Source organism: Mycobacteroides sp. H001 (assembly GCF_001440005.1).
GTDB classification, from domain to species: Bacteria; Actinomycetota; Actinomycetes; order Mycobacteriales; family Mycobacteriaceae; genus Mycobacterium; species Mycobacterium gwanakae.
The window spans coordinates 57,672-158,108 of the sequence record NZ_LJYH01000034.1; the positions used below are offsets into that span (position 1 = coordinate 57,672).

At 62.6% G+C, this 100,437-nt stretch carries 89 protein-coding genes, 1 tRNA gene and 5 pseudogenes (1 of these 95 cut by a window edge); 46 read left to right on the plus strand and 49 right to left on the minus strand.

Features of this window, described 5'->3' with window-relative positions:
- Window positions 1-320 carry the 5' portion of a response regulator transcription factor gene (locus AOT83_RS16760; protein ID WP_046255528.1) on the minus strand. 415 nt of this gene lie to the left of the window's left edge, so 320 of the gene's 735 nt are visible here — the first part of the coding sequence; its start codon is at window positions 318-320; the stop codon falls past the left edge of the window.
- A 120-nt stretch (window positions 321-440) separates the two neighbouring features.
- On the opposite strand from AOT83_RS16760, the gene AOT83_RS16765 reads away from it, so the two are divergent.
- A complete protein-coding gene (locus tag AOT83_RS16765; protein WP_057966575.1) occupies window positions 441-1,067 on the plus strand; it encodes a hypothetical protein in 627 nt (208 codons plus the stop codon).
- On the opposite strand, the gene AOT83_RS16770 is transcribed toward AOT83_RS16765, so the two are convergent.
- The gene (locus AOT83_RS16770) at window positions 1,047-2,108 is read right to left on the minus strand and encodes an NAD(P)-binding domain-containing protein (RefSeq protein WP_057966574.1); all 1,062 of its coding nucleotides are present in this window, start codon (window positions 2,106-2,108) and stop codon (window positions 1,047-1,049) included. The genes AOT83_RS16765 and AOT83_RS16770 overlap by 21 nt on opposite strands.
- A 15-nt stretch (window positions 2,109-2,123) precedes the next feature.
- On the opposite strand from AOT83_RS16770, the gene AOT83_RS16775 reads away from it, so the two are divergent.
- On the plus strand, window positions 2,124-2,855 hold the full coding sequence (locus AOT83_RS16775) for an enoyl-CoA hydratase (RefSeq protein WP_057966573.1): 732 nt from the start codon (window positions 2,124-2,126) through the stop codon (window positions 2,853-2,855).
- A gap of 2 nt (window positions 2,856-2,857) precedes the next feature.
- Window positions 2,858-3,958 carry an MBL fold metallo-hydrolase gene (locus AOT83_RS16780; RefSeq protein ID WP_057966572.1) on the plus strand — a complete coding sequence of 367 codons (1,101 nt, stop codon included), beginning with the start codon at window positions 2,858-2,860 and terminating at the stop codon, window positions 3,956-3,958.
- Here AOT83_RS16780 and AOT83_RS16785 read toward each other — a convergent pair.
- Complete coding sequence (locus AOT83_RS16785; protein ID WP_057966571.1) at window positions 3,955-4,632, minus strand: class I SAM-dependent methyltransferase; 678 nt, start codon at window positions 4,630-4,632, stop codon at window positions 3,955-3,957. The genes AOT83_RS16780 and AOT83_RS16785 overlap by 4 nt on opposite strands.
- 117 nt (window positions 4,633-4,749) lie before the next feature.
- Here AOT83_RS16785 and AOT83_RS16790 point away from each other — a divergent pair, with 117 nt between their 5' ends.
- Both AOT83_RS16790 and AOT83_RS16795 read left to right on the plus strand, forming a co-directional pair.
- Window positions 4,750-7,155: a cation-translocating P-type ATPase gene (locus tag AOT83_RS16790; protein WP_057966570.1), complete on the plus strand. Its 2,406-nt coding sequence runs from the start codon at window positions 4,750-4,752 to the stop codon at window positions 7,153-7,155.
- Window positions 7,156-7,349: 194 nt separating this feature from the next.
- Complete coding sequence (locus AOT83_RS16795; protein ID WP_078343184.1) at window positions 7,350-8,024, plus strand: slipin family protein; 675 nt, start codon at window positions 7,350-7,352, stop codon at window positions 8,022-8,024.
- 5 nt (window positions 8,025-8,029) lie between these two features.
- Here AOT83_RS16795 and AOT83_RS16800 read toward each other — a convergent pair whose 3' ends face one another.
- The gene (locus AOT83_RS16800; protein ID WP_057966568.1) at window positions 8,030-8,863 is read right to left on the minus strand and encodes a class I SAM-dependent methyltransferase; all 834 of its coding nucleotides are present in this window, start codon (window positions 8,861-8,863) and stop codon (window positions 8,030-8,032) included.
- A 54-nt stretch (window positions 8,864-8,917) separates the two neighbouring features.
- On the opposite strand from AOT83_RS16800, the gene AOT83_RS16805 reads away from it, so the two are divergent.
- From AOT83_RS16805 to AOT83_RS16820, 4 genes are all read left to right on the plus strand, one after another.
- Window positions 8,918-9,133 carry an antitoxin gene (locus AOT83_RS16805; RefSeq protein WP_057966567.1) on the plus strand — a complete coding sequence of 72 codons (216 nt, stop codon included), beginning with the start codon at window positions 8,918-8,920 and terminating at the stop codon, window positions 9,131-9,133.
- A 118-nt stretch (window positions 9,134-9,251) separates the two neighbouring features.
- On the plus strand, window positions 9,252-10,292 hold the full coding sequence (locus AOT83_RS16810) for a lipase family protein (RefSeq protein WP_234797651.1): 1,041 nt from the start codon (window positions 9,252-9,254) through the stop codon (window positions 10,290-10,292).
- A 36-nt stretch (window positions 10,293-10,328) separates the two neighbouring features.
- Window positions 10,329-10,772, plus strand: a complete 444-nt coding sequence (locus AOT83_RS16815; RefSeq protein ID WP_057966566.1) for an SRPBCC family protein — start codon at window positions 10,329-10,331, stop codon at window positions 10,770-10,772.
- Window positions 10,773-10,885: 113 nt separating this feature from the next.
- Complete coding sequence (locus AOT83_RS16820) at window positions 10,886-11,173, plus strand: hypothetical protein (protein ID WP_030094381.1); 288 nt, start codon at window positions 10,886-10,888, stop codon at window positions 11,171-11,173.
- A 17-nt stretch (window positions 11,174-11,190) separates the two neighbouring features.
- Here AOT83_RS16820 and AOT83_RS16825 read toward each other — a convergent pair whose 3' ends face one another.
- Window positions 11,191-12,102 (minus strand): LLM class flavin-dependent oxidoreductase, encoded by a 912-nt coding sequence (locus tag AOT83_RS16825; RefSeq protein ID WP_057966565.1) that lies wholly within the window; start codon window positions 12,100-12,102, stop codon window positions 11,191-11,193.
- Window positions 12,103-12,193: 91 nt separating this feature from the next.
- On the opposite strand from AOT83_RS16825, the gene AOT83_RS16830 reads away from it, so the two are divergent.
- A complete protein-coding gene (locus AOT83_RS16830) occupies window positions 12,194-12,745 on the plus strand; it encodes a TetR/AcrR family transcriptional regulator (protein WP_057966564.1) in 552 nt (183 codons plus the stop codon).
- Here AOT83_RS16830 and AOT83_RS16835 read toward each other — a convergent pair.
- Window positions 12,708-14,708 carry an MDR family MFS transporter gene (locus tag AOT83_RS16835; protein ID WP_057966616.1) on the minus strand — a complete coding sequence of 667 codons (2,001 nt, stop codon included), beginning with the start codon at window positions 14,706-14,708 and terminating at the stop codon, window positions 12,708-12,710. The two genes, AOT83_RS16830 and AOT83_RS16835, sit on opposite strands and share 38 nt — an antisense overlap.
- 144 nt (window positions 14,709-14,852) lie before the next feature.
- Between AOT83_RS16835 and AOT83_RS16840 the strand changes: the two genes are divergently transcribed.
- The 4 genes from AOT83_RS16840 to AOT83_RS16855 all read left to right on the plus strand — a co-directional run bounded on the left by AOT83_RS16840 (window position 14,853) and on the right by AOT83_RS16855 (window position 19,211).
- Complete coding sequence (locus AOT83_RS16840) at window positions 14,853-15,251, plus strand: PaaI family thioesterase (protein ID WP_030094385.1); 399 nt, start codon at window positions 14,853-14,855, stop codon at window positions 15,249-15,251.
- 75 nt (window positions 15,252-15,326) lie between these two features.
- On the plus strand, window positions 15,327-16,844 hold the full coding sequence (adh, locus tag AOT83_RS16845; protein ID WP_057966563.1) for an aldehyde dehydrogenase: 1,518 nt from the start codon (window positions 15,327-15,329) through the stop codon (window positions 16,842-16,844).
- A 28-nt stretch (window positions 16,845-16,872) separates the two neighbouring features.
- Window positions 16,873-17,259, plus strand: a complete 387-nt coding sequence (locus tag AOT83_RS16850; RefSeq protein ID WP_198530429.1) for a DUF779 domain-containing protein — start codon at window positions 16,873-16,875, stop codon at window positions 17,257-17,259.
- Window positions 17,260-17,360: 101 nt separating this feature from the next.
- Entirely contained in the window at window positions 17,361-19,211 is a 1,851-nt protein-coding gene (locus AOT83_RS16855) for a hypothetical protein (protein WP_057966561.1), read from the plus strand.
- On the opposite strand, the gene yaaA is transcribed toward AOT83_RS16855, so the two are convergent.
- On the minus strand, window positions 19,201-19,947 hold the full coding sequence (gene yaaA / locus AOT83_RS16860) for a peroxide stress protein YaaA (RefSeq protein WP_057966560.1): 747 nt from the start codon (window positions 19,945-19,947) through the stop codon (window positions 19,201-19,203). The two genes, AOT83_RS16855 and yaaA, sit on opposite strands and share 11 nt — an antisense overlap.
- A 119-nt stretch (window positions 19,948-20,066) precedes the next feature.
- Between yaaA and AOT83_RS16865 the strand changes: the two genes are divergently transcribed.
- Window positions 20,067-20,849 (plus strand): VOC family protein, encoded by a 783-nt coding sequence (locus AOT83_RS16865; protein WP_057966559.1) that lies wholly within the window; start codon window positions 20,067-20,069, stop codon window positions 20,847-20,849.
- On the plus strand, window positions 20,831-21,544 hold the full coding sequence (locus AOT83_RS16870) for a polysaccharide deacetylase family protein (RefSeq protein ID WP_234797641.1): 714 nt from the start codon (window positions 20,831-20,833) through the stop codon (window positions 21,542-21,544). Before AOT83_RS16865 ends, AOT83_RS16870 begins: the two co-directional genes overlap by 19 nt.
- Here the strand turns inward: AOT83_RS16870 and dinB are convergent.
- Entirely contained in the window at window positions 21,541-22,746 is a 1,206-nt protein-coding gene (gene dinB / locus AOT83_RS16875; RefSeq protein WP_057966558.1) for a DNA polymerase IV, read from the minus strand. The two genes, AOT83_RS16870 and dinB, sit on opposite strands and share 4 nt — an antisense overlap.
- Window positions 22,747-22,973: 227 nt before the next feature.
- Between dinB and AOT83_RS16880 the strand changes: the two genes are divergently transcribed.
- The 3 genes from AOT83_RS16880 to AOT83_RS16890 all read left to right on the plus strand — a co-directional run bounded on the left by AOT83_RS16880 (window position 22,974) and on the right by AOT83_RS16890 (window position 25,497).
- Window positions 22,974-24,551, plus strand: a complete 1,578-nt coding sequence (locus AOT83_RS16880) for a hypothetical protein (RefSeq protein WP_082628292.1) — start codon at window positions 22,974-22,976, stop codon at window positions 24,549-24,551.
- 89 nt (window positions 24,552-24,640) lie between these two features.
- The gene (locus AOT83_RS16885) at window positions 24,641-25,069 is read left to right on the plus strand and encodes a MarR family transcriptional regulator (protein WP_030094393.1); all 429 of its coding nucleotides are present in this window, start codon (window positions 24,641-24,643) and stop codon (window positions 25,067-25,069) included.
- On the plus strand, window positions 25,066-25,497 hold the full coding sequence (locus AOT83_RS16890) for a hypothetical protein (protein ID WP_057966556.1): 432 nt from the start codon (window positions 25,066-25,068) through the stop codon (window positions 25,495-25,497). Before AOT83_RS16885 ends, AOT83_RS16890 begins: the two co-directional genes overlap by 4 nt.
- Here AOT83_RS16890 and AOT83_RS16895 read toward each other — a convergent pair.
- The 4 genes from AOT83_RS16895 to AOT83_RS16910 are packed head-to-tail and all read right to left on the minus strand — an operon-like array spanning window position 25,459 to window position 28,293.
- Complete coding sequence (locus AOT83_RS16895) at window positions 25,459-26,124, minus strand: enoyl-CoA hydratase/isomerase family protein (protein ID WP_046252654.1); 666 nt, start codon at window positions 26,122-26,124, stop codon at window positions 25,459-25,461. The two genes, AOT83_RS16890 and AOT83_RS16895, sit on opposite strands and share 39 nt — an antisense overlap.
- A 6-nt stretch (window positions 26,125-26,130) precedes the next feature.
- Entirely contained in the window at window positions 26,131-26,574 is a 444-nt protein-coding gene (locus AOT83_RS16900) for a thioesterase family protein (RefSeq protein ID WP_057966555.1), read from the minus strand.
- On the minus strand, window positions 26,571-27,668 hold the full coding sequence (locus tag AOT83_RS16905) for an alcohol dehydrogenase catalytic domain-containing protein (RefSeq protein ID WP_057966554.1): 1,098 nt from the start codon (window positions 27,666-27,668) through the stop codon (window positions 26,571-26,573). Before AOT83_RS16905 ends, AOT83_RS16900 begins: the two co-directional genes overlap by 4 nt.
- Window positions 27,655-28,293 carry a TetR/AcrR family transcriptional regulator gene (locus tag AOT83_RS16910; RefSeq protein WP_030094398.1) on the minus strand — a complete coding sequence of 213 codons (639 nt, stop codon included), beginning with the start codon at window positions 28,291-28,293 and terminating at the stop codon, window positions 27,655-27,657. The genes AOT83_RS16905 and AOT83_RS16910 overlap by 14 nt, the downstream gene beginning before the upstream one ends.
- Window positions 28,294-28,367: 74 nt before the next feature.
- Between AOT83_RS16910 and AOT83_RS16915 the strand changes: the two genes are divergently transcribed.
- From AOT83_RS16915 to AOT83_RS16935, 5 genes are all read left to right on the plus strand, one after another.
- Window positions 28,368-29,849 carry an NAD(P)/FAD-dependent oxidoreductase gene (locus tag AOT83_RS16915; protein WP_052525112.1) on the plus strand — a complete coding sequence of 494 codons (1,482 nt, stop codon included), beginning with the start codon at window positions 28,368-28,370 and terminating at the stop codon, window positions 29,847-29,849.
- A 52-nt stretch (window positions 29,850-29,901) separates the two neighbouring features.
- Window positions 29,902-30,657 (plus strand): SRPBCC domain-containing protein, encoded by a 756-nt coding sequence (locus AOT83_RS16920; RefSeq protein WP_057966553.1) that lies wholly within the window; start codon window positions 29,902-29,904, stop codon window positions 30,655-30,657.
- Between the two features lie 51 nt (window positions 30,658-30,708).
- Window positions 30,709-31,929 carry a cytochrome P450 gene (locus tag AOT83_RS16925; protein WP_057966552.1) on the plus strand — a complete coding sequence of 407 codons (1,221 nt, stop codon included), beginning with the start codon at window positions 30,709-30,711 and terminating at the stop codon, window positions 31,927-31,929.
- A gap of 157 nt (window positions 31,930-32,086) precedes the next feature.
- On the plus strand, window positions 32,087-32,653 hold the full coding sequence (locus tag AOT83_RS16930) for a helix-turn-helix domain-containing protein (protein WP_057966614.1): 567 nt from the start codon (window positions 32,087-32,089) through the stop codon (window positions 32,651-32,653).
- Window positions 32,654-32,730: 77 nt separating this feature from the next.
- Entirely contained in the window at window positions 32,731-33,381 is a 651-nt protein-coding gene (locus AOT83_RS16935; protein WP_131726974.1) for a DUF3159 domain-containing protein, read from the plus strand.
- 24 nt (window positions 33,382-33,405) lie between these two features.
- Here the strand turns inward: AOT83_RS16935 and AOT83_RS16940 are convergent, their stop codons facing one another.
- Together AOT83_RS16940 and AOT83_RS16945 are read right to left on the minus strand one after the other, a co-directional pair.
- Complete coding sequence (locus AOT83_RS16940; protein WP_057966550.1) at window positions 33,406-36,276, minus strand: MMPL family transporter; 2,871 nt, start codon at window positions 36,274-36,276, stop codon at window positions 33,406-33,408.
- Window positions 36,273-36,716, minus strand: coding sequence for an MmpS family transport accessory protein (locus AOT83_RS16945; RefSeq protein WP_057966549.1), 444 nt, complete (start codon window positions 36,714-36,716; stop codon window positions 36,273-36,275). Before AOT83_RS16945 ends, AOT83_RS16940 begins: the two co-directional genes overlap by 4 nt.
- 65 nt (window positions 36,717-36,781) lie before the next feature.
- Between AOT83_RS16945 and AOT83_RS26930 the strand changes: the two genes are divergently transcribed.
- Entirely contained in the window at window positions 36,782-37,396 is a 615-nt protein-coding gene (locus AOT83_RS26930; RefSeq protein ID WP_078284255.1) for a TetR/AcrR family transcriptional regulator, read from the plus strand.
- Here AOT83_RS26930 and AOT83_RS16950 read toward each other — a convergent pair.
- Window positions 37,283-38,671: an HNH endonuclease signature motif containing protein gene (locus AOT83_RS16950; RefSeq protein ID WP_057966548.1), complete on the minus strand. Its 1,389-nt coding sequence runs from the start codon at window positions 38,669-38,671 to the stop codon at window positions 37,283-37,285. The two genes, AOT83_RS26930 and AOT83_RS16950, sit on opposite strands and share 114 nt — an antisense overlap.
- A 105-nt stretch (window positions 38,672-38,776) precedes the next feature.
- On the opposite strand from AOT83_RS16950, the gene arsC reads away from it, so the two are divergent.
- Window positions 38,777-39,118, plus strand: coding sequence for an arsenate reductase (glutaredoxin) (arsC, locus tag AOT83_RS16955; protein WP_030094406.1), 342 nt, complete (start codon window positions 38,777-38,779; stop codon window positions 39,116-39,118).
- Between the two features lie 278 nt (window positions 39,119-39,396).
- Here arsC and AOT83_RS16965 read toward each other — a convergent pair.
- A pseudogene (locus tag AOT83_RS16965) lies at window positions 39,397-40,526 on the minus strand (FUSC family protein); the annotation flags it as partial.
- Between the two features lie 171 nt (window positions 40,527-40,697).
- On the opposite strand from AOT83_RS16965, the gene AOT83_RS16970 reads away from it, so the two are divergent.
- The 4 genes and pseudogenes from AOT83_RS16970 (at window position 40,698) to AOT83_RS16985 (ending at window position 44,819) form a co-directional block, all read left to right on the plus strand.
- Entirely contained in the window at window positions 40,698-41,588 is an 891-nt protein-coding gene (locus AOT83_RS16970) for a LysR family transcriptional regulator (RefSeq protein ID WP_030094409.1), read from the plus strand.
- A 156-nt stretch (window positions 41,589-41,744) separates the two neighbouring features.
- Entirely contained in the window at window positions 41,745-42,929 is a 1,185-nt protein-coding gene (locus tag AOT83_RS16975; RefSeq protein ID WP_057966546.1) for an NAD-dependent formate dehydrogenase, read from the plus strand.
- 144 nt (window positions 42,930-43,073) lie between these two features.
- Window positions 43,074-43,528 (plus strand): annotated as a pseudogene (locus AOT83_RS16980) (DUF4345 family protein).
- A gap of 10 nt (window positions 43,529-43,538) precedes the next feature.
- Entirely contained in the window at window positions 43,539-44,819 is a 1,281-nt protein-coding gene (locus tag AOT83_RS16985) for an acetyl-CoA C-acyltransferase (protein WP_057966545.1), read from the plus strand.
- A 68-nt stretch (window positions 44,820-44,887) separates the two neighbouring features.
- On the opposite strand, the gene AOT83_RS16990 is transcribed toward AOT83_RS16985, so the two are convergent.
- The 10 genes and pseudogenes from AOT83_RS16990 to AOT83_RS17035 all read right to left on the minus strand — a co-directional run bounded on the left by AOT83_RS16990 (window position 44,888) and on the right by AOT83_RS17035 (window position 55,452).
- Window positions 44,888-45,661, minus strand: coding sequence for a mannan-binding family protein (locus tag AOT83_RS16990; protein ID WP_057966544.1), 774 nt, complete (start codon window positions 45,659-45,661; stop codon window positions 44,888-44,890).
- A gap of 20 nt (window positions 45,662-45,681) precedes the next feature.
- Window positions 45,682-46,350: a hypothetical protein gene (locus tag AOT83_RS16995; protein WP_057966543.1), complete on the minus strand. Its 669-nt coding sequence runs from the start codon at window positions 46,348-46,350 to the stop codon at window positions 45,682-45,684.
- 37 nt (window positions 46,351-46,387) lie between these two features.
- Window positions 46,388-47,638 carry an MlaD family protein gene (locus tag AOT83_RS17000; protein ID WP_057966542.1) on the minus strand — a complete coding sequence of 417 codons (1,251 nt, stop codon included), beginning with the start codon at window positions 47,636-47,638 and terminating at the stop codon, window positions 46,388-46,390.
- Window positions 47,635-48,960, minus strand: coding sequence for an MlaD family protein (locus AOT83_RS17005; protein ID WP_057966541.1), 1,326 nt, complete (start codon window positions 48,958-48,960; stop codon window positions 47,635-47,637). Before AOT83_RS17005 ends, AOT83_RS17000 begins: the two co-directional genes overlap by 4 nt.
- Window positions 48,960-50,078, minus strand: a complete 1,119-nt coding sequence (locus AOT83_RS17010; protein WP_046252674.1) for an MCE family protein — start codon at window positions 50,076-50,078, stop codon at window positions 48,960-48,962. The genes AOT83_RS17005 and AOT83_RS17010 overlap by 1 nt, the downstream gene beginning before the upstream one ends.
- Entirely contained in the window at window positions 50,075-51,121 is a 1,047-nt protein-coding gene (locus AOT83_RS17015) for an MlaD family protein (RefSeq protein WP_057966540.1), read from the minus strand. Before AOT83_RS17015 ends, AOT83_RS17010 begins: the two co-directional genes overlap by 4 nt.
- Window positions 51,114-52,172 (minus strand): MlaD family protein, encoded by a 1,059-nt coding sequence (locus tag AOT83_RS17020; protein WP_057966539.1) that lies wholly within the window; start codon window positions 52,170-52,172, stop codon window positions 51,114-51,116. Before AOT83_RS17020 ends, AOT83_RS17015 begins: the two co-directional genes overlap by 8 nt.
- Window positions 52,169-53,737: an MCE family protein gene (locus tag AOT83_RS17025; protein ID WP_046252677.1), complete on the minus strand. Its 1,569-nt coding sequence runs from the start codon at window positions 53,735-53,737 to the stop codon at window positions 52,169-52,171. The genes AOT83_RS17020 and AOT83_RS17025 overlap by 4 nt, the downstream gene beginning before the upstream one ends.
- Window positions 53,738-54,593, minus strand: a pseudogene (locus AOT83_RS17030) (ABC transporter permease).
- A gap of 1 nt (window position 54,594) precedes the next feature.
- Window positions 54,595-55,452 carry an ABC transporter permease gene (locus AOT83_RS17035; protein WP_046252679.1) on the minus strand — a complete coding sequence of 286 codons (858 nt, stop codon included), beginning with the start codon at window positions 55,450-55,452 and terminating at the stop codon, window positions 54,595-54,597.
- A 431-nt stretch (window positions 55,453-55,883) separates the two neighbouring features.
- On the opposite strand from AOT83_RS17035, the gene AOT83_RS17040 reads away from it, so the two are divergent.
- Window positions 55,884-58,274 (plus strand): hypothetical protein, encoded by a 2,391-nt coding sequence (locus AOT83_RS17040; protein WP_057966538.1) that lies wholly within the window; start codon window positions 55,884-55,886, stop codon window positions 58,272-58,274.
- On the opposite strand, the gene AOT83_RS17045 is transcribed toward AOT83_RS17040, so the two are convergent.
- Genes AOT83_RS17045 through AOT83_RS17070 form a run of 6 tightly spaced genes read right to left on the minus strand, consistent with a single transcriptional unit; the run spans window position 58,271 to window position 64,568 of the window.
- Window positions 58,271-59,416 (minus strand): glycosyltransferase, encoded by a 1,146-nt coding sequence (locus AOT83_RS17045; RefSeq protein WP_057966537.1) that lies wholly within the window; start codon window positions 59,414-59,416, stop codon window positions 58,271-58,273. The two genes, AOT83_RS17040 and AOT83_RS17045, sit on opposite strands and share 4 nt — an antisense overlap.
- A 10-nt stretch (window positions 59,417-59,426) precedes the next feature.
- The gene (locus AOT83_RS17050) at window positions 59,427-60,038 is read right to left on the minus strand and encodes a YdcF family protein (protein ID WP_057966536.1); all 612 of its coding nucleotides are present in this window, start codon (window positions 60,036-60,038) and stop codon (window positions 59,427-59,429) included.
- On the minus strand, window positions 60,025-61,029 hold the full coding sequence (locus AOT83_RS17055) for a glycosyltransferase (protein WP_057966535.1): 1,005 nt from the start codon (window positions 61,027-61,029) through the stop codon (window positions 60,025-60,027). The genes AOT83_RS17050 and AOT83_RS17055 overlap by 14 nt, the downstream gene beginning before the upstream one ends.
- The gene (locus AOT83_RS17060) at window positions 61,026-62,324 is read right to left on the minus strand and encodes an oligosaccharide flippase family protein (RefSeq protein ID WP_057966534.1); all 1,299 of its coding nucleotides are present in this window, start codon (window positions 62,322-62,324) and stop codon (window positions 61,026-61,028) included. Before AOT83_RS17060 ends, AOT83_RS17055 begins: the two co-directional genes overlap by 4 nt.
- Entirely contained in the window at window positions 62,317-63,501 is a 1,185-nt protein-coding gene (locus AOT83_RS17065; protein WP_057966533.1) for a glycosyltransferase family 4 protein, read from the minus strand. The genes AOT83_RS17060 and AOT83_RS17065 overlap by 8 nt, the downstream gene beginning before the upstream one ends.
- On the minus strand, window positions 63,498-64,568 hold the full coding sequence (locus tag AOT83_RS17070) for a glycosyltransferase family 4 protein (RefSeq protein WP_057966611.1): 1,071 nt from the start codon (window positions 64,566-64,568) through the stop codon (window positions 63,498-63,500). The genes AOT83_RS17065 and AOT83_RS17070 overlap by 4 nt, the downstream gene beginning before the upstream one ends.
- Window positions 64,569-65,372: 804 nt before the next feature.
- On the opposite strand from AOT83_RS17070, the gene AOT83_RS17075 reads away from it, so the two are divergent.
- The 4 genes from AOT83_RS17075 (at window position 65,373) to AOT83_RS17090 (ending at window position 71,778) form a co-directional block, all read left to right on the plus strand.
- Complete coding sequence (locus AOT83_RS17075) at window positions 65,373-66,839, plus strand: sugar transferase (protein ID WP_057966532.1); 1,467 nt, start codon at window positions 65,373-65,375, stop codon at window positions 66,837-66,839.
- 353 nt (window positions 66,840-67,192) lie between these two features.
- A complete protein-coding gene (locus AOT83_RS17080; RefSeq protein WP_131726973.1) occupies window positions 67,193-70,126 on the plus strand; it encodes a hypothetical protein in 2,934 nt (977 codons plus the stop codon).
- Between the two features lie 296 nt (window positions 70,127-70,422).
- On the plus strand, window positions 70,423-71,388 hold the full coding sequence (locus AOT83_RS17085; RefSeq protein ID WP_234797640.1) for a glycerophosphodiester phosphodiesterase family protein: 966 nt from the start codon (window positions 70,423-70,425) through the stop codon (window positions 71,386-71,388).
- Window positions 71,389-71,403: 15 nt separating this feature from the next.
- Complete coding sequence (locus tag AOT83_RS17090; RefSeq protein ID WP_057966530.1) at window positions 71,404-71,778, plus strand: hypothetical protein; 375 nt, start codon at window positions 71,404-71,406, stop codon at window positions 71,776-71,778.
- Between the two features lie 941 nt (window positions 71,779-72,719).
- On the opposite strand, the gene AOT83_RS17095 is transcribed toward AOT83_RS17090, so the two are convergent.
- The 3 genes from AOT83_RS17095 to AOT83_RS17110 form a co-directional block, all read right to left on the minus strand.
- Window positions 72,720-72,792 (minus strand) — tRNA-Arg (locus AOT83_RS17095).
- 161 nt (window positions 72,793-72,953) lie between these two features.
- The gene (locus AOT83_RS28200) at window positions 72,954-74,369 is read right to left on the minus strand and encodes a hypothetical protein (protein WP_234797639.1); all 1,416 of its coding nucleotides are present in this window, start codon (window positions 74,367-74,369) and stop codon (window positions 72,954-72,956) included.
- A 6-nt stretch (window positions 74,370-74,375) separates the two neighbouring features.
- The gene (locus AOT83_RS17110; protein WP_057966528.1) at window positions 74,376-75,308 is read right to left on the minus strand and encodes a site-specific integrase; all 933 of its coding nucleotides are present in this window, start codon (window positions 75,306-75,308) and stop codon (window positions 74,376-74,378) included.
- A gap of 131 nt (window positions 75,309-75,439) precedes the next feature.
- Here AOT83_RS17110 and AOT83_RS28205 point away from each other — a divergent pair, with 131 nt between their 5' ends.
- The 4 genes from AOT83_RS28205 to AOT83_RS17130 all read left to right on the plus strand — a co-directional run bounded on the left by AOT83_RS28205 (window position 75,440) and on the right by AOT83_RS17130 (window position 78,148).
- Window positions 75,440-75,802 (plus strand): XRE family transcriptional regulator, encoded by a 363-nt coding sequence (locus AOT83_RS28205; protein WP_234797638.1) that lies wholly within the window; start codon window positions 75,440-75,442, stop codon window positions 75,800-75,802.
- Window positions 75,803-75,949: 147 nt separating this feature from the next.
- The gene (locus AOT83_RS17120; RefSeq protein WP_057966527.1) at window positions 75,950-76,561 is read left to right on the plus strand and encodes a hypothetical protein; all 612 of its coding nucleotides are present in this window, start codon (window positions 75,950-75,952) and stop codon (window positions 76,559-76,561) included.
- A gap of 44 nt (window positions 76,562-76,605) precedes the next feature.
- Window positions 76,606-77,154 (plus strand): hypothetical protein, encoded by a 549-nt coding sequence (locus AOT83_RS17125; RefSeq protein ID WP_057966526.1) that lies wholly within the window; start codon window positions 76,606-76,608, stop codon window positions 77,152-77,154.
- Window positions 77,141-78,148 carry a hypothetical protein gene (locus AOT83_RS17130; RefSeq protein WP_234797637.1) on the plus strand — a complete coding sequence of 336 codons (1,008 nt, stop codon included), beginning with the start codon at window positions 77,141-77,143 and terminating at the stop codon, window positions 78,146-78,148. The genes AOT83_RS17125 and AOT83_RS17130 overlap by 14 nt, the downstream gene beginning before the upstream one ends.
- Window positions 78,149-78,249: 101 nt before the next feature.
- Here AOT83_RS17130 and AOT83_RS17135 read toward each other — a convergent pair whose 3' ends face one another.
- On the minus strand, window positions 78,250-79,197 hold the full coding sequence (locus AOT83_RS17135; protein ID WP_057979841.1) for an O-methyltransferase: 948 nt from the start codon (window positions 79,195-79,197) through the stop codon (window positions 78,250-78,252).
- Complete coding sequence (locus tag AOT83_RS26935) at window positions 79,184-80,563, minus strand: ATP-binding protein (RefSeq protein WP_070943067.1); 1,380 nt, start codon at window positions 80,561-80,563, stop codon at window positions 79,184-79,186. Before AOT83_RS26935 ends, AOT83_RS17135 begins: the two co-directional genes overlap by 14 nt.
- Before the next feature lie 281 nt (window positions 80,564-80,844).
- Here AOT83_RS26935 and AOT83_RS17145 point away from each other — a divergent pair, with 281 nt between their 5' ends.
- Complete coding sequence (locus tag AOT83_RS17145) at window positions 80,845-82,209, plus strand: DNA cytosine methyltransferase (RefSeq protein ID WP_070943066.1); 1,365 nt, start codon at window positions 80,845-80,847, stop codon at window positions 82,207-82,209.
- On the opposite strand, the gene AOT83_RS17150 is transcribed toward AOT83_RS17145, so the two are convergent.
- Window positions 82,178-82,600, minus strand: coding sequence for a very short patch repair endonuclease (locus AOT83_RS17150; protein ID WP_057966521.1), 423 nt, complete (start codon window positions 82,598-82,600; stop codon window positions 82,178-82,180). The genes AOT83_RS17145 and AOT83_RS17150 overlap by 32 nt on opposite strands.
- Window positions 82,601-82,917: 317 nt before the next feature.
- On the opposite strand from AOT83_RS17150, the gene AOT83_RS17155 reads away from it, so the two are divergent.
- On the plus strand, window positions 82,918-83,496 hold the full coding sequence (locus tag AOT83_RS17155) for a hypothetical protein (protein WP_131726972.1): 579 nt from the start codon (window positions 82,918-82,920) through the stop codon (window positions 83,494-83,496).
- 257 nt (window positions 83,497-83,753) lie between these two features.
- A complete protein-coding gene (locus AOT83_RS17160; RefSeq protein ID WP_057966519.1) occupies window positions 83,754-84,629 on the plus strand; it encodes a type II toxin-antitoxin system VapC family toxin in 876 nt (291 codons plus the stop codon).
- 271 nt (window positions 84,630-84,900) lie between these two features.
- Here the strand turns inward: AOT83_RS17160 and AOT83_RS17165 are convergent, their stop codons facing one another.
- Together AOT83_RS17165 and AOT83_RS17170 are read right to left on the minus strand one after the other, a co-directional pair.
- Window positions 84,901-85,161, minus strand: coding sequence for a hypothetical protein (locus AOT83_RS17165; protein WP_234797636.1), 261 nt, complete (start codon window positions 85,159-85,161; stop codon window positions 84,901-84,903).
- Entirely contained in the window at window positions 85,158-85,379 is a 222-nt protein-coding gene (locus AOT83_RS17170) for a WXG100 family type VII secretion target (protein ID WP_109394949.1), read from the minus strand. Before AOT83_RS17170 ends, AOT83_RS17165 begins: the two co-directional genes overlap by 4 nt.
- 299 nt (window positions 85,380-85,678) lie before the next feature.
- Between AOT83_RS17170 and AOT83_RS28210 the strand changes: the two genes are divergently transcribed.
- Complete coding sequence (locus tag AOT83_RS28210) at window positions 85,679-89,080, plus strand: hypothetical protein (protein ID WP_234797649.1); 3,402 nt, start codon at window positions 85,679-85,681, stop codon at window positions 89,078-89,080.
- 22 nt (window positions 89,081-89,102) lie between these two features.
- Complete coding sequence (locus AOT83_RS17180; protein WP_057979838.1) at window positions 89,103-89,630, plus strand: hypothetical protein; 528 nt, start codon at window positions 89,103-89,105, stop codon at window positions 89,628-89,630.
- Window positions 89,631-90,020: 390 nt separating this feature from the next.
- Here AOT83_RS17180 and AOT83_RS28440 read toward each other — a convergent pair.
- The 5 genes and pseudogenes from AOT83_RS28440 to AOT83_RS17200 form a co-directional block, all read right to left on the minus strand.
- A pseudogene (locus AOT83_RS28440) lies at window positions 90,021-90,131 on the minus strand (NUDIX hydrolase); the annotation flags it as partial.
- A gap of 103 nt (window positions 90,132-90,234) precedes the next feature.
- The gene (locus tag AOT83_RS17185; RefSeq protein ID WP_057979837.1) at window positions 90,235-90,714 is read right to left on the minus strand and encodes a hypothetical protein; all 480 of its coding nucleotides are present in this window, start codon (window positions 90,712-90,714) and stop codon (window positions 90,235-90,237) included.
- Window positions 90,715-90,802: 88 nt separating this feature from the next.
- Window positions 90,803-92,275 (minus strand): hypothetical protein, encoded by a 1,473-nt coding sequence (locus AOT83_RS17190; protein ID WP_057966515.1) that lies wholly within the window; start codon window positions 92,273-92,275, stop codon window positions 90,803-90,805.
- On the minus strand, window positions 92,272-92,808 hold the full coding sequence (locus tag AOT83_RS17195; RefSeq protein WP_057966514.1) for a hypothetical protein: 537 nt from the start codon (window positions 92,806-92,808) through the stop codon (window positions 92,272-92,274). The genes AOT83_RS17190 and AOT83_RS17195 overlap by 4 nt, the downstream gene beginning before the upstream one ends.
- A complete protein-coding gene (locus AOT83_RS17200; protein ID WP_131726971.1) occupies window positions 92,805-93,311 on the minus strand; it encodes a hypothetical protein in 507 nt (168 codons plus the stop codon). The genes AOT83_RS17195 and AOT83_RS17200 overlap by 4 nt, the downstream gene beginning before the upstream one ends.
- Window positions 93,312-93,452: 141 nt before the next feature.
- On the opposite strand from AOT83_RS17200, the gene AOT83_RS17205 reads away from it, so the two are divergent.
- Both AOT83_RS17205 and AOT83_RS17210 read left to right on the plus strand, forming a co-directional pair.
- Entirely contained in the window at window positions 93,453-94,544 is a 1,092-nt protein-coding gene (locus AOT83_RS17205) for a hypothetical protein (protein WP_131726970.1), read from the plus strand.
- Complete coding sequence (locus AOT83_RS17210; RefSeq protein ID WP_057966511.1) at window positions 94,544-94,777, plus strand: hypothetical protein; 234 nt, start codon at window positions 94,544-94,546, stop codon at window positions 94,775-94,777. The genes AOT83_RS17205 and AOT83_RS17210 overlap by 1 nt, the downstream gene beginning before the upstream one ends.
- A gap of 118 nt (window positions 94,778-94,895) precedes the next feature.
- Here the strand turns inward: AOT83_RS17210 and AOT83_RS17215 are convergent.
- From AOT83_RS17215 to AOT83_RS17230, 4 genes and pseudogenes are all read right to left on the minus strand, one after another.
- Window positions 94,896-95,540, minus strand: a pseudogene (locus tag AOT83_RS17215) (NUDIX domain-containing protein); the annotation flags it as partial.
- A complete protein-coding gene (locus tag AOT83_RS17220) occupies window positions 95,537-97,060 on the minus strand; it encodes a nicotinate phosphoribosyltransferase (protein ID WP_057966510.1) in 1,524 nt (507 codons plus the stop codon). The gene AOT83_RS17220 and the pseudogene AOT83_RS17215, both read right to left, overlap by 4 nt.
- Before the next feature lie 14 nt (window positions 97,061-97,074).
- Entirely contained in the window at window positions 97,075-97,959 is an 885-nt protein-coding gene (locus AOT83_RS17225) for a phosphoribosyltransferase family protein (RefSeq protein WP_057966509.1), read from the minus strand.
- Window positions 97,960-98,111: 152 nt separating this feature from the next.
- Window positions 98,112-100,205, minus strand: coding sequence for an NHL repeat-containing protein (locus AOT83_RS17230; protein ID WP_057966508.1), 2,094 nt, complete (start codon window positions 100,203-100,205; stop codon window positions 98,112-98,114).
- Window positions 100,206-100,437 lie beyond the last annotated feature (232 nt).

The following is a 100,437-nucleotide window of genomic DNA, read 5'->3' on the forward strand; positions in this document are numbered from 1 at the left end:
GCGACGCGATCATCCACCGAGGTGCGCGCGGACAGCACGCAGACGGGTACGTCGTTGTCCATCGCGCGCAGCGCGGTCACCACGCTGACGCCGTCGAGGACGGGCATGTTGATATCGAGCACGATCGCATCCGGGCGATGCTCGGTGGCGCAGCGCAGCGCTTCGGCGCCGTCGCTCGCGGTATTCACCTCAAAGCCGGACAGGCGCAGGCCACGCTCCAGCGAGGCGAGCACGTCGGCGTCGTCGTCCACCACCAGTACCCGCGGGGAGGGGTGCCCGGCATCTGGTGATGAGCCGCTTGCGCGAAGTCCATCAGGCATGTCTGCCATCTTGCCCGATGCAGTGCTCAAAACGTTCCATCTGCGGACGTCGGTGCCGTCCCGTGCGTCGCCAGTATCATGAAAGCTGATAATCCGGCGACCCATACCGAAAGCTTGCGCATGCCAACAAACGCACCTGTAAAGCTAGTCTCCTCTGTTGCTGGCGTTTGCGCCGTCCTTGGTTTGGGGCTGCTTTCCGGGGGTGTGGGTGTCGCTCACGCCGACCCCGCCTTCCCGGATCTGAACGGGTTCGCCGCGGTGGCACCCGACGGATTCTTCGTGACCAACGAAAACTCTTCGGTCCGCTCGATCCACTTCTCCACCCCCGACGGAATCGGTTGTATGTTCCGTGCCTCGGCGAACATCACGCCCACCTCGCGTCAGCGGCTCAGCTGCGATGGTGCCGTGCCCGGGATTCCGGGCGATGCCCAGAACGCCCCGAACGTGCCCGGTGTCGGTGGCGCGAGCGCCAATGTGCCCGGACTGGGCGGAGTGAACATCCCAGGTGTCGGCACCTGCCCGATGGGCACCGTCGCGCAGAAGGGCGATGGCGCCTTCGAAATCAGCAAGGGCGCCTGGTCCTGTGGCACCAAACCGGAGGCGCCGGTGCTCAACGTCGGGCAGAAGCTCACCTATGGCAACGTCACGTGTGCTGTCGGTGCGGGCAGTCTGACCGCCTGTCAGGTGACCATGGGCGATCAGAAGCACGGTTTCGTACTGCAGCCCTCAGGCAGCACGTCCTTCTAGATAGTTCATCAGCTCGACGACGGCGGCACGCGATGCCCGGTTGGCGCCGATGGTGCTGGCCGAGGACCCGTACCCCAGCAGGTGGACGGCGGGTTGTCCCGCGACCTGAGTGAGCAGGCGGCCGGTCATGGTGATGCCGCCGCGGCTGTTGCGCAGGTGTAGCGGTGCCAGGTGATCCAGCGCGTGCCGGAATCCGGTACACCACAGGATCACGTCGACATCCAGTGTGCTGCCGTCGGGCCAGGTCACACCGGTCGGGGTGATGCGGCTGAACATGGGCCGTCGGGCCAGCACGCCGCGCTGCGCGGCTTCGGCGATCTCGGGTGTCCAGGGCAGTCCGGTCGCGGACACCACCGAGCGTTGTGGTTCGCCTTGCCGGGACCGTTCATCGACGCCGGCGACCGCGGCCCGCAGTCGATCGACGGTGAAATCGGTGACGAACACCGGCTCGCGCCGGGTCACCCACGATGTGCGGGTGACCGTCGATATCTCGCCCAGTAATTGGGCCGCCGACACTCCGCCCCCGACCACCAGCACGTGCTTGCCGGCGAACTCCTCCGGTGTCCGGTAGTCGTGGGTGTGCAGCTGACGTCCCCCGAAGGTGGCCGAGCCCGCGGCGAAGGGGATGAACGGTTTGTCCCAGGTCCCGGTCGCGTTGATCAGCCCACGGACCGTGAAATCGCCCGCGGAGGTTGCGAGCGAGAAGCCGTCCGCAATTGCCTGCACCTCGCGCACGTGCACGGGCCGACGGACATCAAGGGCGTAGCGATGTTCGTACTCGTCGAAGTAACGGGGCATGGCGGTCGACGCCTTGATGGTGCCCGTCTCCTCGAACGGCAGCCCGGGCAGTTGATAGATGCGGTTGGTGTTGTCGAGCGTCAACGTGGGCCAGCGGAACTGCCACGCTCCGCCCGGGCCGGGGGAGTGATCAAGGATGACAAATCCGCCGCCGGGCTCAAGGCCGCGACGCCGGAGGAAGTACCCCGCGGCGATCCCGGCCTGCCCGCCACCAATCACGGCGACGGTAGTCATGGGCGCCATATTAGGGTGGTTGCCATGATCGGTGTAACTAGCGACGGTCCCGTCACCACCATTGAGCTGCAGCGCCCAGAACGGCGTAATGCGGTGACCTACGAGTTGGCGCTCGCCTTCGCCGAGGAGGTCCGCAAGGCCGCCGAAACGGCGCGCGTCATCGTCATCACCGGGCAGGGCACCTCGTTCTGCGCGGGTGCCGACCTGTCCAGCGGCGCTCCTGATCCCGATAAGTTCGCAGACGCCTGGCAGCACTCGATCAAGAGCATCGACGCCGCCGACATTCCGGTCATCGCCGCCGTCAACGGCCCCGCCATCGGTGCCGGTGTCATGCTGGCGATGGTGGCCGACCTGCGTGTGGTCTCCGAGACCGCGCGCTTCCAGTTCCCGGTCGCCAAATACGGTATCGCCCTGGATAACTGGAGCATCCGCAGACTGTCCTCGTTGGTCGGTTACGGACGCGCACGCGGCATGCTGCTGGCCGCTGAGCCGCTCGACGCGCAGGCTGCCTTGCAGACCGGCATGGCCAACCGCATCGGAGAGCTTGCCGACGCGCAGGCATGGGCGGCCGAGCTGGCCGGGTTTGCGCCGCTGGCCCTCAAGCATGCCAAGCGGGTGCTCAACGACGACGGTGCGTTCGAGGACCAGCTGCCCGAGCACAAGGTGCTGTTCGACAAGGCGTGGAGTAGCCAAGACATCATCGAGGCTCAGGTCGCGCGAATTCAGAAGCGTCCCCCGAACTTCCAGGGAGCCTGAGCGTGCGGGCGCTCTGGGTTGGCGCCGGCGCAGCTCTTGCGTCGACGTGGTTCGGGCGCGCCCTGCGTGACGTCCCGCGAACGCTGGGCGCCAGCAAGGAGCGCATCGCCGAGGTTGCGCAGGGATCACCGCAGTACCGTGGTGGTTCCTTCCATAACGCCGAACCGGCACGGCAGTTTTCGCCTGATGCCGAGGCCACCACGGTGGTGTGGGATGTGATCACCCGGCGTAGCGCGGGTGCGCCTAAAGGCCAAGTGCCGCTCGTGGTCCCTGAACTTGGCGGTCCGCCTGCCGATTTGGCCGCCACCTGGTTCGGGCATTCCAGTGTGCTCGTAGAGGTCGACGGGTATCGGGTGCTCACCGATCCGGTATGGAGCGACAGATGCTCGCCCTCTCGAGCCGTTGGGCCGCATCGTCAGCATCCTGTCCCGGTGGAGCTGTCGGCATTGCCCGCGCTGGACGCCGTGGTGATTAGTCACGACCACTACGACCATCTCGATATGGACTCCATCATCGCGCTGACCCGGAGCCAGAACGCGGTTTTCGTGGTGCCGCTCGGGGTAGGCGCGCACCTGCGCAGCTGGGGTGTCTCACCGGCGCGGGTCATCGAGCTCGACTGGGACCAGAGTCATCAGCTCGGAAAGCTCACGCTCACCTGCACGCAGGCCCGGCATTTCTCCGGCAGGTCGCTGTCCCGCAACACCACGCTGTGGGCATCTTGGTCCATCGCCGGACCGAAAAATAAGGTGTTTTTCGGTGGCGACACCGGATACACCAAGGCTTTCAAGGTCATTGGTGACACCTACGGGCCCTTTGATCTGACGCTGTTGCCGGTCGGTGCCTACAACACCTCGTGGGCCGATATCCACATGAACCCCGAAGAGGCCGTCCAGACCCACCTGGATCTCGCGACGTCTCAGGCCCCACTCCTGCCGATCCACTGGGCGACGTTCAACCTGGCCCTGCATCCGTGGGCCGAGCCGATCGAGCGGTTACTCACCGCCGCCGACGAGCAGGGCGTCACTGTCGTGGCGCCCAAGCCCGGGCAACGGGCCGATATGCGGCAGCCCGTTGCCCCCGACGGCTGGTGGCGTCTTTCCTAACGCTTGTGCGCTTGAAGCAGGAACGCGGGCTGCTTATTGCGTCCCTTCTCGTCCTTGTGGAACAGCGGCATGTCGAAGTTGGCGCCGGGTATCACCTCGGGGATGTTCGAGTGGATGAATGCCGGACTCAGCTCGTCGATTACCCAGTACGGTTCGACCGCCGCGCGTAGCTCGTCCTCGGTGACGGCGTTGGGGCCGATTCCCGGTGGGAAGGCGCCTACCGCGAAGACCAACACGTAGTACGACGCCTCCGGCGCCGCTGCACGGGAAATCGACCGTTGGTAGGCCTCGCGGGCCTCGACCGGGATCGAGTGGAACAACGTGCTGTCGACGATGGTGTTGAAGCGCCCGTCGTATCCGGAGAACTTGGTGATGTCGGCGACCTCGAAGCTGGCGTTGGACAGTCCGCGTTCGGCCGCAGCGCTGCGAGCGGCCTCGATGGCCGTGGGCGATAGGTCGAGCCCGACAGTGACATGTCCCAATGCCGCCAGCCGCAGCGCGGTTTCGGCGTGGCCGCATCCGACATCCAGGACAGAACCATGGAACTTGCCCGCATCGATCAGCGCCGCGAGTTCGGGCTGAGGCTCGCCGATGTTCCACGGCGGATCGCCTTGGAAGAGCTCACCCTTGCCTTGATATGTGGCGTCCCAGTCCGGAAGTTCATTCGATGTCATACCACCTGACATTACCCGCGTCGACCGGGAATGTGGCGGGACAATCCGGCCAAATAATTGCGCAAGGTTCCCACTCGGCAGCCGTGCCAGGCGCGCGCCGGTCGCTACTCTGCAGGGGTGGCAACGATCGAGGGATTGACCGTCGGCGGATTGACCGCCGCTGACGTCGCTGAGCGCGTGGCGCAGGGGAAGACCAATGATGTCCCCTCGCGTGCGGCACGCAGTGTGTCGGACATCGTGCGAGCCAACGTGTTCACCCGGATCAACGCCATTCTCGGGGTGCTGTTGGTCATCGTGCTGTCCACCGGCTCGGTCATCAACGGTGCGTTCGGTCTGCTGATCATCGCCAACAGTGCGGTCGGCATCATTCAGGAGCTGCGCGCCAAGCAGACGCTCGACAAGCTGGCGATCGTCGGTCAGACCCGTCCCATGGTGCGCCGCGACGGTGCCGCGACAGCACTCGCGCCCAACGAAGTGGTTCTCGATGACGTCATCGAGCTGGGGCCCGGAGATCAGATCGTGGTGGACGGCGAGGTCATCGAGGAGGCCGCTCTTGAGGTCGACGAGTCGCTGCTGACCGGAGAAGCCGATCCCATCGACAAGACCGTTGGCTCTCCGGTGCTTTCGGGCAGCTTCGTGGTGGCGGGCAGCGGCGCGTACCGGGCGACCAAGGTGGGCCGTGAGGCATACGCGGCCAAGCTGGCCGAGGAGGCGTCCAAGTTCACCCTGGTGCATTCCGAATTGCGCAACGGCATCAACAAGATCCTGCAGTTCATCACTTACTTGCTGTTGCCCGCGGGTGCGCTGATCATTTACACCCAGCTGTTCACCACCGATGACAGTTGGCAGGAATCGGTACTCCGGATGGTGGGTGCCCTGGTCCCTATGGTTCCCGAGGGGCTCGTGCTGATGACGTCAATCGCCTTCGCGGTGGGTGTGATTCGCCTGGGTCGGCGCCAGTGCCTGGTGCAGGAGCTGCCCGCCATCGAGGGGCTGGCCCGGGTGGACACGGTCTGCGCCGACAAGACCGGCACCCTCACCGAGAATGGGATGCGGCTCTCGGATGTGAAAACGCTGGACGGCGGCGGCGATCAGGCGGATGCGCTGACGGCGCTGTCGCAACTGGCGGCCGATGACCCGCGGCCCAACGCAAGCATCGCCGCCATCGCCGAGGCATACGACACCCCGCCGGGCTGGAAATCGACGGCGATAGCGCCCTTCTCGTCGGCTAAGAAGTGGAGCGGCGCATCCTACGGTGAGCATGGCAACTGGGTGATCGGTGCCCCCGATGTACTTCTCGACCCGACCGACCCGATCGCCACGGCGGCCGAAGAGATCGGTTCCCGGGGCCTGCGGGTGCTGTTGCTTGCCTCGGCGGAGCTGCCGGTCGACGACGCCCACGCACCCGGTGCCATCACCGCACGTGCGCTGGTGGTGTTGGAACAGAAGATTCGCCCCGATGCGCGTGACACCCTTGAATACTTTGCCTCTCAGCATGTCTCGATCAAGGTGATCTCCGGTGATAACGCGGTGTCGGTGAGCGCAGTGGCTCAGACGCTGGGGCTCTCCGGCGCCGCCATCGACGCGCGCACCCTGCCTTCTGATACCGACAAACTGGCCGACACCCTTGCCGATGCCACCACCTTCGGGCGGGTGCGGCCCGATCAGAAGCGGGCGATGGTCAAGGCGCTGCAGTCGCACGGCCATACCGTGGCGATGACCGGTGACGGTGTCAACGACGTGCTCGCACTCAAGGATGCCGACATCGGTGTGGCGATGGGTGCTGGCAGCTCGGCCTCACGTGCGGTGGCTCAGATTGTCTTGTTGGACAACAAGTTCGCCACCTTGCCCTATGTGGTTGCCGAGGGACGGCGCGTCATCGGCAATATCGAACGGGTTTCCAACCTGTTCCTCACCAAGACGGTGTACTCGGTGCTGCTCGCGCTGACGGTTGGGCTTGCGGGACTGGGCTCGAAGATCTTCCACTACGGCGCGGTGCCGTTTCCGTTCCAGCCGATCCACGTCACTATCGCCGCCTGGTTCACCATCGGTATTCCGGCGTTCATTCTGTCGCTGGCGCCCAACAATGAACGCGCACAGACGGGATTCGTGCGCCGGGTGATGATGTCGGCTATTCCGTCGGGCCTGACGGTGGGCATCGCGACGTTCCTGTCCTATCTGTTGGCTCGTCAGATTCTCCACGTCACGGGGAACAGCACGCAGGCGTCGACCGCCGCGCTGATCACCGAACTTGTTGCGGCGGTGTGGGTGCTCGCCGTGGTGGCACGTCCCTATCGCTGGTGGCGGGTGGCGCTGGTGGCGTTCTCGGGCCTGGGCTACGCGGTGATCTTTGCTATCCCCTTGGCGCGAGAGACATTCATGCTCGATCCGGGCAATCTGGCGGTCACCGGGCCCGCGTTGGGCATCGGTGTCGCGGCGGCCGCCGTGATCGAGGTGTTGTGGTGGCTGCAGGGCAAGTGGTCTGGTCAGCCCCGCCATTTCTGGGCCACCAACGACGACTGAGTCGCCGCAGATAATTCGGGTGCGCGGCATCGCAGCTGTTCGCTATCTTTGCTGACGCGGAGATCAAGCGGCGTCCCGGCATCGCCGGTCGGCGTAACGCTACGGCGAATTCCCCCCGCCGGCCCGCGATGCGGCCCGGAAGTCGTTCCTCCGCAACGGAATTACAACGTCAGAGGTAAGAGAGGTGAATAAGGATGAGTATGTGGGAAGAGATCTTCGGGCAGAAGATCACGATCATGCAATGGCAGCGCGGTGTGCTGTACCGCGACGGCGTGTTCAAGGCGGTGCTGACACCAGGCGTGCATTACACGCGCCCGCGTACCGACACCTTGGTCACCGTGGACATGCGTGCGCAGTCGATTCAGGTGGTCGGTCAAGATGTGCTGACCGTCGATGGTTTCACCGTGAAGGTATCGGCGGCGGTCGAGTACAAGGTGTCCGTGCCGGACGTTTTCGCCACCGCCGAGAGTGGCTCGGTGCACTGGGGCATCTACCTGCGTGCTCAGCTGCGGGTGCGTGACGCCGTCGCTGCATTGACGCTCGATGAGCTGTTGGCTCAGCGGGGGCAGTTTCTGGGCGCCGATGCCGTTGCGAGGCTTGCGGCCGAGGCCGAGGAGTTCGGCGTCACGGTGACCCGGTTCGTCGTCAAGGACATCATGCTGTCCGGCGAGGTACGTAAGGCACTGGCCGGGCCGCTGTTGGCCCGTGAGGCGGGTAAGGCCCAGTTGGAGCGGGCCCGCGCCGAGGCCGCCGTGCTGCGCTCGATGGCCAACACCGCCAAGCTGCTGCGGGAGAATCCGGAGCTGCTGCAGCTGCGGACCCTGGAGTCGGTGGCGGACGGCAAGGCAATGGTCGTCCTCAACCGCTGAGTGCCCTAGAAGGAAAACCGCATGATCCTGCCGATATCGCGCAGTGCAGGGATATGCGCGATCACCTTCATCTGGATGCGGCCCGACAGTGGCAGGTGCTCCTCACCTGCCACGTCGGTGCTGCGCAGGTCGTCGAGACAGTGCAGCCCGGGATGTAATGCCTCGATTTGGCCGGGGTCGTCGATACCCCAGTGCAGGGTGGCACCTGCGTTGCGCACCGCGGGGACAAGCTTCTGCAGCGTGATTCCGATGCTGCCGTAACAGTCGAAAGCTAGCTGGCCGCTGGGGAATCGGCCGGTGATCCGCCGGATCAGGGACTGTCCTTCGGCCTGTGTCAGGTACATCGTCAAACCCTCGAACACCGCGAGCGTGGGGCGATCTGCGGGGATATCGTCCAGCCATGCCTCCTCGGTGACCGAGCTGCCCACCATCCGATAGTCCCCACCGTGTTCGGGGAGCAATGCGCGCCGCAGCGCGATGATGTCGGGGTAGTCGACATCGATCCAGCGCACCGTCTCGGGCGGATTGATCCGGAAGATACGGGTGTCCAGCCCGCAGGCCAGATGCAGCACCGTCGCTTCCCGGTGCGCGGCGAGGAACTCCGAGGTCCAGACGTCGAGTTGGCGGGCGCGTAATGCCACCCCAATCGCCTGGGTTCCTTTGATCTTGGTTTTGGAGAAGTCGTAGTCGATACGACCGACGGCCTGGGCGGCGTAGTGGTCATGAAGAACCGAATTCGGGGACACGGCGTCCTGTGCCCGGCCGTACAGGGTGGCCAGCATGGTCTCTGGGGCGCCGCTCAGCGTGATTTTCACGCGGTCCGTCACTCGACCCAACATACGCCGCGAACTCGTACTACAGTTGCGCCGTCCCAGACCGAAGGAGAACCTCACATGGCTGATTTCAAGGGCCTCATCGACAAGCTCAAGAGCCTGTTGGCGGGCAACAAGGACAAGGTGAACCAGGCCGTCGACAAGGTCGGCGACGCCATCGACTCCAAGACCGGTGGCAAGTACTCGGCGGTGGTGGACAAGGTGCAGGACGCCGCCAAGGGCGCGGTCGAGAAGGTCGAGGGGTCCACAGCTCCTAAGGACGGCGACGCTCAGTAACCGACTGGCGCCGCTGCTGGCGGCGCTGGTGTTGGTCACGGCGGCCTGCGCGCGGGTCGAGGCGGAAGGTGTTGCACCTCCGCCTCCCTCGCCGCCGCCGGGTGAGGTGCTTTCCGATGTGCCGTTGTCGCTGGCTCCTGATCTGGACGCGATCGCCGACGGCCACCTCATCCGCTACATGTCGACCTCCGGTACCACCGGCACCCCCACTGAGGTGACGGGTGTCGTGTTTTCACCGAAAGGTCAACCTCCACAACAAGGTTGGCCCATTGTGTCGGTGGGTCACGGCACCACCGGTCTGGATGACGAGTGCGCGGTCTCGCGTGCTCCCGATCTGCGCGGCTACATCTGGTTGGTGCGCAACCTCACCAAGCGCGGCTGGGTGGTGGCCATCACGGATTACGAGGGGCTGGGCGTGCCGGGCCCGCATCCGTATCTGGAGCCGCGATCCGAGGGATTCAACGTCGTCGACGCGGCGCGTGCCGCGATGTCGCTGATTCCCGGGTCGTCGACGACATGGGCGGCGATCGGTGCGTCTCAGGGTGGTCAGGCGACCTGGGCGGCCGCCGAACTCGCGGGGGACTACGCCCCGGAACTGGACTTTGTGGGTGCGGCCAATCTGTCCCCGGCGGCAGATCTGACTGAGATGGCGACGCATGTCGGTGACGGACGGTACGACTGGAGCCAGCTCTCGATGATGCCCACGCTGCTCACGGGGCTGTCGGTCACGGTCCCCGAGCTGAGGCCAGAAAACTTCCTGCACGGCTCTTTTCAGGACAACCCGCACGATAAGGCGCTGCTGCTGGGATGTCATAACGGGCTGGATCCGGCGCGGGCGGCGGCCATAGGTAGATTGCGCGCCAACGATTTTCACGGCACCACGCCGCAGGATGCGGAGATCTTCGCGCGCGCGTTGAAGCGGATCTCGTTGCCGCTGGGGCCTGCTTCCGGCCCTATGCTCGTCTACGCGGGTGGGGCCGATCGGCTGATCGACGCGCGCTGGATCCACGCTGCGGTGCGGCGGGCCTGTGCGTTGGGCGACACCGTCCAGGAGATCGTGGCGCCCGGTAAGGGCCATGTAGACCCTGAAGGGGAGCGGCTGGGGGTGCAGTGGATCGCGGATCGGTTTGCCGGGATCCCGCCCCCTAGTAACTGCTAGCCGTCCGCTGTTGTCGCTCCGGTATCGTCTGCCGACGTGGCAGCCAAACTGAATTCCTCCATCGATGTGCCCCTCCCTCCGCAGGAGGCCTGGGAGCACGCCTCGGATCTGCGGCGTTTCGATGAATGGCTGAGTGTTCACACCGCCTGGCGCAGCGCGTTGCCCGAGACGCTGGAAACGGGCACGGTGATCGACTCCATCGTGTGTGTGAAGGGCATGTACAACCGGGTCAGGTGGACTCTTAAGAAGTACGACCCTCCGACGGGGCTGTCCCTGGAGGGACAGGGCAGAGGTGGCGTGAAGGTCAAGCTCCGGGTGACGATCACCCCGAAGGGGCCGGGTTCGGTCGTCGACTTCACCCTGCATTTGGGCGGCCCTGCGATGTTCGGCCCGATCGGCGCGGTGGTGGCGGCAGCGTTGCGCAGCGACATCGACGCCTCGCTGTCGAAGTTTGTTCAAGTTTTTGCGCCCGCCTCATAATCGCCGCTTTTAGCGTTCTACCTGCGAAAACATAAGCGACCGTTTGTGATTGGCTCCGTATCGAGTTGGTGTCGGTTGTTGGCATGCTCCCGAACAAGGAGCAATATGGATATATGTCAATCACACGGAAGTTCATCGGAACGGTGTTCGCCGCAGGTGCTGGCGCGGTACTGATCGCTGCTGCGCCCGCCGCCGTGATGACCACCGGGGTGCCGACAACCACGTCTAACCAGGTGGTTCTTGCCGATCCCGGCGGCTCAGGCAGCGGTGACGCAGGTGGCGGCGGTGGCTGCTACAACGGCGTATGCGGCGGATGGAACCCAGGACAGGGTGGCTGGGGCCACGGCTGCTACAACGGCGTTTGTGGTGGCTGGGACGGCCAGCGCGGCTGGGGCAACTAAGCGCTTTCGGCCGGACGTCAGTCCGCGAGCGGCCTAAGGGCCTGCGCCAGGGCGTCGTAGGCGTCCCGGCGAGCTGACCCGGTGCCCAACAGGTGATCCGGCAGGATCACCTCGTCAACACCCTCCTGTGACCACGGTGCCATCTGCTCCGCGATGCGGTCTGCGGTGCCGTACAGCACCGGAATCGGTGATGTCGCAGCGGTTTCCGCGGCGCGTGCCTCGGACTGCGGGCTGTCGGTGACGATGATGCGGGCCTGGGTGGAACGCCAAATCGTCGCAGGATCGCGGCCGATCTTCTCGGCTGCGGCGTCCAGACGGCCCGAGACGTCACGGAACGCTCCGGGCGTGGACCACTGATTCCACTCGTGGGCGTAACGGGCAGTCAGGCCGAGCATGCGCGGCTGTGTGGCACCGATGAGGATGGGCAGCGGGCGCTGCAACGGCTTGGGTTCGCAGATGGCCTCCGCCAGCTGGTAGTACTCGCCGTTCACCGTGGTGGCTTGCTCATTGAGCAAGCCGGTAATCACTTGCAGCCCTTCGGAAAACCGGTTGACGCGCGGTCCGGGCTTGCCGAGTTCGAGCCCGTAGCGCTGGTGTTCGTTCTCTTGCCAGCCGGCGCCCAGTCCGAGCGTGAAGCGCCCCTGGCTCACGTGATCGACGGTGGCCGCCCAGTTGGCAAGCACCGCCGGATGCCGGAAGGTCATCGACAGCACCAGGGGAGCGAGCCGGATCCGTGAGGTGGCGGCGGCGAGCGCGGCAAAGATCGCGGTGGCTTCGTGGAAGTCGGTGCGCTGTTCGGCGGTGTCCGAGTGCGCCATGAAGTGGTCTGCGGCGTAGAAGGCACGCCACGATCCACCGTCGGCGTACTGGGCGATATCCAGCAGATCTGTCCAGGATTGGTTGGTTTGTCCCCATATCGAGAAGCGCATGTTTTCCAGCCTAGAGCCGGTGCACATATCGCCGTTATTGCGTACTACCCTCGAAACGGTGGAGGAGCAACCAAGGGGTCGGCGGGCAGAGGTGATCGCGGCCGCCATTGAGGTGGCGGGCACCATGGGTGTCGGGGGTCTTACGTATCGCTCGGTGGATGCGGCGGCGAACGTCCCGAGCGGTACTACGTCGAATCATTTCCGTACACGCGATGCGCTGCTGCTGGGTGTCATTGTGGAGATCGAGAAGCTTCGCCGGGCCTTCTGGCGGGCGCTTGTCACCGAGATCAATCCGACGACAGTGGCTGATCTGGTCGGTATCGGCACCGCGTACGCCAACGGGGCTGTCGGAATGATGAGTACCCGGGTGCGCGCGTACATGGCGCTTCTCATGGAGGGGTGGAGCCATCCCGAGCTGCGAGAGCCGCTGCAGCGGGGCCGGGATGCGCAGATTCCCCGCACACTGCAGCTCATGCGCAAAGTCGACCCGATAACCCCTGAGCTGCATGCGGAAATCTTTCAGGACTATCTGACGGGCATCATCTACCAGCAGCTGGCCAACCCGTCGCCGAACTTCAATCCGCGTCCCGGGATTGAAGCGTTGCTCACCGGCCTGGTGACGCCCCAGGTAACGCAGGAATAGGGTTCTCGCGCCAATCGGTGTCGGTGACGATTCGCCGCGAAATGCGTTCAAGTGCTGCCTGGATCTGCTCGCGGTCCGCCCGATCTTCGAAATCGGGTGTGCGGGAGAGTCGTTCGACCAAGTACTGGTTTATTGCCTCGCTGATCTTGTCGACTTCCTGGCGTCCGGGATCGGTGAGCCAGACGTGGTCGTTGGTGCGCAGGGCGTACCCGTTTTCGACGAGTTCGTTGAAGGCGGGGTCGATGACCTCCGGCGGTATCCGGTACCACTGCGCGATTCGGGACACCTCGGCAGACCCGGTGGCGCGCAGGAATCGGTTGGCCTGCACCAGGGCCCACAGTGGCGCGATGGGCATCGACACACCCGCGTGTTCGCGTAGCTTGTGCAGGCCGATATGCGGGAATCCGCGCATGGCATTGCTGATCGCGATCTCCAGCAGTTTGTCTGGTGAGAACGAGTTGGGCATGCCGAAGCCCTCGCCCATATCGGCGGCAAGGGCCGAGTCGGTCCCGCGCAGCGGGACCTCTTTGAGGAACAGTGCGACGACGAAGCCGATGACGGCAACAGGTGTGGCGCAGAGGAACACAAGGTCCAGTGAGTCGGCGTAGGCGTTGATGACCGGTATCGCGGCATCGTGCGGCAGTGCGTGCAGTGCCTGCGGTGACGCGGTGGCCTCGGGTGGCACTTTCGCCGAGCTGATCTCGCGTGCAAGGAAATTGGAGAACAGTGACCCGAATATCGCGGCGCCAAATGAGCTGCCGATGGTGCGGAAGAACGTCACACCGGAGGTCGCGACCCCCAGATCGTCGAATCGGGCCGTGTTCTGCACGATGAGGGTGAGTACCTGCATCGAGGCGCCGATGCCCACTCCCAGAATGAGTAGATACAGCGACTGCAACAGGAAGGGCGTCGAATTGTCCATCCTGGACAGCAGCACCAGTGCGACAGCCATGGTGGCGGTGCCGAGGACGGGATAAATCTTGTACTTGCCGGTGCGGCCCACCAGGATGCCGGTTCCGGTGGAGGTGATGAGCATGCCCGCAACCATGGGCAGGGTGCGCATGCCCGAAACGGTGGCCGAGACACCGTTGACGAACTGCATGAACGTCGGGAGGTATGTCATCACCCCGAGCATGGCGAAACCAACGACAAAGCTCAGCACGCAGCAGATCGTGAAGACCGGGTCGCGGAATAGCCGCGGTGGCAGGATCGGTTCGGACACATGGGATTCCACCCAGACAAACACGCCTATCGCGGCGACCGCGCTGACGAACAGTCCGATGATCACCGGTGAGGACCAGGGGTAGGTGGTGCCGCCCCAGCTGGTCGCCAATGTCAGTGCCGAGGCGCCCAATCCGATGAGCACGATGCCCCAGTAGTCGATGACGGGGCGCGTCGCCTTGGCCAGAGCCGGGATGGCGGCAGCCGCGACCACGATCACCACCACCGAGATGGGCAGGTTGATGTAGAAGGCCCAGCGCCAGCCCAGATGATCGGTGAACAGTCCGCCCAACAGCGGGCCGATCACGGTCGTCACCCCGAAGACCGCCCCGAGCATGCCCTGATAGCGGCCGCGCTCGCGCATGGGAATGATCTCGCCGATGAGGGCGGTCGCCGTCACCATGAGTCCACCCGAGCCGAGGCCCTGGATCGCACGCGCACCGACCAGCATGGCCATCGATCCGGCCATGCCGCAGAGCAGTGATCCGGCCGCGAAGATGACGATGCAGGCGATGAAGACTGCGCGCCGTCCGAAGAGATCACCGAACTTGCCCATGACGGCTGTGGCCACGGTGGAGGCCAGCAGATAGCTGGTGACCACCCACGACTGGTGCCCGGCATCTCCGAGATCCGCGACGACAGTGGGCAGGGCGGTGGCGACAATGGTGCCGTCCAGCGCGGCCAGGAGCATCCCGAGCAGGACCGCGACGAAGATGAGGTTGCGGCGCTGCACGCTGATCATGGAGCTCGCGGCTTCCTGATCGACGGTTTCGGATTCAGGAGACTGCTGCTGAGATTCGGCTGACATAACTTACCCATGCTAAAGGTATGTGGGCCAGGGCATCGTGAACTCACGTTGCTCGCAGATAAGTGGACAGGAAGCCGGATGACACGCGAAGACCTTCCGACCGATCAGTTTCCCGGCTACTTGGGTATCGAGTCCGTATCGCTTCAAGACGACCGGGTTACCGCGGAGCTTCCGATCCGGGGTGAGCTTTTCGCCCCAAACGGGTTCGTTCATGCCGCCGCGATAGTCGGGCTCGCGGACACGTTGTGTGGGTACGGATGCCTGGCCTCTTTACCGGAGGGGGCGACCGGTTTCACCACCATCGAGCTGAAGACCAACTTCCTGGGCACCGCGCGCGGCGGAAAGCTCACCGGGACCGCTGTGCCTGTTCATCGTGGGCGATCGACTCAGCTCTGGGACGCCACCGTGACGTCCGATGACGGGCGCACGCTGGCCGTGTTCCGGTGCACCCAGCTGGTGTTGTGGCCGCGCGGATGACACCCGTACCCCCACTCCCGACCTGGGTGTAACGTACGTCACAGGGCTCGCATCGATGACCGACAGGAGCAGGCAATGAAGCATGCAGCACCCGGAACCGAAGGCAGCGCAGTCACTTTCGCGCCCCGGTACGAGAACTTCATCGGTGGCGAGTGGGTTGCCCCGTCGGATGGCCAGTACTTCGATGATTCCTCGCCGATCGACGGCAAGGTGTTCACTCAGGTCGCCCGCAGTACCGCGCCGGACATCGACAAGGCACTAGACGCCGCCCACGCCGCGGCCGAGGCATGGGGCAATACGTCAGCGGCCGAGCGGTCCAACACACTGCTCAGGATCGCCGACCGCATCGAACAGAACATCGAGCGACTCGCCGTCGCGGAAACCTGGGATAACGGCAAGCCGATCCGCGAGAGCCTCAATGCCGACATACCGCTGGCGATCGACCACTTCCGCTACTTCGCCGGAGTGCTGCGCGCTCAGGAGGGATCGATCTCAGAGATCGACCACGACACCGTGGCCTACCACTTCCATGAGCCGCTGGGGGTCGTCGGCCAGATCATCCCGTGGAACTTCCCGCTGTTGATGGCCGTCTGGAAACTGGCGCCGGCGCTGGCGGCGGGAAACTGTGTGGTCCTCAAGCCCGCCGAGCAGACGCCCGCCTCGATCCTGGTGCTCATGGAGCTGATTGCCGATCTACTCCCGCCGGGAATCATCAATGTGGTCAACGGGTTTGGTGTCGAGGCGGGTAAGCCGCTGGCCTCCAGCCCGCGTATCGCCAAGATCGCCTTCACGGGTGAGACCACCACCGGGCGCCTCATCATGCAGTACGCGACCGAGAACATCATCCCCGTCACATTGGAGCTTGGCGGCAAGAGCCCCAACATCTTCATGCCCGACGTGATGGCCGCCGATGACGCGTTCCTGGACAAGGCGCTCGAAGGCTTCACCATGTTCGCACTCAATCAGGGCGAGGTATGCACGTGTCCCTCACGGGCGCTGGTGCATTCGTCCATCTATGACGAGTTCATCGCGCGTGCGATCACGCGTGTCGAGGCCATCGTGAGTGGGGATCCGCTCGATGAGGACACCATGATCGGCGCGCAAGCCAGTAACGATCAGTACGAAAAAATCTTGTCCTACATCGACATTGGGCGAAAAGAGGGCGCACAGGTGCTCACCGGTGGGGACGCCCGAAAGGTTGCCGACTACCCGGATGGCGCCTACATTCAGCCGACCGTGTTCGCCGGCACCAACAACATGCGCATCTTCCAGGAAGAAATCTTCGGCCCGGTGCTCTCTGTGGCGAAGTTCGACTCACTGGACGAGGCGCTAAAGATTGCCAACGACACGTTGTACGGCCTCGGCGCGGGGGTCTGGTCGCGGGATATGACCAACGCCTACCGGCTGGGCCGCGGCATCAAGGCGGGCCGGGTATGGACAAACTGCTACCACCAGTATCCGGCGCACGCCGCGTTCGGCGGCTACAAGAAATCCGGTATCGGCCGCGAGAACCACAAGATGATGCTCGACCACTACCAGCAGACCAAGAACCTCTTGGTGAGCTACTCGCCCGACGCCGCGGGCTTCTTCTGATGCGCGCTCACGCGAAGGAAGTCTGGCCCTGATCAATCGAGTAGAGCTCACTGCGGCGGCGGCCGAGCTGTTGGCTTCGCTGGTGGCTCGACATGGGCCTGTGATGTTCCACCAGTCTGGCGGCTGCTGTGACGGCAGTGCGCCGATGTGTTACCTGCGCGGAGAATTTCGTGTGGGTGCCTCGGATGTGTTGCTCGGCGAGGTTAGCGGGGGTACACCGTTCTGGATGAGCGCCGACCAGTTCGAGTACTGGTCACATACACATTTGACGGTGGACGTGGTGCCTGGGCGAGGGTCTGGATTTTCGCTGGAGGCGCCGGAGGGGGTGCGTTTCCTTATCCGGTCGAGGTTGTTCACCGATGACGAGGTGCTCGCGTTGGCGAATCAGCCGGTCAGGACCGGCGTCGACGGTTAAGGCGCTGCCGATTCCTTCGTGTTGTCGGTTGCCCGCAGAGGTAGTAGTTTGCCCTTGTCGGAGGCTGTCTGGTCGGGTCGGTCGTAGGGGAGTGTCATCCAGTGTATGTAGCTATTCGAACTGCTGCGGTTGCTGCGGTGTGCAGTCTGTGTGTCGGGACAGGTCTGGATGCGCGCACCGTGCGGCCGGTCCCTTCCCTAACGGCCACGGCCACAACACATTCCGTGACGAATCGGGCAGTTTCTCTCACGTCGTTCTCTGACTTGCTGGCGGTGGCTGCCCCGCAGAATGATGCTGGGGCGCAATCGAATCCAGTGGCCACCGGGGTGCCGAGTAGCGGCGAACTCATCGGGACAGTCGCCAAACTCCTCAAGGCGTCACAAGCCGCGTCGACCGGTTCGGCTCCGGCGATCACCGCAGCCGCCGTCGATCCTGTCGATCCGCCGGTTGAGCAGCCGGTAGATCCGCCCGTTGAGCAGCCCACAGATCCGCCCGCGGCCGACGAGCCGGCGCCACCCACCAACTTCCCGGGGACACATTGGCCTGCGTTTGGCACCCCGTCCTACTTTGCGCAGTTGGCCTTTGCGGTGTTCCACGTTGTGGCCTTGCCGATCACGGTGCCTGTTCAGTTCTTCCTGGGCAGTGCCGAGGGTGTGCCGACGGTGATAGCCGCGGCACTCAATGACTTATCGGGCTTGCTGGGCCAGATACCAGGGTTCTCACCGCAGCAACCGGTGGCGGAAGCGCAGCAGAAGGTCGCTGAGGCCTCCTCGCTGTTGCCGAAGACCGCAGCGGCGGAGGCCGAAGCGCCCGCCACTGAGGAGCCGGCTCCCGCTCCGGCTCCGGCGCCAGATCCCTTGCCGACCAACTTCCCGGGCCCGCGCCCCGCGTTTGGCACGCCCTCCTACTTTGCGCAGTTGGCGTTCGCGGTGCTGCATGTGCTGGCGCTGCCGATCACGGTTCCGGTACAGGCGATCATCGGCAACACCGAGGGTGTGCCGACGGTGATTGCCGCCGCGCTCAACGACTTGTCCGGCCTGCTGGGACAGGTGCCGAAGATATCGCTACCCGGGACCGATCCCGGGACCACGCCGGAGACCTCCTCGAAGCAGGTCGATCAGGCTGTCACCAAGCCGGAAACCGCGTCCGAGAAGTCCGAGACCACCAAGCGCGACGTTGATGCGAAAACTGCCAGTACCGAGCACACGGAGCACGGAGCGAAGCCTGGCGAGACGTCCGCAGAGGCGCCCAAAACCGAGCATGAGGCCAAGCCCGCTGACGCCCCTGCCGATGCGACGAAGGCAGATCCGGCTAAGGCTGTTGAGCCCAAGGTCGACCCGGCTAAGGCCGTTGACCCGACCAAGGCCGTTGACCCGACCAAGGCTGTTGAGCCGACCAAGGTCGTTGAGCCGACGAAGGCTGTTGAGCCGACGAAGGCTGTTGAGCCGACGAAGGCTGTTGAGCCGACCAAGGTCGTTGACCCGACGAAGGCTGTCGAGCCGACGAAGGCTGTTGAGCCCAAGGCTGATCCGGCGGCGGCAGCGTCTACGAAGCCCGAGCCTGCTAAGCCGGTTACGGTCAAGCCGGAGACCAAGGCCGAACCGGTCAAGCCAGAGACTAAGCCGGAACCCGCCAGCAGCCCGGTGAAGGTCGTCCGCGACAGCCTGAAGTCGACACCCGGTGGAACCACCACCACCGGCGGCACCAAGACGACCGAGGGATCCAAGGGGGCAGAAACGGACAGCAAGACGCCCGCTGCGTCTACGGCGACCAAGGTTCGCGAAGGATCGACCCCGTCCGTGGGTGGTACGTCCGATAAGCCTGCGGAGAAGCCCTCGACGGAGAAGCCGTCGACCGGCAAGAGCTCACCGTCGTCGGAAGGGAGTTCGCATTCCTCCGAAGGAAAGACGCATTCCTCCGAGGGCAAGTCACACTCGGGGTCTACTGACTGACGATGATCGTGAGCGTGTTGCCGTCGCGTTCGATATGAAGCCCGGCGCGACGGGCAACCGCAGCCACTGAGGCGGCGTCATTGGGTTCGGCTCTGCTGCCGGCGAGGATACGTGCCAGTTTTCCCTTGTGTGCCTTGTTGAAATGGGTGATCACCGTGCGTCGCCCATCGGGATGCTCTGTGAGGCAGTCAACGGTTATCGCCTGCGGTAGCCGCCCCAATCCCGCGTACGAGCCTGAGCGCAGGTCCACCACCAGTTCGTCGGCGGCCAGCTCCGCCAAGACAGGTTCCAGTACCGGCTTCCACCGGGCGGACAACGACGGCTTTCCGGGCAGCTTGGACGAGGCCGACAGCCGATAGGCAGGCACCGGATCGTCGGCGCGTAGCAGTCCGAAGAGTGCCGAGCCGACAGCGAGGCGTTCGCGTGCACGTGTCGCGGAGGCGCCGCGCAGAGACGTCACGTCCAGGGCGTCGTACAGCACGCCGGTGTACCGCTGCAGGGCAGGCATCGTGGGGGAGACCCGCAGCTCGGCATTGCGCTGGATTTCGGCGTCCTGAGACGCCGAGATGCCCAGCGCCTTCCTGCATGCCGGAGGGTCGGCGGCGAGGGCGACGAGTTCGTCGACGAGTGCCGCGCGCACCGGATTCAGCGACGGCGTGGCCAGCTTGTCCAGGCGCAGAGGAACATGATCTCCACCTTCGCGTTTGGTTTCTGAGGGTGGTAGCAACACGATCACGCCACAGACCGTAGCGAACTGGCCGCCGCTTACGGCGCAGCGGGTCAACAGCTGCGATGAGTTTTGGCGGTCCGGATGGTCGATATGAGTGAGTGCCCCATCCAGTACAAGGAGACCCCATGCCCACTCGTGAAGAAACTCCACTCGGTGCTCCCGCGTGGATCGACCTTGCCTCGTCGGATGTCGAGAAGTCGAAGGCCTTTTACAGCGCGTTGTTCGGCTGGACCCTGCAGGATGCGGGTCCCGAGTACGGCGGCTACATCAACGCTCACAAGGACGGTAAGGCGGTCGCGGGAATGATCGCGAACAATCCGGAGTGGAATGCGCCCGACGGATGGACAACCTATTTCGCCACCGACGACATCGACGCCACGCTCCAGAAGGTGGCTGACAACGGTGGCGGAAACTGCATGCAGGCGATAGAAGTTCCACAGCTCGGATATATGGGCCTTTTTGGCGACCCCTCAGGAGCCGTGGTGGGACTGTGGCAGCCCTTGGCCCACAAGGGTTTCCAGCTGGTCGCCGAGGCGGGTGCCCCGGTGTGGCATGAGCTGAACACCCGTGAATACGACAAGGCGGTCGACTTTTACACCAAGGTGCTTGGTTGGGAAACCAAGGTGGAAGGCGATTCCGAGGAGTTCCGGTATGCGTGTGCCCAGCATGGCGGAGAACCGATTGCCGGGGTCAACGACGCGACAGTGGGTCAGTGGACGCTTCCGGAGGGCGTTCCGGCGCATTGGGCGGTCTATTTCGGTACGTCGGACACCGACGCCAGTGCGGCAAGGGCTACCGAGCTCGGGGGCGTGGTGCTCACACCTGCGCAGGACACCCCATATGGCCGGATGGCGCTGGTTCGGGACACCACCGGCGGTACCTTCTGGTTGTGCTCCGTCGATTCCTGATCGCGGCCGTGGTAGGCCTCGTCATCGTTCTTGCGGCGATGACGGGGCTCTACTTCTTGATGAATACGCGCACCGTTCAACTAGCAGGAAACCTTGTCGCGCACTGTGACACCGATGAGAAGGTGGTCGCACTCACGTTGGATGACGGTCCGAGTGGCCGCACTACCGAGGTGTTGGCAGCACTTCAGCGTGCGCACATTGCCGCGACCTTCTATTTGGTCGGACAGGATATTGCGGGGAATCCGTGGTCGGGACGGCAGATCGCCGATGCCGGTCATGAGATCGGGAACCACAGCTATACCCATCGTCGACTGGTTTTCGTTACGCCCACCACCGTGCGCGAGGAAGTGGAGAACACCGATAAACAAATCCGTGCAACGGGATACAGCGGTGTCATAACGTTTCGCCCGCCGTATGGAAAGAAGCTCTACGCGTTGCCACGGTATCTCGCGTCTCACGGCCGGATCACTGTGATGTGGGATGTCGAGCCCGACTCCGACGGGCCGCGAACACGTGAAGCGATCGTCGAGGAGGCTGTCTCCCGGGTGCGTCCCGGGTCGATCATTTTGCTGCACGTGATGTATTCGTCTGGTCGGGAATCACTTTCGGCGATCCCCGAGATTTCACGGCGGCTCCAAGCGCAGGGTTATCGCTTCGTCACCGTGTCACAACTGCTTGCCACACCGTGTCGTTAAATGTCTTCGAAGGTCGGGATGCCCCACTCCTCATGCCCGCCGCCGTGCAACAAGGTGGCACGGGTGACCGAGCGGGTACCGAACCTCTCACGTAGCTCGTCCAACGTGCTGTCCAGCGCTAGTGTGTTTGTCTGCGAACTGTCGAATGGCAACTCCAATTGCGTTACGCCGCAGGAGTCGAAGTTGGAGACAGAGAAACCGATCAGGGTGATGCCCCGTTCCGCGACCAGCACAGCGGCCTCGGCGACAAGCTGGCGTGCCACTGCGAGTAGGTGTTCCGTAGAAGTCGTGGGCCGTGACACAGTGTGTGAGCGCGTCGCGCGCGTGTAGTCGTCGAACCGTAGCCGGAGCACCACCGTTCGGCAGCTGCGGCCGGTGCCACGCATCCGGCGCGCGATCCGTTCGATGAGTTGTGTGGCGATCGCGTCGATCTCGTCGCCGGTGCGCCGCCGTCTGCCGAGCGCACACTGTGCGCCGATTGAGCGCCGCCGTCGACCGCCCTGTACCCGTCGCGGATCGACATTATGTGCCAGGCAATGCAATTGGTGCCCCATGGCGCGGCCAACCATCGACGCCAGGGTGGACTCGCCAAGATCGGCGATGTCGGCGACGGTGTGGATCCCGTACACCCGCAGCTTCTCGGCGGTGATGGTGCCGACGCCCCACAGCGCCTGTACCGGCAAGGGGCGCAGGAATGTCATTTCTTCGTGAGGTTCCACCACCAGCAGTCCGTCGGGCTTACCCTGGCGGCTGGCGACCTTGGCCAGGAACTTGGTGCGGGCGATGCCGACGGTGATCGGTAGACCGGCTCGACGGCGCACCTCCGCGCGTAACGTCTCCGCGATATCACGCGGAGTGCCCGAAATGCGCAGTAGGCCAGCGACATCGAGAAATGCCTCGTCGATGGACAGCGGTTCGACCAGCGGGGTGGTGTCTCGGAAGACCTCGAAGACCTTCTTGCTCGCGGCACTGTACGCATCGAAACGCGGCGGTACCACCACGGCCTTCGGACATAGCTGTCGTGCCTGTCGGCCCCCCATCGCGGTGCGCACGCCGCAGCGCTTGGCTTCGTAGCTGGCGGCCAACACGACACCGCCTCCAACGATCACCGGGCGGCCGCGCAACGCCGGATCATCACGTTGCTCGACAGAGGCGTAGAACGAGTCCAGATCCGCGTGCAGGATGCTGGCTGACCCGGTCATGAACAGATGCTCGCACCGGGGTCCGACACCTAGATCCGGTTGATTTGCCCAACAGCCAGTTGATTCGGAGAATCGCGGGTCAATCCTTGATGGCGTCTGGGAGATATTTGACTTACGGCTAGGAAAACTATCGAGTCCGTGGTCGGCGGCATGGTGCAGTGTGCCCTACGTTTATCCCGAGTTCTCCAGGTTACTTCCAGCCTATTCACATTCTTTGCCCAGAAGGGGTGGTTCACGTGCGCGTTCGCCTTCGTGCCACGGCTGCCGCGGCGGTTTGCAGTGTCTGCATCTCCGCGTCGGCTTCCGTGCCTACGATTCAATCTCTCAGCGCCAGTCCAGAACAGCACCGGACCGTCTCGACGCAGTCCTATGTGCTGACGTCGAACGAAGGCTCACTGGCGCCGTCGAGCATCGGCTCGCTGGCGACATTGCCCGGCGTGTCCGGTTCAGCCGCGACACCTTTGGCCGCGGCTGCTACTCCGGCTCCGAGTTTGTTCCAGGCGATTCAGCCGGTGTTCACGGTGTTGGGTGGGGCGTTGACGCTGCCGTTCAATATCCCGTTCTGGTTTGTGACGGGGCAGCTGAACGCGGCCGCGAACCAGACCCAGATCAACAACTTTGTGACGGCCATCGGTCAGTTGCCTGGTGTGCCTGCTGCGGTGTTGTCGTATCTGGCGGGTATTCCGTCGCAGACGCTGCCGACCATCCCGTCGATTCCGGGTTTGACGTCGACGGCGGCTGCTCCGACGGTGAAGACGGCTGCGGCTGTCACGCCTGCCGCTGCTACTCCGGCTCCGAGTTTGTTCCAGGCGGTTCAGCCGGTGTTCACGGTGTTGGGTGGGGCGTTGACGCTGCCGTTCAACGTTCCCTTCTGGTACGCAACGGGGCAGCTGAACACGGCGGCGAACCAGAAGCTGATCAATGATTTCGTGACCGCTATCGGTCAGTTGCCTGGTGTGCCTGCCGCGGTGTTGTCGTATCTGCAGGGGATCACGACTCAAACGGCTCCGACCATCCCGACCATCCCGGGTCTCACCTCCCTGGTCACGCCCTCGTCGAAGCTGGTCACGAACTCTGCGGTGGCGCAGTCCGATACCGCGAAGGTTGACGTCGCCAAGTCGGAAGTCACCAAGACCGGAACCGTGGAGGAAGCGGCGAAGCCCGCTACCGCGGCCACCCCGGCGGAGTCGGTGAAGGCGACGACTCCGGCCGAGCCTGCCAAGCCCGCGGAATCCGTCACCCCGGCGGATTCGGTGAAGGCGGCCACCCCCGCCGAGCCGGCCAAGCCCGCGACCCCGGCTACACCCGCGGATTCGGTGAAGGTGACGACCCCGGCTGAGCCTGCCAAGCCCGCGGAAGCCGCCACCCCCGCCGAACCGGTCAAGGTGGCCACCCCGGCTGAGCCTGCCAAGCCGGCTCCCGCTGAGCCTGCCAAGCCCGCTGCCCCCGTCGACGCCGCCAAGCCGGTGGAGTCGAAGATCAATGTGCCGAAGGTCAAGCTGCCCACCCCGGTCACCAAGGTCGGCGAGGTCAGCGGTGGAGTCGCGACGAAGGCCGATGAGTCGGCCAAGGCCGACAAGAGCGAGAAGGCCGATTCCAAGGACACCAAGTCCGACAAGGGGTCCGCGCCGAAGAAGTCTGAAAATGACTCTTCAGCTGCGAAGAAGCCTGAGAGCGCGGCCTCGTCTGCCGGGAAGTCGGAGTCCGCTTCGAGTTCCTCGTCGAGCTCGTCATCGAGTGACTCGCACTCGAGCGCCTCGAATGGTTCCTCGTCCGGTTCCTCGCACAAGGCGTCGTCGGACTAGTCCGCAATCGCAAGCTCAAAGGTCCCCGCGCCCGACATGGCGCGGGGACCTGCTTGTAAGCGGAACTGACATAAGTCAACATCATTGACATGGAAATCGATGGAACCGCGACCCTGGGGTACTTGCTGACCCGTACCGCGACATCGCTGCGCGGCAAGGTGGCGGCCCGTTTGGAGCCGATGGGCCTCAGCCTGCCGGAGTACATCTGCATGCAGATCCTGCGTACCTACCCCGGCATGTCCAACTCCGAGCTGGCGCGGCAGGCGATGGTCACCCGGCAGGCCATGAATGCGGTGCTGCACCGGTTGGAGCAGGAAGGCTTGATCAGCCGTCCGGAGAACGCGGACCACGGCAGGTCGCTGCCGGCCCGCCTCACCCGGCGTGGCAGCACTCAGCTGGACAAGGCGGTTGAGGCCGTGACCGCGGGCGAGAACGAGGTCATGGAGAAGTTGACCGCTGACGAGCGCCGCGCGTTGAAGGCGATGCTGGCCAAGTGCGTTCCGAGCCAACTGCCATGAGACGCGCCGGGTGGCTGATCGCCTTCACCGGCCTGGTGATCGGGTTCAGCGTCTGGCTTCCGTGGTTGCGAACATCGGCCAGCGGTGGAGGCAGGGCCAATGCCATCGGCGGCGCCACCGGATCGGTGGTGCTGCCACCGGGATTCGGTGCGGGACAGATGATCTTGCTGGTTTCGGCGCTACTTGTGGTGGCCGGATGCATGGTGGGGCAGCACATTCTTCACCGCATCGCCCCGATCGCCGCAGGTGTACTTGCGCTCGGGCTGCTGGGGCTCGAATTGCTGTATTACCGCATCAACGTCAAGGTGCCGATTGTGACCGGCTACGGATTCTGGATCGCGATCGCGGCATCGGCCATCGCGGTCGCATTGGCGATTGTTGCCCTGTTGTCACGACCCCAGGCCAGCGAGCAGCAGTGGCACGATTGACCCGTACATCCCGTATTTGACGGTGCCCAGCGTATCCCGGTTCTTGCCTACCAGGGGTGCCACGAAACTCGTTGCGGTGGAAAGCACCTGGTCCTCGGCAACGGCCGCGTCGACGATCTGGTAGTTCAGCGATTCGGATCCGCCGAGCCGACGGCCGCTGGGCATGGTGGCCGATGCCGCCTGCGGCGTCATCTTGCCCTGACACAGCGCGGACATACCGGGAGTGAACGGCATGCCGAGGTCAACCTCTGGCAGGCAGAAGAAGCCGCGATCGGTGCGCATCACCCGGTAGTCACATGCTAGCGCGACCATGGCTCCGGCACCGAAGGCGTGACCATTGACGGCGGCGACGGTGGGGGTGGGGAACACGAGGAAACGCGCCAGAATCTTCTGGACCTCGGTGATGTACCAGCTGAGTTTGTCGGGGTTGGCGCCCAGGAAGTCGACGTCGAGCCCATTGGAGAAGAACTTGCCGCTGCCGGTCACCACCAGCGCCGAGGGGGTTTCGTCGGCAAGCACTTCGTCGAGTAGTGCGTTGATCTGCTCGATATTCGCTGTCGTGAAACGGTTCTCGTCGGTGCCGAGCTCTAGGGTGTAGATGCCTTCGGTGCGCTGCAGGGCTGGCATGTGTATTTACCTCAACTGTTCGAGAGCTGTCGCGACTTGCTCGGGAATGGGGACAGGTGTGCGGGCCTCGGAGTCCACGTAGACATGGACGAATCGGCCCAGGGCGCGGGGAGCGTCTTCGACAACACCGTCGATGACCTTGAACACCGCGAGCTTATAGATCACGCTGGTGCGACCGCGATGCTCCAGAGCCAAGCCGATGGACAGCTCGTCTGGGAAGGACACCTCGGCCAGGTACTTGCACGAGGTTTCGGCCACGACGCCGATGGCGGGCAGGTCGCGAATATCGCACCCAGCGGCCTCCATCAGCCAGCCGTTGACGGCGGTATCGAACCAGGCGTAGTACACGACATTGTTGACGTGCCCGTAGACATCGTTATCGGCCCAACGGGTTTGGTGCCGACGGTGCACCGGGAAGTCGGCTTTGGTGGGCAGGTCCGGTTTGGTCATGGGCGCAGCACCTGACGCACCGCAAGTCCGTCGGCCAGTGCGTCCAGCGCGATGTTGATGTCATCGAGGGGCAGCTCGCCGGACTTCAGCTTTTCCACCGGCAACCGCCCGACGCGCCACAGCGCCAGCATCGCCGGGATGTCCTGCTGTGGTTGTGCCGATCCCATGTAGGAGCCCAGGATGCTGCGGCCCTCCGCGACGATGCTCAACGCGGGCAGGCTGATTCGTGCATCCGGATGTGGCAGACCCACCGATACGGTGCCCCCGCCGCGGCCGGTGAGTGCGTATGCCTGTTCCAGCACGGCGGCCGATCCGACCACCTCGAACACCCAGTCGTGCCCGCCGGGCGCTTCGTCGGGTGCACACGCGCTGGTGGCTCCGAGCTCAAGGGCCAGCTCGCGTTTGGCCGGTACCGGGTCGATGGCCAGCACCTCGCCGGCGCCGGCGGCTGCCGCGGACATCACCACGGCCTGCCCCACACCGCCCAATCCGAGGACCGCGACCGAATCGCCGGGGCGCACGGACGCAGTGTGGGTCACCGCTCCGAAGCCGGTCAGCATGGCGCACCCGAACAGCGCTGCCGTGTCCAGTGGTACGTCTTTGTCGACGACGACCACCGAATTACGGTCCACCACGGCATGATCGGCGAAGCCTGAGACGCCCAGGTGATGCCGGACCTCGGAGCCGTCGAGGCCGTGCAGTCTGGTACCCCCGCGGATGAGGTCACCGCGGCCGTTGGCCGCCGCGGCGTCCGGGCACAGCGCGGGGCGGCCCGACGAGCAGTACCTGCAGGCGCCACAGCTCGGTACGTACACCAGCACCACATGGTCGCCGGGGGAGACGTCGCGAACACCGGGGCCGACTTCGGCGATGACACCGGCGGCTTCGTGTCCGAGTGCCATGGGCACCGGACGTATCCGGTTGCCGTCGACGACTGACAGATCCGAGTGACACAGCCCCGCGGCTTCGATCCGGACCAGCACCTCACCGGGACCCGGTGGGTCGAGCTCGAGTTCAACGACTTTCAGTGGGTGTGTGTCGCGGTATGGCCTTTCGATCGGTGCCGCGTGCAGCACCGCACTACGAATTCGCACAGACCCCTCCATAAATCGCATTGAGCCAGACGTGGAGCAGCGTATCGACCACCTTGCCGTCGTCGACCGCGGGCTGCTGCCCGGTGAAGGTGGCTCGCATCATCGCCTGGTTGATGAGGTTGAGAGCAATGGCGATATCGCGGGCCGGGATGGTGTTCGGCGCGGCGCCGCGAGTGCGTTCGGCCTCAATGCCCAGCGTCGTGTTGGAGACCCAGTTCTCCGTCACTTCGGACCAGCGTTGATCCAGCTCGGGGCTTGTTCCTTGCATGCTGGACAACGCGACGGTGAGGGCCCGGTGAGAACCGAAGGCGTCGAAGTAGGCCTTGATCACGGCGCGCCAGTACTCGGCGGGGCTTGTCATGGCCGCGGGGTTGATCCCGGCGACGTTCGCGTCGGCCTCTTCGATGATTCGCTCGGCCAGCGTGAGGAGTACGGCCTCCTTGGAGGAGAAGTAGAAGTAGAACGTGGGCCGCGAGATGCCGGCTCCACGCGCTAGATCATCGACGGAGATATCCGTCAGTGGGCGTTGCCCCAGCAATTCCTCGGTGTTGGTCAGGATGGCCTGTATCCGCTCGTCCCCGGAGGGGCGCGTGGTTTTGCGGCCTCGCGTTGCCGGTTTTGTCACGTCTACCTGCGCATTCTATAAAGTTATCGACACACTGTTGACTTTCTCGACACTGCGTCGATAGCCTAGCTCTCATGACCGAACATGTCGAGATTGTCATCGTGGGCGCCGGAATCTCGGGGATCGGCATGGCCTGCCATGTCGCCCGTGACCTGCCGGGCAAGGACTTCGTGGTGCTCGAGGCGCGCGAGCGCATCGGTGGTACCTGGGACCTGTTCCGCTACCCGGGCATCCGCTCCGATTCCGATATGTTCACCCTGGGCTTCAACTTCCGCCCGTGGACGAGCACCAAGGGCATCGCTGACGGAACCTCCATCCGTGAGTACGTCACCGACACCGCCCGCGAGTTCGGCGTGGACAAGAAGATCCGCTTCGGTCACAAGGTCGTCGGCGCCGAGTGGTCCTCCGAGCAGGGACTCTGGACGGTGCGGGCCGAGCATGCCGGTGAGATCGTCGAGTTCACCACGCGGTTCTTCCTGGCGTGCACCGGCTACTACAACTACGACAAGGGCTTCACGCCGGAGTTCGAGGGTGTCGAAGATTTCACCGGCCAGGTGATCCATCCGCAGCACTGGCCGGAGGACCTGGACTACGCAGGCAAGAAGGTCGTTGTCATCGGCAGTGGTGCGACAGCCATGACATTGGTTCCCGCGATGGCCGGAACCGCGGGGCACGTCACCATGCTGCAGCGTTCGCCTACCTACGTGGTGTCGCTGCCGTCGACGGACGCGCTCGCGGTGGCGCTGCAGGGCAAGCTTCCGGCGTCGATCGCGTACCCGATCGTGAAGTGGAAGAACCAGATGGTCAGCTTCATCAGCTACCAGACGAGCCGCCGCGACCCGGAGCGCATGAAGGGCATCCTGCGTGCACTCCTGAAGCGACAGCTGCCCGACTTCGATCTGGACAAGCACTTCACCCCGAAGTACAACCCGTGGGATCAGCGGTTGTGCGTGGTGCCGGACTCGGATCTGTTCCGCGCGCTGCGCAAGGGCACTGCCTCCATAGCCACCGACCGCATCGCGCGGTTCACGCCCAAGGGCATCCTGCTGGAGTCGGGCGAAGAGCTCGAGGCCGATATCATCGTGACCGCAACGGGTTTGAATGTTCAGCTGGCTGGCGGGCTCAAGCCTGTGGTGGACGGTGTTCCGGTGAACCCCGCGGACTCGGTGAGCTACAAGGGTTTGATGCTGACCGGGCTGCCGAACTTCCTCTTCACCTTCGGTTACACCAACGCATCGTGGACTCTTCGTGCCGATCTGGTATCGCAGTACGCCTGCCGCTTGCTCAAGTACATGGACAAAGAGGGCCAGACGGTGGTGTGGCCCGTCGAGCCCCCGACTACTGAGCGGCTGCCGTTCCTGGAGGACTTGGTTTCCGGGTATGTGACCCGCGCGGAGAGCGCGGTCCCGCACCAGGTGCCGCTGGCACCGTGGCGCTCGTACCAGAACTACTTCCGTGAGCTGCCCGTCCTCAAGTACGGCAAGGTCGCCGACAAGGGTGTGCGATTCAGCAAGGTAAAGGTCTCGCGTGAGGCCCCCGTTGCAATAGGCAGGTAAATACCTGCATAATGGCCGGGTGCAGCCAGCGCCCGGCCATTCTCATTGGGACATGGTCTTCAAGGCGCTCGCCGACCGGACTCGGCGGGAGCTGCTGGACCGGCTGCATGAACGTAACGGCCAGACCCTCAGTCAGCTGTGCGACGGCGTTCGGATGACGCGGCAATCGGCGACTCAGCATCTGGGCGTACTGGAATCTGCCAACCTGATTACTACCGTGCGACAGGGCCGGGAGAAGCTGCACTATCTCAATCCCGTTCCACTGCATGAGATTCAGGAACGGTGGATTGACAAGTTCGAACGCCCGCGGCTGCGGGCGTTGAGCGCTTTCAAGCAGCGAGCCGAGGAGCCGGAGATGTCGCAACCAACTTTCGTCTACACCACCTACATCAACAGCACGCCCGAGAAGGTGTGGCAGGCCATTACCGACCCCGAACTCAGCGGCCGGTATTGGGGGCACTCGAATGTGTCTGACTGGCAGCAGGGTTCACGTTGGGAGCATCAGCGGGTGGACGGGTCCGGCGTCGCCGACGTCGTCGGCACGGTCGTGGAGGCCGATCCGCCCCGAAAGCTGGTCACTACGTGGGCCGACCCGGCCGGCGGTGCCGACGCTCCCGTATCCACCGTCACCTTCCTGATTCAGCCGTATCAGGACATCGTGCGGCTGACCGTTCAGCACGCCGACCTTGCGGACCCGTCGGAGTACGCCCAGGCCAGCGGCGGATGGGCTGCGGTGCTGTCAAACCTCAAGTCGTTCTTGGAGACTGGGGCCCCGCTGCCTACGGAGCCGTGGACCCAGCCCGGCTAGGCGGCGCGCTTTTCACAGGCCCATCTCAGCAGGGATGTGCATTATGTAGACATGCGTGTACAAACTGACGTAGATCCGCTGCTCCGCCGTCTCCTGGATGAGGGCGATAGGGCGAATCCCTATCCGCTCTATGGAGAAATCCGGGAGTTGGCCAGGACTGGCGCTGTGCGCCCGCAGGGCCTGCCGGTCAGCGTGCTGGCGACTTTCGATGATTGCAATGCCATGCTTCGACATCCGCTGGCCTCCTCGGACGCTCGCCACGCCCATATACGCCAGCGGACGGGTAGTCCGGCGCCTGCACGCGAGCCGTCACTTCTGGGTCTGGACGGGGCGGCCCACGCCAGGCTGCGCGGCCTCGTCCAGAAGGCGTTCAACGCCAAGGTCGTCAATGCGATGACCGAGAGTGTTCAGGTGCTCATCGACGAATTACTCGACAGTGCAGCAGAAATGGGCACATTCGATCTTATTGCCGATTACGCGTACCCGCTGCCGGTGACCGTGATCTCACGGATCCTGGGGGTCCCGCCCGGCGATGAGTCGATGGTGGTTGACACGACCAAGCTGCTCAACGGCTCACCCGGACTCGTGTTCGCTCTCACCGGTGAGGCCCCGGATAACACCGCTCAAGTACAGGCAGATGCGGACATGCGTGCCTATTTCTCGGAGCTGGTTGCCTCGCGGCGACGTCACCCCGGCTCGGACTTGCTGTCGGCGCTCATCGATGCCGAAGCCGGTGGCGATCGCCTCACCGACGAGGAGATCGTCACCATGTGTGTGATCTTGTACCTGGCCGGCCACATCACCACGGTCAACCTGATCGGGAACGCGGCGCTGGCCATGTTGCGTCAGCCGCGGCACTGGCGGGAACTGGGAGCCGACGCGGAGTATGCCTCGGCGGTGGTCGAAGAGACACTGCGTTTCGACCCTCCCGTACAGATGGTCATGCGTACCGCGGCGCAGGACATGACCGCCGGTGCGGCCACCTTGCCGGAGGGGGAATTGGTTTTGATACTTCTTGCTGCGGCACAACGTGATCCGGCTGTCTACGAGGACGCTGACACTTTCCGCCCACGGCGTTCCGATGCCAAACACCTGGCGTTCGGCCTTGGTCCGCACTTCTGCCTGGGTGCCCCGTTGGCGCGGCTGGAAGCAAGGCTCGCGCTATCTGCTCTGACTGCCCGGTTTCCCCACGCCCACATGGTCGCTGAGCCCACCTACACATCCAATGCGGCGCTGCGGGGAATCAGTGCGTTCCCGTTGAGCGTTCGTTGATCCGCCACGGCTAACGCGGACGAACCACGGAGGCTAAGCATCCTGAGCCCGATTCGGGCCCTCTAGACTGTTGTGTTGTGTTATCTGCCACCCCACAGCGTCTGTTTCAGCTGACCGATCCGGCGACAGCTGCCATATGCCGATGGGCGCGGTTGCCATGAGCAAACGCGAGCCGGATCACGATAGGCCGCTCGGCCGTGCCGAGATCGTGCAGGCCATCCTTGCTTCAGCTGCAGAACTCTTCGCCGCGAAGGGGCCTAGTTCGACCTCATTGCGTGATGTGGCGACGCATGCGGCCGTCAATCACAGTTTGATACACCGATATTTCGGTACTAAACAGCAGTTATTGGCCGCCACACTGCAGCATCTCGCCGATAGGGGCGTCGAGCTGGCTGCATCTGGCGAGTTGGACGCGGAGCGCCAGGAACTCGGCGACCTGCACATGCGCGTTCTGGTGCGGTCTGCCCTTGATGGCTATCCGATCGCCGAGCTGCAGGAACGCAGACCAGGAATGGAGTGGGTCCTGGATCAAGCGCGCCCCAACTTTCCCACCGAGCGTGGGGCGCAGCTTGCCGCGGCGCATGCGACGGCGCTGCAGTACGGCTGGCGTCTGCTCGGTCCAGTTTTGCGTGCGGGGTTTGGGCTGGCAGATATGGATGATGAAGCGTTGCGCGCCGAGGTGATCGCCGAGATAGGTCGTACGCTCTCGCTACCGCGAGACTGATTAGAGCCCAGCATATTTGGGCCAAGAGGCCAAGCATCTTGACCGTTTTGTGCACAGTTGTGTACATTCAGGTCGAGATGTTAGGCGAACCCGAAAAAAGCGAGACGGCCAGCAGTGACGCCGCATTGTGGCGTGTGCTGGTTCGTCGGCTGGGTGGCGCGGCAGCGATCTTGCACGCGGCGTTTCCCACGGCGGTGTTCGCGGTCCTTGCGCCGGGAGCTGGATTATTGGTGGCAAGCGTCGCAGCCCTGGGAACTTCCCTGGCGATCGTGTGCTTTCAGATCGCAATGGGCAGGACGGCCCGTGGCGCATTGATAGGGGCCGCTTCCGTGGGTGTTGCGCTACTCGTTGCGTGGGGAATGGGCGATGCGCGAGGCTATTTCGTCATAGGAATCTGGAGAAGTCTGCTCGCGGCGATTGCGGGAACGGTGTCAATCCTGATGCGATGGCCTTTGGCGGGCTGTGCGTGGGGTTGGCTGCTTGACCACGGGACGCGTTGGCGCAGTGTTCCGCCGGCATTCCTGGCGTACGTACTGATGACATTTTCGGGAGTGCTTGCCAATGCCGCGCGATTCGTTGTGCAGCAAGATCTCTACGACACGGACAGCTTGTCGGCGCTGGCTGCGGCGCGAGTCCTTATGGGCTGGCCGTTAGGTGTCCTGCTCATCGTGATCGCTTACCCGTTGTTACGTCGGGCGCACCACGCGATGCGTGTTGCGGGTGACTGAGTCGCAGAACCGGCCAGGTAGGCGCTATGTGCCCACCGAGATCGGTCCGGTCGCGTCATCGGGTGCAACTGGTTTTGGCCCAAAGGGTTTGGGAGTTGGACGCGTGCGCACGTTGAGGGGCCACCAGAACCAGCGGCCCAGCATGGTGGCGATCGCCGGGGTCAAGAACGAGCGCACCACCAGGGTGTCGAACAGCAGGCCGAGGCCGATGGTGGTACCGATCTGGCCGAGCACGCGCAGATCGCTGAAGATGAAGGACGACATCGTTACCGCGAAGACCAAGCCCGCGGCGGTGACGACGCCGCCGGTGCCGGCGATGGCGCGGATGATTCCTGTCTTCAGGCCCGCGCCCGTTTCCTCCTTGAATCGGGATATCAGCAGCAAGTTGTAGTCTGCTCCGACCGCCAGCAAGATTATGACGGCCAGCGGGAAGATGACCCAATACAACGGAATGCCGAAGATGTACTGCCACACCACTACTGACATCCCGAACGATGCGGCCAGCGACAGTGCGACGGTCCCCACGATCACGAGTGCCGCGACCAGGCTGCGGGTGAGGAACATCATGATGAGCAGGATGAGGCCGAGCGAGGCCAGCGCGGCCATCAGCAGATCGTATTTCTGGCCGTCGGCGATGTCCTTGTACGCCGAGGCGGTTCCCGCCACATAGATCTTGGCGTCAGCCAATGGTGTTGCCTTGACGGCATCGAAGGCCGCCTCTTTGATCGCGTCAATGTGTGCGATGCCCTCAGTAGTCTGGGGGTCGCCTTGGTGAGTGATGGTCATGCGGGCGGCCTTGCCGTCCGGGGACATGAACAGTTTCATGCCGCGTTTGAACGCGGGGTTATCGAACGCCTCCGGGGGCAGGTAAAAGGAGTCGTCGTTCTTGGCGTCGTCGAAGGCCTTGCCCAACTCTGTTGCAGTGCGGGTGGACTCCTCGTTTTGGGTATTGGTGCCGTTGTTGATGGCGTAGTTGGACAGGGTCAGGTCGCGGTTCTTTTCTTGAATCGCGACCTGGGGCGGCAGTAGGCCGACCAGCTCGGGCTGTAGCGCGTCGAGCTTGTCGAGGCTCCCGGTGACCGATTGGAGTGCGTCGACGAGTTCGTCGATGCCGTCGAGGGCGTCGAAGATGGATCGCAACGCCGCGCAGAAGGGGATGTCAAAGCAGTGCGGCTCCCAGTAGAAGTAGTTGCGTATGGGCCGGAACTGGTCATCGAAGTTCGCGATCTTGTCCCGCAGGTCCTGTGCGACCGCCACGGTCTGCTGGAATCCCTGGGTTTGTTCATGCGTGATGGCCGCACTTTGTTGTTGAAGTGCCAGCTGCTGTTTCAGCACGGCGATGGTCCGCGTCATCTGATCGGCCTGTTGGGACAGATACAGGGCCTGGTTCTCCTGCTGCGAGAGATTCATCAGCTGGCTGGCACTTGATGCACTGATCTGAAAGGGAATAGAGGAGTGGGTGATCGGTGTTCCGAGCGGGCGGGTGATCGATTGGACCAGGGCCACGCCGCGGGCATGTAGAACAGATTTGGCGACGCGTTCCAGCAAGACCATTCCCGCGGGGTTACGCATATCGAAATCGGTTTCGATCATCAGAAGCTCGGGGTTCAGGCGTGCGACGGAGAAATGTCGCTCGGCGGCGGCGTACCCCACGTTGGACGGAACCGAGCCCGGCATGTAGATGCGGCCGTCGTAAGTGGTTTTGTACCCTGGCAATGCGAGCAATCCAACAAGCGTGACGATGCATGAGACGACGAGAATAGGTCCGGGCCAGCGCACGATTGCGGTGCCGATACGGCGCCAGCCGCGGGTACGCATTGCGCGTTTGGGGTCCAGCAGCCCGAAACGGCTTCCGATTACCATCACGGCCGGTGCCATGGTGAGGGCCGCCGCCAATGTCACCAACACCCCGAGCGCTGCGGGCAGGCCCAGAGTCTGAAAGTAGGGCAACCGTGTGAACGACAGGCAGAGTAGTGCGCCCGCGACCGTGAGACCCGATCCGACGATCACGTGCGCGGTGGACTTGAACATCGTGTGGTAGGCGGCCAGGCGATCCTCACCGGCCGAGCGTGCCTCTTGATAACGGCCGACGAAAAATATGGCGTAGTCGGTACCGGCGGCAATGGCGAGCATGGTCAGCAGATTCGTGGCATATGTCGAGAGGCCAATGACACCCGTATGTCCCAGTGCTGCAACGATTCCGCGGGCCGCCGACAGTTCCACCAGGACTGTTACCAGAACCAGTGCCGTGGTGGTGAGTGATCGGTACACGACCAGCAGCATGATCGCGATAACGGCGAAGGTGATGATCGTGACTTGGGCGGAACCTGCGTTACCTACCTCGAACTGATCGGTGATGGTGGGAGCCTCACCGGACACGTAGGCCTTGACCCCGTCTGGAGCTGGTGTGTCAGCCACAATGCGACGCACGGCGTCGACGGACTCATTGGAAAGCGCCTCGCCCTGATTACCGGCGACATAGACCTGTACGTAGGCGGCCTTGCCGTCCTTGCTCTGGGAGCCGCCTGCCGTGATCGGATCGCCCCAGTAGTCGGCGACGTGCTGCACGTGCTCGCGGTCATCCTTCAGTCGCTGCACCAGTGTGTCGTAGTATTGATGTGCTTCCGCGCCAAGGGGTTTGTCGCCCTCGAGGACAACCATCGCCGAGCTGTCCGAGTCGAACTCGTTGAAAACCTTGCCGATATGCCTCATCGCCAGTGTCGACGGAGCATCGGCGGCGTTCAGCGGGGCGGACCGTTCTTCACCCACCACCTCCAATTGAGGCACGGTGGCGTTGGTCACCGCCGCGATGGCCACCCAGAACAACACAATTGGCACCGCGAGCCTGCGGATGATCCTCGCTGCCCGCGATTCTTGGGCGTGACCGGCGCTCATGCGGACTTGTCCAGGCAGGTGGTGTAGCCATTCACGATGGTGACAGTCCTTTCGTCTTTGACGATGCCGTCGACGGTGATGCGGCAGCCCGTCACGTCACCACTGCCCTGTGCGCGCAGGTCGGCGAACAAGGTGGGGTCGTTGGTCACGAGCTCGTGAGACCAGGGCAGGGCGGCGTTGTCGACGCGATGCGGCTGAGCCATCTCATCGAGGAAGTTGACGGTGGCGGTGCTTCCCGGCGTACCGAAGACCTCGAGAAGGACGCGTTTGGGGTTGTAGTTGGTGTTCTCCATGGCCTCGGTGCCAGGACGTGACAGTTCGATGTTTGAACCGAAAATGCCGTGCAGCCGTGTCACTCCGAAGGCCACTACTGCCACCACGGCCGCCGCGACGACGAATGTCCACCAGCGTTTGAGGAAACTCCAGAACCAGCCCTGCACCAGCGTCCACGCCCTCTCGATAGTCGCTGACCGACTTGTGTAGAACGGTACGGTACCGTACTCCCATGACGAATGGCGTGTCAACGGGGTTGACTAAGGCGGCGAAGAAGCGACAGGCCTCCCAGTGGACGCCGCGCGAGGTGGAGCTGCTCGCTGTCACCCTGCGACTGCTGCAGCAGCATGGGTACGACCGGCTGTCGGTCGACGAGGTCGCCGCGGAGTCGAAGGCGAGTAAGGCGACGATCTATCGGCGTTGGCCGTCGAAAGCGGAACTGGTGCTGGCAGCCTTCATCGAGGGAATGCGTGCGCAGCTGATCCGGCCAAATACCGGTTCGCTACGCGAGGATCTGCTGCAGATCGGGATGAACGCGCTCGCTGACGTTCGGCGCAATACACCCGTCATGCGTGGTCTGCTGATCGAGATTGAGCGAAACCCAGACTTGACCAAGGCATTTCGGACGAAGTTCATCGATCAGCGCAAGTTGTTGCTCGATGACGTACTTACCGCAGCTGTGGAACGCGGCGAGATCGAGGCGGCCGCCATCAATGAGGAGCTTTGGGATCTATTACCGGGGTACTTGGTGTTCCGTTCGTTGATGCCCGTGAGATCGCCGACGGCCAACACCGTTCGCACCCTGGTGAACGACGTCATCATGCCCAGCCTGACCCGGAAGCTCTGAAGCACCGATCTCTGGTTGTGGTGGGGGTATCCATTCGGTGGTGCCGTCGGTGTGTTTTCGGGTGGTCCAGCCGTGGTCGAGGAGGCGGTGATGCGGTGCGCAGGCGAAGGTGAGGTTGTCGATGTCGGTGCCACCGCCGGCGGCCCATTCGCTGATGTGGTGGGCTTGGCGCAGGTATCCGGGGGTGGTGCAATCGGGGTGGGTGCAGCCGCGGTCTTTGGCGTGCAACACGATCCGTTGATCTGCTGAGGCGATGCGTTTGGAGCTTCCTAGGTGTAGGGGGCGGCCGTTGTCGTCGAAGATGCTCAGGTAGTGGTGTGCGTGGGTGGCCATGCGGATGACATCGCCCATGGGTAGCCGGGTGCCGCCGCCGGTAATCGCGATCCCGGCGGCATCTTCGATCTCGGCGAGTGTGGTCGTGACGATGACGGTCACCGGTAGGCCGTGGTGTGAGCCTAGGTCGCCGCTGGCCAGGGTGGATCGCAGGCAGGCCCGCAGGGCGTCGTGGTGGCGTTGGGCCGACGATCGTCGATCGCTTTCGCCGGCTTCGGGTGTGGGTTCCCCATTGACCAGTGGTGTTTGGTCGTTCGGGTTGCATATGCCGGGTGCGGCCAGTTTGGTGAACACCGCATCCAGGTAGGCGCGGGTTTCCGGATCCAACAATCCGGAGATCGGTGACATGCCGTCAAAGCCTTGTTGTCCGATGCTGACCCCACGACGGCGTGCCCGATCGGTATCGCAGAACTGTCCGTCTGGGTTCAGCAAGGCCATCATGCGGTCGGCGCCCACCCGGAGGTGCTCGGGCCCAAACTGTGCGGCCATGGTGACCAGTTGTTGTTCGGCGGCCTCACGGGTCGGCGCATCGACCACCACCGGCAGCTTGTTGAAGAACTGCCGCACGATCCGCACGTGTTCGTCCCCGATCTCACCCCGGGCATAGGCCGCAGCGATATTCGGCAACACTGGCGCCAACGCCTCGCCGGTCACCGCCCGTCGGGGCGCCAACTGTTCGGCATCGGCGATCCGGCGCCGGGCCGCACCCTTGCTGATATGCAACCGCCGCGACAACACATCGGCATGTGAGGTGCCGCCGAGTCCGACCGGTGAGGCTTGGGTAATCACCCTCGGAACTAATCCCAGTCCGGCGGCTCCGAGCCGACGTTGCACCACCTCCAACCGGGCCAACACCACCAACGCCTCAGCAGCGCTCAACGCATCGACCGCATCAGCACAGAAGGCATCAACCGCCGCCTCCAACACTCCAATCGAATGCATGTTCGAACACTAACCTTGCCCACCGACAAGTGGCTCGGGTGATGTGGCGCCAGAAACCCTTGTGACAGAAGAGATCTATCGGGGCTACCTGTGTAGGTTGAATGCGTGGACGCGACGATTTACCACAATCCCAGGTGCACGAAGTCTCGACAGGCGCTGACACGTCTCGAGGAGGCGGGCGCCACCGTGACCATCGTGAAGTACCTCGATGATGTACTCACCAAGGCGCAGCTGAAAAAGCTGATCAAGGACGCGGATCTCACTGTGCGTGAGGCGGTGCGCACCGGTGAGGCCGAATACAAGGAACTCGGCCTTGCGGACGCCTCCGACGATGCACTTCTTGACGCCATGGTTGCGCATCCCCGGTTGATTCAGCGTCCGTTCGTGGTGACCGCCAAGGGCACTCGCATGGCACGCCCGACCGAGGCCGTCGACGAAATTCTCTAGACCGGATGTCCTGATTTCGAGCACATCTGGCACGCAACGACCGGTTTGATGAATTGGCTGTTGGCACGATGGCCCATATGACTCCAGAATCTGCCAACGGCAGTCTCGCGGGTGCGCTGCGGGGCCTGGCCATCGGAAGGATCGTGTTGGGCGTCGTCTCCCTGGCTGCGCCCAACGTGCTCGCCAAGGTCAGCCGCGTCTCCGTGACACCCGAACTGGTCTACATGACAAGGATATTCGGTGTTCGCGCGGTTGCTCTCGGTCTCGGCTACCTGACCTCGCCCACCTCTGAGCAATTCCGGTGGCAGCGGCTCGCGCTGATGGTCGACGTCACCGACACTGTGCACGGCACCGCGCATCTGATCCGAGGCGACATTCCTCGCGTCAGTGCTGCCGCGTTGGTAGTGCTGACCGGCGGTTACATGAGCGTTGGTGCCACTCGTCTAGCCAAGGATCTGGCGCGGGTCTAGCGGCGCTTGGCATCCCGTCTGCCTACCAACGCGGCGGCTGTCACCCCGGCGGCGACGCCGATCACGGTGTCCAGGCCGCGGTACAGGATCAGGGTGAACGGATCTGCGGGGTCGGCTAATTCGGTCATCAGCATTACCAGCGGAGTGAAGAAGCCAACTGCCAGCGCGTAGTGGCGAGCCATAAACAGCTCGGTGGGGAACAAGAGCGCAATCACCAGTGCGCCTACCCCGACAGCCGGAAGGCCCAGCGTCATAAGCACTCCGGTGAGTATCAGGCCCGCTACAGTTCCTGCGGTCCGATGGGCTGCCCGTGCCAGCACTCCCTGAAGTTCTCGATCTGACGGCCGTTCGACGTCGATCGCGGACAGTGGTACGGCAGCGGCGGCCATCGCCCAGTTGGCGTGATCGAAGCCCAGCAGCAGTCCGGTCCCGCCCGCTGCGGCGACGGCCAGCGCGTAGCGCAGCGCATGCATGCCGACATCGGGCGGGACGCGACCACGCTTCACACGCGGCGTCGGGGTCTCGCCGGATGATCCGATGAGACCGATCAGAATCGACAGCAATGCCGTCGACAGGCACAGTCCGATGGCGCCCAGCGGGGCGATCAGACCCGCTGGCACGGTGGCCGTGGCGCCTGTGGCGAAGAGGAAGAAGAAGGGCCCCGTCGGCCGCAGGCGTAACGCGTCGGCCGTTACCGATCCGGCCATCGCGAATGTCACCTCAACCGCGACCAGCATCCAGGTTCTGACATGCAGCGACGAAAGCAGCACGCCGAGAGCGACTCCCACGCAGAGGAGAGTCCCCGCCTGGATCTGGTGACATGCTCGGCGCCAGCCGGATTCGGTGCGGCCGTAGATTCCGGTAAAAGAACCGAAGACGATGTACACCAGTAACTCGGGCCGTCCGAAGACCAGCAGCACCGCCCCGGGGAGAGCCAAACCTGCGCCTACCCGGAATGCGTGCCGGTGATCGTGGCGATCCGGACGGGTGTGCTCCCAAGCCTTGGTGGTGATGATGGCAACCAGTGTGTGAGTTCAGCACTGAACCTGTCCAAGAGACATTGCCGCTGAGTCGATAGGCGGTACCGATCGCTGGTGGTAGAACGAGTTATGCAGTTCCGTCAGCTTGAATATTTCGTGGCGCTGGCGCGGGAACGACACTTCGCCCGCGCGGCGTCGGCGTGCTACGTATCCCAGCCGGCGCTGTCGGAGGCCATCCGCAAGCTCGAGCACGAGCTGGGTGTCCCGCTGGTCCTGCGGGGGTCGAACTTTGAGGGCTTGACTCCGGAGGGAGAGCGCCTGGTCCTTTGGGCACGAAGGATTCTCGCGGACCGTGACGCGCTGGAGCATGAGGTGACGGCCTTGCGCAGCGGACTCACCGGTGAGCTGCGGTTGGGTGTGGTGCCCGGGGCGGCCACCCGTGTGGCGCTGATGGCCGATGCTTTCTGTGCTGAACACCCGCTGGTGCGGGTACGGATCGAGTCCAGCCTGCGCTCCACGGAGATCCTGGACCGCATCCGCCGGTTCGAACTCGACGCGGGTGTGGTCTACGACGACGGGTTGCAGACCGAAGGGCTCGAGCTAACCCGGCTTTACGAGGAGCGCTACGTGCTGGTGGCGGGCGAGGGGTTGCTGCGTGACGCTCCTGATCCGATCGACTGGTCGGAAGCGCTAAGTCTGCCAATGTGCTTGTTGCACAAGGGTATGCGCGACCGCGATCGCATCGATGAGGCTGCTGCCGAGCATGGACTCGCTGTATCGCCTCGCCTGGAGGCTGATTCCGTCGCGACACTGCTGGCCCTCGTCGGGACCGGTCGTTGGGCGGCCATCGTCGCACGGACCTGGTTCGCCACCGTACCTGCGCCGGCAGGGGCTCGAGTCGTGGAGCTGCAAGCACCGCGGCTTGGCTCACCGGTCGCGCTGGTGCGTACTGCGGGTGAGCCCGCGTCTCTCTTGGCGCGCGCACTGGCGCAGACGGCGGCACCGCTCGACCAGCCCTGATCGGCTCCGCCTATTGGGTGGTCGGAACTTGGTCTTGGACACCTCGCCACAGCGCGCCGGACACTGAAGATGCGTCGAAATGAACGCGTCGGATGACTGGAAAGCCATCTGCATCAAGAGAACTGGCGGCCATACGACCGCCGTGGAGGAGTGGTCATGGCGAAGATCTTGTGTGTGCTCTACCCCGACCCGGTGACGGGTTATCCGCCTGTGTACGCCCGGGATTCGATCCCGGTCATCGGCGGCTATCCCGATGGGCAGACTCTGCCTACCCCGTCGGCCATCGATTTCACCCCGGGCGAGCTGCTGGGATGCGTGTCCGGGGAACTTGGTCTGCGGCGTTACCTGGAGGCGCAGGGGCACGAGCTAGTGGTTACCTCCGACAAGGATGGGCCCGACTCGGTGTTTGAGAAGGAGTTGCCCGACGCCGATGTGGTCATCTCGCAGCCCTTCTGGCCCGCATATCTCAGTGCGGAGCGAATTGCCAAGGCGCCCAAGTTGAAGCTGGCATTGACGGCGGGGATCGGCTCGGACCATGTTGACCTGGATGCGGCGATCAAGGCGGGTATCACTGTCGCCGAGGTGACGTACTGCAACAGCATCAGTGTGGCTGAGCATGCCGTCATGCAGATCCTGGCACTGGTGCGCAATTACCTTCCGTCGCACCAGTGGGTGGTCGACGGCGGCTGGAACATCGCCGACAGCGTTGAACGCGCCTACGACCTTGAGGGATTCGATGTCGGCATCATCGCGGCGGGGCGCATCGGGCAGGCAGTAATGCGTCGGCTCAAGCCATTTGACGTGCGGCTGCATTACTTTGACACTCGTCGATTGCCTGCCGAGGTGGAGCAGGAGCTGGGGCTCACCTATCACCCAGACGTGCACTCCCTGGTCAGCTCTGTGGACATCGTCGACATCCATGCCCCGCTGCACCCACAGACGTATCACCTGTTCGACGCAAACCTGATCAATTCCATGCGGCGCGGTTCGTACATCGTGAACACCGCGCGTGCCGAGATCACGGTTCGTGATGCGGTGGTCGATGCATTGCGTAGCGGACAGCTGGCCGGTTACGCCGGCGACGTCTGGTACCCGCAGCCGCCTGCCCCCGATCATCCATGGCGCACCATGCCCCACGAGGCGATGACGCCGCATGTCTCCGGCACCACGCTGTCGGCGCAGGCCAGGTATGCGGCCGGTACCCGGGAAATCCTCGAAGACTTTTTTGAGCGCCGGCCCATCCGTGACGAATACCTGATTGTCGAGGGCGGCCAGCTGGCCGGAACCGGAGCCAAGTCCTACACCGCGGATGGCTCGGCCAGCCCCGGCGCGGGTACCTAGCCCACACGGGGGCCGCTGTCGGGTGCGGATTTCCTGACAGCGGCCCGTGTTCGCATGCACTCCAACAATGGTTGGCATGGATCCGGCGGGATCTGGCACCGATTGGCAGTGTCAGGGCCGCGTCATCCTGGCAGCATCGCCTCCATGAGTCATAACGCGTCACTGCGCAAAGCGGCAGCCGGTTTTTATGCGGGAATCGGCATCTTCGCCCTCGTGAAACCCGCACTGGTGCCGCAGATGTTCGGCGGCGACGCGCCGACCAGTGAATCGCGTACCGAGGTTCGCGCCGTGTACGGAGGCATCCCCCTGGCCTTCGCGCTGGCCCTGGCGCAGGCCGGTGATGACGGCCCGCGATCAGCCGGTCTTCGTGCCGCTGTTCGTTACGCCAGCTATGGCATGGGGCTGACGCGGTTGTTGTCCGGCGGGTTCGAACGGCGAGTGCAGCCTTGGCCCACAGGGTTTTTCGCCGCGCTGGAAATCGCTGCGGGAGCGGCACTCACCGAGCGGCCCAATGCCTGATGCGACGTGGGGCCATGGCGCAACCCGGGCCGATTTACGAACCCAGTACCCGTGTAAACAAAGAACTGACTCGCGAGTAAGCTCGCGGCCATGACCGCACCTGCTCAGCGTCGCGCCGTCATCGTCGCGGGCGCGCGCACTCCCTTTGTCCGTGCTTTCGGTGACTTCACCCGCATCGACACCATCGCATTGGCCGACGAGGCCGTGCGTGGTCTGCTCGACAACACCAAGATCTCCTCGAACGAGATTGAGGCCATCGTCTGGGGCGGGGTGATCCTGCCGGCGGGTGCGCCGAACATCGCTCGTGAGATCGCGCTCGATCTCAAGCTTGGGCACGGCGTCGAGGGACACACCGTCACCCGTGCATGTGCCTCCGGCCTGCAGGCCATCACCACGGCGGCCGCCGCGATCGAGCGCGGTGAGTACGACGTGATGATTGCCGGCGGTTCCGACTCCACCTCCAATGCCGGAGTCAACTTGCCGCAGAAGCTCATTCACGCGGCAGCCCCGCTGGCGCTGGGTAAGCCCAAGCCAAAGGACTACCTCGACGCCGCTCTGAGCCTGGCGCCGTTCACCGGACTGCTGCCGCGGCGACCCAAGATCGAAGAGCGGACCACCGGTGAGGTGATGGGGGAGTCCGCCGACAAGATGGCCAAGATCCACGGCATTACCCGCGAGGCGCAGGACGAGTTCGCGGTCCGCTCGCACCATCGCGCAGCTGCCGCCATCAAGTCGGGACGTTTCGACCGTGAGGTAGTGCCCGTCAATGGTGTCACCCGCGACGGCCTGGTCCGCGAAAACACCAGCGTCGAGAAACTCGCAACGCTCAAACCGGTGTTCAATCGCGACGGCACGGTGACCGCGGGTAACGCCAGCCCGCTGACCGACGGCGCCGCCGCGGTGCTGCTGATGAGCGAGGAGAAGGCGCGGGCACTCGGCCTGCAGCCGCTGGCCGCCATCCGGTCCTGGAGCTATGTCAGCGTCGACCCCGCCGACGAGGTGCTCATCGGCCCCGCGATCTCGATGCCCCGCGCGCTGGAGAAGGCGGGGTTGACTCTCGCCGATGTCGACTATGTCGATATCCACGAAGCCTTTGCCGCCCAGACTCTTTCGGTGCTGGAGGCGCTCGGCTCCAAGAAGTGGGCCGCCGACCGGCTGGGGCGTTCTGAGGCCGTGGGCACGCCCGATATCCACAAGGTGAATGTGCACGGCGGCTCGGTATCGATCGGCCACCCGTTCGGCGCCACCGGCGCCCGCATGGTCACCACTATGGCGAACGAGCTCGCGCTCAGCGGGAAGAGCACCGCACTGTTGGGCATTTGCGCAGCCGGTGGCCACGGGGCCAGCGCCGTACTTGAACGCGTGGAGTAATCCTCCTAAGACGGAAAATGCCCGCCTACAAGCGTTGTCGCTCGTAGGCGGGCATCACCCATTGCGTTCTAGCCGCCGTACCCGGGCTTCAGGATCGGGGCGATGGCGCCAATCGGGATGTGCGCTTCGACAGTGCCGCCATCCATCGAGTACACCCGCTGGCCGGGGGAGTAATCGATCGGGTAGTCGTGGGCGACTGGGTAATCCGGCATGTAGATGATCAGCTCGTCCGGTGTCAGCGCCCAGGCCTTGTACGCGCCGGAATACACCTTGTCCGGAGTCCACCGGTCGGGCGTGAACGGATAGGTCTGTGGGGTGTGCCCCGGCGCGGCCCGATCCAGTGCCTCGATGATGAACGGCTCGGCGATCGGCGGGATGGCATTCAGATCGCCGCCCTTGAGAATGTCGGCGAGCACCAGGCGCTTACCGCCGTCGTAGTTGAACGTGCGGTAGGCGTTGTTCACCTGCGGGCCGTTGGCGTGGTAGTCCTCGTGAAACACGATCGATGTGGTGCTGCCGTGGTTGAAGATCTGGAAGTTCTCCTCGCCATAGCTGTCCTGAATCATGTCAGCGCCCTTGGCTTTCCAGTTGTTGTACAAGTTGCGCAGGTACTCGCGGATGGCGGGGTTGCTGTCCACCAATTCGGGGATGGCGACCTTGATATCGCGATCTGCCTTACGCGGCGAGGTCACCACGGTGTGGCAGTAGAGCCCGTCGAAATTACCGCCGAGCTCGCCGCAGAAGGACTGCGCCGACGCTGACGCCAACGGCGCGCTGCTGATTGCCAGCGCGACGGCACACGCCCCGGCAACTCCTCGGACCAAGAGTTGAGAAATCCGCATGATGACCTTTCCTGGCCGACCTAGAGGTACGTCAGGTCGCTTGCGAGCCAGCGACCGTCGATCTTCACCATCGTGATCTTCATTCGATTCTTGTCGACACGTTGATCACGCACATTAACGTTCTTGACGCTCTGATCGACCATCATCAGTATCACGACTTTGTCCGTGGACTTGGACTCGATTGCCGAGTTCACGACTTTGCCCTCTGCTCCCGACTTGTTGTCGATGAGCAGCTGCCGCAATTGGATGCTTGCCTGGGTGAAATCGTCCTTGAACTTACCGGTGGCTCCGTTGAGGATCTGCCGGAAGTTCTCGTCGATCTTGTCTGACTCGACGCTGGTCAAGACCTCTGTATAGGCGACCGCGACGGCCTGTGCCTGCTCTCCGGCCGCATCGATCTGGTGCTGTCTCCACACCTTCATGCCCACGACACCCGAGAACACGAGAGCCCCGACCAGGATTGCCGCGAAGGCTCCGATCGCGGCATAACGCACCCACGACGACGTTCCGGAAGAATCCGCATCGTCGTCGGCCTTGGGTGCGTCCGAATCAGACTCCTCTGCCGCGTCGACGTCGTCGGCCTCGGTTGGGTCGGTTTCCGCGGAAGTGTCCGCGGCGTCTTTCTCGTCGACCTTGTCCGCCTCGGCGTCGCTTGTGGAATCGACGTCATCTTTGGTCATGGTGACCACGGTAGTAGCTCCTTGAATCTGATTCGCAGGTCAGGTGTCAGTTCGGCGGTTCGATCGGCAGTGTCGGTCCACCATAGGTGGTGGGTACCTGGAAGCGGCCCTTCGGTGTCGGGTCGGCCTTCTTACCCATATCGGCGCCCATGGGAGGTCCGGCGGTGTCGTCCCCAGCAGGTCGCGGCGCATTCTTGGCACCGCGAATCAGGACGGCCGGATCCGTGTCCGCGCAGTAGTTGGCGTAGAGGAACGGCTCGGGGTAGTCGGCGGCCGACAGCGGCAGCCGCGGTGTCGGGTAGTCACAGACGTAGCGCGGGTACAGATCTGCTGTGGCCCAGATGCCGCCGTCGTGCATGATGCTCATCAGCGCGTCGAACACCGAGGCCCGATAGTTGGGGAACAGGGCGTTGAGGGCAGGAACGCGCAAGTAGAGCAGCCGTGAGGCGGTTGCGAGATTACCCAGCAGGGTCACCATGGTGTCGGAGTTGTCGGCGAACAGGTTGTCGACGGCGCCCAGGGTCTTGGGGGTTTGATCGACGAGGGTGCGGTAGCCGTTTTGCATTTTCTCGATGCCGCGCAGGGTGCGGCCCAGCTCGTTGGCGGTGGCGTGGATGCCCGAGTTCTTGTCGGCGGCCAAGGTGAGCACCACCCGGCTGGTCTTGAGCAGGCTGGTGGTCTCGGGCAGCACCGAATCCAGAGTGCTCAGCAAGAAGGTGCCGCCGTCGATGATCTCGGTGAGCTTGCGCGGGCCTTCCTTGCTCAGGCTCAGTTCCTTCTTGATGAGCTCCAGCTTCTTGGGATCCACCTGCGCCAGCAGACCATCGGCATCAGCTAACAGCTTGGCCAACGTCACCGGCACCTGCGCACCCTCAGAGATCACGGCGCCGTCCTTGAGGAACGGGCCCTGATCTGAGACGCCTTCGAAGTTGATGTACTGCTCACCGGCGGGTGACAGGCCGGTGACGCGCACCTTCGCGGAAACGGGGATCTTGTACTTCGACTGGATCTCGGCGACCGCGTCGACACCCTGCGGGGTGATGGCCAACGACTGCACCGTGCCCACCTTGACGCCGCGCAGCGCGACATCCTGGTTGGGCAGCAGACCGCCCGATTCCGGAAGCTGCACCTTGACGCGGTAGGTGCCCGAGAACGGGCTGATGCGCAGCGCACCCACCGTGAGGTAGGCGATCGCGACCAACAGCACGGTGGCCAGCGCGATGCCCGACAGCAGCATTCTCTTGCGATGCCCGGCACGGATGGTGCCGACCAGGCCATTGGCGAGGGCGTTGATCACTGGCCCATCACCTCCGGTCCGGGGGCGGGGCCGGTGGCGGGAACGGGCGCCGGTGCGATGCCGGGGACGGGGCCAGGAGCGGGCGCCGACGCGGGTTCGGCTTGACCGGGAGGCGGCGGCACCGGAGCGCCCGGCGGCGGTCCCGGTACGCGCTCGATCACGCCGGGTTCGGTCGGGCTTGGCCGCATCGGGACGTCCTCGCCGTACACACCCTTGCCCACCACGCGTTCCTGGAGGCGCCACAGCGTGTATTTGAAGGAGCCGACCAGCTGAGCCCAGTTATAGCGCTTGGGGCCGTGCGAACCGATATCGCCCTTGAACCCGGCATCGGGGATCGATCCCAGTACCAATTTGTCGATACTGACGCGTACCGAAATCGCGTTGCTGGGGGTGGATTTGATGAGCGTGGTGATCTGCCGGTTGAGGCCGTTGATATCAATCGTCGGGTCCTGCGCGATGTCATTCCACGACTTGGCAATCGTGTTCGCGTCCTTGATAACGCTGTGTCCGCTGGTATCGGTGCCCGCGATCGACGGGAATTTCTGCAGCTGCTTGGTGGTGGCGCCGATCTGAAGAACCAGCTGCGAGAGCTGAGCGGTGTTGGCGGCGAGCGCCTCGGTGGCTGGATCGGCCTCTTTCACGATGTCGGTGAGAGTCTGGTTCTTGGTGTCGAGCTGGTCGGCCAACTGCGAGGTCTGGGTGAGAGCATCAGAGATCTGTGCCGATCGCGTATTCAACGTTCCCAGTAGGCGATTGGAGTCCTTGATCAGATCGCCGAACGCCTGACCCTGATCGCCGGTTGCCTTACCGAAACCGTTGATGACATTGGTCAGGTTGCGTACCGCGCCGCCGTTGGAAACGAGCGCCGCCGAGCTGAGCACGGATTCCACCGTCGCCGCGGCCATCGTCGAATCGAGGCCGATGGTGTCGCCCTCCTTGAGGATGGGCGAGTCCGAGGTGGCACCGGCCGGGGGGCGAATCGAGACGAAGACGTCGCCGAGCGGTGTCGCGGAACGCAGCTCGGCAGTGCTGCCCTTAGGGAGCCGGACGCCGTGGATGATGCGCAATGTGGTGATCGCGGTGTAGTTACTCACCCGCATGTCGTCGACCTGGCCGACATCCGCGCCGGCCAGCTTCACCTTGGCGTTGTTCGGCAGGTTCAGGATGTTCGAGAACAGGGCGGTCAGATGGTAGCCGCCCGATCCGACGCCGGGGGCGGGCAGCGGGAGATCTCCCAGACCGTTGGTTCCACAGCCGGACAGGGCGGTGGCCGCCAGCATCGCTGCCGTGCCCATCGCTGCCAGGCGCTTGCGTGTAGCCATCACTTTTGCCCCATCGCCGCGAGCCCGTCGAGCACATAGGAGAGGCCGAAATCGGGCCCATAGTCCTGCAATGTTCCTGTGCTGCAGCCCAGTTGGCGCAGGCCCATCATGTTGCAGATCTCCTTGGCTGTCTGGCTCTCGAACAGCAGCTTGTCTGTGAGGAATCGTGCGCGCAGCGACCCGTTGTCCTGGTCGATGATGTTGTAGAGGTTCTCCACGGCCAGCGGCGCAAGGTCGAGGGTCTCGGCGAGCTCGCGTTGGTTGTCCGAGACTGTCTTTAGTGCCGTGTTGCCGTTGAGGACCGCCGCCTTGATGTGGTCGCGGTTGACTTCCAGGAGGTCGCCGGCTTGCTTCACCAGATCATTGAGCTTGCGCCCGGTGTTGCCGGTGCCGAGCGCTTCGTCGTCGATGATGTTGCTCAGTTGGTGGATGGTGGTGGAGAATTCGCGCAGCTTGCCATCGTTGGCCGCTGCGGCGTCGAACAGTGAGCTGACGTTCTTGATGATGGTCGTCATCTGCTCGCGGGTGGTTACGCCGCCCTCTGAGCTGAGCCGCAACGCTTTTGATAGTTCGTCAAGGCCTGACTTGATCTTGTCGCCGTTACCGTCTGCGACTCCGGCGGCCGCATTGATGATGTCGCCCACCGGTCCCTGACCGTTTCCGTCGCCCTTGAGCGATACCGACAATCTGTCGAGCATGCCCAGTACGCGGTCGAATTCCACCGGCGTCTTCGTCTTGTCTAGTCCGATGGTGTCGCCGTCCTTGAGTGTCGGCCCACCCCGGTATGGGGGAGACAGCTCGACCTGGCGATCGGTGAGGATCGATGTCGACAGGGTGACGGCCTGCACGTCGACGGGCACCTTGACGTCCTTGTCGACAGTGAACTCCACGTCGACATACCCGGATCGGGGGGTGATCTTCGTGATCTTGCCGACCGGCATGCCCAGTACTGCAACAACATTGGACTCGTACAGTCCGGAAGCGTTGTCGAACTGAGCGGTCAGCGTGATGTGATCCAACTGCGACTTCACGTAGTACGCCCCTGCGCCGACGATCGCGGCGACCACTAACGCGATCGTTGCGATGACGGCGATGGCCTTCCCTCTGCCGCTACTCATTTGCAGTCCTTGAAGTACTGGATCATGCCGAATTGCTTTGCGCGACCGCTGATTGCGCACATCCAGGAGTCGACGGCCAGGCCGTTGGGGGCATTGAACTCGATGGCGTTGCCAGTGCCGGTGGCGTTGGTGACGCCGCGCAGCGCGACGGGTGCAACCTGCAGAATGCTGCGCAGCAGGTCGTCATGCTGGCCGAGCATGTCGGTGAGCTGATGCAGCGTCTTGAGCATGTCGTCGAGCTGCGGCCGGTTCCTGATGACGATCTTGCTGAGCTGCTCGACCAGGTTGGTGAGCGACTGCATCATCGCGTGGAAAGTGCCACGGCGCACCACGAATTCGCCGATCAGGCTCTGCCCCTGATTGATCAGGGTTCCCACGCCCTGCTGCTGACGGTGCAGCGTGTTGGTGACCTTCTCGGTGCTCTTGAGCAGCGTGCCCAACTGGTCGCGTCGTTCGGCGATGATTCCCGACAGTGTCTGGATGTTCTGCATGGCTTGGGGGACCACCTCGGGCAGCCCGTCGAGCTGTTTACCCAGAATGCTCAACGACTGAGCCACCTTGTCGAAATCGACCTGGTCGAAGGTGTTCGTCACGTCCTGCAGGGTCGCCTGCAAGTCGTAGGGGACCTCCGTGTGGGCGAGGTCGATTGTCTTGTTGGGCAACGACCCCGGTCCTTCCGGGCGCAGGTCCAGGTATCGGGAACCGAGGATCGTGGTCACCCGTATCGCGGCCTTGGTGTCCTTACCCAGCTTCACGTCATCGCTGACCGAGAGCTTGGCCTCGACGTGATCTCCGACCAGCTTCATGCTGGTGACCGTTCCCAGCGGGATGCCCGCCACGGTGATGGGCTGACCGGACCGCAGCGATGCTGCCTGCGCGAACTCGGCGGTGTAGGTGGTGTACCCGAAACCGATTGCCTTGACGAGCAGCATCCCGCCCACGAGTGCACCGATCACGGCGATCGCGATGAACCCGAGCCAGGTCTTGTTGTAGGTCTCGACCGGACGGTTCTTGATCTTCTGCCATCTCGTTTGTTCAGCCATTGGCCAGGTTCCTGCATCGCGGGGTGTGCTGGGTGACGTTGCCGGGTGTCGCCGCGTTGACGATGATCGGCACCACGTCGTTGAGGCCCGGGAAGAAGCCGGTGATGTTCAGATCGCAGATGTAAGCGTTGCCGTAGGCGCCGTCGCCGGTGATACGGGCCAAGCCCTTGAGCAGCAGCGGTAGGTTGCCGCCTAGGAAGGCCAGCTTCGGCTCGATCTGCACCATGTGCTTGGCGAAACCTGGTTGGCGCGTGATGAGTTCATCGAGTGACGGGTAGACCTCGTCGGTGATCTTTGACACCCGCCGCAGGGTCTGTGCCAGTGAGCCCACCGAGTTGACCAGCTCCGGACGGCGGGAGTCGAAATCCGCTACGACCTTCCGGGTGTTGGTGATGGCCTTGTCGAGACTGTCGTTCTGCTGCGCCAAGTTTCCCGTCACTGTGCTCAGGCTGGTGATCACATTGCCCAGCACCTGGTCGCGTCCTGCGAAGGTCTTTGTCAGCGTGGAGGTTTGGTCGACCAGCGACGTGATCGAGGCCTGATCACCCTGCAGGGACTGGATGACGCCCTTGGTGAGATTGTCGGCCTGCTCCGGCGAGAGCGTGCTGAACAGTGGCTCGTATCCGTTGAGCAGTGTGGTGACATCAAAGGAAGGATCGGTGCGCTCCAGAGGAATTGTCGATCCCGCAGCCAGCACGTTGGTGTCACCGGTCTTGCCGAGCGACAGGCCCAGGTACCGCTGACCGACGATGTTCTGATACGTCACGGAGGCAAGGGTGTTGCCGTACAGCTTCTGGTCGTTCTGGACGACGAAGTCGACCCTGGCCTGATTGTTGTTGACCAGCTCGATCTTCTCCACGCGTCCCACGCGCACACCGGCCATGCGGACGTCATCACCGTCTCGCAACCCGTACACATCGGTGAAGACCGCCGAGTACGCCGTGGTCCCGCCCGCCACATCACGGCGCAACGTGGCATACACCAGCCACGTCAGCACCATCGCGACCGCCATGAAGACGACCAGCGCGATCAACGGACCACGGAACTTCATTGGGATCCTTCCTTCGCGAGCGAGACCGTGGTGCCCCGCACGACCGGGCCGAGTAGCAGCTGTGTGGAGGAGCTAGCAGGCTTATCGGTGATGACACTGAGCTGAGTGCGCTCTACTGCGCTGCCTACCGGGCCCACCGTCCCGCCGAACGATGCCGGTGCGATCGGTGCGCCGCCACCGTCCCGTGCGCCGGGAGCAACCGGTGCGGCCGGCAGCGGGGGAGGTGGTGGCGGCGGCGGCTCCAGGAGATCGGGATCCGCGGTCCCGGGGACGCGCGGCACCGGCACCGCCTGCCACGGCGGCAGTGGGGGGTTCGGGTCCGTCAGATTCGGGCCGCCGGGGGGCACCACGTACGGCGGGCCGACCGCGATCAGATTTCCGTTGGGGCCCACCACAGTTCCGCGTGGTGGCTGCAGGTCCGGGGGCACCTTGTAGTTCTGGGGAAGCAGTTCTTCCGGCAGGTCTGGACGCACCACGAGCTCGGGTGCGGTGAAGCAGCTGGGACCCTTGAGCTCGCCATAGCGTGGGCAGTCGGCTCGCGTGTAGCTGTATCCGGGGGTCAGCGAGAGGTTCACCCGCATGTTGCCGGTATCCACGTCGGACAGCCAGGGATTCTCGAACCATTTCTGATTCATCTGGTTGATCTTCTGGAAGATCATTTGGAACTTGCCCGCGTTGTTCGAGAACGTGCCGAGGACGGGCGTTAGTTCTGTGGTGATGCCGATCAGCTGATCGGTGTGATTGTCGAAGGCCTGCCGGGTGGTCCCCACCGTCGTGAGGCCGCCGTTGATCAGGCTGGTCAGCTGTTCGCGTTTTTCGACAAATGTCTGCATCGGTTTGACGGCCTGGTGCAGCGAGTCGAGCAGTTCGGGTGCGGTCTGCTTGAGCCCCTCGGTCGCATCGAGCAGAGCCTTGACCGTGGACGGGCCGGTGTCCGTCACCACGATGTCGTTGAGTTGGGCAATGAGGCGGTTCAGCTGCGCACCGCCGGTGAGGAGCTTGACGCGGCGATTGTCGGTCGCGGCTCCCAGCGCGGCCAGGATGCCGGTGGAGTGATCGTCGCGGCCGCGGCCGGTCGCGGTGAGGACGTCACGCAGCTTGCTCACCGTCGTCTGGAACAGAACGGTCGGCAGCTGGGTGTCCTCGGCGATGTGTGCGCCCGCGCGGATCGGAGCACCCTGCCCCCGGTCCACCAGCTGCACCGAGGACACCGCGAAGACGTTGCTGGGAACGACGCGAGCGGTGGCGGTGCTGGGGATGGACTTGGCGTATTGCGGCTTGAGGTTGATGTGCACGAAATTGGGCTGGCCGTTGGCGGCGGGAGTGACGCCATCGACCTCGCCGACCAGAACACCGTGGTACTTCACGTCGGATTTCTGGGGCAGCCCGTCACCGACGTTGTTGAGATCGGCAACCACGCGAACGAAGTCGTTGAGACGCCCCGTGGACTTCAGCATCATCACGCCAGTGACCAGTGCGGCCACCACGATCATCGCGACGCCGGTACCCAGCAGGAGCTTCTCGGATGGTCCACGGCCGTCCGTCTCAAAGGAATTCGCCGCCATCTAGCCACCCAACCTCGCACCTGCGTCGACGCTCCAGAGCGCCATGGTGAGCAGCATGTTGACGATGATCACGAGTGTGATGGCAGCGCGCATGGCATGCCCCGCAGCTACGCCCACGCCTTCGGGGCCGCCGCTGGCGTAGAAGCCGTAGTAGCACTGGATGGTCGAGGCGAGCCACACGAAGATGATCGCCTTGATGACCGAGTAGAAGATGTCGATGCCGCTCACGCCGATACCGAAGTAGTGCAGGTATGAACCGATGGATCCACCGCTCATGATCCCCACCATGATCTGGCAGGACAGGTAGCTGACGGCAAGGCACGCGACGTACAACGGGATGGTGACCACGGTGGCCGCCATCAGCCGGGTGGTCACCAGGTAGGGGATGGGCCGGATCGCGATGGAGTCCATGGCATCGATCTCTTCGGAGATGCGCATGGCGCCGAGCTGTGCGGTGAAGCGGCAGCCGGCCTGGGTGGCGAAGGCGATCGCGGCCATGATCGGGGCGAGTTCACGGGTGTTCACCAGGGAGGAGATGATGCCGGTGGCCGGGCCCAGCCCCAGCAGGTCCAGGAAGTTGTAGCCCTCGATGGCAACCAGTCCACCGGCGATGATGCCGAGGACGATCATGACGCCCGCGGTACCGCCACCGACCACGAGACCCGTTGCCCCAGGCGATATCGGACAGATGCCGCAGGAATTCTTTCCAATAGTGGCGCAGCACAATGGGTACGCCGGCGATCGCGCGGAAGAAGAACGCGACCATGTGGCCGAGCCGGGTGATCGGCTTCTGCGCCTTGTTGTAGATGCCGACGAAGGGCCGTGCAATCGGGGGCACATAAGTTGATGCGGTCATGTCACAGCCCCGTCCGCGGGAACATCATGATGTACAGCTGGCTGATGGCGAGGTTGACCGTCATCAGCAGCAGGATCGATTCCACGACGGCCGCATTCACCGAGTTGGCGACACCGATCGGGCCGCCCTTGGTGGACAGACCCTTCTGGCAGGCCACCACTGCCACGATGGCGCCGTAGATAACGGCCTTGATGAGGGCCAGGATCATGTCGCCGGGGGTCGCGAAGGCGGAGAAGGTTGTGACGAAGCTGCCCGGGGCGCCGTTCTGCCAGTAGACATTGAATAGGTAGGCGCCGAGGAATCCGACGAAGCAGACGACTCCGGTGAGCGCGATACCGATCATGATGGCTGCCGCGAAGCGGGGGACGACGAGTCGCCGGATCACCGAGACGCCCATGACCTCCATGGCGTCGGTCTCCTCGCGCATGGTGCGCGAGCCGAGGTCGGCGGTGATCGCCGAACCCACGGCCGCGGACATCAGGAGAGCGGCCACGAGTGAGGCAGCCTGCCGGATGATGGCGATGCCACTGGCCGCACCGGCCAGTGATGTCGCACCGACCTGTCCGGCGAGCAGTGCGAACTGGATGGAGAGCGTGACACCGATGGGCAGGGTGACCAGGATGACGGGCACGACGGCGGTGCCGGCCTGGAAGGCGCCCTGCCTGACGAACTCCTGCCACTGGAATTGGCCGGTGAACAGGTCGATGAAGAACCACTGGATGGTGCGGACTCCGAGCATGAACTGCTCGCCGACGGTCTTGAGTGATTCAAGGGGGTGGCGCTTGACGTATCCGGTCGTCCAATCCTGGATCGCCGCAACGCCATCAGTGGTTGCGCGGCGCTCGTCTTGTGTGGTCATCGCAGGTGGCCCGCGCAGACGCAGCTCAGAGTGGTTGCGGCTACGGCAATCAATGCGGCTCCCTGTGTGACCTGGAACACAAATCCCAGCAATCTACGAGTACGTCTCGGACATCATGGGCTATTCGGTTCCTGGATACATGCGAAACGCGAAAATGGATTCAGGCGTGAACGTAAATTGACGGTCGTCTACTGGGGTTGTAGTACCCCGATGGCTGCAAGGTTTGCATGTTTGCTTCGGCCGTCGGGTTGCTCGCCGTAAACGCTTGTTGACGTCTCTAGCAAACTTTCGTCAATCACTTTGCGTGAGTAAGGCCCCTCCTTGCGCTGCTCGCAGCGACCGGGGCCGGTCTGGGCACGCAGTGTTACCAAACAAATCGCAGGTAGACACGATTTTCAAATAACGACTATGAGGTGGGTCACACGTTTACAGTGCTGCTCACGTTTCAGGTTTCCTCAAAGGAGAGGGTTGCGGTTTTGTCCAAGCGGCATCGAAAGTCATCCAAAAAGGTCGTCGTCCAACGCACCGTGACGGCGGCCGGCGCCGTCGCCGCGACTGCCAGCTTGGCTTTTGTCGGGCCCACCGCGCAGGCGGCCGCGGCGGCGCCGGACTACAAGGGTGCGGTCACCGACTCTAAGGACGCGCTCAATAACTACTTATCCGGGACTAATGCGATCGGATCTGCTGCTGGAGGCGTCTGGAATCCCATCGCCCAGGGATCCGGAGGGCTGCTCCCGACGTTCGGGACGAGCCTTACCCACTCCAATCTGACCAGCATCGCTGACCTCCCGGATGTGCTGCGGAACCTCGCAAGCACTCCGCTCCCGACGGCTGTTCCGGGAGTCATTCCCGCGATTAAGATTCCCGGACAGGGTTTCGTCGACCTGCCTCTGCCGACGACCATCCCGGGCGCCAACCTGCTCAATGGTCTGGCCAACGCGCTTGACGGTGTGTTCAACAACCCCATCATCGGGCCCATCGTCAACCAGCTTCCGCCCCTGAGCGACATCGTCGACGGACTGATCGCCGAGCAGGACAAGTTCACGGCGGGCTACAACTGGCCGCTGCTTCAGGCCAGCGGCCTGACAACCATCACCAACACCTTTGTGCAGACACCGAGCGGGCTCAACATCAAGATCCCGGCCTCGCTGGACCCGCTGGGCATCTTGCCCGATTCGGTCCGAATCCTGCCCGATGGCACCTTGCCGAACGTGACGGCCTGGGTCCCGATGGGTGCGGGAAACTACACATTCCCGCTGGGGATGGAGACCGGATGGTGGGCGACCGCGCCCACCTTGGTGGTCGACGGCGGTGCCGTGAACGTTCCGCAGACCGTGCTGTCGATTCCCATGTGGGCCAACGGCATCAAGGCTCCGCTGGGGCTGGGGCAGGCAGGCCAGTTCAACGCACATGTCCTGATCCCGACGCAGAACGGTATCTACTCGCCGGTCGGCACGACGTTGTCCAACTTCTCCGTTCCGATGCTCGGCCTGGGTATGACGAATCTCAATGTGACGACCGGAAACTACCTCGGCACCAACGGATTCAATATCAACAATGGGCAGAACGTGATGGTGTTGCAGACGCCGTTCTCCGGAGCGCTGCCGATACCGATCGTCTATTCCCTGGGTGGCTTCAACATGGGGACCGAGGGCATGGGCTTCACGCTGCCATCGCTGTTCGGTGTTGGGCTCATGCCGACCTTCCAGATCGGCACGGCACCCGGAGCCAACACGCCTCTGGGAATCATCCCGCCCAACCTGATTCCCACGGGTGGCATCGTGCCAACCCAGCTCATCACTGTCTCCGGCCTGATCAGTACTGCCCTCGGAATCCCGGACCCGACAGTCGAACTCGCCAAGGCTCTGACGCCGCTGTACAAGGGTTTGGTCACGCCCGTCATGACACCGATCTCGGACATGCTCACCGCGCAGTACGGGAATCTGTTCAATGGCGCGGCGTCGAACACCCTGCAGGCCTCCAAGTTCTACAAGGACGTGATGACGCAGCTCGCCAGCGTGATCGGTGCGGCTCCCGCGCCGCTCTCGTCTCCGGCGCCCAACACCTTGGCGGCCACCGATACGCCCGCACCGGCGGCCACGCACGTCGAGGCTTCTGCGCCGGCGCAGAAACTGGGCGCTGCGACGGCACCTGAGGCCAAGCAGCTTGAGGCTCCGAAACTGGATCTCACCTCGAACCTCCTCACCGCCAAGGACAAGGTTGTCGAGAAGGTCGCGCCGGCGCCGCTTTCCGCATCCGTTTCCAGCGCTTCGGAATTGAGTGCGACGCCGATCGGCGAAGCGGCAGCTCAACCTGCTGCCGCTGCCGCTCCCACGCCGGATGTCGCGAAAGAGGCCCCCAAGGCCGAGGCGAAGGAAGACTCGAAAGACAAGGAGAGGCCGGCGAAGCCGGTCGTGAAGGAGAAGCTGCAGGACAAGGTCGATAAGGCGAATAGTGCGCTGAAGGATTCGGCCAGCGGGTCGATCAAGCAGACGAGGGGTGCGATTACCTCTACGGTGACTAACACGATCGAATCTGCGACGTCTACTCAGTCTGAGTCGAAAGCTGCTGAGGCGAATAAGGATTCAGGCACGTCGTCGGTGACCAAGAGCGACTCCGATAGCGGCAAGCATCATGAGGATTCCTCGGGTACGTCTAACAAGGTGAAGGTCAAGGTGGCTTCGCCCAGTGAGTCGGGTGGAAAGCATCGCGCATCGGAGGCGTCATCCGGTGGTGGTTCGAGCGCGGGCGGCGGTTCGGAGGGTTCGGGTGCCCATGGCGGATCGTCATCAAGTGCAGGAAAGCACTCGACGGGCGACTAGAGGCGCACGGCTCCCAGCACGATATCGGCGATCCGGGAACGGAACGCCTCGGGTGAGAATCCGCACGCCTGCGACCGGATGGCGCTGGTGTCGTAGTCGGCGGGGTTGAAGTCCCGCATCAGCTCGGCGAGCTGTGCTACGACGGCGTCATCCGGGCCCGCCTGTACGTGTTCACCGGTAATGCCGGGCTCCACGGTGTCCAGAGCACCTCCCGCGCCCAGCGCCAGGACCGGTGTTCCGCACGCCATTGCCTCGACGGGGACGATCCCGAAGTCCTCCACGCCGGGCATCAACAGGGCGCGGCATCGCCGGTACATGTCCAGGAGAACCTCGTCGGATGCGGCGCCGAGAAAGGTGGTCTCGGGTCCGGCGATTTCTTCCAGGTGATCGCGGAATCGTCCCTCGCCCAGCACTACCAGGCGGCAATTGGCCCGTTGGGCGGCCCGGATGGCCAGGTCCGCACGCTTATACGGAACGAGCCTGCCCGCACACAAATAGAAGTCCTCGCGGGCAATCGACGGATCGGGAGAGAACCTGTCGATGCGTACGGGTGGGCTGATCACTGTCGACGGTAGCCCCCACCAATCGCGAATCCGCTCGGCCACGGCATGTGAGTTGGCGATGACATGCGATAAGCGGGGTGCTGCCCGCAGTTCGCCCCGGCGCGCGAGGCTCCCCAATGCGGACAGGGCGATTCGTCCTGCCCGGCTTGCCATCTCGTGATCACGGAATGCGCGGTCCCATGCCCAGCGGGCCGGGCTGTGCACGTATGCGATGACGGGAGCATCGGTGGCGAACGCCGCCTGGGTGGCGAATGAGTGATGACTGATCAGCACCGCGTCGAGTTCATCGCCGAGCGGGAGCTTCCTCAGGGCGCTGGGAACTAGGGGAAGCAGTGGTGCGTGCGACCTGCGGCCGGTAGCGCTGTAGGCATTGTCCAGCCAGGTCCCCGAAATCGGCGCGTGCGGTGCATCGTCCGGCCGGCCCGCGGCTTCCAATACCTGCTGTCGGCACCGGGGTTCCGTGATCGGCGCGAAGACTTTCGCCTGCGGCCAGGCCTTCATGAATTCGGCGACCACCAATTCGGAGCCGCCGAACTCGGTGAAACGTTCATGGACGATCGCTATACGCGATGAGTTCATAGTTCTCTCCTCAGCATCCGGGGGTCAGAAAAGCCTTGACGTAACTGCCGGACTGCCGGACGAACATCCACGACCAGAAGGCAACTCCAGAGGGAGTGGGACTAGCGACCATGGTGAGCTCCCCGTCGAAACACTTTCCGACGATGTAACGAGCACGCGAAACGTGTGGCGTGAAGGTGATGACGATGATGTGATGCCAGCCGAGTTCCTGTGCCTTGGCGCGTATTTCCTGGGCTTCGCCCTCGGTGGTCCAGGGGTCTGGGATGAAGCAGCTGACCGTGAATGTGAAGTGGCCCTTGCAGTACTTGTCCATGTTGCGGTCATTGGCACCGGTCGACTGTGCGATCAGCAGGTACGGTGCGTACCCGCGTTTCGCCAGATCCAGCCCGACGTCGAACCGCTCGTAAGGAGTGCCGCCCAATACGACGATCGCGTCGGCGGGCCGTAGCGGATCGGTCTGCGGGTGCATGTACACACGCCAGCCGGCGGTGACGAACCCCGTCGTGAGTACGGCGATCGCGATCACGGCCAACAGGACTCGCCTGCGCCACCGTGGTCGGCGGTCGGCGGTAGGCACCGAGGGCTCATCGGTGGATGTTTCCGTGGCGTCAGTGGAGCTCATCGGTGATCTCCTTGGCGCGGTCGACGTAGCGGTGCGATTCCTGCGTCACGCGAAGGTGGCCTGCCCCCGCGATCTTGGCGGCTTGCGCCGGATGGCAAGCACACCACTGCAGGATCTCGCCAAGTTCGGCCTCGTTGGAGAACAGCAGACATTCGGTTCCCTCGTTGAGCAGCTCGCTGTGTTCATCGGTGCGTTCCCCGACGAACAGCCCACCGCACGCGGGTATTTCGAAGGTTCGGCAGGTGTGGGTGTCGCGGTTGTCCGAGTTCAGCAAGACCAGGTTCGCGGTGACGGACGCCACGGTGGTCGCGAAGTGATCGCCGTAGACGGCGCCACCGACTGTGGCTCCGGTGGCCTGCAGCGAGGGCATGCGTCGCCAGCCCGGACCACGAACAAGAAGATTCTTCCCGTGCTCGTTGCCGAGTCGGGCGATCATGTCGGATCTATCCGGTCGTCTGGCTCCGATGAACCCCACAAGATACTGCCGTGCGACCCGTTTGGCGCACGGACGATGCCACGCGGGGTCGTAGGCGCTGCGAACGAACTTCACTCGGCGCGCGCCTCGATCTTGCAACTCGGTCACGTTGTGGCGTTTGGTGGTGACCACCAGATCCCACTCGCGTTCGTGTGCCAGGTAATCAGTCGTCGTGTTGTAGGGATTGCCGACATCATCGGGGCTGTAGTGGACGCGGACTGCTGCCGGAACCTGGAGTAGTCGTGCCTGGTCCAGGTGGATCGATTTGAACCCGAAGAGCATGTCGGGAGTGAAATCTCGCGCAATGGCATCGATCTGATCATGCACGGCGTTCTGCACCCAGGATGCCCTCCGGCGCATGGCCTTTGAGTACACCCAGGCCGGTGACAGCCTGGCAGGCAAGGTGACTCTGGTGGTGTCCACCACGACCACCTCATGGCCCGCCTGGCGGAATCCGTCCGCCATCGACCGGGCATTACTGCCCACCCAATCATCTCCGATAAAGAGGATCTTCATCGCACAACACCCTCTTGCTCCGATTCGGCCTCGATGAGCACGCCTCGTTCCCGTCCTGCCAGGTGCCTGATTCGGGCCAGATACCAAATGGCTACTCCGAATTCGGCGCCGATCACGCCGCCAATCAGTGCCCACACGGAGTGGCTCCAGGATGCTGCGATCAGCCCGGCCACCGACGCCGCTGTACCTACCACCGACGCTACGAGGACACCATGCATGTCCTGACGTACCGGTAACAGCGCGGTGCTGATGTACGAGCTGATAGTGCTTGCCGGAAGAATGAGAAGCTCGGCGCGCAGTAGGCCGACGGCCCCGAGGAACTCACTTCCGAAAATGAGGTGAACTATCGGTGCGGCGAGCGCCCAGAGTAGGGCTGCTGCGAGTATGGCCACCGCGACGGCGCCGCGTAATCCTTGCAAGCCGGTGCGCCAGAAGTGTTCGTGTCCACTGCGTTTCGCCATCCGGGGCAGCAGCACCAATCCGATCATATCCAGGAGAGATTGCATGGCCCTGACCAGACGATCACTCGCCGAGAACAGGCCCAGCGACACGGCGTCGAGCATGGCGGAGTAAATGGCCGGTGCGCCTTGCCCGTATCCGGTGGTGAGAAGTCGTGAGGTGGCGATCGGCCAGCTGGTGCGGAGGATGCGGCCAGGTGCGTAGGGGCGACACAGCCCGCCGAAGGTGCGCAGGCTGTCCCACCAGGTGCCGGCGACCGTCAGAACTGAGGAGCCCAGCAGGCACAGCACCGCGGTGGACGCGTGTGGGGAATGCGGTAGTAGCACGATGAGAAGAACGAGGTAGGCGATGCGCCCGGAGCCCTGGTAAACCGCGGATGCAACAAACCGCCCCTGCCCAATGAGCAGCCAGTCATCGGAGGTGGCCCAGAGCCCACCGGCGAAGAGTCCCAACAGAATCATGTGCACATACGGGGGCGCCCCGGCTATCCAGCCGACACCGAACGCGGTGCCGAGCACGGCCAGGGTGATCAATCTCAGGGATAAGTAGTCGGTACGCACCTGCCGGAGTTCGGCGGGGGTGTTGCGTAGGGCGGGCACTTGAGCCGCGAGGAACGGTGTCATGCCCAGGTCGACGACGATGGAGCCGAAGAAGTACGCCGCCATCCCCACGGCCAATAGCCCCATTCCCGCCGGGCCCAGAATTCGGGCAAGCAGTGGCACGGTCGCGAATGTCACGAGGTATTGGCCGTACTTACCGAAGACAACGGCCCCGAAATCCCGGGCCAGTCGTAATGCGCGGGGAAGCGTTGCGCTGTTTCGCGGTCCCCTAGACACTGCGCTCTTCTAACGATGCAGTCGCGCGACGGTTGAGGATCTGCGCGAAGAACGATGCGACGGTCTGTGCCGAGTCGGCGATATCGAATTTTCTGGCCCGAGACTGACCGGCTTGCGCCAATCGGATTCGAAGGTCACGGTCTTCAATGAGACGGTCGAGGGCATCGGTCAACTGATCAGCGTTGCCGGCGTCGACCAGCAGCCCGTGAACTCCCGATTCAATAGCCTCGGCGGGACCGCCGGGCTGGGTGGCGATGACCGCGCAGCCCGCGCGCAGCCCTTCGACGACGACCTGCCCGAAGGGCTCGGCGATGACCGAGCAATGCACCAGGATGTCGGCGGTGGACAGGATGTCGGAGGGGTCGTCGAGATGACCGGTGAATGTCACCGGCAGCTGCAGTTCGCTTGCCAGGTCTTCTAATTCGGTTCGAAAGGAATCCTCGCCGAAGAAGGTGCCGCCGACGAGGTACACGCGCCGAGGCTGAACGCTGGTGTTGGCCAGCGCCCTGAGGAACACGTCTTGTCCCTTCCATCGCGTCAGTCTGCCGACGACAGCGACAACGGTGTCGGCGGGCGGGCGCTGGGGCGGGTGTTCTGTGTCGAGTGTCCGCAGAAAATCCAGCCCGGGGTACGCCACGACGCCCGGGCGCCGCTGTGGCCGGAGGGAGTTCTGGGTGGATCGGCTGTTGGCGATGTACCCGTCGGACACCATCATGCCGATCCTTCGGATAAGGAATGCCAGTGTGGCACCGAAATATTCGGCTGATATCCGATCGTGAACATGCCAAATCAAGGGAATCCGCGCTCGTTTGGCCGCAACGGCAGACATGATGAGAGCTTTTGTGCTCCCCGCGATCAGCACATCGGCTCCGTGCTCCCGCACGACGGCTCCCAGATCCCATCCGAGCCGAACCAGTGCCGCGGCTCCGGTCAACCTGCGCAACCATCCGGAACCGTCAATGGTGACGCTTCGGCTATCGAAAGTGTTGGCCAACAATGATGTTTGTATGCCTTGGGACTTCATTGCGCTGACCATGGGGCCGTCTTCGGTGTAGATCACGGACGGTTCGACCGTGAACTCCGCGGGTACATTGCGTAGCGCCGACAGCAAGCGCGAAGTTGCCAGCTCCGCGCCGGAGGGCGCGGCCGTGTGGGTGACGAATACCGCCCGGATCACGCGCTCACCTCCGAATACACGGCGTGGTGACGCTGCGCGGCAGCCGCCCAGGAGAACGACTCGGCATGTCGCCGGCACTGCTGCGCGCTGGGGAGCACGCCATCGAGTGCCGAGATGAGGCGTGCCCCAAGCGCTTCGGCGTTGTCGGATGGCACGATCAACGTGGGGTCCAGACCGCGTACCGCGTCGGGGAGTCCGCCACAGTCGGTGACCACGGCAGGTCTGCCGGTGGCTAAGGATTCGAGTGCGATCAATCCGAACCCCTCAAGAGCCACAGATGGTACGACGGTGAGGTCGGCAAGTGTGTAGAGCTGTGTCAGGGTGGGGTCGTCCACACGTCCGGTGAATTGGATGCTGTCGTCCAGACCCGCCGCTGACACCTGTGCTCTCAGATCATTCTCGGCGGTGCCCGTGCCCACGATCATCAGGCAGGCATCTGGATGCGCGGATACGACGGCCGGCCACGATTCGATGAGGCGGTGAATTCCCATGCGGTGTTCGAGCCTGCGCACGCAGAGCACGGTGCGCCGCCCGGTGGGTGCCTCCAACGGTGGTAGCAGTCCGAATCGGTCGAGGTCGACCCCGGGTGGAATGACTTCGATGCGATCCGCCGGTATCCGATAGTCCTCGATTAGAACATCACGGAATCGATCCGACAGGACGATCATCCGCTCGGCGCCGGTGTACCGGAGGCGCTCCACGACGTACTTGGCGCGGGAACGGAGGGCTCCGGCTCCTGCGAACCTGCTTTCTGCTGCCCAGGGTCCGTGGAAGTGCACAACTAGGCGGCTGCGGGTGCGCCATCCGGTGGCCGATGGTCCATACAGGCAGAAGTGGCGATCAAGAATGCCGGGTTGTCGCAGCCCGGATCGATCGTTGAACGCGGTGAGAACCCGCGTTCGGGTGGACCCGCCGGTGGCGCCCCAAGACCATCCACCCTCAGAGGGCACCCCGAACGCGGCGGCCGACAGTTCGATGTTGTCCCGGTGGCGGAGCGCGGTGAACAGATCGGTGAAGTACCGGTTCAACCCGCCCGGCAACGAGGAGAACCACTCCGCGCCGGTCATGTGCACTCTGATGGGCGCCATATCAGGCCTCATCTCTGCTGCTGGCGATCTTTGCTATCGGTGACGGCTGCGGCATCGGTCCGACGTCGCGCGTCGTCCATCGCCACGCATGTGTTCGCCGACATGCGTGGTCCGCCTTGGGGGCTCGGCCCCATCCCTCATGTTTGTTCAATGTTCAACCGACTCAACATGCACCTGCACGTGGCCGCCGATAGGTTCGTATCCATTGATGCTCATAATGCCTGAGTAGGCCAAACAATATTCCCGAGTAGCGCGATGCTCTTCGGATGCGAAATTCATATGCGCACCGACGTCCGATGCGCCTAGTTCATGCCGCCAGGCAGCCGACTCGTCTCTAGCCTGCAACACACCGTGGGTGCTCCGCAACCTGAGGCAGGGGTTTCGCTCATTGAAAGTTGGGTTTGGCCTTGCCTTTAATTTGCCCGCAACTAGCGGGTGTGTGGTGCTCAAGATAACGCTGTGGCAGACTGGGGCGGACGCGTTCCGCGTTGCCTGAATCGTCCTGAACTGGTCATGTTATGGAAATGTTACTTGCCGGTGAGCGTTGTGTGATTGGCGTGAAGATTAGCAATAGGTGGCGGTGGGAGATGTTTGTTAGATGATTCTTATTTCCCTGCAATAAAACTTTCATTTGTGACGTTGCGACCCGTGAAGTAGCGTGACAGTCATCACGTGGCGTGTTTTTGGTCGTTATGGAAACCTCTACACGTAAATAGGTCGGGCTCAATTGCCTAAATCGTCCATACGAATCAGCCGATATGAACGAACGGGTCAAGTGCACTTATGGATTTGAAGAGCGTCGTTAGTGACGGAATTCAACGGAGGGTAGAAGCACGCCCTGGGGGGTTGTTCTACCTGCACCGACGATGGGCGCCGGCGGCTGACCTGGTGGCCATCGCCCTCACGTCACTGGTCTCGTATCAGCTCGCGCATCATCTGCTGTCCGGGCGCCAGGACCTGGGCCGCTGGTATGCGGCAACGGATGTTGTGATCGCCGTCACGTGGTTTGCTGCGCTCTCGCTGCACACGGTGGGCCCGGGAAAGGCGTTGCGGGCTGTCTTGCAGCAATGGCAGACGGTCGTCAGTGTCACGTTCCAGCTATTCACGATTGTGCTGCTCACCTATCTCATCTCGCGTATCGAGCTGATCGATATCCGGCATTTGGCGATCGAGATACCGCTTGGACTGTTGGGCATACTCGTAGCCCGGTATGGGCTGCGGCGTATCTGGGGCTCGGCGAGCCGGACTCCGGTGCTGCTGGCGGGCGATCACGACGCTGTGCGGGAGATGATCACCGCCTTTGGCCGTCACCGGGGCAGTGGCTTCGAGGTTGTCGGCGCGTGCACTCCTGGAGTTGATCATTGGCTTGGCGGACAGGCGATCGAGGTCGGTGATCACCGCGTGCCGATAGTCGGCGACGACCGCCACGTGGTCGAGGCGGCGCGGCGGACATCGGCTCAGATCGTCGCGGTCGCGATGACCAATGACCTTGGACGCAAGGAGCTTTCAGTGCTGGCCTCCGAGCTCGGAGATCTGGGAATCGAGCTCGCGGCATCTCCTGGGGACGTGGACGAGACCGTCGTGACCACAGCGGAGCGGGGTCTGGAGCGGGTCCATATGCTGGAGATGCTCGCCCCGGGCCATCGCCGGGCCCGGTCGATGTCGAAGGAAGCATTCGACATGGCGTTCGCAGCGGCCGCCATTCTGGCCACCGCGCCGGTGATGCTCGCGATTGCCGCGGCCATCAAGCTCACCAGCGCCGGGCCGGTGCTCTACGTGTCTGAACGAATCGGCTTGGACGGCGTGCCATTTCGGATGATCAAGTTCCGCAGTATGTACACGGGTGCCGACCGCGATACCGCGGCGATGATTGACTCGGCAGGAAGTACGCCCGTCTTCTTCAAGGCGAAGGAAGATCCCCGCATCACCCCGGTGGGGGCGTTCATCCGGAAGTACAGCCTCGATGAACTGCCCCAGTTCTTCAACGTGCTGTTCGGTGACATGAGTGTTGTCGGGCCGCGGCCGCAGGTGCAGCGGGAGGTCGACGCCTATGACGAGACGATGCGGCGACGGCTCCTGGTGAAACCGGGTGTTACCGGCCAATGGCAAGTCAGCGGCCGTAACGATCTTTCCGTCGACGAATCTATCCGTCACGACATCTCGTATGTCGACAACTGGTCCATGGGGCTCGATATACGCATCATTTCCCGGACTGTCGGCGCGGTGGTGCGCAGCGAGGGCGCTTACTGATACTCGGTCGATGGCCCGTAGGGCTTCCCGAGTTTTGGTGTGCGGCCTTGTGGCGCACAATCTTTCGAGCAGGCCTTTGCGGACCGAACGGTCACCGCATTCAATCGGTAAATGCGTGTTAGCGCCAGAACACATCGTTGACAGCATGACACTCTGTGTCCTACGGTTCCTTGGGTGGTACCCCTAACTGGCGACGAGCTTCCCCTCGAGTACCAGATGCTGATTGCACATGGCTGTGGTACGGGGCGTTCCTTGCAAATTCGCTGCGAATAGGCATTGTCGATTTCTCAATGGCCAGTGGGACTTTCGGCGTACAACGCTGCTCAAATTTTCTGAGGAGAGGTGTCGTGCTTATGTCGGGTCGGGATGTTCGGTCGTCGAGTAACATTCCCAAGCGATCGGGGAAGCAAGCCCTTGCCGGCGCGCCGGTGCCTGCCCGCCTGCCATTTTCTACGTCGCGGGTGATGTTGGCGACGACGGCGCTGGTGACAGTGACGGCGCTGGCAGTCGGTGTGGCGGCGCCGGCCACCGTCGATTTCTCACGTCCCGAGCCTCAGGCCGCCGCAGCACTCGCTCCGCGTGCGATGAGTCTGGAAGTTCAACTTGCCTCGATGGTGGGCATCTATGGGGTGGGGCCTGTCTTCCAGGCGTTGCGCCTGGCTGGGGTCGGCAGCCCGGATGCAGTCCTGACTAACGCGGTCGGGTTGCTTAATGATCCCAGTTTGTCCTCGGCGGTTAAGACGCTGCTGGACGTGCTGAACACGATCAGCCCTGTCGAGCCTAAGGTGCCCGGTTTCGGGCCGGCGGGCGTTCACGATTCCGTGAACGAGCTGAGTTACAGCATGGGCGCATTCAGTGGGCTTGAAGGCGTTGTAGATACTCTCAATAGCCCGTGGATCAATTGGATTCCCGGTATTAGCGCGATCGGCAATGACTTGCTGACGGTACTCAACCAGCGGCGCGCATTCATTCTCGGGGACGGTCTCGGTGGGACCGATAGTGCGCTTGCGCTACGTCAGATGATCAAAGACGTCGAGTCCGACAGTGCCTTGTGGGGTGACGATAAGCACGGTGTGACTGGCGTTGTCGCTGTACTGTTTCGCAACACGTCGCGCCCGGGCGGCGGCCTGATGGCGATGGTCACCCCCATCTCGGAGTTGTTTGGGCTGAACCTCAGTAATCCCGGCGCGGGCAGTTACACGAATGCAGGGGCCAATGCTGGACTTGCCACCAAGGTTCTCAATATCTCCGTCACCGATGTCGGGTGGAAGTACGACCTACTTTCGGACGCTCCGTCGACGCTTGACCCACTCGCCTGGGCGAATTCTGTCGCGGGTGTGGTTATGCCTACCTACCTGATCCCCGATAAGGACAAGGCAGTCCCGGTGGCCGCCAACCTTGTCGGTCAGTTGCTGCCCGGGCTCATCAACGCAGGGTTGGTCACCGCGGACCCGACGGGGGGACAGGGGCTCCACCTACTTACCCAGGGCACGATCCTCGATGTGGTCAATGGCCCCCTGAACAGTGCGCTGAATGCGGTTCTGGGGCCGGTCTTCCGGTCGATCCTTGGCACTGACTTCAAGTTCCCGGTACAGGGCATCTCCACCTACGTCACCTATGACTCGGGCAACCTTCCGCTCCTCGAGCCCTTCCACATGCTTCCTCGCCTACTCGGATACACGGGCCTGGCGGACATCACCACACCCGTTGCCGATTCGTTTGAGAGTGCGCTCACCCAGCTGGTTGCGCTTGGTTACCAAGATGTCAAGAGCACTACCGACGCCAACGGCGTGATGACCTTTACCCGCGGTATGGATATGGCCGCTGTGCAAACGGATGTCTTCAGGGCGCCGACCAACATCAACTGGGCGCAGCGTTTTGAAGTCCCGCAGACGGTGTTCAACGCGCTGATCGACGGTTTCAGCAATAACCTGCTGAGCCCGGAGAAGCAGAGACTTACGTTGTTCGGTAACAGCGCACTTGGGGATGCCATCTATAAGAACGCGTTGGTCATATCTGTGGCTCACGCGGTGCGCGACGGACTGACCCGGCTCAAGAGCATCGCCAACCCCATGTTCAACCAGGCGCAGAACATGCTCAAGCCGGTGGCCGATGCACTCGACGCCGCCACAGTTCAGGTGAACAGGGTGATCGACCAGGGGCGTGCCGCGATAAAGGGCCTGAATATCGACGCGAGCAAGCCACTCTTCGATGCCAATCGCGCGATCAACGAATCAACTAAGCCGTTGGACAAAGGGCTGCTCGGGGCAGTGCAGAGCGCGGGTGCTCATGCAGTGGCCGCGCGCTCCACCGCCGCTCTGATTGCGATGCCGGAAACGCTCCCCAAGCCTCAGCAGCTCACCGCCGGAACACCGGACCTTGCGTCGCACCTGCTCGGCACCAGCGGCTCAGGCAAGGAAAAGGAAGCGGCCGCCGTCAACGGCGGCAGTGCGCCGACTCTTGAGAAGGACGCATCTGCAGCGCTTTCCGCATCGAAGCCGAGTGTGGTTGTGGACAGTGAGTCCTCGGCGCCGCACGCTGCCGAATCGGTTAAGGACACCGCGAAGGTAGATCTCAAGGCCGGGCCTAAGGATGACGCGAAGACAGGGGACAGGCCTCTCAAGCCAGTGATGCACGAGGAGCCGCGGGACAAGCCAGGCCAGTCGCTGAAGAAGCCGGTGACTGACACCCAGGATGCCGCCAGTGGCATAGCTTCGGCGACAACCAACACCGATGCATCTGCCGCGGCGAAGACTGATGGCACAAAGCCGATTGTGGATGCTGCATCCAAGGCTTCTAAGAGCAAGCAGGACAATGATTCTGGTCAGCATCAGGAGGTCTCGAAAGATAAGGGGAAGCCGGCGAAGCCGGTCGTGAAGGAGAAGCTGCAGGACAAGGTCGATAAGGCGAATAGTGCGCTGAAGGATTCGGCTAGCGGGTCGATCAAGCAGACGAGGGGTGCGATCACCTCTACGGTGACTAACACCGATGAATCCGCCGCTTCAACGAAGACTGAGGGTGCGAAGCCGGCTCCTGCTGATGGGGCTAGTTCGCCGAAGGGAACTAAGACCAAGGGCGACTCCGATAGCGGCAAGCATCGTGAGGATTCTTCGGGTACGTCTAACAAGGTGAAGGTCAAGGTGGCTTCGCCCAGTGAGTCGGGTGGAAAGCATCGCGCGCCTGAGGCGTCATCTGGTGGTGGTTCGGGCGCGGGTGGTGGTTCGGAGGGTTCGGGTGCCCATGGCGGATCGTCGTCAAGTGCAGGAAAGCACTCGGCGAGCGACTAGAGGCGTACGGTTCGGCACTCTTGCGGCCAAATGGCGCTGGTGAACCTTTCGTGGAATTCAGCAGTTTGCCCGACAATCGATCAGCAGTGCATCTTTGCGGACCGAATGATTTCAGCTTTCAATCGACGGATCCGCATTAGCGTGAGGTTAGTGCGCTGAAATGTTGGTAGACGTAAGAAATTTACGCCAAAACACTGCGTTGACAGCATGACACTTCGTGTCCTACCCTTCGTATAAATACTCCCGATGCGGTGTTGAATGAACCGCGCTGCTTTCCAATTTGAGGTGATCTGTAAATGCTCGGTGCGTGGTTTTTGGCTTCCGGTTTTATGGCTATGACATTGGCAGTGGCTGGATGCGGCGATTACACCGGCGACGAAAATAGGCAGGCGACATTTGCGGAGACTATAGCTCCACCAAGTAACGACGGGCTCCCTGTCGATGTCGATGCCAGGCCAATGCTGATCGCGCACCGCGGCGGTACGGCCGATTATCCGGAGAACACACTTCTGGCAATTGTTAATGCTCAAAAATCAGGTGTCGATGGGATGTGGGTAACCGTCCAGGTCAGCGGTGACGGGATACCGGTGCTGTATCGCCCGGTTGACCTGTCAGTGTTGACAAATGGGGAGGGGCGGGTGAACGCCCAGACTGTGAAGCAATTGAAGGAGCTGAACGCGGGATGGAATTTCGCCAGAGAGGACGTCAACCCCTATCGTCAAAAGGCGGTCCAGATACCGACCCTCGAGGAGGCGATCGGTGCGATCCCGCCGAGTATGCCGCTGTTCCTCGACCTGAAGCAGACGCCGGCTCAGCCCCTGGTGGACGCGGTCTCCCGGGTTCTCGTCAAGGCCGCCGCTGTAGAGAGATCAGTTATCTATTCGACGGATGCCGAAGTGTCTGCATTAGCGGCTCAGAGTGGTCTAAAGGTCGCCGAAAGTCGCGATATGACTCGTCAGCGTCTCTTGAACATGGCACTGAACCATCGGTGTGAGCCAGCGCCAAGCGCCGGAAGATGGGCCGGTTTTGAGCTCCATCGCGATGTCGTTGTGTCTGAAAAATTTACGTTGGGTACGGGGGTGTCCCAAGTCGATGCTGAGCTCTGGGACCCCAGCTCTATCGAGTGTTTCAACTCTCAGCATGCTGGCATGAAGACGATTGGGTTTGCAGTGAAAACCGAGGATGATTTTCGCCTGGCCCGCAAGATTGGACTAAATGCGGTGCTGGTTGATTCGCCCCTGGCAGCACGAAATTGGCAATAGAGAAGTCTTCAGACAATGCCTGATAACCATGTCTACCCGCTAAATGCTGAACTAGCCGAGTTGCGTTTCATGGCCGGTAGGCCCAGTTTTCGCAGTATCAGCCGGGCTATCGGGTGCAGTCACACGACGGTCGCCAAAGCCTTCGCGCCCGGGGCGATCCCGTCATGGGAGATCCTCCATCTGGTTGTGCGTCAGCTGGACGGCGACGTCGACACTTTTCGTAAGCTGTGGTGTGACGCCGTACGTAAACAGGAAAACATAGTCAGCGGTACTCAGAATATTGCCACAGTGCCAATATGGCGAATCGTCACCGTTTTTGCATTCGCGGCCATCGTCGTGTGTGCAGGAATGCTGTTGATGATCGCTCGCCCGTCAACGCGCCATCGATGAGAAACGGTCAGCCGGGGCGTTTCCTTATATCGTGAAGTAACGAGATCTGTTCGGTATGCAGTTCGCGTTTCTCTGAGTCCCGCGAAAATGGCAATGCCGCAGATAAGGCATGTACTAAATGGATGCAATTGGAAATTCATGGATAGTCATGGCACTGATCTGTAAATGTGGACGTAGAACGTGCGTGATCGCGATAATAATCGGTTGCATGATCGAGTGCAGAATACCGTCAGACAGGGGCCTGACATCGAGTGGATTTCTATGATTGGCACAGTGCCGGGATGGGGTAGCGCTGCGTATTGTTGGTCTGAGGCAATGGAACTACTTTTCTGGCTTTCACTGATCGTGTTCTTCCTTATGGCTACTTTTCGGACAAAGAATACTGATGCGCAGAGTGATCCTGTACACGTAAGCCCATCGTTGTCATGCTCCACAGATCAATCGGAGAATTTAATGGACCCAATTGACCTAAATGGGACGCAAATCAGTATCGGCACGCTCAGTGATATAGCTCCGCAACCGGGTGTGTCACTAGAGGCTGTGGGTCGCGCACTTGGATGTGCACGGTTTGTTTTTCGCGATGCATCTCATTTATGGGATAGGGGCGACAATTGAGAGCATATTATCGGCTGCAGCTCTCGGATTACGACGAGAATAGAGATGTTTCCGTGTATGTAACCAACTGGGACGAAGGGCAAGGTCTTGCCGCCGCTTCCGCGGCAGATCGCGGCTGTTCGATGGTATTGCGGAAGAAGGAGCCTGACTATGCGGACTGGTGGATGTACAGGGGCACGTTCCTGGTGGGGATCGTGTCTTTGGAGCGAAGTTATCAATAGCCAGCTTGGATAAGCAAAAGTTTGTGGGCTGTAGGCCTGTGTCAACGCTTGCGCGGCCGCGTGCGGTTCGGCGCACGGGGTGACGGTGCGATGTAGTGGAAGAAGTGCCCTCGGCAGGATTCGAACCTGCGACACCGGCTTTAGGAGAGCCGTGCTCTATCCCCTGAGCTACGAGGGCGGGGGACCTATGTGAATAGGTGTCTAAAACTCTAGCGGGTGGGCGGGGGTGCCCTGGACGTCGGCTGTTGGCGAGTCGGGTGGTGTTGCTGTTGGTACTCGCGTGATCCAGAGGGATTGGTGGGGCTTGTGTGACTAGGTGTTGGGCAGACCGGTGCCCGGTTATGCCTCGGTGGTTTTTTGGCTGCACCGGTGCAGATAATGGGCGATGGCGTTGCGGCCCAGGGCGAATCCGATCATGACGGCGTGTTGGCGGGTGGGGCTATGCGCGGTCATGCGTCCGCCGTAGAGGGTGCGGTCGAGGGTGTTGTTGAGCGATTCGGCGTCTTCGCGCCAGCCGTAGCAGCGGTCGTAGACGCTGTCGCCGCCGTCGGTTTTGGTGTGTTGGCGCAGGTGTTCGGCGCGGTTGTAGCCGCGTTTGTCGTCGTCTTCGGTGTTGTCGATGCGGTGGGCTTGCACGGTGCCGCAGGTGGTGGCGAAGTCGATGTACCAGCGGTGGATGTTGCCTTGGTTGCGGCGCGCGTAGATTTTGGCCACGGGCAGTGGCTCGTAGGCCGTTTCGCCGGTGTCGATGATGCTACGTTCGTGCAGGCGGCCGTCGAGGGTCCAGATGTCGTGTGTGTCGCGGCACGTGCATTCGATCTGCGCGAAAGGGGTGGGTTTAGCGGTGCCGGAGTGTGGTGGGACCAAGACGGTTAGACCCTGTTTCATGGCGTGGTCGATGTGGGTGCCGCGGAAGGCGCCGTCGTAGCAGATTCCGTCGACGCGTAGGTCGGGGTGGGAGATGACGTCATCGAGCATCCGGATCGCGATGCCAGCTTCGCCTTTGTAGCCCTTGCCGTGTGGGACGGGTGCGGTGTCGAGGATGGCGCGCAGGTTTCTGGTGTTGTCCGGCCGTGTCGAGAGGGTGGCGAATTTGGCGCCGTAGCGGAATTCGGGTGCGCCGTCACCGTTTTGGACTTCGTTGTGAGCCACGATGCGGCAGCGCCCGGCCGCGGTGAGCCGCTCGACGGTCTTTTTGCGGTATGGGGGTGGTACGACGGTGCCGTCCCCGACGACGAACTGGCCGCGGGCCGGGTCGGTGCGCGATACCCGCGTGCCGGGGTTCAGGCAGCCCAGGCGGCGGGCTAGCTGTGCGCCGGTCTGGCGCAGGCCGTCTCGCAGCTGCTCGATATGGCGGTCGAGTTTGGGTTGGGCGTAGGTGTGATGGTGGCGTTTGGGTGGTTCGGTCCGCGCGGTCTTGCCGTGGTCGGCGGCGTGTTCGCAGATGATGTCCCAGTAGTCGGGGGTGTTCATGATCCGGCTGGCCGCGTTGGCCGACCCGAATGCGCCGTGCAGAGACGTGTGCAGGATGTGAACCCAGCTAGGGTACATCGGTGGGCGTCCGGGTGTGCCGGGTTCACGGTCGGGGATGCGGTCGGCGATGGTGTATTGCGCTGGGTCGGAGGCGATTGCGCGGACTTTCTCGATTTCGACCAGGGTGTGATCGCCCGGGGTGTGGAGCTGCTGGCGACGCCATTGGTCGATCCTGCCCGCACCATAGGTAGTGCGCGGTCGGCGGCGTGGCGGCAGGGACATGTGCGGTCAGTCGTCCTGGTGCCACTGGTAGCCGATGAGGGCCGCAGTGCTATCGAGTGATCCCGAGCCGATTAGTTTGGCGGCGGACTCGATGCGTCCGGTGTCCTCGAAGACCCGCCGGGCGGCGTAGGCGGTCAGCGAGGAGGGTTTGATCCCGGCGGTTCCGGTCAGGCCGGCGCGGGTCAGGACATCGCGGACGGTGACACACACCCTGGCCTGACGTTGCGCGTCGGAGCCGTCCGCGCCGGTGCACAAGATTGCCTCGCCGGCGGCGCCGTGCGCAGTCAGATACGCGATGCGTTGGTCGACGACCCGGCGGGCCCAGGTATCCAACGCGAGAGTGCGGGCGCGGTGCTTGGTCGAGCCGTGCACCCACACGGTGGACGCATCTGTGTCGATGTCGCTGATGCGGATGTGCCCGAGCTCGCTGGTGTGCGCACCGGCCAGCAGTAGTGCAGTCGTGGCCGCGTGACGGGTGGGTGTGGCGTGTTCGGAGAACAGCCGCACCAGGACGGCTTCGTCGTCGGTGAGTGACCGCAGCGCGGAGGCTTCGCGGTCGGGCACGTCGATGTCGGTGGTCGGATCGTGCAGTACGAGCCCGAGTCGGCGTGCGGTGCGAAAGTATGCCCGCAGTGCTGCTCGGCGGTTGTGCATGGTGGCCACGGCTGCGGGCGCCACCTCGCCGTGACGGGAGCGGCCTTTGGCTGCAACGAATTTCGCTACCAACCCGTGATCGACGGCGTCGAGTGTGGTGACATCGTGCGCTGCCGCGAAACCGATGAACCGGCGTGCGAGCAGTGTGAACTTGTCGAGTGTCTGTGTCGACATGGCACCGTCGAGCGCCCAATCCGAGACGACTAAGTCGACCGACGTGGCCACACTGTTCTCAGCCATTGCCGGCCCCCACGGCAGCGGCAGCTCTAGCTGCGCGCTTTTCATCGCACACATCCCTTGTGGGGTGCTGGTACATCGGTGTTCCTTCCGCCATGCTGGTGCGTAAATGCACCAGCATGGTACGGGTGGCCAACCGATGGGCTGTCGAGTGCTGTGTCGGGCGCTATGGTCGGGAGGTGTCGCGCAGCCATGGCGTTCGACCACCCGCCGAGTACATGTCCGCTGGCACCTGGCCAGACGGGCAGTTGGCGGCCGACGCACCCCCAGCGGCTGCTGTAGCGCAACACGTCTCGCGAGCATTGCGCGCGGCGATGGCCGAAACCGGAATCGGTCAACGACCCCTGGCGTTGGCCAGCGGCGTGGCCCACACCACGATCGGCCGCATCCTGGCCGGCACGGTGCTCTGCGACATCGGAACCCTGGCACACCTTGAATACACACTCGGACGTCCGCTGTGGCCGCGAACGTCGTCTCGACGGCGCCCCCGAACCGCAAAGGAGGTCGAACGCGCTGTCGCCACAAAACCCATTGACTTGTGACACGTGTGGCACGTTACATATTGTGGATGACAATGCACTGCATCTACATCGGCGAGTTGCGCTTGACTCACGTTACAAGTGTCAGAACAATGGGTATCGACGTCGGATACGAACCGAATAAGGACTGACACGGAAAACGGGTGGACCATGGGTGCAACCAGCAGATCGTTGGTCGAGCTGATCGAGTCGGCGGCGCGACGCCACGACGGGGCCTCCGGCCGGCGGCTGGCCGAAATCGCTCAACGCGGCGGCCACGAGGTCTCGCACGCAACCTTGAACCGGCTACGGCAAGGCACCTACGCCTCCCGCCCCTCGGACACCTCGATCCGGGCCGTCGCTTACCTGGCTGAGGTGCCCGAGACGGTGGCTTTCGCCGCCGCTGGGGTACGCGCGCCAATGGCTGAGCGCTACGAACCGCCTGCGGAAGCGCAGCGGATGAGCACCCCGCAACGCAAAGCGGTCGACCAACTGCTGCGCGCCTTCCTCGGCGATCAGGTGCCGGCGAATCGTATTGACGGCGTGGACTTCTCGCCGTTGCTGGCAATACGCGAACAGCTAGATGCCGCTGCCGCGGCCGATGATTCGGCGAGGCTGACCGAAGCAGTCCAGTGCGCGGTCCGGGTGATCGATGAGGTGACTGCGGCATTGTTCGCAGCGGCAGCCAACGACGATGGCGACGACGACAGCTGCAGCGATGCGGAGCCGCAACAGCCTTGGCCGCCAATCGATTCGGCAAACCTGATCGGCGTCGCGCCGTAGCGTTGTTCATGCGGTACCGACAACAACCTGGGGGAGGCTGATCGGTGATACCCGAATTGAGTCCCGAACACGGTCTGCTACCGGCCGGACGATATCGGACCACCCGCGAGGAAGTCCGTACCAGATTCGTCAACGGGCGCGGCGAGCGCCGCGCCAAATTATGGAGCGACTGGGAAACGGCCACCACCTTGCTGGGCCACCATGTGCCCATTAATGCCGTCTGGCTGCACGGCACGTTCCTGTCGGACGCGGACCAGCCGCAGCCCATGCAATGCCTGTACTGGGTCGAAGACCTCGAACTGGGCAAAGCGCGGCTCGATCCGGTCAGCGGCCCGCTGCTGCGGGCATTCGCCATGCCAGGAGAAGTGCGGAGGATTGTCGGTGTCCAGGTGGACACTCAACTTGTGCCCTGGCACTGCCAGCCCGACCCGCAAGACCCCGACGACTACTATGCCCCGTATCTACAGCGCCGCGGCATGGTCGACGACCTGCTACAGCGCGTCGCAGCAGGGCCCGCAGGAGCCGCTCGTACCCGCATGGACGCGCTGCCCCGTCGCGGATATTTGGAGGTGATCGTCGATGGCTACTCCTAGCGAGGAACTCGACCGCATGCAGGCCGCGATCGTCGCCGCGATGACTGGACCGGATGCGGACACCCAGGTACCGGACTGGAGCACCCCCGACGACCTCGCTCGCATCGGCATCGAGGCGATGATCGCTGCCGATCAATTGGGCCGTATCCTGACCTCCCGCGGTGACATCCGAATCACCGGCGATGGCGTGACGGGTTCGTCGGCCCGTGTCAACGACGTGGCCCGAGTGATGACCGGATTTCAACGCCTGGCCACTGCCGTCGGCGCCGCCCAACAGGGCGACAAAATCCTTGGGCGTCAACCCAATGCGGATGTTAAACGCCGCACCGACCTGCTCTTGACAGCTGCACCGGGTCCGGGTTCTATCGTCTTGACCGTCACGCCTCGCACCTCCCCCGTCAGTGAGATAGGGCATGGCGGTGGCAGGGTGGGCATGTTCGCCGAGCTGGAAACCGACGACCAGATGCTCGACACCGCCGTCTCTGCCGCGATAGAGGTCTTCGCCGCAGGCAACGACATCGGTGCCGCGCCCCAGGATTCGGCGTTCGTGCGCCAACTCGGTGATATGGGGCCGCGCACCGCCTCGGCTGTTCGTGACCTCGCCAAAACCCTTGATCGTGCCCAGTTCGACGTCGAAATCGCTTGGCGCCAACCCGCCCGCGCCACCCGTCGTGTCACTGTGACAGCGGCGGCCGCCGCGTACATGGCCGCCACCGTCGAGCACGCCAACCTCGATGAACAACCCGTCGAAATCATCGGCGAATACCTCACCGTCAGCGCCGTCAGCTCTTGGCTGATCGCACGCGAAGGCGGCGAAAACGACACCCTCACAGTCAAACTCGGCCGCATCGACCCCAGTCAAACCCGTGGTCTGGCCGTCGGTGATCGAGTCAGTATCAACGCAACCATGAAGATCGAAACCACCCCAGGCGGCAACACTAAAACCACTTATACCGCCGAATCATTCGAGAAGCTTGGCCCGCCAATCGCCTGACCCACAGGATTTGTCAATCTTCTCCTCACGGCATTCTGCGACAGGTTTGGATGATTTCCGATAACCGCCGAAGGCTGGACTTATTCGAAACTCTTACTAGGCTATAAATCGGCGTCAACATACCTGGGAAAGTACCTATAGAGAGCGCGATACTTTGCAGACTGATTCAGCGGGATTCCTATGGAGGTCGCGTCGAGTGTGTCGTCGCACGGAAGGAAAGAATCAAGATGGCGAATCTCTTTCGGTGTTAATTTGGGGATATTGATTCGATACGAATTTGATTCAGACCTATAGAATTCGTACTTATCGAATGCACACACCCGGTAACTAATCTGGTCCGCCTCGTCGAGGACTATTCCTCCGACTGTCGTCATCTTCGCGCCGTCGGCGTACTGAAAATTGATAAGTTGCTCGTACCGAACTGGTAATTTGCTTCCGCGCAAGGTGTTTCTGTCCCGAATGGCCTCGCTGATCTTCTCGTCGATGATTCGCCTATAGAGATCGGCCAGATTCCAACCACCAAGTTGACTCGCATCGGTACCCGGATGGATATATGTATCTAGCCGGTCCCGTAATTCGTCGACACGTTCGCCAATTTCTGGGTTTGGTTGGGCTGAAGCGGTTGCCAATACGATGCTTCCAGACGGCACGTTGCGCACGCATAAGGCGATGTCATCGAGCATTGAGAGTTCTAGCGGGTCATCGTAATCAAGCCATACAATTGCCTTTTGATGCCATTCAATCTCAGGCAATATCTCTGAAGACTCTCCGAACCGTAGATCGACGGCCGCAAATGGCCGATTGAATTCGAACCGTTCTTGATCTCCTAGTTCACGCTCGATGGAAATCATCGATTGAATATCCAGTGCTCGATGGAACAGATTGAAATCGGAGAAATACGGTGAGCCGAAGCCTATGTACTGGTAGTGCTTGAGCGAACTTGCACGATCTAAAGCTCGGAAGAGGTCCGCGAGCATTTTTCGCTCTACAGCCTTGGCAGGTCTAAGGCGGTAGTCAATGGCCTGATAACTTGGCTTACTCATCGTCATTGCCAAACTCGGCTCGATAGAAATAGTCGAAAGTTCCCTCTCCTACTTCTCGGTTGGACTTAACCTTCAGGCGCTTCTTGACCTTGGCTACCTGTATAGCTGGCCTAGCGTACTGTATTGCGTTGGTTACCTCGGCCTTAGGCACTGGTGCACGTTCGGGCGAGGTGAAGCGTGGAGATGCCGGAATCTGGTGGAGTGGTGTCGCGCCCTTCTGTCGTTCCGCCGATAGAACCATCCGCTCAAGGTCGACGCGATCCGGGTGATCCTTTTCCCCGTCTAGCGCATTCAAAAAATCGATAACAGGACGCGTGAGTTCGATCAACTTTGGTCGAATGGCTCTGTACACTCGGTGATCTGCATCGATCCCTTCTTTTGTGGTCGTCCATGGAAGTTTCTCTACGTCATCGCTTTCAAAGAAAGCGTACCCACGGAACCGTGCAAATTGGTTGTGATACTTTGGAATTGTTTTACCTCTGCCCTCGCCCCAGCCGGTGATTGAAGTTTGGTCTGGGCCAAGAATGAGTCGTCCATTACAATATATGTACCAACCCGCTTCGCTCGGTGAAGACCGATCGATGCCCGCAAATATTTCTACGTTGACCGGTCGCTTCGAGTCGCTGTCAACCTCTTCGATAATTCGGGCAGGAGTCAACTCGTTAGTTGAGAACAGAGTCTGAATATCCACATCGACAGGAATTGTGTTCAATGTAATCGATAGGCCGTCGTTTAGCGTCGCCTGATGTTTAAGCGAGAGTCTTTCAACCAGTTCGTTTCTGAATTTCGATTGTCCGAAATTTTCAGACGCCGATTCATGTAATTGTAAAACTCGGATTAAGGTGCCAGCCGCGTCTTGGGATGTATCGCGGCGTTCATGGTCTACATTAGGGAAAGTCCAACTGGGGTCGAGCTTCCAGTCGTCGACGTCTACATTCAAAACAAAAGCTTCAGTGACAGTCTTGGAATCTACGGTAAATTCTGTGCCAAGTTTGAATAGTGATCGTTTCATTCCGATTCCGAACTGACCAATTGAGTTCGGGGTTTCAGGAGCTTCGTCAGGTCGCCCGAAGCGGAATGCGTAGTCCCGTGCCACGATCCAAGGTATCCCACCGCAATTATCGCTAATTTCGAACGTCTTTTCGTCTAATCGGATACGTACCCAGAGTCCATGGAAGCGTGGCGTGGCTGGGGCATCGTGCGTGCTATCGTGATCAGGGCTTGGGGGAGTCTCTTTCGGGCGCAACCTGCGCGCACCGTCGACCGAATTGTCAACGAGGTCAATTATTGCCGGGATAAGGCCGATATCACGCACCAGCATAGAAATAAAGAACGCCTTAGTTGGCCCGGCCTGAATGACTTCTGTTGACATGGTCCCCCTCTATACATCGCGGATAGGCTGATTCTAACCCCGGTTTGGATTAGCCGCGGTGCCAAACGGACTATGCTTTGCAATTGGGCGGTGAACTGGCCGTGTGCGCGTATGGACGGGCTTGCTGCGGATGCGGGGACCAGATGTCATCCTGCCAAGCCGGGGTCTGAGGGCACTGAGTTGGAATCGGCATCGATGTCGGTGCTTCCTGCGACCATGTGCCTATGATGCCCGACACACCCGGAAGAATCGTCGGAAAGTTCCCTCCATGTCTGCGATAGATGTGCGATCGTCCTAGGGTGAGCACAGAGGATCGTTCCCGCGCGGGGAAGCTACCGACGCGGCCAATAGCAGTTGATTTGTTTGCTGGTGCAGGTGGATTGACGCTTGGTTTCGAGCAGGCGGGGTTCGATGTGGTCGCTGCGGCCGAGTATGACCCGGTGCATGCGGCCACGCATCTGTTCAATTTTCCTGAGTGCGAGATGCTGTGTCGGAATATCGCCAACCTGTCTGGTGCGCAGGTGTTGGATGCCGCCAAGAAGGGGTTTCGGCGTATGCATCCCGGGGAGGAATGGCCGGGCGAACTTGACGCGATCGTGGGAGGACCTCCGTGTCAAGGGTTTTCGACTGGAGGCAAGCGCGAAGACGGCGACGAGCGTAACGAGCTGCTCCTGGAGTTCGTTCGGCTAATCGAGGAGGTGCGGCCCCGCACGTTCTGTCTCGAAAATGTGGCGGGGCTGCTGGAGTCGAAATTCTCGGACGTCCGAGAGGCGGCGATTCGCCGCCTACGCGGTGCCGGGTATGAGATTTCAGGCACTGACTCGGTGGTGAACAGCCTGAACTTCGGTGTGCCGCAAGTTCGCCGACGAGTGATCATGCTGGGTTCGCGCGAGGGAGAGGCCCCGCCGAGGCCGCAGACGAGAGTCGGGGAGATATCGGTGTCCGAGGCGCTTGCAGGCCTGCCATCGCCCGTGCGATATCAGGCACTACTCGAATCGGACGAAGTCCGCTTGAAAGGCAACGATCTCAAGCGTCTGCGCAATACCTCTAATGAGTACGCCAGAGCTCTCGCGGGTCTGGCTCCGCTGCCGGGAGATCGATCGCGTCCGCGCCAGTGGGAAAGCGACTTGTTAACGGGGTCGCGGCGCACGGTCCATGAATCGGGCACCGTTGCCCGGTTCAAGTTGACAGAACCGGCCTCCGTCGAGCCGCGGAGCCGTCTATACCGGCTTCCAGTGAAGGGACCCTCCCGCACCCTGCGTGCCGGTACAGGTGCAGAGCGGGGTGCTCATACCTCGCCCCGGCCCATCCACCCGACAGAGCACCGTGTCATCACGGTGCGTGAGGCAGCCCGGCTCCATGGCTACCCGGACTGGTTCCGTTTCCACACCACAAATTGGCACGGCCATCGCCAGGTCGGAAATAGCGTCCCGCCTCCCCTCGCGCGCGCCGCCGCACAGGCACTCCTTCGGTCTCTGTCCAACTACCGCCCAGCGCCACTTCGCGCACCAGCATCTCTTGGCGACCCAGCGCTGCTGTGGCTGTCCCGCACGGAGGCGAAACCGGTCGTAGGCGCTATCGCCGACGAGATGCCAGCGACACGAAGCCGACCGGTTACCGACGCGTCTGGTACGCCTCGCGGATAGCGCTCGCGACACTCTCGGCCGGTTCATGACTCCAGAAACGAAGCACCGTCCAGCCAGAAGCCGTTAGAAGCGAATCGGTTTCACGATCTCGTGTCCGGTTCAGATCAATTTTCGGCATCCAGTATTCGGTGTTGGTCTTCGACGGAACGTAGTGGGCGGGGCATCCGTGCCAGAAGCATCCGTCGATGAAGACGGCGATACGCGCACGCGTGAACACAATGTCTGCGCGCCTCGGAACTTCGCGTACTGGACGTAAGTCGACACGGAACCGAAGCCCGCTGGCATGAAGTAGACGGCGCACAGCCAGCTCAGGCTTTGTGTCACGAGATCGGTTGCCGCGCATCACCGCACGAGTGCGGTCGGATGGAGAAGCTGCGTTCTCAGCGATCATGTTTGGCGTCTCGTGTCAGTGGTAAGCGGCCAGGTTTGCCCAGTGTGGTCGCGCAATAAACCGGCGATTCGGGTGCATTACCCCAGCAGAGATCAAAACCACGGATATTTCCTCAGACGCCGAAATTGGTAGTGATGGCGCCATAGTATCCAGTGATGGATCAGATTCGTGAGTTCTTGGATGGGCGTGCCAGGCCACGAATGTCGGGGATTTGCCTCTTCTGCGGGTGTAAGTTCACGGATCGCGGAGGCCGTACGGACGATCACGTGCCTTCTAAGGCTCTGCTCCGCAAGCCATATCCACCAAACCTATCTACGGTGGATGCCTGCCGGGAGTGCAACAACGGGTTCTCCGCTGACGAACAGTATGTCCGCACGTTTCTTAGCTGTGTTTTGGCGGGTTCGACCGAACCAGACGATCAATCTAATCCCAAAGCTGGAAAGGTGTTGGCACGAAATCCGCGGCTACGCTTGCAGATTGAGCGGGCGCGACACGAATCGATGTTGTCCGGCGCGCCCCCGCTTTGGAAACCGGACTCAGACAGGTTCAACCACGTATTGATCAAGAACGCGCGTGGCCACCTTTGGTTCGAGTGCGCTGAGGTGCGATTCTCTCGTCCAGAGATTTGGTTCACAGCGTTGGAGGCGCTGGCGCCTGAACGCCGCCGTACGTTCGAAGCGCCACAAGGCGATCTCTTACTGCCTGAGGTGGGTAACCGAGGATTTGTGCGTGCTCTGGCATCTCAAGATGAAGCCGATGGCTGGACCGTCGTGCAGGACGGCGTGTATCGCTTCGCTGTGGACCTGTGGCGGGGAGAGGCAGTACGAGTGCGCATTGTTCTCGCCGAATATCTAGCGGCCGAGGTCACGTGGCCAAACGATGGCCGCACCGACTGACAGGCGCGGGCTACACAAGAAACGAAGGGGACTGCACCGCCTTGTGCGGAGGCATCTTCGGCCCAAGCGCCTGTTTGACAGGCACCCGGCCACCTTCGGTGACGTGGGCGCGGTGGTCTTTCAGTGATCGGACAGGGCTGGACCCGTACCCGTCTGCCCGGAAATAGAATCTCGGGAGCTTGACCTGCCGTCGCAGTTCGATTGCTTGATCACCTCGAACCGGGCAGCCGGAGTATTCTTCGTGCGAGGATTGGCCCGTGGACGCAATGTTCTTTGGCGAGAACGAGGACGTAGTAGTGCTTTTTGGCGACTACGAGTTCTCACGCCTAGAGCGTTACGGAATTGCGTTGGCTAACGCCACCATCCGTCGCCTCCGCGCTCAGGTCGCTAGGCCGTCTGGTGACCTTCCGCCGGTCGAGGGCCCGCATTTCGTGTACGAGCAGGGTCCACAGTTGTTCCTCGGACGAAGAGGCCGAGGTGCATTGCACATCGCCTGGGACACCAACCTCCTCATCGATTACTTCGAGCACGGCCGAGCGCTGTGGGAGGGAGAGTCCCTGTCGGAACTGCTGCCTGGCGAGCATGGTGAACAGCTTGAGGCGCTTCAGATTATCGTCACTCTGTGGGTGTTACGCGACATCCGATTCCATATACTTCCGCGCACCATCACTGATTCCAAGAGAAAGGAACTGAGTCCGGAACGCCGCGAGCAGAGGCTGACAGCGTGGCGCGAGTTCTGCGCTGCCGTCAGGATTGTCGCCGACGAAGACGAGTACCGAGGTGAGACACTGATCCTCCCGCGCTCAGAGCTCGACCGCGCGCTCGCTGAAGTCCCGGCTGGTAATGATCGCGAACTCGTCGCGGCCGCGGTGAGAAACAAGGTTCACGTGTTCCTAACCCGCGATCGAGGCGTCCTGAGGGCTGGAAAAGCTTTGCGTCCCTTCGGGCTTTATATCACGAGTCCGCAGGATCTACTCGAGGATCTCGCGTGCTGCGGCGCCCTGAGCTGCTTGCTGCAACCGGAACACCTCTACTGGCCGATGCCAGATCAGCAACGCGTGGCCCATCTAGTTTCAGCTCTCCTGCGAGCGGACCCGAACCCAGAAGCCGCGAGACCGACGAACGGTAGTTGATCAGCTGCTAATCCACTCCGAGAACGGCCAGCTGCTCTGGCTTCCTGCACATCTTGACGAACTGCAAGGTATCCAGAGTCGTGGCCGTACTGCCCACTCCAGCGTCTGCCTTCCGTCATATTTCGTAAACACATTGCGGTGCAGTGTGGTTAGTGCATCTCCGGCAAGGATCGAGGAATCGATGCATGAGTGGAGCTCGCTTCGTTCGCTTCGAAGGCTCTGAGCAGTTCAACAAGGTGGATGAACGCGGCGCGGGCGACAGTCAGCGCCTCTATGCTCGGTCCACTTGTCTGCCTGCGACGTGAATAGTGTTGTCGTCGAACACGATTACCGAACATCCGAATCTGTTGTCCGAACCTAGCCCACTGACGAAGGGTGGCGAGCCTTCTAACGACACGTGCCCACCAATCTGCCAGTTGGTCAACACGGACGAACGGTCCTTGCCGAGTTCCGCGGGCACTCCGTGATTGTCAAATGACAACGGTTCTGGGGTGCCGGTGACGTCGCTGAAGCGCGCATCTGCGCTGATCATCTTGCTGTCGGCTTCGCTTGTACCACCGGTACGCAGGCTGCGCCCGATGCTGCTTCACCATGTTTCGCGGCAGCCTCGCCCTCCCATCGAGTGTGCAGTGCGGCGACCCGACCCTCCAGCGTCGCAATCTGCTGCTCGATCTCGTTATCGAAGCCCGCCAACTCGCCGATCACCTGATCCAAACGGGCCAGATTCACCTTCACTTGCTCACCACCCACAGCGCTCCTCCTCGAACGTGAATAGCCGCAGATTACATGGACTGACCTTAAGAGGGGGAGGCCGAAGCCATGGTTATTGTAGGCCCGCCCGAGTGGAGTCGCACAGTGCAATGTCGTAGCCAAGGCTGATAGAAAGCGGTCCGGGAAGTTCGCTTAGTCGTCGGTGTGAGCGAGGATGGCGTGTCAGGCGGACCGCCGGTCACAGAAAAACTCAAAGTTTGCTCTTGCGGTGGACGATTTTCGGTTCACGCCTGTACTGTTGTTTCTAGATTGTTTGCCTAGATTTGATGGGGATGATTGTGGCGGGGTACGACGCATCTGTAGAACGGCTGACAGCAGTGACTGATTGCCGAAAGCTGGCGGCAGCGGGGCCGGATGTCGATGAGTTTCCTGTCCGTGATCTTGAAGTGGCTCCGAGTTTTGGCGGGGATGCTGTACGGCGTGTGGCGGCTTTCGCTGCCGGGGCCACTGTGGTGCTCGCGGGTGTAGCCGGTTTGCATTATCTGTTCCGTGCGGGCGACGAGGTTGGAGATCTGCTGGTCTGGGTGGCGGTGTTGCTGCTGTGGCTCTCGGCGCTAGGCGGTGGGATCAAGCTCGCCACCTGGGCGGCCAAGCCCATCCTCGATGTCGCATTTGAGACTGGCAAGGCGCGTATTTCGGAATCCGCTCGGGCGGTGACAGCGGCTGCCGCGATCGTCATCGGCGGGTTCGGTATGTGGTGGACGTTCCAGGGAGGGTATTCGGCTTGGTGGCAGTCGATCACCGGTGAGCGTGGTTGGTCGCTGACGCTCGGGGCAGGCCAAATGCTCACCGCGGTCGCCGCCGGTGCTGCACTGTTCACCGGCGGCAAATACTTGACCGGCTTGGTGGGGCAGGTCTTGGCCGATGCCGGGCTCATCAGAACGCAAAGCGCTGCCGCGCACCGTAACCGGACCGCCGGCAGCGACAATGCGCAGTCGCATCCGATGTTGGTTGCTGCGCTGGTCGCGGGCGGTGTCGGGCTGGTAATCATGGCGGCGTGGCTCACCCCGAAACTGGCTCCCACAATCGTTGGCGCAAACACACTGGCGGCTGTCGCGGCGATCGCGGTGGTGCTGGCGTGGGCGGTCGCGGCGAACCTGGGCTGGTGGAAAGGACTGGCCGGGCTGTACACGTGGGCCACCGATGCCTCCCAGAAAGCTGCCGCCACAGCCGGTGTCATCGCGGTGCTGATGTTCTCGGCGGGCGGTTTGGGGTTGGGGTGGTTCACTCCGGCGACGGTTCCGGTCGCACGGGCGGCATGCCCACCAGACTGCGGCGGTGGTGGCGGCTTGGATGGCCCTCCGGGGGGCGGGCAAATGTTCCAGCCTCCGCAAATGCCAAGCCAGATGCCCGATTACAGCAGCGGTAACTACGGCCGGGCAGCGCTGGATCAAAACAACGGCATCAGCATCTACAACCCGCAGCCCAGCCAGGGCTCGAATGCGTCGACCCCAAACAACACCGGCTCCGCGCAGCAGGGATTGCAGCCGGGCCCGAACCCGGACGGGTCCTGGCAGCGCGCGGCTCATGGCGAGCAGATTCCCGATTACCAAACCGCGACCCCCTACACCCAGGGGCCCGGCGCCCCTAACCCGGAGTACAACGGTGGACAAGCCAACAGCGGCACCAACCCGGGAACGCAAGGCGGACAGCCCAACCAGGGTATCCAGCAGCCCGCCCAACAAGCACAGCAGGCACCCGGGCAGCAGCCCAATCAACAACCACAACAATCGGATCCGCAACGTATCGATGATCTGACGCACCAGCTGCAGCAGCAACAGCAGCAGAGCGGCCAAGACCGTCAACGTATCGACGATCTGACCAAACAACTCCAACAACAGAACAAACAGAACCAGAAGCAGGACTTGCCGAGGTTCCCCTCCAGGGACGATAAGAAGGACCGCGACCAGCAGCAGGACCGCGATAAGCAGTCCGGAAACAACGATCTTGCGGCGCTGCTGATGGGTGCAGCCTCCACGAGGCGGCGTAAGCAAGACGAGCAACAGGGCCCGGACACTCAGGCGCTCGGGCAGGATGCATCACAAGCGGTACAAGGCCTTCCGGGTGATATCCAAACCTATGTGCAGTCGGGGCAGCAGATTGCCCAATCGTCCGGCCAAGCGGCGCAAGGCTTCGGGTCAGCTGCCCAGGCGGGTGCCTCGCTGGCGTCATCTGCGCAGTCCGGTGCGGTGAACCCGCAAGATGCGATTACTTTGGTGCAGGGCATCTCGCAAGGCGTGCAGGGCACGGCCGATGCGGTCAACGCGGGCAGCCAGATCGTGAAAACAGCCCAGAAGGAAACCGATCAGGTCACTCAAGCGGTCGGGGACGCCAACCCGCAACTGAAACCGCAGATGGATCAGGCTCGCCAGCTCAACCAACAAGCTGGGCAGATAACTGATCTGGTGGGGCAGGGCGCCCAGCTCACCTCTCAAGGCGCAGGTGCCGTCAACTCCGTCTCGAGCATGGGTTCAGGTGGACTACCGGAAGGCTCCGCGACATCGGTGTCCGCACCACAAGGTGTTGTTCCTTCGCCGCCCACACCGACCCCGGGAACTTCTGGCGGTATCGCGCAGATGAATCCAGCTCCTCAAGCACCTGCTGCACGGCCTCAGGGGATGCCATCACTGGTCAATGATCCGGGGGGCCAGGGGCGAGTTGATGCGCCGAGCATCGTGAAAGGTGTTCAGGACACGCCTCCTCGTCAGAGCGTGGATGTTTCCTCATTGAACCGGGTTGGGGTTACTCAGCAGAAGACGTTCGCCGACCCGCATGTGCCGTCGATCAACGACAGTTTTGAGAAGGTCGCTCCGACCAAGGGCGATTCATTTGATCTGGGTGTGTATTCGAATGGGCAGATGTGGACCGGTGACTATTACGAGACTGCTGGTGCCGATCGCGGTGGCAAGGGCGGTATGTACCGGATTCCGGCGAGCTCGGATGGAAAGACTGCCACGGGGAACCCTGTGCGGGTGGCGCCCCCCGCCAACAACCCTGATGGTTCTCCTCGCGACCCGTCGTCGCGATTGCTTCCAACCGGGAAGGCTGATTTGGGCGGCGGTAATGACCTCGTGTTCGCCTCGCAGACGCCCTCGCCAGGTGCGACCGAATTCGTCTCGAACTTCACCTGGGCATACAACGCGGCTAACCCGGACGCCGCACCAACGGCTATTAACGGGATTTCCCAACTGTCGGGTGCAGCCACCCCTGACGGGCGAATGGTGGCGGTCGGCAACATGGGAGCTAACGGCCCCCGGCATGCCTGGTTGACTCCACAAGTTGGCAGCGAGGGATGGCTGGATCCGGCGAAGTGGACCGACTTTGGGTCGGTATCCGGTGGTGGGATGCGAGAGAACCAAGTCTTCGCACTCCCTGGGGGCGGATACGGGTTGCTCGACAGTGATGGTCCGATTGGCATCAAAGTTGTTCAGACGCCGCAGCAGCTCGCATCAGGACATATGACGCCCCTGATCAGCAACAGCAACGATAACCCTCTGCCGAACGATCCGTTCTTGTCCAGTGCCGCTAACCAGCTCTTGCAGCCATATGGTCCCGAAGTCATCTCGGTGGTCCCCAATGGGAACGGTTCGACGCTGACATTCCTGGCCAGTCAATGGGTGACTGACCCAACCCGTGCGTACCGCACCATCCTGTACACCGTGAACATCGGCCCGTCCTAACAAAACGCAGGAGCACACCGATATGACAGTCGTGAAGCGAATCAGACACCTCGCCATGGTCACTGCCGCAGCCGCTGGTCTTGTTCTGGCGCCAGTCAATGTGGCCCACGCCGAACCGGCCGGTTTCCCGGACGTATCGGGTTTCGTTTCGGTCAATCCGGCTGAATATCCGCTGCCGCTTTCGCGTTCGACTGACAAGGCGGTGCGATTCTCAACCCCATTCGGATACACGTGTGACATGGGGCAGGGCCGCTTTATCTATTGCTACGGCAAGGAGTTGCCGGGGTATGTGGACACCGAAAACCCACAATCCAAACCATGCGGACAGCGAGTTGGTACTGGCGACGCGCCGGGTGGTCCTGCATTCTTTCAGCCAGCCCAGATTTTCTGTAGTGACCCCCATAGCCCTGTCTTGCCGCAAGGACACAAGATCGAATTTCGTGGAGAGCTGTGTGCGGTCGGACCCGATTTCACCGCGTGTACGGATAGCAGTCAGCCTGAACCTCGCGGTTTCGTGTTGCGCCAGGACGGCAATAGCGTCCTGTTCTGACCCTTTGAGGCTTACGTCCCGGGTTGCAGACGGCTCAAGGGTTCGAGTTCTGAGCGGCCTTGAGCCGCGTGACTTCTGCTTCTAGTTCCTGGATTACGGCCTGTGGAAGCGCGGACGGTGCGACTCGTGTGCCGGGGCCGCAAGTGGGACCACAGGTTCGTGTGGGTTTGAGCAACAGGGTCCCAGGGCCTGTGAGGTCGATGATTGTTACTGGGGGTGCAGCCACATTCGGTGCATTTGACTGACCCGGGGAATGCCGGGTGAACCGAGGTCCCCGGCGGGGAGTTTTCCGCGCCTCGCGCTACAGACGTTGAAACCACGGCACCGGATGATTGTCATCGGGCTCCCGTGCCCAATTCGTCGACCACCGCGTCGATGCGCGCCGAGGATCTACATGGCGAATCGGTAGACGTGTCCGGGTCGGCCGGTTGGTGCTGGCTTGCGGAGTTTGTCGGTTCGGCGGTATAGCGGTGAGCGGTCCAGGCGCTTGCGGCTGCGCCCGCGGTTGTTTATCTGTAGTGACATTGGCGGTGTGTAGGACTGTTCCCCACGTGTGTTGGGGGATCTGTTTTCACTGTAGGTGACAGTGTTATCTGTAGGGGTGTTACCTACTGGGGGTCACTCGACTGCGGACGAATTCAATCGCTGCCGGGGGAAACAGTTCTCCGATGTATGTGATACGGCCAGCGCTGCGTGTGGAGATTGATACGTAGGGTCCGCGGCGGCGGATACCGGTGATCTGGTTGTAGTTCAACGTCGATTGTCCGGCGGACGAGGACACGGTCAGGGACTGCGGCCCGAAGGTAGATGTCCAGCGGGTTCCGGATTGCAGACTGCGGCGAAGGTTGAACAGGGTCAACAGGTAGACCAAGAGTGCTGCGGCAATCGGTACCAATAGGATTGCTAGGTGCGGGAAGTCGAGTAGTCCCATCGCTGCCGATGATCCAACGTATCCGATGCAGAAGACGGTGAGCACGATCCAGAACGGGCGCCCCAGCATGCTGAGTGTCGCCGCGCGGGCCAGTCGCGGAGGGTCTGCTGGTTGTGGAATCCACTCGTGGTGGACCGGCGATTTGGTGCTCATCGTCTGTCTTCCTCTGCGGTGGCAGAAAGCCCGAGAACGGCTTGGGTAGCAGTGCTATTGGGGTTGCCTTCTCGAGGGGGGTGGATGGTCAGGAGACCACTATTTGCTTGAGTTCGGTATCGGAGTTTTGGACGATGGTGTTTCCTCGCCGGTATATCCGGTCGTCGCCCATGGGTATCGGGATGTCCCACAGCACGGCGCAGGTGCTGGTATCGACGGCGTTGACGTGGTCTTCTTTGGCCCCGACGGTGTTCCAGGGCCGTGTGATCACGACTTTTCCGTCTGAGGCCAGATATCCTGGAACTCCCAGATCCATTTTGTTGCAGCTTGTTCCGGGCTTCCCGGTCTTGAGGTCGACCTGCGTCCACGTAGGGGCTTCGCCGGTTTCGTGTTCTCCTGGCGCGAAAAACACATGCGAGCCCACGATCCGGCCTTCGGTTGCCGCGGAGGCCCTCGCATAGCCTTCGATTCCGTGTAGGGCAACAAGTTTTTGTCCGCGTGTGTCGTACACGTTCCATGTTTCTTCGCCGCTGGGGGTTTCGTCGAGCACGATCGGTAACCCGTAGTGGCTGGGGCTGAACAGGGACAGCCTGTTCTTACCGTCTTGTTTGATCAGGTTGATGCGTTTTCCGGTGTTGTCGTAGAACGCGATCGCTGACTTGCTATCGACGCGAACGTATGTCACGAAGCCATCAGCGGTGACCCAGGCTGGGCCGGACGCGGGATATTCCTTGTCGTGGAACACCGCCCCGTCGGCGAGGGAGAACACGATGTATTCGGTCTGTGTCTTCCCGTCGACCTGTACCTCGCGGTCCGTGTCCGCCATTGTTGGTGTGGGCCAGTCGGGAGAGAACACCTCACCGCCATAGATAGGGTTTCCGGCACTGGGAACATGCCAGGTCAATTCCGCATTTGAATCGACCCCATACCAGCCGGTTTCACCGAATTCGGGTTTGTCCACGGTCACCAGCGCATAGGCGCCGTATTGCTGAACGACGGGGCCGTGCTTAGTGTTGTACGGGCTGAGATTGGTTGGGCCGGAATGGATTATGGCTCCCGAGGTGCTGTCGATCACCCACGCGTGCCTACCAACCGGCGACGAACTGTCAGCCAGACATAAAATCGTGGTCGGTCCGTTGACGAAACATTGTGAATCACCTGGTAATTCGACGGGAGCGAGTGCGAATTTGCCTGTCGCCAAGTCCAACCCGAAAACCCATTGCCGTGTCGCCGCGTAAGCTCCCGGCCCTCGGGGGGTGTCGGTGGCGATGTAGTAGGCGCGATTAGCGATTACCGGCCCGAAATATGCCAAGCTGCCGGTGGCTCCCGGTATGGCGTCTTGCAGGCGGAAGGTCCATCCGGTGGTGGGTTGTGTCGATTTGATGGGTGCCAGCAGATACTGCGGGTCCACTCCCACCACATCGGGTCCGCCTACGCTCGGGGTGTCGCTGCGGCGCACCAAAAGAATTGTGGCCGTGACTCCGCCGGCCACCACCACTACTGTCAGCACGGCGGCCAGAATCCAGCCCCAGCGGCCGATTCCTGTTCGTATGCGTGTCATAGTTCTGCCACCTTCAAGTTCATCACGTCGCATATCCTCAGCCCACCGTCTTGGATTTGGAACCGGAAGATCCGTGTCGAATCCCCTGTAGTGCTCTTGTTAATGAACACATACAGTCGCCACTCACCAGGCTTACGGGTGAAATCACCGAATCCCAGCGCCTCCAGCATTCCGATCGCGTTGTTGTCCGTCAGATGCCTTAGCTGATACAACGCCGTTGTTCCTGCATCAGAGTGACATGTCAGCTCAGCCATGTTCCCCTGATGACGTTCGTTGCGCTCGCTCATCCACAAGCGCACCGTTGCCTCAGCGACAGCGCGTGCTTGACCATCGGAGAGCGATTCGGATGCGGCGATCGGGCGCAGCGTCGGGCGCGGCACAGTGAAGGCCGCAACCACACACACGATCAAAGCCGCCACACCAACGAACGCCACCACCGCCGCGCACACGGTAAGCCACATTCTGCGTGGCACCTCGACAGCCTCCAGCTTGTTTATCGGTCCTGTCGCAGGGTCTGGATCGATCGTTGTCATACAGCGCCCCCGCACATCTTCCAGCCCCCTTCATTAACCAGCGTCGCTTCACCGGTTTGAAAACCGTCACCGTCTTCCTGCGACTTGAGCAACGCCCGGCCCTCATCGGTCAACGCGCTCACCCGATGCACCCCGTCGATCCGCACCTTGCCCACACCAATCTCGCTGTAGTTCACGAAGCCCTCGACACGATCCACACGTATCGGAAGCGAATCTCCAGACTCCAAAATCTCCAAACCCTTAGCGACATTGCCGCTCGGGGTCGAGCAGGTCAACGCCCGCATCCCCACGACATCGGCGCGATTGCGGCTCTCGATGTATTGCCGGTAGATCTGCTCCACCTGTTTCTGTTGCTCCGAAATCGGCGCAGTCACCGTCAACTGAGCCCGCGGCGGCGGCCACCACAACACCGCGAACAACACCACCGCCGCCACCCCACACAGAACCCCCACAAACAACAAGAACCACACCACCGGCCGCACCCCAGATAGCCAAGCCCTCATTGGTATCTCCCCCTTGGATTTCAGACGCGCTCCATGCTTACAGCAATCCTATTGGTGCCTTGGTAGCGGTGCGATTGCGATTGCTGATTTGATCATGTCGTGGATGACAGGCAGCGATCTGACGATCATGCTCTCAACGCGGTGACTGCACGGGGTTTCGCCGATCGCGACGATCAGGCGCTGATCCGGGAGTTGGTCAGTGCGCCGTTTCCTGCAGGCGCCGATGGGTTGGTGGAAGCGGGGTGGATGTTGGTGCCGCTGCTGCAAACACGATCCGGTACACAGGTCGCGGCAGCCGCCGAAGCCCGGCTGGCCGCAATCGTCGGAATGCTGAGTTCGCATCGCTTGCGGCCTGGGCACGAGCAGATGCTCGCCGACCTCGATCAGCACCGCAGGCTCGCTGGGCGCTCGCAACGCCACACCGACCTCGGCGCCTCGATCATCGTCGGGATCTTGCTGGCGGGCTTGTGCGCGCTGGCCCTGTGGGCAGTCTCTCTGCTTGGTCCCGTTGCCTTGGTGTCGACGGCGATCATCCTGCCGATCGCCGTCGCCCTCACGTACCTGGTTATTCGCCGCATTGAGCGCGACGACACCGCCGCGTACCGGGTCAGGATCCACGGATTAGAGGTATCGACCTGGTTGGGCAACGCGCTGCCCGCCGAGCACGCGATCGCCGTTGAGCTAGCACTTCGCCTGCCGCCCGGAGCTATCCAGGCCCGGACGGTCAATCCGTTGGTGATCGTCTCCGGGCAAGGCAAGACCGCGGTGCTCGCACAGCAGACGTTGATAGCCGATGCTGCCGCATTGACCGATCCTTGCGTTGAAGCCGCCGCCGAGCTGCTGGCCGGCTACCTCACCGAGCCACGAGAAACGGTGGTGATCGCGCCGGACATTCCGCGGCCGGCGTGGGCGGGGCCCTGGCCCGCTCACTGGCAGTCGCTGGCCGGCGAAGTGTGCGGCGACTACATCGAGTGGATGCAATGGCGCGGTGTCCTTGCCGGATTCACCGACTTCGCCGGCGTGTTCACTGTCAATCTGGCCGCTATCAGCCCGGATTGCCCAAACGAACACGACCAGGCAGGCCAGTACCTCGCGACAGTTCTCCGCACGCAGATAGCTGACCCTGACAGTGATGTCGTGCGGTTCCACGACGATGGCACGGATTCCGACCGGTCGGCGCTGCTGGCCGTAATCGATATCGCGAGCCCCGCCACCAGTGGAGGAGATGACTGATGGTTGCGATGGGATACGCCTTGATCGCTTTGGCGGTGATCGCAGTCATCTTCTCGATCGCGTTCATACGGCGACCCGACGAGACATGGGATATCTACGAGTCGTGGAAATGGCAAGACCCGGAAGCCAACCGCCCCAGCCCCGCCGCGCTGCGATTACACGGCGCAGGAGGGCTGGTCGTAGCACTGCTATCGGCAGGCTTCGGACTGTGGCTCATCACCACATACGGCTAATCGCGGCGGTCTAGGTGTGGTGCCTCGGCGGGTCAACGTCCGACTGGTTGATACGGGGATCGTCGGCATGATTTGAGGTGCCAGTGCTTGGAAGGGAACTGGTTCCGGAACCGGAAGTGAATTGGTAGACGTGTCCGGGCCGGCCGGTTGGTGCTGGTTTGCGTAGCTCGTCGGTTCGACGGTATAGCGGTGAGCGGTCCAGGCGCTTGCGGGCCGCGCCCGCGGTCGTGGGGCCGCAGACACTGAGCAGTGCGCGAACCTGCGCGAGTGTGGTCTCATCGCCGAGCATGGCGTGTGTGATATCCCGGTCGACCAGCAGGCGCTCCTCTAGTCGCCGGATCGCTGACCTCGCGATCGTGGTGTGGCCGAATGGCATTGCCTCCGGTATCTGGGTCACGGGCACAGCGCCTGTGGCCTCGGCGGGGACGCGGGCCACTACGACGATAGATACGGTGTGTCCGCGTTCGTCGCGGTCCGGGTCGCTGACGACGTCGACGACCGCGACACCGCCGGTCAGCTCGGTGCTGGCTTTGTCGCGGATGATCCGCTTGGCGCATTGCTCGACGGTTTCACCCTCCCAGGCGGCCAACAGCCCACCGGGCAGGGTGGTTTCTCCCTTGTGCAAGGGCCCAGCACGCTTGATCAGCACGATCTTCGGTTCGGGGTCATCGGTGAGTGCAACGACATCCACGCTGAGCCAAGTACCGTGCACCGGATGATCACCGGGGCTCACGGCCAGGTTCGATTCGGTCATCGATCTCATGACTGCTGCCTCGCGGTGCCGCTGTAGCGCTTGTAGATTCCGGTTTCGCGCGTCAACGTTTCACGCACCTCAACGAAACTATACTGCCGCAACAGCTTTCCGTTCTCGAACATCAGTTTCAGTTCATTGTCGGCTTCCTGGTCGGCATCGGCGTGCTCGATCAAGAATGGCTCACCACTCATCCACCGCCGCACCGCCAACCGCCCCGTAGCCGACTTCTTGGAGCCGTCATCGGTGACCGGGTCCTTGAGGATGTCGCGGCCTACGCCGTCGACCTGAACCCATGTCGCCTTGACAGCCATCTTGAAGGTGTCCCGTGTTTGGTACTGGTAGGTGTAGGAACCGAATCCGAAAACGACAGCGGTGGAGGCATATCCCTGCGCCATGAGGTTCCGTGTGGTGGCGTCGGCGCGCTCATGGGTGATGGAGTCGCCATAGATCGCTCCGACATGCGTATCTAGCTCGCGGTACCCCTTGGTGTTGGTGATGGTCCCGAATGTCTCGGCTAGCAGATTGACCACGCCCTTGCGAGCCGGGCTGTCTTCGGGCGCATTCGGATCCCCGCACAGGATCAGTTCGGGGTCGCCGCTGTCGGGGCGGATCACGAGCTTTCCGTTGCGGGCCATGATCTGTTCCTTGCGTGCGGGCAGGTACTCGGTGAGCACCCGCCACAGATCCCAGGTGTCGGAGACGACTGACAGAATTCCTTCGGGATACAGGCTCAGCAGCCGATCGAAGGTCGCCAGCTCTCCGTCTTGTCCGCCGGCACACATCACGGAGTGTTCGGTGGCCGGAACCGATGCGCCGATCAAGGCGTCGCCGTTGCCGGGATAGAACCGTTCGATGAACCGGATCGCGGGCAGTCCGTCGGTCCCTGCGAAGCTGATCAGGTGGCCGGCACCTGACGCGGCTGCTGCCGCGTCGCCGGCCATGCCGCGGTAGGAGAAGTCGTGGCCCTGGAACTGCACCGCGGCTTCGTCACCGGACTCGGCGGCGCGTTCGTCGAGTAGCTTGCGGTTGTTCCAGGCGATGGTGGCGCTGGTGATCGGCTGCCACAGCTCAGCGGAGAGTTGCGTCTCGAAGTAGTTGGTCAGCCAGAAGAACCGTGGGTCGGTGTTCTCTACCGTCAGGTACGGAACCCGCAGCGGGATCAACGATCCCTCACGCACAGCCCGCACCTGCAGCGGCAAGTATCCCAACGCGTGCAGATCTCGGAAGTGCTGAACACCAATGGCATTCGGCCCTAACAGCCCGGTGACGAACCGCTCATATCCGGCCAGAACCGGTTCGAGTTCGTCGTCGGTCAGATCGAAGAACACCTGCCAGTCCTCGATTAGCCGCTGCAGATACGCCTGCAGCCCGAAGAAGACCGTGGCGTTGATACCCGGCACCCGCGTGCCGCGCGCAGTGAGGTTGGAGTAGACGAACTCGGTTCCGTCCGGGTACTGCCGCCGGTGATCAAGCTTGTAAGCGTCGGTGGCCAGCAGGGTGTCCAGCGCCCGATTTTGGTTGTCGTTCATGGTGTTTCCGCCCCCTATCGAGTGGTGTTGATGGTGTCCAGGACGTCGAGCACGTGTAGGCGAAGCGGGTGAACCTCGACCGCAGTGTCTTGCGGTGAGTCTGCGGCTGCCGCGACTGCCGAGCGCAGCGAGTCGGTGGTGTGGACCCTCCGGTAGTTGTCGGTCAAGGCGTTGGTGCCCTTGGTGAACCCGCCGTGTGTGACCCACAGATCCAGGTCGAAGCCGTCGCCCAGTCCTTGTGCCAGCAGTGCGAACGTTCCGCCACCATCGCAGATGTCATCGACCACCAGATACCGACCCGGTCGGCCCTGCACCTCGGCGGGGGCTTTGTAGCCCAGTAGTTGTCCGGTGGCAGGGTCACGCTTCTTGTCGGCCACCGACACCGGCAGCCCCAGTTGCGCGGCGACAGCGCTCGCACGCCGCAGCGAGCCGGCGTCCGGGCCGATCACCCCGAGGTAGTCGCCGGCATCGACAGCAGCGGCCACCACCTGGGCCAGGTCGATGACGTGAGACGTAACGGTCGGGTTGACGGCCCGCAGCGTGTCCAGCCACACCGGCGAGTGCGGATCGATGGTGACGAGGCCGGTGATCCCAGATAGCGCGGCCAAGCGCGCGTTGGTGTGCGCAGGACAGGGCGTGTCCTTGTCGCCACGTGCACTCGGCAGGAACGGCATCACCAAGATCCGCTGCGGGAACGCCGCCGTCAGAGCGGCCCAGTTGAACACCACCGTCCAATCCGGCGCCGCCGTGTGCACCCAGAGCACCTGTACACCCGGGGTGGGGCCTGCACCGGCAATAGTGCGCACCGTCACATCGCCCATCGGATAGGCGAAAACCTCGATCGCTGAAGTGTTGAGCTGGCCCCCGCCGTAGGCGAAGAACTCGTAGTCGTTCGTCATGCCGGCAACCGTACACCACTTTCGTACTCTTTGTACGTAAGTAACTGGATCGGCCGCGGGTAGACGAGTTCTGTCACCGACAACGCCCTGAGCGTATGTATAGCGGTTGGGGCTTTGGAAGTGCTGGACACCACTACTGGTGAGCCATCCACTCACGCGGGCGATGCGACGGGGAGTTTGAGAACCTGTCCTGAGTCGTCACTGAAGTCGACGTAACCGCTAACGTAGACGTTTTCGTCGGCGTCGACGGCTACATCTAATGGGCCACGGAGCCCGGTGAACGGCAGCACCGTTGTTGCGTGGGAGCCTGCGGCGAAGGCCACTACCTTGCCGCCGGTGTAGTCGGCTACGTATATGGTGCCGTGGCTGTCGACAGCCAGGCCCGACGGCCCTTTGAGTTCGGTCAGGGGGAATTCGGATTGGGTGGTGGAACCGGAACGCAGCGACAGTATTCGTTTGCGAACCTGATCCAGGACATAGACAGTGCCCGCGGCGTCCACCGTCACAAAGGTGGCTTCGTCCAACCCGGTGAACGGCAGCTCTATCGGTGGGGCTTCACCGGCGGCACGCGACAGAACCCGCCCCTTGTCGGCAACGTATACGGTTCCGGCAGTATCGACTGCCACGCCATGACCATGTCGACCGGGGAAAGACAGCTTGGTCGGGGTGCTGGAACCCGCCGTCAGAACCTGCACACCGTCGTAGCCGTTGTTGACGTATACGGTGCCAGCCGCATCGACCGCCACTCCGTTTCTACCCGGCTCGAATGGCAGCGTGCTCGGAGCCGTGGCACCTACCGGCAGGGACAACACACGGCTGGTTTCGTGAACAGTGTCACTGTCTACGACATACACGGCGCCGGCAGCGTCGACCGCGATGTCCCACGGATACCTCAGCTCGGTGAACGGAAGGACGCTCTGCGTACCGTAGGAGTGGAGCACCGCGGCCTCGGGTTTTCGCGAGATGGTGGTGAACGTCACGGCTGTCGCTGCGGCAAGCACCATCACCGCTCCTGCTGCTGCGGCTATCACCCATATCCGCTTGCGCCGGGCCGCGTCGACGGGGGCTGTCGGCGGCACGTGCGCTGGTGTGCCCGCCCCGAACGGCAGCTCAATCGGTTGCGGCTGATGCTGCGCCGGGGCCAAGGGACCGGTGACGCCCATCGGAGCCGGGTGCTCTGGGCCCGGCAGGGTCTGTCTGCCGAACCCCGTCCGCGCCTCACACCAGCGTCGGGTGGACCGGGCCAAAGCCAAGGCGATCGCCGCAACCGCATAAACCACCGTGAATACCAACACCGCAATGCGGAGCTCGAGGTCTCCGGGTCGAGGGTTGTCGCTTGCCGTCACTGCCGAGAGCAATCCGGTTGCCAACAGGATGACGACTGCCCAGGTGACGACAACCGTCGTGCGCCCGGAGAGGCGTCGGCGCAGCAACAGAATCCCGCCCACGATCAGCCCAGCGGCAAGCGGCGTCGTGACGGCTGCGCCAACCCCGGCGACGACCCGGGCCGACTCACGTTTATCCGAATCGAGTGCCTCCACCACACCCGCTATAGCGAGAAACAGAAACACCGCACCACCCAGCACACTCAGCACTGCCGCGCCGAGCGCCGTGCCGCGGGTGGGAGGCGGCAGCGAAGGGTCCACCACTGAACCGGGCACCGCTGCCAGCTGCCGTTGTCCGTCAGGCTGGCCCTGGTAGGTCAACCAACGTTTGGTTGACGGCGCAAGCACCAGCCCCAGCATCGCCAACGCGACGAGCACACCACGAATCACCGTTCCTACACCAGGACCGAATCGCATGACCTCCACATCGGAGGTCTCGCCCATCGCGCCGACGAGCCTGTTCCAAATCTGGGTGGAGACGACATAGGTGATGATCGGCGCCAGTAGCAAGAAAGCACCCGTCACCGCGACGACCGGGCGGCCGGCCGGTTTGCGACGAAACAGCATGATCCCGCCGACCACCAGGGCCGCCGCCAATATCGCGTTGAGCACCGCGACCACCGTGGTCAGGGTGTCCATCGCATTGAGTGCCGAGGTCGCGTCCTGGGTCAGGTGTCCGTCAAGGCCGCCAAATGAATCATCGGTCACCCACCGCGCGTACACGGACCAGGCGATACCCACCAGGCACATGAACGCCGCAATGAAACATAAGATCGCGGCCCAGCGAGCGGTCTCACGACTTGGCGGCTTGAGCGCTTCTTCGGGATCACCGGTGGGACCCCCCGACTGCACCGTATGCATAAGTCCAGAACTTACCGAGCCCGCTTGGTCTTTCGTGCACCAAATGCGTGACGCTGCATCGCGCAGCGGACGGCATGCGGAGGTTCACGCGTTCCGAAATCGGCACTATCGCGTTCCGGAGCCGAAAACAGCACCACCGCCGAAGAGCCACGAAGGGGTTTTCAACACGTCCCCGAGGGCGGAGGGCGGGGGACCTGTGTGAATAGGTGTCTAAAACTCTAGCGGGTGGGCG

Bases quoted from the DNA above. Each gene is read 5' to 3' on its own strand.
- AOT83_RS17210 (WP_057966511.1), top strand. From the start codon at position 94,544: ATGGTTGCGATGGGATACGCCTTGATCGCTTTGGCGGTGATCGCAGTC.
- AOT83_RS16920 (WP_057966553.1), top strand. From the start codon at position 29,902: ATGGTCTTCAAGGCGCTCGCCGACCGGACTCGGCGGGAGCTGCTGGAC.
- AOT83_RS17165 (WP_234797636.1), bottom strand. From the start codon at position 85,161: ATGATCAGCGCAGATGCGCGCTTCAGCGACGTCACCGGCACCCCAGAA.
- AOT83_RS16835 (WP_057966616.1), bottom strand. From the start codon at position 14,708: ATGATCAGCGTGCAGCGCCGCAACCTCATCTTCGTCGCGGTCCTGCTC.
- dinB (WP_057966558.1), bottom strand. From the start codon at position 22,746: ATGACCGGGTCAGCCAGCATCCTGCACGCGGATCTGGACTCGTTCTAC.
- AOT83_RS17195 (WP_057966514.1), bottom strand. From the start codon at position 92,808: ATGACAACGATCGATCCAGACCCTGCGACAGGACCGATAAACAAGCTG.
- AOT83_RS17180 (WP_057979838.1), top strand. From the start codon at position 89,103: ATGACAGTCGTGAAGCGAATCAGACACCTCGCCATGGTCACTGCCGCA.
- AOT83_RS16990 (WP_057966544.1), bottom strand. From the start codon at position 45,661: ATGCGGATTTCTCAACTCTTGGTCCGAGGAGTTGCCGGGGCGTGTGCC.
- AOT83_RS17080 (WP_131726973.1), top strand. From the start codon at position 67,193: ATGTCGGGTCGGGATGTTCGGTCGTCGAGTAACATTCCCAAGCGATCG.
- AOT83_RS17005 (WP_057966541.1), bottom strand. From the start codon at position 48,960: ATGGCTACACGCAAGCGCCTGGCAGCGATGGGCACGGCAGCGATGCTG.
- AOT83_RS16865 (WP_057966559.1), top strand. From the start codon at position 20,067: ATGCCCACTCGTGAAGAAACTCCACTCGGTGCTCCCGCGTGGATCGAC.
- AOT83_RS17150 (WP_057966521.1), bottom strand. From the start codon at position 82,600: ATGATCGCTGAGAACGCAGCTTCTCCATCCGACCGCACTCGTGCGGTG.
- AOT83_RS17220 (WP_057966510.1), bottom strand. From the start codon at position 97,060: ATGAACGACAACCAAAATCGGGCGCTGGACACCCTGCTGGCCACCGAC.
- AOT83_RS17075 (WP_057966532.1), top strand. From the start codon at position 65,373: ATGGATTTGAAGAGCGTCGTTAGTGACGGAATTCAACGGAGGGTAGAA.
- AOT83_RS16765 (WP_057966575.1), top strand. From the start codon at position 441: ATGCCAACAAACGCACCTGTAAAGCTAGTCTCCTCTGTTGCTGGCGTT.
- AOT83_RS17185 (WP_057979837.1), bottom strand. From the start codon at position 90,714: ATGAGCACCAAATCGCCGGTCCACCACGAGTGGATTCCACAACCAGCA.
- AOT83_RS16795 (WP_078343184.1), top strand. From the start codon at position 7,350: ATGAGTATGTGGGAAGAGATCTTCGGGCAGAAGATCACGATCATGCAA.
- AOT83_RS16840 (WP_030094385.1), top strand. From the start codon at position 14,853: ATGACACGCGAAGACCTTCCGACCGATCAGTTTCCCGGCTACTTGGGT.
- AOT83_RS16820 (WP_030094381.1), top strand. From the start codon at position 10,886: ATGTCAATCACACGGAAGTTCATCGGAACGGTGTTCGCCGCAGGTGCT.
- AOT83_RS17135 (WP_057979841.1), bottom strand. From the start codon at position 79,197: ATGACGATGAGTAAGCCAAGTTATCAGGCCATTGACTACCGCCTTAGA.
- AOT83_RS16900 (WP_057966555.1), bottom strand. From the start codon at position 26,574: ATGACCAAACCGGACCTGCCCACCAAAGCCGACTTCCCGGTGCACCGT.
- AOT83_RS17070 (WP_057966611.1), bottom strand. From the start codon at position 64,568: ATGACCGGCGCGGAGTGGTTCTCCTCGTTGCCGGGCGGGTTGAACCGG.
- AOT83_RS16925 (WP_057966552.1), top strand. From the start codon at position 30,709: ATGCGTGTACAAACTGACGTAGATCCGCTGCTCCGCCGTCTCCTGGAT.
- AOT83_RS28200 (WP_234797639.1), bottom strand. From the start codon at position 74,369: ATGTCCCTGCCGCCACGCCGCCGACCGCGCACTACCTATGGTGCGGGC.
- AOT83_RS16885 (WP_030094393.1), top strand. From the start codon at position 24,641: ATGGAAATCGATGGAACCGCGACCCTGGGGTACTTGCTGACCCGTACC.
- AOT83_RS16915 (WP_052525112.1), top strand. From the start codon at position 28,368: ATGACCGAACATGTCGAGATTGTCATCGTGGGCGCCGGAATCTCGGGG.
- AOT83_RS16940 (WP_057966550.1), bottom strand. From the start codon at position 36,276: ATGAGCGCCGGTCACGCCCAAGAATCGCGGGCAGCGAGGATCATCCGC.
- AOT83_RS16895 (WP_046252654.1), bottom strand. From the start codon at position 26,124: ATGCCAGCCCTGCAGCGCACCGAAGGCATCTACACCCTAGAGCTCGGC.
- AOT83_RS17010 (WP_046252674.1), bottom strand. From the start codon at position 50,078: ATGAGTAGCGGCAGAGGGAAGGCCATCGCCGTCATCGCAACGATCGCG.
- AOT83_RS17110 (WP_057966528.1), bottom strand. From the start codon at position 75,308: ATGAAAAGCGCGCAGCTAGAGCTGCCGCTGCCGTGGGGGCCGGCAATG.
- AOT83_RS17230 (WP_057966508.1), bottom strand. From the start codon at position 100,205: ATGCATACGGTGCAGTCGGGGGGTCCCACCGGTGATCCCGAAGAAGCG.
- AOT83_RS17025 (WP_046252677.1), bottom strand. From the start codon at position 53,737: ATGGCGGCGAATTCCTTTGAGACGGACGGCCGTGGACCATCCGAGAAG.
- AOT83_RS16770 (WP_057966574.1), bottom strand. From the start codon at position 2,108: ATGGCGCCCATGACTACCGTCGCCGTGATTGGTGGCGGGCAGGCCGGG.
- AOT83_RS17085 (WP_234797640.1), top strand. From the start codon at position 70,423: ATGCTCGGTGCGTGGTTTTTGGCTTCCGGTTTTATGGCTATGACATTG.
- AOT83_RS17225 (WP_057966509.1), bottom strand. From the start codon at position 97,959: ATGACGAACGACTACGAGTTCTTCGCCTACGGCGGGGGCCAGCTCAAC.
- AOT83_RS16800 (WP_057966568.1), bottom strand. From the start codon at position 8,863: ATGTTGGGTCGAGTGACGGACCGCGTGAAAATCACGCTGAGCGGCGCC.
- AOT83_RS17145 (WP_070943066.1), top strand. From the start codon at position 80,845: ATGTGCGATCGTCCTAGGGTGAGCACAGAGGATCGTTCCCGCGCGGGG.
- AOT83_RS16805 (WP_057966567.1), top strand. From the start codon at position 8,918: ATGGCTGATTTCAAGGGCCTCATCGACAAGCTCAAGAGCCTGTTGGCG.
- AOT83_RS17130 (WP_234797637.1), top strand. From the start codon at position 77,141: ATGGCTACTCCTAGCGAGGAACTCGACCGCATGCAGGCCGCGATCGTC.
- AOT83_RS17120 (WP_057966527.1), top strand. From the start codon at position 75,950: ATGGGTGCAACCAGCAGATCGTTGGTCGAGCTGATCGAGTCGGCGGCG.
- AOT83_RS16975 (WP_057966546.1), top strand. From the start codon at position 41,745: ATGGCGAAGATCTTGTGTGTGCTCTACCCCGACCCGGTGACGGGTTAT.
- AOT83_RS16985 (WP_057966545.1), top strand. From the start codon at position 43,539: ATGACCGCACCTGCTCAGCGTCGCGCCGTCATCGTCGCGGGCGCGCGC.
- AOT83_RS17050 (WP_057966536.1), bottom strand. From the start codon at position 60,038: ATGAGCTCCACTGACGCCACGGAAACATCCACCGATGAGCCCTCGGTG.
- AOT83_RS17200 (WP_131726971.1), bottom strand. From the start codon at position 93,311: ATGAGGGCTTGGCTATCTGGGGTGCGGCCGGTGGTGTGGTTCTTGTTG.
- AOT83_RS17090 (WP_057966530.1), top strand. From the start codon at position 71,404: ATGCCTGATAACCATGTCTACCCGCTAAATGCTGAACTAGCCGAGTTG.
- AOT83_RS17020 (WP_057966539.1), bottom strand. From the start codon at position 52,172: ATGAAGTTCCGTGGTCCGTTGATCGCGCTGGTCGTCTTCATGGCGGTC.
- AOT83_RS17015 (WP_057966540.1), bottom strand. From the start codon at position 51,121: ATGGCTGAACAAACGAGATGGCAGAAGATCAAGAACCGTCCGGTCGAG.
- adh (WP_057966563.1), top strand. From the start codon at position 15,327: ATGAAGCATGCAGCACCCGGAACCGAAGGCAGCGCAGTCACTTTCGCG.
- AOT83_RS26935 (WP_070943067.1), bottom strand. From the start codon at position 80,563: ATGTCAACAGAAGTCATTCAGGCCGGGCCAACTAAGGCGTTCTTTATT.
- AOT83_RS16930 (WP_057966614.1), top strand. From the start codon at position 32,087: ATGAGCAAACGCGAGCCGGATCACGATAGGCCGCTCGGCCGTGCCGAG.
- AOT83_RS16825 (WP_057966565.1), bottom strand. From the start codon at position 12,102: ATGCGCTTCTCGATATGGGGACAAACCAACCAATCCTGGACAGATCTG.
- AOT83_RS17190 (WP_057966515.1), bottom strand. From the start codon at position 92,275: ATGACACGCATACGAACAGGAATCGGCCGCTGGGGCTGGATTCTGGCC.
- AOT83_RS16935 (WP_131726974.1), top strand. From the start codon at position 32,731: ATGTTAGGCGAACCCGAAAAAAGCGAGACGGCCAGCAGTGACGCCGCA.
- AOT83_RS16890 (WP_057966556.1), top strand. From the start codon at position 25,066: ATGAGACGCGCCGGGTGGCTGATCGCCTTCACCGGCCTGGTGATCGGG.
- AOT83_RS26930 (WP_078284255.1), top strand. From the start codon at position 36,782: ATGACGAATGGCGTGTCAACGGGGTTGACTAAGGCGGCGAAGAAGCGA.
- AOT83_RS17035 (WP_046252679.1), bottom strand. From the start codon at position 55,452: ATGACCACACAAGACGAGCGCCGCGCAACCACTGATGGCGTTGCGGCG.
- AOT83_RS17055 (WP_057966535.1), bottom strand. From the start codon at position 61,029: ATGAAGATCCTCTTTATCGGAGATGATTGGGTGGGCAGTAATGCCCGG.
- AOT83_RS16775 (WP_057966573.1), top strand. From the start codon at position 2,124: ATGATCGGTGTAACTAGCGACGGTCCCGTCACCACCATTGAGCTGCAG.
- AOT83_RS17045 (WP_057966537.1), bottom strand. From the start codon at position 59,416: ATGAACTCATCGCGTATAGCGATCGTCCATGAACGTTTCACCGAGTTC.
- AOT83_RS16970 (WP_030094409.1), top strand. From the start codon at position 40,698: ATGCAGTTCCGTCAGCTTGAATATTTCGTGGCGCTGGCGCGGGAACGA.
- AOT83_RS16950 (WP_057966548.1), bottom strand. From the start codon at position 38,671: ATGCATTCGATTGGAGTGTTGGAGGCGGCGGTTGATGCCTTCTGTGCT.
- AOT83_RS16785 (WP_057966571.1), bottom strand. From the start codon at position 4,632: ATGACATCGAATGAACTTCCGGACTGGGACGCCACATATCAAGGCAAG.